Annotated in this window: 106 protein-coding genes, 1 tRNA gene and 1 pseudogene (2 of these 108 only partly in view); 40 read left to right on the top strand and 68 right to left on the bottom strand. The window is 69.3% G+C overall.

Going from position 1 to position 112,276, the window contains the following annotated elements; translation table 11 throughout:
* A protein-coding gene (locus ACFQZQ_RS06650) for a methyl-accepting chemotaxis protein (RefSeq protein ID WP_386811978.1) crosses the window boundary here: on the bottom strand, positions 1-2,060 show its 5' portion. 628 nt of this gene lie to the left of the window's left edge; the window shows 2,060 of its 2,688 coding nt (coding positions 1-2,060); it begins with the start codon at positions 2,058-2,060; the stop codon falls past the left edge of the window.
* 241 nt (positions 2,061-2,301) lie between these two features.
* Between ACFQZQ_RS06650 and ACFQZQ_RS06655 the strand changes: the two genes are divergently transcribed.
* Complete coding sequence (locus ACFQZQ_RS06655) at positions 2,302-2,613, top strand: energy transducer TonB (protein WP_386811979.1); 312 nt, start codon at positions 2,302-2,304, stop codon at positions 2,611-2,613.
* 149 nt (positions 2,614-2,762) lie between these two features.
* Entirely contained in the window at positions 2,763-3,074 is a 312-nt protein-coding gene (locus tag ACFQZQ_RS06660; RefSeq protein ID WP_386811980.1) for an energy transducer TonB, read from the top strand.
* A 133-nt stretch (positions 3,075-3,207) separates the two neighbouring features.
* On the opposite strand, the gene ACFQZQ_RS06665 is transcribed toward ACFQZQ_RS06660, so the two are convergent.
* From ACFQZQ_RS06665 to ACFQZQ_RS06930, 54 genes are all read right to left on the bottom strand, one after another.
* Positions 3,208-6,147 carry a bifunctional diguanylate cyclase/phosphodiesterase gene (locus tag ACFQZQ_RS06665; protein WP_386811981.1) on the bottom strand — a complete coding sequence of 980 codons (2,940 nt, stop codon included), beginning with the start codon at positions 6,145-6,147 and terminating at the stop codon, positions 3,208-3,210.
* 353 nt (positions 6,148-6,500) lie between these two features.
* Positions 6,501-8,774, bottom strand: coding sequence for a methyl-accepting chemotaxis protein (locus ACFQZQ_RS06670; RefSeq protein WP_386811982.1), 2,274 nt, complete (start codon positions 8,772-8,774; stop codon positions 6,501-6,503).
* 482 nt (positions 8,775-9,256) lie between these two features.
* Positions 9,257-9,739 carry a DUF4440 domain-containing protein gene (locus ACFQZQ_RS06675; RefSeq protein ID WP_386811983.1) on the bottom strand — a complete coding sequence of 161 codons (483 nt, stop codon included), beginning with the start codon at positions 9,737-9,739 and terminating at the stop codon, positions 9,257-9,259.
* Positions 9,740-9,790: 51 nt separating this feature from the next.
* The gene (locus tag ACFQZQ_RS06680) at positions 9,791-10,318 is read right to left on the bottom strand and encodes a chemotaxis protein CheW (RefSeq protein WP_386811984.1); all 528 of its coding nucleotides are present in this window, start codon (positions 10,316-10,318) and stop codon (positions 9,791-9,793) included.
* Between the two features lie 72 nt (positions 10,319-10,390).
* Positions 10,391-12,388: a chemotaxis protein CheA gene (locus ACFQZQ_RS06685; protein ID WP_386811985.1), complete on the bottom strand. Its 1,998-nt coding sequence runs from the start codon at positions 12,386-12,388 to the stop codon at positions 10,391-10,393.
* Positions 12,389-12,391: 3 nt separating this feature from the next.
* Positions 12,392-12,757, bottom strand: a complete 366-nt coding sequence (locus ACFQZQ_RS06690; RefSeq protein WP_386811986.1) for a response regulator — start codon at positions 12,755-12,757, stop codon at positions 12,392-12,394.
* Positions 12,758-12,871: 114 nt separating this feature from the next.
* Positions 12,872-13,165, bottom strand: a complete 294-nt coding sequence (locus ACFQZQ_RS06695) for an STAS domain-containing protein (RefSeq protein ID WP_386811987.1) — start codon at positions 13,163-13,165, stop codon at positions 12,872-12,874.
* Between the two features lie 78 nt (positions 13,166-13,243).
* Positions 13,244-13,960: a chemotaxis protein CheW gene (locus ACFQZQ_RS06700; RefSeq protein WP_386811988.1), complete on the bottom strand. Its 717-nt coding sequence runs from the start codon at positions 13,958-13,960 to the stop codon at positions 13,244-13,246.
* Positions 13,957-14,730 (bottom strand): ParA family protein, encoded by a 774-nt coding sequence (locus ACFQZQ_RS06705; protein ID WP_386811989.1) that lies wholly within the window; start codon positions 14,728-14,730, stop codon positions 13,957-13,959. The genes ACFQZQ_RS06700 and ACFQZQ_RS06705 overlap by 4 nt, the downstream gene beginning before the upstream one ends.
* A 1-nt stretch (position 14,731) precedes the next feature.
* Entirely contained in the window at positions 14,732-15,844 is a 1,113-nt protein-coding gene (gene motD, locus ACFQZQ_RS06710) for a flagellar motor protein MotD (RefSeq protein WP_386811990.1), read from the bottom strand.
* 16 nt (positions 15,845-15,860) lie between these two features.
* On the bottom strand, positions 15,861-16,601 hold the full coding sequence (locus tag ACFQZQ_RS06715; RefSeq protein WP_386811991.1) for a flagellar motor protein: 741 nt from the start codon (positions 16,599-16,601) through the stop codon (positions 15,861-15,863).
* Between the two features lie 7 nt (positions 16,602-16,608).
* On the bottom strand, positions 16,609-18,393 hold the full coding sequence (locus ACFQZQ_RS06720) for a chemotaxis protein CheA (RefSeq protein ID WP_386811992.1): 1,785 nt from the start codon (positions 18,391-18,393) through the stop codon (positions 16,609-16,611).
* Positions 18,394-18,399: 6 nt separating this feature from the next.
* Complete coding sequence (locus ACFQZQ_RS06725) at positions 18,400-19,035, bottom strand: protein phosphatase CheZ (RefSeq protein WP_386811993.1); 636 nt, start codon at positions 19,033-19,035, stop codon at positions 18,400-18,402.
* Positions 19,032-19,424, bottom strand: coding sequence for a chemotaxis response regulator CheY (gene cheY, locus ACFQZQ_RS06730; protein WP_386811994.1), 393 nt, complete (start codon positions 19,422-19,424; stop codon positions 19,032-19,034). Before cheY ends, ACFQZQ_RS06725 begins: the two co-directional genes overlap by 4 nt.
* A 213-nt stretch (positions 19,425-19,637) precedes the next feature.
* Positions 19,638-20,402: an RNA polymerase sigma factor FliA gene (locus tag ACFQZQ_RS06735; RefSeq protein ID WP_386811995.1), complete on the bottom strand. Its 765-nt coding sequence runs from the start codon at positions 20,400-20,402 to the stop codon at positions 19,638-19,640.
* Complete coding sequence (locus ACFQZQ_RS06740; RefSeq protein ID WP_386811996.1) at positions 20,399-21,328, bottom strand: MinD/ParA family protein; 930 nt, start codon at positions 21,326-21,328, stop codon at positions 20,399-20,401. Before ACFQZQ_RS06740 ends, ACFQZQ_RS06735 begins: the two co-directional genes overlap by 4 nt.
* Positions 21,315-23,288 (bottom strand): flagellar biosynthesis protein FlhF, encoded by a 1,974-nt coding sequence (locus ACFQZQ_RS06745; RefSeq protein WP_386811997.1) that lies wholly within the window; start codon positions 23,286-23,288, stop codon positions 21,315-21,317. The genes ACFQZQ_RS06740 and ACFQZQ_RS06745 overlap by 14 nt, the downstream gene beginning before the upstream one ends.
* A 70-nt stretch (positions 23,289-23,358) precedes the next feature.
* Positions 23,359-25,389 (bottom strand): flagellar biosynthesis protein FlhA, encoded by a 2,031-nt coding sequence (flhA, locus tag ACFQZQ_RS06750; protein ID WP_386811998.1) that lies wholly within the window; start codon positions 25,387-25,389, stop codon positions 23,359-23,361.
* Between the two features lie 41 nt (positions 25,390-25,430).
* Positions 25,431-26,585 (bottom strand): flagellar biosynthesis protein FlhB, encoded by a 1,155-nt coding sequence (gene flhB, locus ACFQZQ_RS06755; protein ID WP_386811999.1) that lies wholly within the window; start codon positions 26,583-26,585, stop codon positions 25,431-25,433.
* A 24-nt stretch (positions 26,586-26,609) separates the two neighbouring features.
* Positions 26,610-27,398: a flagellar biosynthetic protein FliR gene (gene fliR / locus ACFQZQ_RS06760; protein WP_386812000.1), complete on the bottom strand. Its 789-nt coding sequence runs from the start codon at positions 27,396-27,398 to the stop codon at positions 26,610-26,612.
* Positions 27,399-27,586: 188 nt separating this feature from the next.
* Complete coding sequence (locus tag ACFQZQ_RS06765; RefSeq protein WP_386812001.1) at positions 27,587-27,856, bottom strand: flagellar biosynthetic protein FliQ; 270 nt, start codon at positions 27,854-27,856, stop codon at positions 27,587-27,589.
* 10 nt (positions 27,857-27,866) lie between these two features.
* Positions 27,867-28,724, bottom strand: a complete 858-nt coding sequence (fliP, locus tag ACFQZQ_RS06770) for a flagellar type III secretion system pore protein FliP (protein WP_386812002.1) — start codon at positions 28,722-28,724, stop codon at positions 27,867-27,869.
* Complete coding sequence (gene fliO, locus ACFQZQ_RS06775) at positions 28,721-29,122, bottom strand: flagellar biosynthetic protein FliO (RefSeq protein WP_386812558.1); 402 nt, start codon at positions 29,120-29,122, stop codon at positions 28,721-28,723. Before fliO ends, fliP begins: the two co-directional genes overlap by 4 nt.
* A 371-nt stretch (positions 29,123-29,493) precedes the next feature.
* Positions 29,494-29,832: a flagellar motor switch protein FliN gene (gene fliN, locus ACFQZQ_RS06780; RefSeq protein WP_386812003.1), complete on the bottom strand. Its 339-nt coding sequence runs from the start codon at positions 29,830-29,832 to the stop codon at positions 29,494-29,496.
* Entirely contained in the window at positions 29,829-30,833 is a 1,005-nt protein-coding gene (gene fliM, locus ACFQZQ_RS06785; protein ID WP_386812004.1) for a flagellar motor switch protein FliM, read from the bottom strand. Before fliM ends, fliN begins: the two co-directional genes overlap by 4 nt.
* On the bottom strand, positions 30,833-31,261 hold the full coding sequence (locus ACFQZQ_RS06790) for a flagellar basal body-associated FliL family protein (RefSeq protein ID WP_386812005.1): 429 nt from the start codon (positions 31,259-31,261) through the stop codon (positions 30,833-30,835). The genes fliM and ACFQZQ_RS06790 overlap by 1 nt, the downstream gene beginning before the upstream one ends.
* A 248-nt stretch (positions 31,262-31,509) precedes the next feature.
* Positions 31,510-32,664 carry a flagellar hook-length control protein FliK gene (locus tag ACFQZQ_RS06795; RefSeq protein WP_386812006.1) on the bottom strand — a complete coding sequence of 385 codons (1,155 nt, stop codon included), beginning with the start codon at positions 32,662-32,664 and terminating at the stop codon, positions 31,510-31,512.
* A complete protein-coding gene (gene fliJ / locus ACFQZQ_RS06800) occupies positions 32,661-33,119 on the bottom strand; it encodes a flagellar export protein FliJ (RefSeq protein WP_386812007.1) in 459 nt (152 codons plus the stop codon). The genes ACFQZQ_RS06795 and fliJ overlap by 4 nt, the downstream gene beginning before the upstream one ends.
* A gap of 4 nt (positions 33,120-33,123) precedes the next feature.
* Entirely contained in the window at positions 33,124-34,524 is a 1,401-nt protein-coding gene (gene fliI, locus ACFQZQ_RS06805) for a flagellar protein export ATPase FliI (RefSeq protein ID WP_386812008.1), read from the bottom strand.
* 46 nt (positions 34,525-34,570) lie between these two features.
* Positions 34,571-35,206 carry a FliH/SctL family protein gene (locus ACFQZQ_RS06810; RefSeq protein WP_386812009.1) on the bottom strand — a complete coding sequence of 212 codons (636 nt, stop codon included), beginning with the start codon at positions 35,204-35,206 and terminating at the stop codon, positions 34,571-34,573.
* On the bottom strand, positions 35,203-36,189 hold the full coding sequence (gene fliG / locus ACFQZQ_RS06815) for a flagellar motor switch protein FliG (protein WP_386812559.1): 987 nt from the start codon (positions 36,187-36,189) through the stop codon (positions 35,203-35,205). The genes ACFQZQ_RS06810 and fliG overlap by 4 nt, the downstream gene beginning before the upstream one ends.
* Positions 36,190-36,199: 10 nt before the next feature.
* Positions 36,200-37,876: a flagellar basal-body MS-ring/collar protein FliF gene (gene fliF, locus ACFQZQ_RS06820; RefSeq protein WP_386812010.1), complete on the bottom strand. Its 1,677-nt coding sequence runs from the start codon at positions 37,874-37,876 to the stop codon at positions 36,200-36,202.
* 178 nt (positions 37,877-38,054) lie between these two features.
* Positions 38,055-38,414, bottom strand: a complete 360-nt coding sequence (gene fliE, locus ACFQZQ_RS06825; RefSeq protein WP_386812011.1) for a flagellar hook-basal body complex protein FliE — start codon at positions 38,412-38,414, stop codon at positions 38,055-38,057.
* Positions 38,415-38,474: 60 nt separating this feature from the next.
* A complete protein-coding gene (locus ACFQZQ_RS06830; protein ID WP_386812012.1) occupies positions 38,475-40,013 on the bottom strand; it encodes a sigma-54 dependent transcriptional regulator in 1,539 nt (512 codons plus the stop codon).
* Positions 40,010-40,396 carry a response regulator gene (locus ACFQZQ_RS06835; RefSeq protein WP_386812013.1) on the bottom strand — a complete coding sequence of 129 codons (387 nt, stop codon included), beginning with the start codon at positions 40,394-40,396 and terminating at the stop codon, positions 40,010-40,012. Before ACFQZQ_RS06835 ends, ACFQZQ_RS06830 begins: the two co-directional genes overlap by 4 nt.
* Before the next feature lie 30 nt (positions 40,397-40,426).
* Positions 40,427-41,809: an RNA polymerase factor sigma-54 gene (gene rpoN / locus ACFQZQ_RS06840; RefSeq protein ID WP_386812014.1), complete on the bottom strand. Its 1,383-nt coding sequence runs from the start codon at positions 41,807-41,809 to the stop codon at positions 40,427-40,429.
* Positions 41,810-42,004: 195 nt separating this feature from the next.
* The gene (locus ACFQZQ_RS06845; protein ID WP_386812015.1) at positions 42,005-42,634 is read right to left on the bottom strand and encodes a response regulator; all 630 of its coding nucleotides are present in this window, start codon (positions 42,632-42,634) and stop codon (positions 42,005-42,007) included.
* 99 nt (positions 42,635-42,733) lie between these two features.
* A complete protein-coding gene (locus ACFQZQ_RS06850; protein WP_386812016.1) occupies positions 42,734-43,318 on the bottom strand; it encodes a PilZ domain-containing protein in 585 nt (194 codons plus the stop codon).
* Entirely contained in the window at positions 43,315-43,626 is a 312-nt protein-coding gene (locus tag ACFQZQ_RS06855) for a hypothetical protein (RefSeq protein ID WP_386812017.1), read from the bottom strand. The genes ACFQZQ_RS06850 and ACFQZQ_RS06855 overlap by 4 nt, the downstream gene beginning before the upstream one ends.
* A complete protein-coding gene (gene fliS, locus ACFQZQ_RS06860; RefSeq protein WP_386812018.1) occupies positions 43,596-43,985 on the bottom strand; it encodes a flagellar export chaperone FliS in 390 nt (129 codons plus the stop codon). Before fliS ends, ACFQZQ_RS06855 begins: the two co-directional genes overlap by 31 nt.
* Positions 43,986-43,995: 10 nt before the next feature.
* Positions 43,996-45,351, bottom strand: coding sequence for a flagellar filament capping protein FliD (fliD, locus tag ACFQZQ_RS06865; protein WP_386812019.1), 1,356 nt, complete (start codon positions 45,349-45,351; stop codon positions 43,996-43,998).
* A 189-nt stretch (positions 45,352-45,540) separates the two neighbouring features.
* Positions 45,541-46,674, bottom strand: a complete 1,134-nt coding sequence (locus ACFQZQ_RS06870) for a flagellin (protein ID WP_386812560.1) — start codon at positions 46,672-46,674, stop codon at positions 45,541-45,543.
* A gap of 313 nt (positions 46,675-46,987) precedes the next feature.
* On the bottom strand, positions 46,988-48,187 hold the full coding sequence (gene flgL / locus ACFQZQ_RS06875; RefSeq protein ID WP_386812020.1) for a flagellar hook-associated protein FlgL: 1,200 nt from the start codon (positions 48,185-48,187) through the stop codon (positions 46,988-46,990).
* Positions 48,188-48,195: 8 nt separating this feature from the next.
* The gene (gene flgK / locus ACFQZQ_RS06880; protein ID WP_386812021.1) at positions 48,196-50,079 is read right to left on the bottom strand and encodes a flagellar hook-associated protein FlgK; all 1,884 of its coding nucleotides are present in this window, start codon (positions 50,077-50,079) and stop codon (positions 48,196-48,198) included.
* Positions 50,080-50,082: 3 nt separating this feature from the next.
* Positions 50,083-51,177 carry a flagellar assembly peptidoglycan hydrolase FlgJ gene (gene flgJ / locus ACFQZQ_RS06885; RefSeq protein ID WP_386812022.1) on the bottom strand — a complete coding sequence of 365 codons (1,095 nt, stop codon included), beginning with the start codon at positions 51,175-51,177 and terminating at the stop codon, positions 50,083-50,085.
* Between the two features lie 476 nt (positions 51,178-51,653).
* Positions 51,654-52,763 carry a flagellar basal body P-ring protein FlgI gene (locus ACFQZQ_RS06890; RefSeq protein ID WP_386812023.1) on the bottom strand — a complete coding sequence of 370 codons (1,110 nt, stop codon included), beginning with the start codon at positions 52,761-52,763 and terminating at the stop codon, positions 51,654-51,656.
* Positions 52,764-52,774: 11 nt separating this feature from the next.
* Positions 52,775-53,506: a flagellar basal body L-ring protein FlgH gene (locus ACFQZQ_RS06895; RefSeq protein ID WP_386812024.1), complete on the bottom strand. Its 732-nt coding sequence runs from the start codon at positions 53,504-53,506 to the stop codon at positions 52,775-52,777.
* 283 nt (positions 53,507-53,789) lie between these two features.
* A complete protein-coding gene (flgG, locus tag ACFQZQ_RS06900) occupies positions 53,790-54,575 on the bottom strand; it encodes a flagellar basal-body rod protein FlgG (RefSeq protein WP_386812025.1) in 786 nt (261 codons plus the stop codon).
* Positions 54,576-54,625: 50 nt separating this feature from the next.
* Positions 54,626-55,372, bottom strand: coding sequence for a flagellar basal body rod protein FlgF (locus ACFQZQ_RS06905; RefSeq protein ID WP_386812026.1), 747 nt, complete (start codon positions 55,370-55,372; stop codon positions 54,626-54,628).
* Between the two features lie 178 nt (positions 55,373-55,550).
* The gene (flgE, locus tag ACFQZQ_RS06910; RefSeq protein WP_386812027.1) at positions 55,551-56,771 is read right to left on the bottom strand and encodes a flagellar hook protein FlgE; all 1,221 of its coding nucleotides are present in this window, start codon (positions 56,769-56,771) and stop codon (positions 55,551-55,553) included.
* Between the two features lie 86 nt (positions 56,772-56,857).
* A complete protein-coding gene (locus ACFQZQ_RS06915) occupies positions 56,858-57,529 on the bottom strand; it encodes a flagellar hook assembly protein FlgD (RefSeq protein WP_386812028.1) in 672 nt (223 codons plus the stop codon).
* A 29-nt stretch (positions 57,530-57,558) separates the two neighbouring features.
* A complete protein-coding gene (flgC, locus tag ACFQZQ_RS06920; RefSeq protein ID WP_386812029.1) occupies positions 57,559-57,966 on the bottom strand; it encodes a flagellar basal body rod protein FlgC in 408 nt (135 codons plus the stop codon).
* A 28-nt stretch (positions 57,967-57,994) separates the two neighbouring features.
* Positions 57,995-58,357, bottom strand: coding sequence for a flagellar basal body rod protein FlgB (gene flgB, locus ACFQZQ_RS06925; RefSeq protein WP_386812030.1), 363 nt, complete (start codon positions 58,355-58,357; stop codon positions 57,995-57,997).
* A gap of 349 nt (positions 58,358-58,706) precedes the next feature.
* The gene (locus ACFQZQ_RS06930; RefSeq protein WP_386812561.1) at positions 58,707-59,630 is read right to left on the bottom strand and encodes a chemotaxis protein CheV; all 924 of its coding nucleotides are present in this window, start codon (positions 59,628-59,630) and stop codon (positions 58,707-58,709) included.
* 149 nt (positions 59,631-59,779) lie between these two features.
* Between ACFQZQ_RS06930 and flgA the strand changes: the two genes are divergently transcribed.
* The 4 genes and pseudogenes from flgA to ACFQZQ_RS06950 form a co-directional block, all read left to right on the top strand.
* Positions 59,780-60,514, top strand: a complete 735-nt coding sequence (gene flgA, locus ACFQZQ_RS06935; protein WP_386812031.1) for a flagellar basal body P-ring formation chaperone FlgA — start codon at positions 59,780-59,782, stop codon at positions 60,512-60,514.
* A gap of 118 nt (positions 60,515-60,632) precedes the next feature.
* Positions 60,633-60,944: a flagellar biosynthesis anti-sigma factor FlgM gene (gene flgM, locus ACFQZQ_RS06940; protein WP_386812032.1), complete on the top strand. Its 312-nt coding sequence runs from the start codon at positions 60,633-60,635 to the stop codon at positions 60,942-60,944.
* 1 nt (position 60,945) lies between these two features.
* Entirely contained in the window at positions 60,946-61,293 is a 348-nt protein-coding gene (locus tag ACFQZQ_RS06945) for a flagellar protein FlgN (RefSeq protein WP_386812033.1), read from the top strand.
* Positions 61,290-62,504, top strand: a pseudogene (locus tag ACFQZQ_RS06950) (ATP-binding protein); the annotation flags it as partial. The gene ACFQZQ_RS06945 and the pseudogene ACFQZQ_RS06950, both read left to right, overlap by 4 nt.
* Positions 62,505-62,704: 200 nt before the next feature.
* On the opposite strand, the gene ACFQZQ_RS06955 reads toward ACFQZQ_RS06950, so the two are convergent.
* Positions 62,705-64,441, bottom strand: coding sequence for an EAL domain-containing protein (locus ACFQZQ_RS06955; RefSeq protein ID WP_386812034.1), 1,737 nt, complete (start codon positions 64,439-64,441; stop codon positions 62,705-62,707).
* A 373-nt stretch (positions 64,442-64,814) separates the two neighbouring features.
* Here ACFQZQ_RS06955 and ACFQZQ_RS06960 point away from each other — a divergent pair, with 373 nt between their 5' ends.
* From ACFQZQ_RS06960 to ACFQZQ_RS07000, 9 genes are all read left to right on the top strand, one after another.
* Positions 64,815-65,396, top strand: coding sequence for an anthranilate synthase component II (locus tag ACFQZQ_RS06960; RefSeq protein WP_386812035.1), 582 nt, complete (start codon positions 64,815-64,817; stop codon positions 65,394-65,396).
* A 64-nt stretch (positions 65,397-65,460) separates the two neighbouring features.
* Complete coding sequence (trpD, locus tag ACFQZQ_RS06965) at positions 65,461-66,495, top strand: anthranilate phosphoribosyltransferase (protein ID WP_386812036.1); 1,035 nt, start codon at positions 65,461-65,463, stop codon at positions 66,493-66,495.
* A gap of 8 nt (positions 66,496-66,503) precedes the next feature.
* Complete coding sequence (iadA, locus tag ACFQZQ_RS06970; RefSeq protein ID WP_386812562.1) at positions 66,504-67,673, top strand: beta-aspartyl-peptidase; 1,170 nt, start codon at positions 66,504-66,506, stop codon at positions 67,671-67,673.
* A 36-nt stretch (positions 67,674-67,709) separates the two neighbouring features.
* Positions 67,710-68,552 carry a cyanophycinase gene (locus ACFQZQ_RS06975; RefSeq protein ID WP_386812037.1) on the top strand — a complete coding sequence of 281 codons (843 nt, stop codon included), beginning with the start codon at positions 67,710-67,712 and terminating at the stop codon, positions 68,550-68,552.
* Between the two features lie 7 nt (positions 68,553-68,559).
* A complete protein-coding gene (cphA, locus tag ACFQZQ_RS06980) occupies positions 68,560-71,367 on the top strand; it encodes a cyanophycin synthetase (protein ID WP_386812038.1) in 2,808 nt (935 codons plus the stop codon).
* A 155-nt stretch (positions 71,368-71,522) separates the two neighbouring features.
* The gene (locus tag ACFQZQ_RS06985) at positions 71,523-73,337 is read left to right on the top strand and encodes a Mur ligase family protein (protein WP_386812039.1); all 1,815 of its coding nucleotides are present in this window, start codon (positions 71,523-71,525) and stop codon (positions 73,335-73,337) included.
* A 107-nt stretch (positions 73,338-73,444) separates the two neighbouring features.
* Positions 73,445-73,804 carry an antibiotic biosynthesis monooxygenase family protein gene (locus ACFQZQ_RS06990; protein WP_386812040.1) on the top strand — a complete coding sequence of 120 codons (360 nt, stop codon included), beginning with the start codon at positions 73,445-73,447 and terminating at the stop codon, positions 73,802-73,804.
* A complete protein-coding gene (gene trpC / locus ACFQZQ_RS06995; RefSeq protein WP_386812041.1) occupies positions 73,801-74,592 on the top strand; it encodes an indole-3-glycerol phosphate synthase TrpC in 792 nt (263 codons plus the stop codon). Before ACFQZQ_RS06990 ends, trpC begins: the two co-directional genes overlap by 4 nt.
* A gap of 5 nt (positions 74,593-74,597) precedes the next feature.
* Entirely contained in the window at positions 74,598-75,344 is a 747-nt protein-coding gene (locus ACFQZQ_RS07000; RefSeq protein ID WP_386812563.1) for a haloacid dehalogenase-like hydrolase, read from the top strand.
* Between the two features lie 52 nt (positions 75,345-75,396).
* On the opposite strand, the gene ACFQZQ_RS07005 is transcribed toward ACFQZQ_RS07000, so the two are convergent.
* Together ACFQZQ_RS07005 and crp are read right to left on the bottom strand one after the other, a co-directional pair.
* Positions 75,397-75,858 (bottom strand): GNAT family N-acetyltransferase, encoded by a 462-nt coding sequence (locus tag ACFQZQ_RS07005; RefSeq protein ID WP_386812042.1) that lies wholly within the window; start codon positions 75,856-75,858, stop codon positions 75,397-75,399.
* Positions 75,859-75,864: 6 nt separating this feature from the next.
* Positions 75,865-76,533 carry a cAMP-activated global transcriptional regulator CRP gene (gene crp, locus ACFQZQ_RS07010; protein WP_386812043.1) on the bottom strand — a complete coding sequence of 223 codons (669 nt, stop codon included), beginning with the start codon at positions 76,531-76,533 and terminating at the stop codon, positions 75,865-75,867.
* A 216-nt stretch (positions 76,534-76,749) separates the two neighbouring features.
* Between crp and speD the strand changes: the two genes are divergently transcribed.
* Positions 76,750-77,544: an adenosylmethionine decarboxylase gene (gene speD, locus ACFQZQ_RS07015; RefSeq protein ID WP_386812044.1), complete on the top strand. Its 795-nt coding sequence runs from the start codon at positions 76,750-76,752 to the stop codon at positions 77,542-77,544.
* 135 nt (positions 77,545-77,679) lie between these two features.
* Here the strand turns inward: speD and coq7 are convergent, their stop codons facing one another.
* On the bottom strand, positions 77,680-78,321 hold the full coding sequence (gene coq7, locus ACFQZQ_RS07020; RefSeq protein WP_386812045.1) for a 2-polyprenyl-3-methyl-6-methoxy-1,4-benzoquinone monooxygenase: 642 nt from the start codon (positions 78,319-78,321) through the stop codon (positions 77,680-77,682).
* Between the two features lie 24 nt (positions 78,322-78,345).
* A complete protein-coding gene (locus tag ACFQZQ_RS07025) occupies positions 78,346-79,500 on the bottom strand; it encodes a (Fe-S)-binding protein (RefSeq protein WP_386812046.1) in 1,155 nt (384 codons plus the stop codon).
* A gap of 182 nt (positions 79,501-79,682) precedes the next feature.
* Here ACFQZQ_RS07025 and rplM point away from each other — a divergent pair, with 182 nt between their 5' ends.
* The 5 genes from rplM to maiA all read left to right on the top strand — a co-directional run bounded on the left by rplM (position 79,683) and on the right by maiA (position 82,610).
* On the top strand, positions 79,683-80,111 hold the full coding sequence (rplM, locus tag ACFQZQ_RS07030; RefSeq protein WP_386812047.1) for a 50S ribosomal protein L13: 429 nt from the start codon (positions 79,683-79,685) through the stop codon (positions 80,109-80,111).
* A gap of 9 nt (positions 80,112-80,120) precedes the next feature.
* Positions 80,121-80,516, top strand: a complete 396-nt coding sequence (gene rpsI / locus ACFQZQ_RS07035) for a 30S ribosomal protein S9 (protein ID WP_386812048.1) — start codon at positions 80,121-80,123, stop codon at positions 80,514-80,516.
* A 48-nt stretch (positions 80,517-80,564) separates the two neighbouring features.
* Positions 80,565-80,638: transfer RNA gene (locus ACFQZQ_RS07040), tRNA-Gln, on the top strand.
* Between the two features lie 192 nt (positions 80,639-80,830).
* Positions 80,831-81,820 carry a fumarylacetoacetate hydrolase family protein gene (locus ACFQZQ_RS07045; RefSeq protein WP_386812049.1) on the top strand — a complete coding sequence of 330 codons (990 nt, stop codon included), beginning with the start codon at positions 80,831-80,833 and terminating at the stop codon, positions 81,818-81,820.
* Positions 81,821-81,944: 124 nt separating this feature from the next.
* The gene (gene maiA / locus ACFQZQ_RS07050; protein WP_386812050.1) at positions 81,945-82,610 is read left to right on the top strand and encodes a maleylacetoacetate isomerase; all 666 of its coding nucleotides are present in this window, start codon (positions 81,945-81,947) and stop codon (positions 82,608-82,610) included.
* Positions 82,611-82,632: 22 nt separating this feature from the next.
* Here the strand turns inward: maiA and ACFQZQ_RS07055 are convergent, their stop codons facing one another.
* Positions 82,633-83,754 carry a PilT/PilU family type 4a pilus ATPase gene (locus tag ACFQZQ_RS07055; protein WP_386812051.1) on the bottom strand — a complete coding sequence of 374 codons (1,122 nt, stop codon included), beginning with the start codon at positions 83,752-83,754 and terminating at the stop codon, positions 82,633-82,635.
* A 154-nt stretch (positions 83,755-83,908) separates the two neighbouring features.
* On the opposite strand from ACFQZQ_RS07055, the gene ACFQZQ_RS07060 reads away from it, so the two are divergent.
* From ACFQZQ_RS07060 to ACFQZQ_RS07080, 5 genes are all read left to right on the top strand, one after another.
* A complete protein-coding gene (locus ACFQZQ_RS07060; protein ID WP_386812052.1) occupies positions 83,909-84,244 on the top strand; it encodes a DUF4398 domain-containing protein in 336 nt (111 codons plus the stop codon).
* Positions 84,241-85,191, top strand: a complete 951-nt coding sequence (locus ACFQZQ_RS07065; RefSeq protein ID WP_386812053.1) for an OmpA family protein — start codon at positions 84,241-84,243, stop codon at positions 85,189-85,191. Before ACFQZQ_RS07060 ends, ACFQZQ_RS07065 begins: the two co-directional genes overlap by 4 nt.
* Positions 85,192-85,580: 389 nt before the next feature.
* Positions 85,581-85,799 carry a YdcH family protein gene (locus tag ACFQZQ_RS07070; protein WP_386812054.1) on the top strand — a complete coding sequence of 73 codons (219 nt, stop codon included), beginning with the start codon at positions 85,581-85,583 and terminating at the stop codon, positions 85,797-85,799.
* Between the two features lie 284 nt (positions 85,800-86,083).
* A complete protein-coding gene (locus tag ACFQZQ_RS07075; protein ID WP_386812055.1) occupies positions 86,084-87,460 on the top strand; it encodes a pyridoxal-phosphate dependent enzyme in 1,377 nt (458 codons plus the stop codon).
* Entirely contained in the window at positions 87,457-88,398 is a 942-nt protein-coding gene (locus tag ACFQZQ_RS07080; protein WP_386812056.1) for a 2OG-Fe(II) oxygenase family protein, read from the top strand. The genes ACFQZQ_RS07075 and ACFQZQ_RS07080 overlap by 4 nt, the downstream gene beginning before the upstream one ends.
* Before the next feature lie 140 nt (positions 88,399-88,538).
* Here ACFQZQ_RS07080 and ACFQZQ_RS07085 read toward each other — a convergent pair whose 3' ends face one another.
* Positions 88,539-89,555: a hypothetical protein gene (locus tag ACFQZQ_RS07085; RefSeq protein ID WP_386812057.1), complete on the bottom strand. Its 1,017-nt coding sequence runs from the start codon at positions 89,553-89,555 to the stop codon at positions 88,539-88,541.
* Positions 89,556-89,607: 52 nt separating this feature from the next.
* Between ACFQZQ_RS07085 and ACFQZQ_RS07090 the strand changes: the two genes are divergently transcribed.
* From ACFQZQ_RS07090 to ACFQZQ_RS07140, 11 genes are all read left to right on the top strand, one after another.
* Positions 89,608-90,789, top strand: a complete 1,182-nt coding sequence (locus ACFQZQ_RS07090; RefSeq protein WP_386812058.1) for a cystathionine gamma-synthase — start codon at positions 89,608-89,610, stop codon at positions 90,787-90,789.
* A gap of 1 nt (position 90,790) precedes the next feature.
* Entirely contained in the window at positions 90,791-91,633 is an 843-nt protein-coding gene (locus ACFQZQ_RS07095) for an ABC transporter permease (protein ID WP_386812059.1), read from the top strand.
* Entirely contained in the window at positions 91,623-92,993 is a 1,371-nt protein-coding gene (locus ACFQZQ_RS07100; RefSeq protein WP_386812060.1) for an ABC transporter ATP-binding protein, read from the top strand. The genes ACFQZQ_RS07095 and ACFQZQ_RS07100 overlap by 11 nt, the downstream gene beginning before the upstream one ends.
* Positions 92,990-94,732 carry a class I SAM-dependent methyltransferase gene (locus tag ACFQZQ_RS07105; RefSeq protein WP_386812061.1) on the top strand — a complete coding sequence of 581 codons (1,743 nt, stop codon included), beginning with the start codon at positions 92,990-92,992 and terminating at the stop codon, positions 94,730-94,732. The genes ACFQZQ_RS07100 and ACFQZQ_RS07105 overlap by 4 nt, the downstream gene beginning before the upstream one ends.
* Positions 94,733-94,752: 20 nt before the next feature.
* Positions 94,753-97,017 (top strand): glycosyltransferase family 2 protein, encoded by a 2,265-nt coding sequence (locus tag ACFQZQ_RS07110; protein WP_386812062.1) that lies wholly within the window; start codon positions 94,753-94,755, stop codon positions 97,015-97,017.
* Between the two features lie 145 nt (positions 97,018-97,162).
* Positions 97,163-97,732: a hypothetical protein gene (locus tag ACFQZQ_RS07115; RefSeq protein WP_386812063.1), complete on the top strand. Its 570-nt coding sequence runs from the start codon at positions 97,163-97,165 to the stop codon at positions 97,730-97,732.
* 275 nt (positions 97,733-98,007) lie between these two features.
* Positions 98,008-100,659 carry a DUF7657 domain-containing protein gene (locus tag ACFQZQ_RS07120; RefSeq protein WP_386812064.1) on the top strand — a complete coding sequence of 884 codons (2,652 nt, stop codon included), beginning with the start codon at positions 98,008-98,010 and terminating at the stop codon, positions 100,657-100,659.
* Positions 100,656-101,852, top strand: a complete 1,197-nt coding sequence (locus ACFQZQ_RS07125; protein WP_386812065.1) for a glycosyltransferase — start codon at positions 100,656-100,658, stop codon at positions 101,850-101,852. Before ACFQZQ_RS07120 ends, ACFQZQ_RS07125 begins: the two co-directional genes overlap by 4 nt.
* Positions 101,849-102,223: a hypothetical protein gene (locus ACFQZQ_RS07130; RefSeq protein ID WP_386812066.1), complete on the top strand. Its 375-nt coding sequence runs from the start codon at positions 101,849-101,851 to the stop codon at positions 102,221-102,223. The genes ACFQZQ_RS07125 and ACFQZQ_RS07130 overlap by 4 nt, the downstream gene beginning before the upstream one ends.
* A 19-nt stretch (positions 102,224-102,242) precedes the next feature.
* Complete coding sequence (locus tag ACFQZQ_RS07135; protein ID WP_386812067.1) at positions 102,243-103,118, top strand: 2OG-Fe(II) oxygenase; 876 nt, start codon at positions 102,243-102,245, stop codon at positions 103,116-103,118.
* A 20-nt stretch (positions 103,119-103,138) separates the two neighbouring features.
* Complete coding sequence (locus ACFQZQ_RS07140) at positions 103,139-103,717, top strand: methyltransferase domain-containing protein (protein ID WP_386812068.1); 579 nt, start codon at positions 103,139-103,141, stop codon at positions 103,715-103,717.
* 55 nt (positions 103,718-103,772) lie between these two features.
* On the opposite strand, the gene wecB is transcribed toward ACFQZQ_RS07140, so the two are convergent.
* The 6 genes from wecB to ACFQZQ_RS07170 all read right to left on the bottom strand — a co-directional run bounded on the left by wecB (position 103,773) and on the right by ACFQZQ_RS07170 (position 109,613).
* Positions 103,773-104,903: a non-hydrolyzing UDP-N-acetylglucosamine 2-epimerase gene (gene wecB / locus ACFQZQ_RS07145; RefSeq protein ID WP_386812069.1), complete on the bottom strand. Its 1,131-nt coding sequence runs from the start codon at positions 104,901-104,903 to the stop codon at positions 103,773-103,775.
* Entirely contained in the window at positions 104,896-105,912 is a 1,017-nt protein-coding gene (locus ACFQZQ_RS07150) for a polysaccharide biosynthesis protein (protein WP_386812070.1), read from the bottom strand. Before ACFQZQ_RS07150 ends, wecB begins: the two co-directional genes overlap by 8 nt.
* A 13-nt stretch (positions 105,913-105,925) precedes the next feature.
* Positions 105,926-106,780 carry a dTDP-4-dehydrorhamnose reductase family protein gene (locus ACFQZQ_RS07155; protein ID WP_386812071.1) on the bottom strand — a complete coding sequence of 285 codons (855 nt, stop codon included), beginning with the start codon at positions 106,778-106,780 and terminating at the stop codon, positions 105,926-105,928.
* Entirely contained in the window at positions 106,777-107,823 is a 1,047-nt protein-coding gene (locus ACFQZQ_RS07160; RefSeq protein ID WP_386812072.1) for a glycosyltransferase family 2 protein, read from the bottom strand. The genes ACFQZQ_RS07155 and ACFQZQ_RS07160 overlap by 4 nt, the downstream gene beginning before the upstream one ends.
* 102 nt (positions 107,824-107,925) lie before the next feature.
* Entirely contained in the window at positions 107,926-108,867 is a 942-nt protein-coding gene (locus ACFQZQ_RS07165; RefSeq protein WP_386812073.1) for an electron transfer flavoprotein subunit alpha/FixB family protein, read from the bottom strand.
* Entirely contained in the window at positions 108,867-109,613 is a 747-nt protein-coding gene (locus ACFQZQ_RS07170) for an electron transfer flavoprotein subunit beta/FixA family protein (RefSeq protein WP_386812074.1), read from the bottom strand. Before ACFQZQ_RS07170 ends, ACFQZQ_RS07165 begins: the two co-directional genes overlap by 1 nt.
* A 157-nt stretch (positions 109,614-109,770) precedes the next feature.
* On the opposite strand from ACFQZQ_RS07170, the gene ACFQZQ_RS07175 reads away from it, so the two are divergent.
* The 3 genes from ACFQZQ_RS07175 to ACFQZQ_RS07185 all read left to right on the top strand — a co-directional run.
* Positions 109,771-111,198 carry a mannose-1-phosphate guanylyltransferase/mannose-6-phosphate isomerase gene (locus ACFQZQ_RS07175; RefSeq protein ID WP_386812075.1) on the top strand — a complete coding sequence of 476 codons (1,428 nt, stop codon included), beginning with the start codon at positions 109,771-109,773 and terminating at the stop codon, positions 111,196-111,198.
* A gap of 111 nt (positions 111,199-111,309) precedes the next feature.
* Positions 111,310-112,026, top strand: a complete 717-nt coding sequence (locus ACFQZQ_RS07180) for a CoA transferase subunit A (RefSeq protein ID WP_386812076.1) — start codon at positions 111,310-111,312, stop codon at positions 112,024-112,026.
* A gap of 36 nt (positions 112,027-112,062) precedes the next feature.
* Positions 112,063-112,276, top strand: partial view of a CoA transferase subunit B gene (locus ACFQZQ_RS07185; RefSeq protein ID WP_386812077.1) — the 5' end (the start) only. Its footprint extends 425 nt past the window's final position; the window shows 214 of its 639 coding nt (coding positions 1-214); the start codon lies at positions 112,063-112,065; its stop codon lies off the right edge, out of view.

Raw genomic sequence — 112,276 nt, forward strand, 5'->3', positions numbered from 1 at the left:
CCGTCGATCACACCGATGATGTCGACCACCTTGCGCGAGGACTCGTGGATCGCGGTCATGGTCTCGACCACCTTGCCGACCACCGCGCCCCCCTGCGAGGCGACGTCGACCGCGCCGATCGCGAGCTGGTTGGCCTGGCGGGCGTTGTCGGCGTTCTGGCGCACGGTCGAGGTCAGTTCCTCCATCGACGAGGCGGTTTCCTCCAGCGAGGCCGCCTGCTGCTCGGTGCGCTGCGACAGGTCGTTGTTGCCCGACGCGATTTCGCCGGCGGCGGTGCTGATCGCGTCGCTGCCCAGGCGGATCTTCCCGACCACCTGCGCCAGCTGGCGCACGGTGCCGTTCGCGTTCGCGGCCAGCTCGCCGAACTGGCCGGGCAGGTCGGCGTCGGCCTCGCGGGTCAGGTCGCCCTGCGTGACCGCGGCCAGCAGCGCGCCGATGTCGGTCAGGCCGTGGTCGGCGCTGGTCATCAGCGCGTTGAGGCCCTCGATCATGTCGCGGTAGACGTACTCGAAGCGCTGCGCTTCGCCGCGGTGGCTGAAGTCGCCGGCGACGGCGGCGTCGACCAGGCCCTTGATCTCCGCGTTGACCGCCTGCATGCCGGCCTTGACCGCATCGACGGCGGCGGTGACCTGCGCCTTTTTGCCTGGGTAGCGCTCGATCTCCATCGACAGGTCGCCGCGGGCGTAGGCCGCGACGATCTCGATCACGCGCATCTTCACCGCGATGTGCGAGCCGACCAGGGTGTTGATCTCATCGGCCATCACCCCGAACGAGCCGGGGAAGGCCTGCGCATCCAGGCGTTCGTCGATCTCGCCCTGCTGGTGGGCGTCGAACAGCGCGCGCTGCGCACCGGCGAAGCCACGCAGCGCATCCACGGCGCGCTCCAGGCTCTTGGCGATGTCGCGCAGTTCGTCGCGGCTGTGGACGCGGACCTTCTCCGGGAACTGGCCGGCGGCGAGCTGCTCGGCGGCGTCCTGGATCACGCGCAGCGAGGTGCGGGTGCTGCGGCTGAAACCGAGGAACAGGTACGCCGACAGCAGCAGCACCAGCACGATGACCAGGGCGGTCAGCGCCGCACGCTGCTGCAGGCGGGCGATGTCGGCGGCGGCGGCCGCGTCGAGCGCTGCGCTCGCACTGCCCAGTGCCGCGGCCATCGCCAAGCGGGTGGCGTCGTCGCGCGCTGCCATCGCCTTGACCGGCAGCGACGGCGTCTCGGCGTCGAGCACCTGGGTCTGGATCAGCTGGTTCTGCTTGTCAACGAAGGTCTGCGCGGTGCGCAGGCTGGCACCGATGCCCTTCTGCAACGCCGGCATCTGCTTCTCGGCGTTCTTCAGTTCCAGTTCGATGCGGCCGCGCAGGAAGTCCTGCATGTTGCGCGACACCGCCAGGCCGATGCGGTCGTCGACCCAGATCGCACCCTCGCCGAGCACGCGCACGCCGACAGCGCCCTGCTGGGCGGTGGACTCGGACAGCGTCGGCAGCCACTCGCTGGCGGCGCGCGCCATGTACAGGACCGCCGGGCTTCCGACGTGCGCGGCACCGCTGATATCGGAGACCACGCCCATCTGCGCGCGGACCGCGCCGATCGCGGCGGTGTGGTCCGCGGCGGCGGCGGCGGGGTCGGTATGCGCTGCCACGGCCTTGGCCCAGGCCGCGCGGGTGGTCTGCATCGCCTTGTCCAGGGCAGCGCCCTGGAGCGTCGCGGCCTGCCACTTGGCGCTGGCGACCAGGCCACGCTCGACATCGGCCGCGGCCGCGGCGAGCGTATCTTCGGCAACACGGTCCTTGGCCGCGACGCGCGCCACCAGCTGGCGGTGCGACTGCATCGCCAGCATGGTGCCGTGCAGGTGGCCGAGGCCGGTCGTCGAGGAGCGTGCCAGCTCGACTTCACCGATCTCGTCGAGCGAGCGGGTCAGCAGCACGCCGGAAATCACGCCGCAGGTCAGCATGAAGGAGGCGCCGATCAGCAGCGCCTTGTGGCCGAAACGCAGCCGCGACATCAGCACCGTGGCGGGCAGCAGCAGGCGGTCGATCAGGGAGGGGGTGGAACGAACGGACATGCAGGCCTCGCGTGGGCAGTGGGCAACGACCCGCCTAGGGTCGACACCCCGGCATCGGCGCGGCGCGCGGAAACTTTAGGCGCTGCGTTGCAGGCGCCTGGTGGAACGGGCCTGGTCGAACGTGCCTGGTCGAACGGGCCTGGTCGAACCTGACGCGCCGAGCCAAGCCGCCGCGCGGCTCAAGAAGTGCCGCGCGCCGCCGATGCCGAGGGTGTCGATCGCCACGTCACCGGAGACTCCCATGCGCCATCCGTTCCTGCTCGCCGCGACCACCGCCTTGGCCCTGGTGTTCGCCGTGCCCGCCCACGCCGACGTCAAGCCGATCAAGCGCGTCGACCCGGTGTACCCGGCCGACGCCGCGCGCGCCGGCACCAGCGGTTTCGTCGAGGTCGAGTACACCGTCGATGCCAGCGGCAAGGTCGCCAGCGTTTCGGTGCTCAACGCCAAGCCGGCGCGCACGTTCGAGAGCGCCGCGGTAAAGGCGGTCAAACAGTGGCAGTTCGCGGCCGGTGCCGGTGGCCGTGGCAAGGTGCGGCTCGACTTCAAACTCTGAGCCAGCTTCGCACCGCCATAGCGACGGCAACGGCGCTTGCGGGCCAGCCAAAGCCGTGGCTTTCGCCGCCTGCACCCAGGCTCGCTAAAGAATCCGCCGACGCGAACGATAAAGGCAGGGTCGAACCACCCAACCCCTGGAGACTGCCCATGCGCCACCCCGTCCTGCTCGCCGCCGCCACCGCCCTGGCGCTGCTGGTCATCACCCCGGCTCAGGCCGATCCCAAGCCGATCAAGCGCGTCGACCCGGTGTATCCGGCCGAAGCGGCGCGCGCCGGTACCAGCGGTTTCGTCGAAGTCGAATACACCGTCGATGCCAGCGGCAAGGTCGCCAGCGTCTCGGTGCTCAATGCCAAGCCGGCGCGCACGTTCGAGAGCGCCGCGGTGAAGGCGGTCAAGCAGTGGCAGTTCGCGGCCGGTGCCGCTGGCCGCGGCAAGACGCGACTCGACTTCACCCTCTGAGCCAGCGCATCTGGGCCGAAGAAGCGCGCCGGCGACGGCGCGTTTTTTTTTTGTTGCAGAGTTGCGTTGCGCGCGCGAGCTTCGCGGAAACACGAGGCGCGCCCTCCTTGCCGGCGTTCCTCGGCGGTAAGCGCTACGCGTCCCGCCCCAGCCAGTGCGCCATCGGCGCCGGCCGTCCGAGCAGGAAGCCCTGGCCGTACTCGCAGCCCAGGGCGGCCAGCGCGTCGCGCTGCTGCTGGGTCTCGATGCCCTCGGCCACCACGCCCAGGCCGAGCGCGCCGGCCAGTGCGAGGATCGCGGCCACGACCGAGGTGTGGTTCTCCTCGCCCTGGCTGCCCAGCGCGACCACGAACGAGCGGTCGATCTTCAGCTTCTTCATCGGGAACGAATGCAGGTAGCTGAGCGAGGAGTAGCCGGTGCCGAAATCGTCCAGCGCGGCGCCGATGCCGGCGGCCTGCAATCGCGCGAGGGTCGCGCGCATGCATTCCGGGTCATCCAGCAGCGAACCTTCGGTGATCTCGATCAGCAGGCGGGTCGGGCTCAGCCCCGTGCGCGCCAGCATGTCGATCAGGCGCGTGTCGAAGTCGGCATGGCGCAGGTGCCGCGGGGACACGTTGATCGTCAGGTAGGTGTCGACGCGGTCGAGCCTGGCGGCACGTTCGCAGCTGAGCTCGAACATGCGCCAGTCGATAGCCTCGATCACGCCGCAGTCCTCGGCGACCTGGAGGAATTCCGGCGGGCCGAGCACGCCGCGGGTGGGGTGGTTCCAGCGCAGCAGGGCTTCGTAGCCGACCAGTTCGTCGCTGGCCAGCCGCAGGATCGGCTGGAAGTACGGCTCGAACTGGTCGTGCTCCAGCGCATCGCGCAGCTCGCCCTCCAAGGCCAGCACGTCGATGGCCTCACGCTGCAGCGAGGCGTCGAACAACACGAAGCATTTGCGCCCGAGCGATTTTGCGCGGTACAGCGCGGTGTCCGCATCGCGCACCAGTTCGTCGGCGAGGCCATAGCGCGCGTCGGCCACCGCGATGCCGACGCTGCCTGAGACGGCCAGCACCTTGCCGGCCACCTGCAATGGCCGGTCGAGCAGGTCGAGCACCCGCTGCGCGACCTTGATCGCGGTGGCGGGGCCGTCGACGTCCTCGAGCAGGATGACGAATTCGTCGCCCGACAGGCGCGCCACTAGGTCGGGTTCGCGCACGCACGCCTGTAGGCGGACCGCGACTTCCTTGAGCACCTCGTCGCCGGCGAGATGGCCGAGGCTGTCGTTGATGACCTTGAAGCGGTCGACATCGAGGTAGAGCAGCGCGCATTTTCGCTGCGGCTCGTGCCCGAGCCGTGCCAGCACGTGGTTGAGCCGGCTGCGCAGGTAGCCGCGGTTCGGCAGCCCGGTCAGGGTGTCGTGCATGACCTCGTGCTTGAGCCGCTCCTGGATGCGTTCGCGTTCGCCGATCTCCTGGCGCAGTTCGTGGGTGCGCGCCTGCACCCGCTCCTCGAGCTGGGCAAAGGCCTCCTGCTGAACGCGTGCGGTGCGGCGGCGATGCAGGCTGTTGGCGATCTGCGAGGCGACGAAGCCGAGCAGCTCCTGGTCGGCCGGCCCGTACAGCACCGATGGGTCGTAACTCTGCACCGCGACCAGCCCCACCGCCTCGCCGCCGAATATCAGCGGTACCCCGAGCCAGCACTCCGCCAACGCTCCCACCGTGTACAGGTCGACTTCGCCGCGAGCGGCGAGCTCGCGCACCTCCTCGGTCCGCAGCAGCGACTGACCGTGTCGCAACACGTACTCGCTCAGGCCGTGCGCAACCGGACGCGTCGCGAAGTCCTCGCCGCTGTCGTCGACGGCGTACGGGTACTCCAGCGATGCGCGGTCGGAGGAGAGCAGGGCGATGAAGAAATTGCGGGCGTTGGTCAGTTCACCGACCACCTCGTGGATGCTGCGATAGAACGCTTCTTCGTCGATGTCGGCCGTGGCCAGTTGCGCGATCTGGAACAGCGCGGCCTGCAGCCGCTGCGCGCGCTCGCGCTCGATGATTTCCTGATGCAGGCCCAGGTTGGCCTCGGCCAGTTCCAGCGTGCGCTGGCGGACGCTGCGCTCGAGGTCGTCCTGGGTCCGCTTGCGCTCCAGCGCGGTGAGGATGTGGCTGCCGACGAACTCCAGCAGCGCCTGGTCCGCGGCCGAATAGACGATGCCGGGCTGGTAGCTCTGCACCACGATCGCGCCTTCGACCACACCGTCGCGCACCATCGGCACGCCGAGCCAGTCGAAGCTGTCGGTGCCGATCGAGCGCAGTGGCCCGGAGACCTGCCGGCGCAGCTGCGCGTCGCTGCCGCGCAGCGGCTTGCCGTCGCGCAGCAGGTACCAGGTCAGCGTGCCCTCGCGCCGGCTCAAGGGCTCATCGCTCGGCACCTCGTCCTCGACGTCGACGAAGTACAGGAAGCGGATCAGGTCGTTCTGCGCGTCGAGCCGCACGATGAAGCAGTTCTCGGCATACATCAGGGTGCCGACGATGGCGTGGATGCCCTTGAGCAGGTCGGGCTCGGCCAGGTTGGAGCCGGCCAGGTCGGAGATCGCGAACAACGCGCGCTGCACGAGTTCCGAATGCTCCAGCCGCGCCATCGTCCCGTGCAGTTCGGCGATCTCCAGCGCGCTGCGCAGGCGCTGGTCGGCCACCTGCAGCCGGTCGGCGGCCAGTTCGAGCATCGCTTGCGGGCTTTGGCGCGGCTCCAGTTCCATCAGCACCGCCGCGCCGCTGCGCCGCAACGGGATCGCCAGCCGCGTCCGGTGACCAGCCACCAGCCGCGGCATGTCGGTGTCCAGGGCCTCGCGGGCCAGGTCCAGGTCGGCGGCGATGTCGTCGCTGTCGATCGGCTGCGCGGGTTCGCTCCACGCGGAGTCGGCGTCGTCCAGTGCCCACAGCACGCGCACCCCGCGACAGCCGGGAAGCGTGCGCATCGCCTCGGCGGTGGCCAGCGCGACCGCTCGCGGCGTCGCGGCCTCCAGCAATGGCGCCAGCCACGCCAGCGGCGAGGCGGCGAGCGGCAGCAAAGCGTCGGTGCGTACTGGCGTGAGCATGGGGCCGAGCACCCTCTCTTTCCGGTTTGGTATCCATCCCGCACCCCGTTGCCCGAGGCACGGACCCGGCGCGAGCAGCATCCGCAACCGGCATCTGCTGTTGTCGCGCGGGCAGGGGTTATTCCTGTTATCGGCCGCTGCTGGCTGGGCTTTACCGCACCAGCGTGTTGTCGCAGCAGGTGCCGCGATACGCGTGCCGACCCGGAACTCCCGCACGTGCGTGGGGGAGTCGATGCGCGATGCCGTGCGGCGATCGGCGGATCAGCGGTGTTCGGGCGCGACGCTGTCGTCGCGCGCGGGAGTTCGGTCGCACGCCGGGCATCGCGGGGATGCCCGGCGGCGGGTTTCTGCGGTTAGAACTCCTGCCAGTTCTGGTCCGCGCTGCCGTTGGTGCCGGACTTGCGTGGGGTGGCGGCCGCGCGTTTCGGGGCGGGTTTGCCGGCGATTGGCTTGCGCGCCGCTGCCGCCATCTCGATCACGCTGGAGCGCGGTGCGGCCGCTGCCGGGACAAACGCGTCGGTGCGGCTGTCGCGTCCGGCTTCCAGCCGGAACACCGCGACCGTCTGCACCAGCTGTTCGGACTGCTGCTCCAGGCTGCGCGCGGCGGCGGTGGCTTCCTCGACCAGCGCGGCGTTCTGCTGGGTGGTCTCGTCCATCGAGGTGATCGCCTGGTTGACCTGCTCGATGCCCGCGCTTTGTTCCTGCGAGGCGGCCGAGATGTCGGCGATGATGTCGGTGACCCGCTTCACGCTGGTCACGATCTCGCCCATGGTCTTGCCGGCCTGGTCGACCAGCGCGTTGCCCTGTTCGACCTTCTCCACCGAGTCGGTGATCAGCTGCTTGATCTCCTTGGCCGCGCCGGCCGAACGCTGCGCGAGCGAGCGCACCTCGGCGGCCACGACCGCGAAACCGCGGCCCTGCTCGCCGGCGCGCGCGGCTTCCACCGCCGCATTCAACGCCAGGATGTTGGTCTGGAACGCGATGCCGTCGATCACGCCGATGATGTCGACGATCTTGCGCGACGAGGTGTTGATCGCGCTCATGGTCTCGACCACCTTGCCGACCACGTCGCCGCCCTGCGAGGCGACGTCGACCGCGCCGATCGCGAGCTGGTTGGCCTGGCGGGCGTTGTCGGCGGTCGCGCGCACGGTCGAGGTGAGCTCTTCCATCGACGAGGCGGTTTCCTCCAGCGCGGCGGCCTGCTGCTCGGTGCGCTGCGACAGGTCGTTGTTGCCGGCGGCGATCTCGCCGGCGGCCGAGTTGATCGCGTCGCTGCCGATGCGGATCTGGCCGACGATGTCGGCGACCTTGTCGACGGTGCGGTTGGTGTCTTCGGCGACTTCGCCGAACTGGCCGGGCAGGGTGACGGTGATGCGCTGAGCGAGGTCACCGTCGGCAACCGCCGCCATCAGCCGGCCGATTTCGCCCAGGCCGGTGTCGGCGCTGCCCATCAGCGTGTTCAGCCCTTGGACCATGTCGCGGTAGACGAACTCGAAGCGATCGGCATCGCCACGCTGGCTGAAGTCACCCGCGACCGCGGCGTCGACCAGCAGCTTGATCTGGTCGTTGACGCCCAGCATCTGCGCCTTGAACGCGTCGGCAGCGGCAGTGATCTGCGCCTTCTGCCCGGGCAGCTTTTCCATGTCGCGCGACAGGTCGCCGCGGGCGTACTCGGTGATGATGGCGACCAGCTTGAACTTCACCGCGATGTGCGCGGCGACCAAGGCGTTGATCTCGCCGGCCATCTTGCCGTAGGCGCCCGGGAAACGGTCCGCATCGATGCGGAAGTCGATCGCGCCGGCATCGTGCTGGCGGGCGATCTCGCCCTGGGCGTCGGCGAACGACACCAGCCCGTCCTGCATGGTCTTCATCGACCGCAGCAGCTGCGCTACCTCGTCGCGGCCGCGCGCGTCGATGACCGTGTCCATCCGACCCTGCGCGATGGCATCGGCCGCGCGGGTTGCCTGGGTAAGCGGCATGACCAGGCTGCGGGCGATGAGATACGCAAGCGTGCCCGCGATAGCAACGGCCAGAGCCGACAGCACCAGCAACAGGCTCCTGGCGCTTTCGAATTCGGCGTGCTCTGCGGCAAATTTCTCTTCCGTGGCCTTTTCCCGCGTGGCGATACGCTCATGCAGCACCGTCTGCCAGAGTTTCATGGCCGGTGCGGCCTGCGTCACCAGGAACTCCTGCGCCGCCGCGTTCTGGTTCTTGGTAGCCAGCGCGATGACCTGCTCGTTGAGCGGACGGCCGGTGTCGCGCACGGCGCGGGTCTTCTTGCGGATGGCTTGTTCGGCTTCGCTGGAGGGCAGCTCTTCCAGCTCGTCGGCGGCCTTCTTGTAGTCGGCACGCGCATCGGCGATCGCGCTCAGCTCATGCTGTTTCTGCGCTTCGTCGGTGACCATGGTGAGATTGCGCATGGCGATGGCCAAGGCATTGTTGGCCTCCAGCATCTCGTTGAGATGCCCGATCTTGACGTTGTTGACGCCGACTTCATCCATCTGTCCCTGGATCATGGTCAGGTTGTACAGCGCGATGGCGGCCATCGCCATCAGCAGCAGGATCACCAGGCCGAAGCCCGCGGCCAGGCGCATGCCGACCTTGTAGCGTTGCAGTAGCGAAATCATGATCAATACCCTTTTTCTTGTTGGCTTTTCTTGGCTATTGGGAGGTTCTGTAGGGACATCGCGGCAAAAAGTGTGACTCGCAGCGTCGACCTGATAACGGCGCAGGACGCGAGGACTTGAGTCGGCGGCGGGCGGTGTGTTAACGCGCGCGGACAGCGGCTGCGGTGATCGGCTGCGGCCTAAGACGCGCGCAGGCTTGCCGCGGGCGAATCGCACGCAATCGCGCGCGCGATGCCCGCGTGTTCCGGTTCTCGGAATACGGCCGATCTGGACGATGAAATGGGGCGGCCAGAAAATGGCCGCGGGCGCGTGAAAGCGCAGGGCAGGGCCGCGTGTACACCACGGCAGGGGTGTTGCTGGATCTGGTGCTGGGGGTCCGCCGCTGGATCGCGGGCTTACCGGGCAGCGGAACACGGCAACGGCCAGAGGCCGGTGAGCGCGAGGCGCCCACCGGCCACGGATCGCGGTGGCAAGGAGCTAACTCAGGATTTCTTTTCCGGCATCGCCGAGGAGTGGTGGCTGGTGATCAGCCAGCGCGCGCCATCCCAGTGATAGGTGTAGCTGTAGCGCGCGCTGACGGTGACGCCGGTCTTGGCGAACGTGAACGAGTACAGGCCCGCGTCGAACGCCGTGTTGCAGTCGATCTGGATGAAGCGCTGGTCGATCTTGCCCGACGGCCGGTTCTCGACGAAGTGGTGGAAGTAGTCTTCCTTCTCCGCGACGGTGAGACGCGGCTTGTTGGACACGGTGGGCAGCAGGATCGACCGCTGCGCGTAATGGGCGACGATCTTGTGCACGTCGCCGGTCTGCAGGTCCTGGTTCCACTGCTCGAACAACGAGGCGATTTCCTGCTCGGTGACGGCTTTGCAGCTTTCGCTGCGCGGTGCCGCAAGCGCGCCGGCGTAGGCGGTGCCGGTGGTGATGAGTGCGCAACCGGTCAAGGCGAGCAGGGCAAGTGTCTTCATTGGGTATCGCCTCTGGATGCAGGTTGGGGAACGTGGACTGCTACAACGGTTTTAGTGCGCGGCTTGCGGCACCACCAGTCCCATCTCGGCGCTGGCCATCAGCCGTTCGATGTCGAGCAGGATCAGCATCCGCTCGTCGAGCGTGCCGATGCCGGTCAGGAACTGGCTGTCGATGGTCGCGCCCAGTTCGGGCACCGCGCGGATCTGCTCGCCGCCCAGGCGCACCACGTCGGAGACGCTGTCGACGACCATGCCGACCACGCGGTCGGCGACGCTGAGCACGATCATCACGGTCAGCTCGTTGTATTCGGCATGGGCCAGGCGGAACTTCAGGCGCATGTCGACCACCGGCACGATGGTGCCGCGCAGGTTGATCACGCCCTTGATGTAGTCGGGTGCGTCGGGCAGGCGGGTGACCGCGTCGTAGCTGCGGATCTCCTGCACCTTGAGGATGTCGACGCCGTATTCCTCTTCGCCCAGGGCGAAGGTCAGGTACTCGTCGCTGGCGTCGTCGGCGCGCAGCGTGGCGGCCGAGCTGGAGGCGTGGGTGGCGCGGGCGGATGGGGCAACGTGCGACATGGGACGGAGTCCTTGGAAGTGGGAACGAAGCGTTCGGTGCGTTGCAGTCGCGTGGCAGCCGGCCGGTAGCCGTCAGGCCGCTTCCGGCAGCCGGGTGGTGTGGGCGAGGCCGGCGGCATCGACGATCAGCGCGACCCGGCCGTCGCCGAGGATCGTCGCGCCGGACACGCCAGCCACGCGGCGGTAGTTGCTTTCCAGGTTCTTGACCACGACCTGCTGCTGGCCGAGCAGTTCGTCGACCTCCAGCGCGAGGCGGCGGCCATCGCTTTCCACCACCACCGCGATCGGGGTCGGCGGCTCGACGCCCGCGACGCGGGTGGCCGCGGGCAAGCCGTACTGTTCGGCCAGGTTGAGCAGCGGCAGGTAGTCGTCGCGCACGCGCAGCACGCGCGTGTCGCCGGCGATGGTGCGCACGTCCGCGGCGGCCGGCAGCAGCGATTCGACCACCATGCTCAGCGGCACGATGAACACCTCGTCGCCGACCGCGACCGACATGCCGTCGACGATCGCCAAGGTCAGCGGCAGGCGGATCGACACGGTGGTGCCGTGGCCGGTGCGGCTGCGGATCTCGACCTGGCCGCCGAGTGCGGCGATGTTCTTCTTGACCACGTCCATGCCCACGCCGCGGCCGGACAGGTCGGTGAGGGCGTCGGCGGTGGAGAAGCCCGGCGCGAACACCAGCTCCCACACCTGCGCGTCGGTCGGGGTGTCGGGCATCGCGATGCCGCGCTCGGCGGCCTTGCGCAGGATGCGCTCGCGATCCAGGCCGCGGCCGTCGTCGGCGATCTCGATGACGATGGTGGCGCCCTGGTGCGCGGCGGTGAGGGTGACCGTGCCGGCCTCGTCCTTGCCGGCGGCGCGGCGCTCGGCCGGGGTTTCCAGGCCGTGGTCGATCGCGTTGCGCACCAGGTGCACCAGCGGGTCGACGATCTTCTCGATCACGCCCTTGTCCAGTTCGGTGGCTTCGCCACTGGTACGCAGGTTGACCTGCTTGTCGAGCCGGCTGGCGAGGTCGCGGACCATGCGCGGGAAGCGGCTGAAGGCGAACTCGACCGGCAGCATGCGCACGCCCATCACCGATTCCTGCAGGTCGCGGGTGTTGCGCTCCAGCTGCACCAGGCCCGACAGCAGGGCCTCGTTGGCGACCGGGTCGAGGGCCTCGGCGCGCTGTTGCAGCATCGCCTGGGTGATCACCAGCTCGCCGACCAGGTTGATCAGTGCGTCGACCTTGGCGATCGCGACGCGGATGGAATTGTCGGCATCGCTGGCGCGGCGGACGGGGGTAGCGATGTCGGCGGCGGCCGCACCGCTAGGCATGGACGCCGACGACGCGGCATCCGCAGGCGCGATCTGAGCCGGGGCGATGGAAAGCTCGCACTCGCCCTCGACCCACGCGAATGCCTCGTCGATCGCCGCGCGCGGCACCGAGCCGGGCAGGGTCAGATCCCAGGCGAGGTAGGCCTCGACCGGATCCATGCGGTCGAACGCCGGCAGCCGCTCGTCCAGGCAGGTCACCCCGAGTTCGCCATGGCTGGCCAGCTCGCGCAGGATCCGCAGCGGGTCGTTGCCGCTCATGAACATCGACGGCGCGGGCGCGAAGCCGATGCGCCAGTCGCTGGCCGCTGCCGGCGCGGCGGCGTCGACGCTTGCGGGCGCCGCGGCCGTGGCGCCGGCGGCTGCCAGCAAGCGGTCCAAGCCGGCGCGCGCGTGCGCCAGCGCGGCCTGGTCGACCGCGCTGCCGTGTTCGCAGGCGGCCAGCAGCGCGCGCAGCACGTCGACGGCGACCAGCAGTGCGCCGACCGCGTCCGAGTCGAGCGTGCGGCGGCCGCCGCGGGCTTCGTCGAGCAGGGTTTCCAGCAGGTGGGTGAGGTCGGTGACGGCGGTGAAGCCGAACGTCGCCGCGCCGCCCTTGATCGAATGCGCGGCGCGGAAGATGACGTTGATCGTCTCGGCGTCGCCGGCGCCCCCGCCGTTACTGGACACTTCCAGAGCGAGCAGCCCGCTCTCCATCGCGTCCAGCCCTTCACGGCTCTCTTCGAAGAACGCGGCGTGGAAGCGGGTGATGTCCATGGCTCAGCCGAGCACTTTGCGGATGGTCGCGACCAGCTGGTCGGGGTCGAACGGCTTGACCAGCCAGCCGGTCGCACCGGCGGCCTTGCCTTCCAGCTTCTTGTCGCCGCCGGACTCGGTGGTGAGCATCAGCATCGGGGTGAACTTGTAGGCCGGCAGCTGGCGCAGTTCGCGGATCAGGGTGATGCCGTCCATGCGCGGCATATTGACGTCGGTGACCACTGCGTCGAAGCGCTGGGTGCGCGCGATATCGAGCGCGGCCTGGCCGTCCTCGGCCTCGCGCACGTTGTAGCCGCCGGAGGTCAGCGCGAACGCGACCATCTGCCGCATGGAGGTGGAATCGTCGACGATCAGCAGTTGCGCGCTCACGCGGGCTCTCCGTTAAGAACACGGCACTCAACTTGGTTGAGTGTCTTCAGTTTTCCCTCTCCCGCTTTGCGGGGGAGGGCAAGGGTGGGGGCGATGGATTCGGTCGCTTCCATTTCAGACGTGCTCCGAATCCATCGGGGTGTCGACCCCGAGGCTGACCGCGAGCGCGAGTTGGCGCGCGGCGGCGGCGAGGGTCGGCGAGGCAAGGGTGACGGTGGTGTGGCGGCCATGCGCGGCGCGGTCGCGGACGAACGCGTGCAGCAACTGCAGCCCGGCCGCGTGCACGCGTTCGACGCGGTCGCCGGCCAGCGCCAGCGGTGCGTCGTCGTCCAGGTGCGGCTGCAGCGCTGCCTGCAGCTGCGCGACGCATTCGATGCCCAGGTCGGTTTGCAGGGAAAGCTGGTTCATGGGTGGGCCGCAGGCGAGAAGTGTTCTAGTGGGTTAACGGCGTGCGCGGGTGCGACTTGAGCGGGGTTGGCGGCACGATCAGCCGAACAACGCGTTGGCGTCGAGCAGCACCGTCGGCGTGGGACCGACGCGCGCGATACCGACGATGGCGCCGGGATCGCTGCCCGGCAGCGGCGGTTCGATGCGCTCGCGGCCGAGCGTGACGACGTCCTCGACCAGGCTGACCAGCACACCGATCAGTTCGTCGTCGCGTTCGACAACCACGATGCGGCTGCGCTCGTCGGGGTGGACGCCGCCGGTGCCGAGCCACAGGCCCAGGTCGAACACCGGCACGATGCGGCCGCGCAGGTTCATGACCCCGAGCACCGCGGGCGCGGCGCCGCGCATGGCGACGATCGGCGCCATGCGCACCACTTCCTGCACGCGCAGCAGTTCCAGCGCGTAGCTGTCGTTGCCGACGGCGGCGCGCAGCCAGCGGTGGGACGAGGGCATCGTCGATGGCAGCGGCGCCGATGGTGGCGGCGCCGGCGCGGTCGCGACGGTGCTGGGCTGCGCGGCCGGCGTGGGCGCCTGGATCGTCGCGGGCAGGAGCGGCGCAGGCACGGGCGGCGCAGGCACGGGCGGTGCGGGTGCGGGCACGGGCACGGGCACGGGCACGGGCACGGGCACGCAGGCCGACGGCGGCGCCGGCGCGGTGTCGGCGGTCGCGCTCTCGGCGGCTGCGATCGGCGCGCTGTCGAGCAACGCGTCGAGGTAATCGTCGAGCACGCTCATGGTGCCGGTCGCGCTGCTCATGCGGCCTGCCGTTGTGGGACGTGGTGCTGCGCCAGCAGCCAGGCCAGCGCGCGGCGGTAGGCGTCCGCGCCGCGGCCGCTGGGCGCGATCGCGGTGGTGAGCGCGGGGGCATCGCGCAGGCGCGTGTCCATCGGCACGGCGCCGGGCCAGACCCGGCCTTCGTAACGGTCGTGCAGCAGCTCCAGGCTGTGCACGCCCGAGCGCGTGCGGCGGTCGTACAGGGTCGGCAGCACGTGCTGCGGCAGCGGCCGCCGGCGCGAACGCTCGACCATCTCGGCGGTGCGCAGCATGTCCGCCAGGCCGTGCAGCGCGAGCGGATCGGTCTGGGTCGGCACCACCAGGCGATCGGCCGCGGCCAACGCGTTGACCATCAGCAGGCCGAGCGTGGGCGGGCAGTCGAGCAGCACGTGGTCGTACAGCGGCTGCACCGCGTGCAGCGCGCGGCCGAGCGCGAGGCCGAGCCCGGGCTGGGTGGCGCCGCGGCGCTCCAGCGTCGCCAGCGCCGGTTGCGCGGCGATCAGCTTGAGGCCATCGATCTGGGTGGCGCGCGCCAGCGACGCCAGCGATGCGCCGCTGTTGTCGAACAGGTCGTGGGTGCCGGCCGGCGGCGGATTGGCGGGCACGCCGAACGCGCGCGTCAGCGACGCGTGCGGGTCGAGGTCGATCAGCAGCACGCGCTGGCCGGCCAGCGCCAGCCCGCGCGCCAGGCACAAGGTGGTCGTGGTCTTGCCGACGCCGCCCTTCTGGTTGGCAATGGCCCAGGCCTGCATGTCAGCCGGCTCCCGGTTGGGGCGCGAGTTGCGCGGCGACCGAGGTCGACGGCGCTTTCTCGACGCGATGGCGGACAACGCCGGTGCCGTGGCGGGCGCCCGGGGTGCGAACCGGCGCGCGCGTGACGGCGCGGCCGGCGGGGGTCGATGGTGTCGCGGCGTCGGCGGTGCGCGCGGCCGCGGCGGCGGCCTCGGGCGCCTCGGGCGCGGGTTGCGGTTCGAGCGCGATGGTCGGGCCGGTCTCGGGCACCGCATCCGGCCCTTGCGGCGCGGCCAGGATCACCAGCAGCACGCGGCGGTTGGCATTGCGGCCGGCGTCCGTGGTGTTGTCGGCGATCGGCTGGTGCTCGCCGTAGCCGACCACCGCCATGCGCTGCGCGTTGACGCCTTCGGCGGCCAGCACGTGCACCACGCTGGCCGCGCGCGCCGCCGACAGCTCCCAGTTGGACAGGAACTGCGCGGTGCGGATCGGGCGGTCGTCGGTGTAGCCCTCCACGCGCAGCGCGTTGGGCGCGCCGTGCAGCACCGCGGCCAGCTTGCGCACGGTCGCGGTGGCCACCGCGCTGGGCTCGGCGACGCCGCTGGCGAACAGGATGTCGCTCTGGATCTCGACCTCCAGGAACGTGCGTCCGCGGCGCACCGTGACCAGCTTCTGCCGCACCAGTTCGGTCAGCGCGTGCTGGATCTTGGTGCCCAGCGAATTGAGTTGCTGGTCGCGTTCGCGCAACGCGCGCTGTGCGGCGGCCTGGGCGGTGGCCTGCGTGCGCGTCTGCTTGCCGAAGGTCGGCATGTCGAGCGCCTGCTTGACGCGCACCAGGGTGACCGGGGAGGCCGCTGCCGGCCCGCTCTTGCCGCCGGCGGTCTGCGGCGACGGCCGGTCGAACGCGGAGCCGCGCTGCTGGGCCTGGCCCAGTTGCAGCGGCGAGATCGTGCGCGGGGTGCCGCCGAACGCCGACGACAGCGCATCGGACACGGCGCGGTACTTGCCCTCGTTGACCGAGGAGATCGAGTACATGACCACGAAGAACGCGAGCAGCAGCGTCACCAGATCACCGTAGGGGATCGCCCAGGCCTCGTGGTTGACGTGGTCTTCGTGCTGGTGCTTGCGGGCCATGGTGTCGGCAGGCCCGTCAGTGCACGTAGCCGTTGAGGCGGGCTTCGATGTTGCGCGGGTTCTCGCCCTGGGCGATCGCGATCAGGCCCTCGACGATCATCTCGCGCTCGTGGGTCTGGGCGTTGACCAAGGTCTTGAGCTTGTTGCCGATCGGCAGCAGCGCCAGGTTGGCCGCGCCGATGCCGTAGATGGTCGCGGTGAACGCCGCGGCGATGCCGCTGCCCAGCTTGCTCGGGTCGGCGAGGTTCTTCATCACCGCCATCAACCCGAGCACCGCGCCGATGATGCCCAGGGTCGGCGCGTAGATGCCCATGCCCTCGAATACCTTGGCCGCGGCCAGGTCGCGCGAGCTGTGGCCGTGCAGTTCGATCTCCAGCACCTGGCGGATCGATTCGGGTTCGACCCCGTCGACCACCATCTGCAGGCCCTTGCGCAGGAACGGGTCGGGCTGCGCCTTCACCTGCGCCTCCAGGCCGAGCAGGCCCTGCTTGCGCGCGGTGGTCGACCACTCGACGATCTGCGCGATCACCGCGGCGCTGTCGTGCGCCGGCGGCTGGAACACCCAGCGTGCCATCTTCATCGCGCGCTTGAAGGTCGGCATCGAGGTCTGCAGCAGGATCGCCGCCAGGGTGCCGAGGATCACGATCACGAATGCGGCCGGCGACCACAGCCCGGACAGGCCGGCGCCCTTGAGCACGCTGCCGCCCATCAGGGCGCAGATGGCCAGAACAGCGCCGATGATGCTGAGTCGGTCCATGGGGTGTTTATCGGTTGCCGTGGCGATTACTTGAACTGCGCGCGGTGGCCGGGGCGTTGCCGCGCAGGCCGCTGCGCAGCAGGGCGTCGACATCCAGGATCAGCGCCATGCGGCCGTCGCCGACCAGGCTGGCGCCGGCGTAGCCGGGCAGGCCGCGCAGGGTCGGCGGCAGCGCCTTGATCACGACTTCCTCGCGCCCGCGCACGCGGTCGACCGCGAGGCAGAAGCGTTGCTCGCCGGACTGCAGCACCACGCAGGTCGACGCCGACAGCGGCGCCGGGTCGAGGCCGAGCCAGTCGCGCAGGCCGAGCAGCGGCAGCGGCTGCTGGCGCAGGTCGAGCACCTGCTGGCCGTCGATCCACAACGCCTTGCCCGGGTCGTGCGCGAGCACCTCGACCACGCGCACCAGCGGCAGCGCGTAGACGTCGTCGTCGATCTCGACCAGCAGCGTCGGCAGGATCGCCAGGGTCAGCGGCACCCGGATCGCGAAGCGGCTGCCGGCGCCGATCTCGGAATGGATCTGCACCGCGCCGGACAGCTCGCGGATGCGTGACTGCACCACGTCCATGCCGACCCCGCGCCCGGACAGGTCGCTGACCTCGTCGCGGGTGGAGAAACCGGGCAGGAACAACAGCTGCAGGCATTCGTCGCTGGACAGGCGCGCGGCGGCGTCGGCGTCGACCAGGCCCTTGTCGACCGCGATCCGGCGGATCTTGTCCGGGTCGATGCCGGCGCCGTCGTCGCGCACTTCGATCGCGACGTGGTCGCCTTCCTGCTGCGCGCTCAGGCGCACGCGGCCGAGCTCGGGCTTGCCGGCGCGGCGGCGCGCCTCGGGCATCTCGATGCCATGGTCGATCGCGTTGCGCACCAGGTGCACCAGCGGGTCGGCCAGGGCCTCGACCAGGTTGCGGTCGAGCTCGGTGTCGGCGCCGACCACCTCCAGGTCGACCTGTTTGTGCAGTTGCCGGGCGACGTCGCGCGCGAGCTTTGGGAAGCGCGCGAACACGCGGCCGACCGGCTGCATGCGCGCGGTCATCACCGCCGACTGCAGGCGCGAGGTGGCGACGTCGAGCGAAGCCACGGCGCGGTCGAGGTCGTCGTCGCGCAGGCGCGGGCGGATCGTCTTCAGGCGGTTGCGGGCGAGCACCAGTTCGCCGACCAGGTTGACCATCGCGTCCAGGCGGCGCACGTCGACGCGCACGGTGGCCTCGGCGGCTTCGACCGCGACGGCGGCGGATTTGGCGACGAGTTTTGGAATGGCGGCAGGCGCCGGCGCGGCGGGCGCTTCGCCGGGGACGCCGCCGGCGCCGTGCAGGCTGTCCAGCAGCGCCTCGAAATCGAGGTCGTCGATGCTGTCGCCGCCGCTGGCGAACGCGGCGAGCGCGTCGTTCGCCGCGGCCGGCGGCGCGTTCGCGGTGCCGGTGCGCAGCGCGGCCAGCAGCTCGGGCGGGGCCGGTTCCGGGGTGATCCCGGCCGACACGCAGCGCAGCATGTCGACCAGCAGGTCCAGCGATTGCTGGGCGCCGTCGAAGGCCTGCGCGTCCAGCGGCGCGGCGCCGGTGCGCGCGGCGTCGAAACGGTCTTCCACGGCGTGGCAGATCGCCACCATCGGGCCGAAGTCGAGGAACCCGGCGCCGCCCTTGATGGTGTGGAAGCCGCGGAACACCGCGTTGAGGCATTCGCGGTCGGCCGGCGCGTGCTCGAGCACGACCATCTGCTCGCCGAGCTGGTCGAGGATCTCACGCGCCTCGACCAGGAAGTCCGCGGCGATGTCGGTGGCGATGGCGGACATGCGGGTCTACAGCCCCAGTGAGGACAGCAGCTGGTTGGCGTCGTCCTGGGTCGCCGCGGGCGGGTCGATGCCGGCCAGCGACGGGCCGTGGCCGTGGCCGGACAGCTGCAGCGGCCGCGCGCGCGCGTGGGTGCTGTTGGCGTCGTCGCCGACCATGTCGCCGAGGCCGACGTGGACCACGCGCACCAGTTCGACCACGCGCCGGATGATCTGCCCGGTGAGGTCCTGGTAGCCCTGCGCGGCGGTCATCTCCGACAGCCGGCCGCGGATCGCGGCCACGGTCGCGGCCTGCTCCTCGGCGGCGGCGTCGGGCAGGGTGCCCAGCAGCACGCTGCATTCCTGGATCAGGTCGAGGGTGTGGTGGCTGGCGTCTTCGGTGACGCGCACCACGTGCTCCAGCCGCGCGCACGCCTCGGGCAGCGAGCCGCCGCTGGGCGCGGCGCCGCTGGCGTCGCCGAGCGCCTGCTCGAGTTCGCGCGCGAGCTTGGCCAGGCCCTGCACCAGCGGCTGGGTGCGCCACTGGATCAGCTCGTCGACGTTGGCGCGCCAGGCGGCGTGGTCGTCGGCCTCCAGCGCGTCGAGCGCGGCGTGCAGGGTGTCGACCACCGCTTGCCGGCTGTGCACAGCCGCGACCGCATTCACGCTGCAGCCCCGAGGCGCTCGAACACCTTGCCGAGCTTGTCGCTGAGGGTGGCGGCGGTGAACGGCTTGATCACGTAACCGTTCACGCCGGCCTGCGCCGCTTCGATGATCTGCTCGCGCTTGGCCTCGGCGGTGACCAGCAGCACCGGGATCTTCGACAGCGCCGCGTCGGCGCGGATCGCCTTGAGCAGGTCGATGCCGGGCATGCCGGGCATGTTCCAGTCGGTGATCACCAGGTCGAACGGACCCTTGCGCAACTCGACCAGCGCGCTGTTGCCGTCGTCGGCCTCGGCGGTGTTGAAGAAGCCCAGGTCGTTGAGCAGGTTCTTGACGATGCGGCGCATGGTCGAGAAGTCGTCGACGATCAGGATGCGGATGTTCTTTTCCATGCGGGTCTCGTGTCGGTTGCGATGGTGTTTGTGGTGGCATGCGTTGCGTTGCTTCTCCCTTCTCCCGCTGGCGGGAGAAGGTGCCCGCAGGGCGGATGAGGGCGCGCGCAACCAGGTAGTCGTTGCAAGCTGGGTTCGCGTGCCCTTACCCCAGCCCTCTCCCGCGCCCCGAAGGAAGTCACCCTGGGTGGCGAGCGGGAGAGGGAGTCGAAATCAGTCGTCGTCCGCGTCCTGCTCGCCGCGCCAGTCGCCGAGGCGGGCGCGCAGCCGCACCACCGCCTGGCCATGGATCTGGCACACACGCGACTCGCTGACCGACAGCACCGCACCGATCTCGCGCAGGTTCAGTTCCTGCTCGTAGTACAGCGACAGCACCAGCTGCTCGCGTTCGGGCAGGTCGCCGATGGCGGCCCCGAGCGCCTCGCGGAACGCGTTGTTCGCGAACGCGCGCGCGGGCGTGGCGGTGCCGGCGACGGCCAGGCGCGGCTCGCCGTCGTGCTCGTCCATGTGCGCGTCGAGGCTTACCAGCTGGCCGCGCGCGGCGTTCTCGACCATCTGGTGGTACTCGTCCAGGCCGATGCCGAGCGCGCCGGCGACCTGCTGCGCGGTGGCGGCGCGGCCGGTGCGTTGTTCGATGTCGCGGGTGGCGGCGACCAGGTCGCGGTAGCGGCGGTGCACCGAGCGCGGTACCCAGTCGCCGCGGCGGATCTCGTCGATCATCGCGCCGCGGATGCGGATCGAGGCATAGGTCTCGAACGCCGCACCCTGATCGGCCTGGAAGTTCCGCGACGCGTCGATCAGGCCGAGCATGCCGGCCTGGATCAGGTCGTCGATCTCGACGCTGGCCGGCAGGCGCGCGGCGAGGTGGTGGGCGATGCGCCGCACCAGTTCGCCGTGGCGCTCGACGATGTCGGCAGCGTTGTTGGTTTGCGCGTCGCGCTGGGTGGCGCGGTAGTGGGCGGTGGCGACGGCGTTCATGCGGCCGCGCTCCGCGCCGCGGCCGGCGCCGGTGCCTGCGCGATCAGGCGTTCGATGAAGAACTCGACGTGGCCGCGCGGACCGGCCGGCGACTGCCACTGCCGCGAGCGGCGCGCGATGTCGCGGAACGCGATCGCCGACGGGCACGACGGGAATGCGTCGACGACGGCTTCCTGGCGCTGGATCGCGCGCCGCAGCCACTCGTCGCGCGGGATCGCGCCGAGGTAATTGAGGGTGACGTCGAGGAAGCGCGCGCTGACGCGTTCGAGCTTCTCGAACAGCTGGCGGCCCTCGACCGCGTGCTGCACCTGGTTGGCGAGCACCTGCACGCGGCTGACGCCGCGCTCGCGGCTGAGCACCTTGATCAGGGCGTAGGCGTCGGTGACCGAGGCCGGCTCGTCGCAGACCACCACGATCACGTCCTGGGCGGCCTGGCAGAAGGTCAGCACGCCATCGGCAATGCCGGCGGCGTTGTCGACCACCATGGTGTCGATCGGCAGGTCGAGCTCGCTGAACGCGTGCACCAGGCCGACGTGCTGCTGCGGGGTGAGTTCGGTCATGTGGCGCTTGCCGGACGCGGCCGGCACCACCATCAGCCCGTTGGGACCGGCAAGCAGGGTGTCGCGCAGTTCGCAGCGGCCGGCGAACACGTCGGCCAAGGTGAAGCGCGGCGACAGACCGAGCATCACGTCGACGTTGGCCAGGCCCAGGTCGGTGTCGAGCAGCAGGGTGCGCTGGCCGGCGTTGACCAGGGCGGTGGCGAGGTTGACCGAGACCGATGTCTTGCCGACGCCGCCCTTGCCGCTGGCCACCGCGATCACGCGGGGGGCGGCAGCGCCGTCGGCGGCCGAGCGGACGTGGGGCACGGCCTGCGGGGTGACGCCCGATGCGGTGCGGTGGGGCGCGTTGAAATCAGGCGACTGCATGGCGATCCTCGGTGGCGAGGGGGTTATCGGCAGCACGGCGCAGTTTCTCCAGTGTCCGTGCCAGGTGGGTGGCGTCGGCGGTGTCGAGGTCGGAGGTTTCCTGGCCGTGGGTGGTGTAGGCCAGGGTCAGGCCGTGGCGGACCGTCACCGACAGCGCGGAGCCCAGGCGGCCGGTTTCGTCGAGCTTGGTCAGGACCACGCCTTCCGGCGCGGCGGGGCGGTAGCGGCGGATGACTTCGCCCAGGTCGTGCGGGTGGGCGTTGGCCGGCAGCACCAGCAGGCTGCGCACCTTGCGCGCGGCGCGCAGCCACAGGATCTGGCTGAACAACGCGCGGTCGCGCGGTGCGTAGCCGGTGGTGTCGACCAGCACCAGCGGGTAGTCGGTGAGCTGCGCGAGCGCGTCGGCCAGGCCCTCCGGGCCGGCGGCCGCGCACACGGTGATGCCCAGGCGGCGGCCGTGCGCGTGCAGTTGTTCGTGGGCGCCGGCGCGCTTGCCGTCGGTGGTGAGCAGGGCGACGTCGCGGGCGCGGTGGCGCGCGGCGAAGCGCGCGGCCAGCTTGGCCGCGGTGGTGGTCTTGCCGGCACCGGTCGGGCCGACCAGCGCGATCACGCCGCCGTCGTCGAGCGGTTCGCTGCGGGCGACGCTGAGGGTGCGCGCCAGCTCGGCGAACATCGGCTCAAAGATCTCGGCCGCGGGCAGGCGCGGGTCGAGCTTAGCCGCGACCGATTGCGCCAGGGTCTCCTCGCAGCCGTAGCCGATCAGCGCGTCGTAGGCGGCCGCGCGTCCCGGCGACCCGCGCAGGCGCTCGAGCGACAGCTGCTCCATCTGCTTTTCCATCAGCTGGCGCATGCTCGCCAGCTCGTCGCGCATGGCGAGCATGTTCGCGTCGGGGGTGGCGCTGGGGGCGGCGACCACGGCGCGCAGGGCGCGGGTCGGGGCGGGGACGAGCGCGTCGTGGGTGGTCGGCATCTCGCTCGCGCGCGAGGCGTCGGCGGTCGCCGCCGGTGCCGGGCTCGCGCCGGAACTGAGCGAGATCAGGTAGTCGGCGTCGCTGTCGCCGTCATCGGCGTTCGGAACGGTCGCCGCGGTGCTGGCGGTCGCGATGGTCGGTTCGATCGCGATGGCGGGCGTCGTCTGTCCGGTGTCGGTGACCGGGTTGGCGCTCGTCGCGATCGCTGCGATCTCGACCGCGGCGATCGGGGCCGGCGCGATGGCTTGGACGGTCGTGGTTTCGACGGCCGTGGTCGCGGCCGGCGCGACGTCGACGATCGCGGTCGTCGAAGTCGCGCCGATAGCCGTGGTCGGCCCGTTGAGCGCGGCCATCATTTCCTCGAAGCGGGTCGCGGCCGGCGTGGTCGCGGAACTCGCGGCCGGCACGGCGCTCACGCCGGCCGACAGTTCGGCCAGGGTCGGGCCGTCGCCGCCGCGGGCGTCGTGGCCCTTGAACGCGGCGCGGGCACGCGCCATCAGCGACTCGCGCGCCGGGGCCGCCATCGCGGTAGCAGTGGCAGTCGCGCTCGGCGCGGGCCGGGAATCGGTGGCCGCCGCGACCGGGGCGATCGCGGCCGGCGGGCGGGGCTCGCTGCTGGCGGCCGCGGGCACCGGCGTGGCCGGCGTGGAAATGAAGTGGGTCGGTTCCGGCGCGGCTTCCAGCAGCAAGCTGGCAAAGGCCGGGACCGCTGCGGCCGGCGCCGGGCTGGCCGCGGTCGCGATGGCCGGCGCGGCGATCGCCATCGGCGGCTTCGCGGCGTTCGGCGCAAACGCGGTTTCCAGTCCCGGGGCCGCGGCGCGCAGCGCCTGCGCCACCAGGGCTTCGTCGTAGTCGGTGGCGGCGACCACTTCGATCCCGCCGCCGTCGATCGCGCGGTTGGACAGGATCACCGCATCGGGGCCCTGTTCGTCACGGACCATGCGCAACGCGGTGCGCATGTCGGGGGCAATGAAACGCTTGATTCGCACTGGCTTCTCCTGCTGCGCCGGATCGCCGACGCCACGCTTGTTTCATGTGCGGTAACGACACCGCACCGCCTTAACCCACCGCACCCACCAACCGCAGCCGCTTGTCCTCGGGGACTTCGCCGTAGGCCAGCACCGACAGCTGCGGAACGCTGTGCCGTACCAGCCGGGCGATCGCGGCGCGGACCCCGCCCGGGACCAGCAACACCGCGGGTTCGCCGCGGCCTTCCTGGCGGGTCACGCACTCGCTGAGGTTCTGGTGCAAACGCTCGGCGAGTCCGGGTTCCAACGCGGCGCCTCCACCGCTGACCGAGTCCTGCAATACCCGTTCCAGCGCCGGCGCCAGGGTGTAGACGGGCAGCTCGACGGCCATGCCGTTGAGTTCCTGGACGATGAAACGGCCCAGCGCGGTGCGCACCGCGGCGGTGAGGGTTGCCGGGTCCTGGCTGTGGGCGCCGTGCTCGAGCAGCGCCTCCACGATCTGGCGCATCTGCCGCACCGGCACCCGTTCGGCCAGCAGCGACTGCAGCACCTTGACCACCACCGACAGCGGCAGCAGCTTGGGTGTCAAATCCTCGACGAGCTTCGGCGCGCTGCGGCCCAGCGCGGTCAGCAGGTGCTGCACCTCCTCGTGGCCGAGCAACTCGGAGGCGCGCTCGCGCACCAGGTGCGAGAGGTGGGTGGCGACCACGGTGGCGGCGTCGACCACGGTGTAGCCCAGCGATTCGGCGTGGGCGCGCTGGCCCGGCGCGATCCAGGTCGCGTCCAGGCCGAACGCCGGATCCTTGCCGGGGATGCCGTCGAGCGGGCCGAACACGCGGCCGGGGTCGAGCGCGAGCTCGCGGTCCGGGTGCAGCTCGCCGCCGGCGATCGGCACGCCGTGCACCAGCACCCGGTACTGGCCGGGCGCGAGCTCGAGGTTGTCGCGCACGTGCACGGCGGGAATCAAAAAACCGACGTCCTGGGTCAGCTTGCGGCGCACGCCTTTCAGCCGCGCCAGCAGCTCGCCGCCCTGGGCCTTGTCGACCAGCGCGATCAGCTTGTAGCCGACCTCCAGCGCGAGCGGCTCGACCGGGCGGATCTCGTCCCAGCTCAGCTCGGCGTGCGGCGAGGGCGCGGCGTTGGCGGCCGCCACCGGCTCGGGGTTCTGCGCGGCCAGTTCGGCGCGCTGGCGCAGTTTCCACGCCGCGAAGCCGAGGATGCCGGCGAGGATCAGGAACGGGATGTTGGGCATGCCCGGGACCACGCCGATCAGGCCCATCAGCAGCGCGGCCACGGTCAGCGCGCGCTGCTGGCCGAACATCTGGGTGGACACCGCCGCGCCCATTTCCTGCTCGCCGGTCGAGCGCGTGACCAGCATCGCGGTCGCGACCGCGACCAGCAGCGCCGGCAGCTGCGCGACCAGGCCGTCGCCGATCGCGAGCATGGTGTAGGTCTTGGCCGCGTCGCCGAACGCCATGTCGTGGCTGAGCATGCCGATCAGCACGCCGCCGACCAGGTTGATCACCAGGATCAGGATGCCGGCGATCGCGTCGCCGCGCACGAACTTGCTGGCGCCGTCCATCGAGCCGTAGAAGTCGGCTTCCTCGCGCACTTCCTGGCGGCGCGCCTTGGCGTCCTCGCGGGTCAGCAGGCCGGCGTTGAGGTCGGCGTCGATCGCCATCTGCTTGCCGGGCAGGGCGTCGAGGATGAAGCGCGCCGAGACCTCGGAGATGCGCCCGGCGCCCTTGGTCACGACCACGAAGTTGACGATCGTCAGGATCGTGAACACGATCAGGCCGACCGCGTAGCTGCCGCCGATCACGAACTGGCCGAACGACTCGATCACGTGGCCGGCCGCGGCCTCGCCCTCGTGGCCGTGCAGCAGCACCACGCGGGTGGAGGCGACGTTCAGGCCCAGCCGCAGCAGGGTGACCATCAGCAGCACGCTGGGGAAGATCGAGAACTCCAGCGGGCGCTTGACGTAGACCACCGCCAGCATCACCACCAGCGACAGCGCGATGTTGATCGTGAACAGCGCGTCCAGCACGATCGGCGCCAGCGGCACGATCACCATCGCCAGCATCGCGATCACCACCAACGGCGCCGCGGCGCCGTTGCGCATGCCCGTCAAGACTCCGCCGGCGGTGATCGGGTTGGGGGTACTCACAGCGCCGGACCGTTGACGGTGTCAGGATCGGGCGCACCGTCGGCGCCGACGTCAACCCCGGCCAACGCCGGCATCGGCCCGCGCCCGGGCACCCAGGCCTTGAGCTGGTAGACGTAGGACAGCACCTGCGCGACGGCGGCGTAGAGTTTCACGGGGATTTCCTGGTCGACCTGCGACTGCCTGTACAAGGCGCGTGCCAGCGGCGGGGCCTCGACCACGGCGACCCGGTTTTTCTGGGCCAGGGCACGGATCGCCAGCGCCATTTCGTCGACGCCCTTGGCGACCACCTTCGGCGCGCGCATGCCGCCGGCCTCGTACTTGAGGGCGACCGCGTAGTGGGTCGGGTTCATCACCACCACGTCGGCGGTGGGCACCGCGTCCATCATCCGGCGTCGCGACATCTCGCGCGCCACCTGGCGCACGCGCGCCTTGATCTCGGGGTTGCCTTCGGCCTCCTTGGCCTCGTCGCGGATCTCCTGCTTGGTCATCTTCAGCTTGCTGCGGTGCTGGAAGTGCTGCCACGGCACGTCGATCGCGGCGAGCAGACCGAGCGCGCCGACCATCGCCAGCAGCGCGGTCAGCGCCATGTCGACGCCGGCGCCGGCGGCGGCTTCCAGCGAGGCCTGCGGCATCGCCAGCAGGGTCGAGAACGCGCGGTGCACCACCCACGCGCCGACGCCACCGATCAGCAGCACGCGCAGCAGCGAGCGCAGCAGCTCGGCCAGGCTCTCCTTGCCGTACAGGCGCGCCAGCCCCTTCATCGGGCTGAGCCGGCCGAAGTCCGGCTGCAGCGACTGGCCGGCAAACCGCAAGCCGCCCATCACCATCGGCGCGATCACGCACGCGGCCAGCGCAGCCAGCAGCAGTGGCACCACCGGCAGCAGCAGCCCGCCGAGCAGGCGCGCGGCATGCGGCAGCAACTGGTCGGGCGCGTCGAGCAGCGCCGGGTCGATGGTCAGCGCGCCGCGCATCCAGTCGCGCGCGGCGCTGCCGACCTCACCGCCGGTGGCCTTGAGCGCGAGCACCGCGCAGCCGAGCACGGCGACATTCGCCAGCTCGCGCGAGCGCGGCACGTTGCCCTTCTCGCGGGCCTCGCGCAGGCGTTTTTCGGTCGGTTGCTCGGTGCGGTCTTCGTTCTGGGTTTCGCTCATCGCCGGGGCCTTTGAAGCCCCCGCTCAACCGGTCAGGCCGCGGGCGGCGGCAAACGCGTCGTCGAACAGGTGCTGCACCGGCGCCTGCAATTCGCGGGCCAGCAGGCTCAGCAGCAGCAGGCCGACCAGCAGCGACACCGGCAGGCCGATCGCCATCGGGTTGAGCTGCGCGGCCGCGCGCGACAGCACCCCGAACGCGATGTTGACCGCGAGCAGCGCCATCATCACCGGCAGCGCCAGCAGCACGCCGGCGCGCAGGCACGCGGCGAAGAACGCCGGCACCGCGGCGAGGAACGCGTGCGGGTCCGGCAGCGCGGCGCCGATCGGCAGGCTGGCGTAGCTGTCGGCGAGCAGGCCGACCAGCGCCAGGTGCCCGTCGAGGGTGAAGAACAGCAGCGAGAACACCAGGTAGAACCACTGCGACAGCACCGGCGAGGACGCGCCGCTGAGCGGGTCGGCCATGGTCGCGAACGACAGGCCCATGCCCTGCGAGACCAGTTCACCGGCGAGCTGCCCGGCCTCGAACGCGAGCCGCAGCATCAGCCCGATCGCCACCCCGACCGCGAACTCGCGGACCACGCCGAGCACGGTCGCCGCGTCGACCGCCATCGGCGGCGGCGCCGGCAGCACGGTCGAGATCGCCCCGGCCAGCGCGAGCGTGAGGAACAGGCGCGCCCGCGCCGGCATGCCGCGCCCGCCGAGCACCGGCAGCACCTGCAACGCCGCGCCGATGCGCAGCGCGTGCCACAGCACGGTGGCGAGCAGGCCGAACAGGTCGACGCCGGCGGCGGTGGTGAGGGTGACGGTGTCCATCAGGGCGCGTGTCTGCAGCTCTTGCCCGTCATTCCCGCGAAGGCGGGAATCCATGGACGTTGCTTGTTTCGGACTCGAGAGCGAAAGGCCACGTCCCTGGATGTTCGGCTCCGCCGAAGTGAAGCGCGAGCCCGCCTTCGCGGGAATGACGAGCTCAAAACGTCCGGGCGCACAAACACTGCGGCGGCCTACCCGATCAAATGCGGGATGCGATGAAACAGGTCCGTCGTGAACGCCACCAGCCGCCCGAGTAGGAAGTGCCCGGTCAGCGCCAGGGTCGCGATCAACGTGACCGCCTTGACCACGAACGCGATGGTCGGTTCGTTGATCTGGGTGGCGGCCTGCAGGATGCCGACCACCACGCCGACCACCAGCACCGCGATCAGCGGCGGGGCGCCGAGCACCAGCGCCATCTGCAGGCCGCGGGCGATCTCGCTCAGGGCGACTTCCGGGCTCATCGTCGTCGCCTCAGACCGGGTTGAAGCTGGCCGCGAGCGAACCGACCACCAGCACCCAGCCGTCGACCAGCACGAACAGCAGGATCTTGAACGGCGCCGAGATCAGCATCGGCGACAGCATCATCATGCCCATCGACATCAGCACGCTGGCGACCACCAGGTCGATGATCACGAACGGGATGTAGATCAGGAACGCGATCTCGAACGCGGTCTTGAGTTCGCTGGTCAGGAACGACGCGGCCAGCACCCCGAACGGCACGTCCTGCGGGGTCGCGTACGGGCCAGTGTGCGACAAGCCGGCGAACGTCATCAGGTCGGTCTGGCGCACCTGGGCGAGCATGAAACCGCGGAACGGGTCCGACGCCGCCGCCCACGCGCCCTTGAAGTCGAGGGTGTTGTCCAGGTACGGCGCGATGCCATTGGCCCAGGCCTGGTCGAACACCGGCATCATCACCATCGAGGTCAGGAACAGCGCCAGCGCCAGCAGCACCTGGTTGCCCGGCGTCTGCCCAGTGCCGAGGGCCTGCCGCAGCAGGCCCAGCACGATGATGATCCGGGTGAACGCGGTCAGCCCGAGCAGCGCGGCCGGCAGCAGGGTGATGCCGGTCATCAGCGCCAGCACCTGCAGCGGCATGCTCACCGGCTCGCCGCCGATCTTGCCGACGTTGACCGACGGCAGCGGCTGCGACGGCGTCGCCGCGGCGGCCGGTGCCGGCGCCGCTGGCGCGGGCGCCGTGGCCACCGGGGCCGGCGCGCGGGTCTGCGCCGAGACGGCCGTGGTGGCGACGCTGAGCGCGGCGACGAGCAGCGCGCTGCCGATCGTGCGCGCCAGCCAGCGTCGCAGACTGATGGGGGTGGGGCGGCTCATGCTTTCTTTCCGAAGTGTTGCGCGAGCAGCTGCGCGAATGCCGGCGACGCGGTCGGCGCGGCGACCGGCAGCGGCTCGCTGAGGGTGTGCAGGGTGCGGGTGCCGCCGGCGCCGACGCCGAGCAGCAACTGGGTGTCGCCGACCGCGACCACGACCACGCGCTCGCGCGGGCCCAGCGAGAGCGATCCGACCACGCGCAGCGCCGGGTTGGCGGCGGCGCCGCCGAAGCCGGGCATGCGCTTGGCCAGCCACGCCAGCAGCAGGATCAGGCCGATCACCAGCACCAGCGCGAACACCGCGCCACCGATGCTGCCGGCGTTGGCCGGCGAGGACGGCGCGGGGGTCGGGCGGACGAGCTGGGTAGTGCTGGTGGGTGCGGCCGTGGCCTGCGCGGCCAGCGCGTGCGCGGCAGTCGCGGTCGCCGGTTGCGCAAAGGCTTCGGCGGCGCTGGTGGACTCCGACACGACGGTCGACGGTGCGGTGCTGGCAGTGGCGCTACCGCCGCCTGCGGCTGTCGCGTTCGCGGTGTGCGCGGAGGTGGAGGTGGAGGCCTCGCTGGCGCGCGGCGCAGGGTTGCTGCCGCGGGGCACGTCCGGCGCGGCGTCCTGCACCGCGGGCTCGGCCGCCGCCGCGGCCTGTGTGCTCGCGATGCCGAGCGCGCTCGGCGCCACCGACGACGGAGACGCGGACGACGGCGACGCGGAGGCGGCCGCCGGGGCGGCCTCGGACAACGGCGCGGCCAGTACCGCCACGCGTGACGCGATCTGGCTCATCGCAGCCTCTTGATCCGCTCGGCCGGGCTGACCACGTCGGTCAGGCGCACGCCGAAGCGGTCGTTGACCACCACCACCTCGCCCTGCGCGATCAACGTGCCGTTGACGTAGACGTCCAGCGGTTCGCCGGCGCCGCGCTCGAGCTCGACCACCGAGCCCTGGTTGAGCTGCAACAAATTGCGAATGGGGATGCGGGTGCGCCCGACTTCCAGCGACAGCGACACCGGCACGTCGAGGATCACGTCCAGGTTGAGGTCGGTGCCGGTGCCGAGGCCGGCCTCGGCGGTGAGCGGATCGAACGCGGCGCGCGCCGCGGCAGTGTCGGAGGTGTTCATGGCGTCGCCGTCAGGGATTCGAGGGAAGGAAGGGTCCGCGCGGCATGCACCTGCGTGACCTTGATCGCGTTGCGGCCGTTGTGGATGCCGAACTCGCCGGCGAACAACGGCATCTGCTCGACCTGCAGCTGCACGGTCGGGCTCAGGTCGATCGGGATGATGTCGCCGACGCGCAGCCGCGACAGCTCGCGCAGGCTGATCTGGCGCTTGGCGATCGCCGAACTCAGTTCCACTTCGGCGTCCTGCAGCTGCGCGCGCATCGCGCGGGTCCAGCCCTCGTCGCGCTCGATGCGGTCGCTCTGCATGCCGGCGTCGAGCTGTTCGCGGATCGGCTCGAGCATCGCGTACGGAATGGCCACGTGCAGCTCGCCGCCGCCGCCTTCGAGCTCGACGTTGAAGCGGCTCACCACGACGTAGTCGCGCGGGCTGACGATGTTGGCGAAGTGCGGGTTGACCTCGGAATTGAGGTACTCGAACTCGACGGGCATCACCGGCGCCCAGGCGTCGGTCAGGTCGGTGAAGGTCTGCTTCAACAGCAGCTGGATCACCCGCATCTCGGTCGGGGTGAACTCGCGGCCCTCGATCTTGGCCGGGTACTTGCCGGCACCGCCGAAGAAGTTGTCGACCACGGTGAACACCAGCCGCGGCTCGAAGGTGATGATCGCGGTGCCGCGCAGCGGCTTCATCTTCACCAGGTTGAGGTTGGTCGGCACCTGCAGCGAGTGCATGTACTCGCCGAAGCGGACCAGGTCGATGCCGCGCACCGACAGGTCGGCCGAGCGCCGCAGCAGGTTGAACAGGCCGATGCGCCAGGTGCGCGCGAAGCGCTCGTTGATCATCTCCAGGGTCGGCATCTTGCCGCGGACGATCCGGTCCTGGCTAGCGAAGTCGTAGCTGCGCGCCTCGCCGGGCGCGGGCGGTGGTTCGGTCTCGACCGCGCCGCTGTCGACGCCGTGCAGCAGCGCGTCGATCTCGTCCTGGGAGAGCAGGTCGGCGCTCATCACTGGGTCACCAGGCTGGTGAAGATCACCGCCTCGACCTTGTCTGGCATGCCTTCGCCCTTGAGCACCTGGCGCACCTCGCCGAGTGCGGCGGCCTGCAGGCGTTCCTTGCCGCTGCGCTGCGCCAGCCGCGCCGCCGATTGCTGGCCGAACAGCAGCAGCAGGCGGTTGCGCAGCGCCGGCGCGTGCAGTTCCAGCGCGCCGCGGGTGTCGGCATCGCGGGTCATCAGCTGCACGTCGGCCTGCAGGTAGCGCACCGCGTCCTCGTCGGCCAGGTTGACCACGAACGCCGGCTCCAGCGCGTAGTACTGCGCCGGCGCACGCGCCTTGGCCTGCGCCTTGGCGGTGGCCTGCTGTTCGGCGTGGCGCGCTTGCCACCACCACCAGCCACCGCCGCCGCCCGCGCCGAGCACGAGGACGGCGATCACGATCCACAAGGGCTTCCTGCTGCCGCGCTTGGCGGGCGGCTTGGCGGGAGTCTGGACAGTCGCTTCAGGGGCGGGGGCTGCTGGCACGAACGGGCATCCGGTGGGGCGATGCCGGGTCAGTGCAAGCGGCGTGCCGGAGTGGCGGCGGCGGTTCGTCGGGGTTTTGACGGAAGACTGAATGCGCCGGTGTCGATGCTTTGGCGCCGGCGGTGTTCAGTGCACGCGGTTGCGCGCGCAGGTCGCTTCGGTCAGGCGTACTCGTCGAGCAGGCCGCGGCTATGCATGCGCGCAGGGGCAGTGGTCGGCGCATGCGCGTCATCGGTGGCCGCGGCGTGGCCGCCCGCGCTCGCCCGCGCCGAGTGCGCCTGGCCCGGCTGGCGCTGGCCGACATCGGCCTGCCCCAGCTGCAGGCCGTGCTGGCCGAGCAGCTCGCGCAGGCGCGGCAGGCTGGCTTCGATCGCCTGGCGGACTTCGGCGTGGGCGCTGTGGAATTCGGCGCTGACCCGGCTGCCGTCGAGCTGCACGCGCACCTCGATCGGGCCGACGTGCTCGGGATTGAGGCGGATCTCGGCGTGGCCGAGGCGTTGCTCGGCCATCCAGGCGATGCGCGCGCCGAAGCCGTCGTCGAAACCGGCGTCCGGGTTGGCGGGCAGCGCCAGCGGCGTGGTCGGCATTGCGGCCCGCAGCGGGGCCGCTGCGGCCAGGGGCGTCGCGGCGGTCAAGCTGCTGCCGTCGTACGCCGACAAGCCGTCTACCGCGGCGCTCGCGGCTGCGCCGCCGGCGGATTCGGGTGTCAGTGCGGCGGCGGCCAGTTCGGCCAGGGCCGCGAAGCTCGCGCCGCTCGCCTTCGCCGTCGCGCCGTCGGCGCCGGGGTTCGGCAGCGGCAGGCCCGCGGGCGCGGCGCCCGGTGCGGCGGTCATCGGCGTCGCAGGGGCGCCTGCGCCGGTCGCTGGCGGGGCAACGCCATCGGCCGCTACCGGCTGCACCCAGCTGCCGGACAGCAGTGCGAGCAACTGGTCGGGCAGGGCGGGGGTCGCAGAGGTGTCGGCTGCGTTCGTGTCGGCCGGCGTTGCGATCGCGCTCGGGGTGGCTGCGAGCGCGGGTGCGGCGGGTGCCTCGGCGCTCGCGCTGGCGGCCAGCAACGAGGCGAAGTCGCTGGCGGCCGCGGGTTCGCGCGCCGACCGGTCCTGTGCGACTTCAGCGGGTGATTCGGCATTTGCCGGCGCGGCGTCGGCGGTCGGACCCTCGGCCGCCAGCGACGCCCGCTCCGTCGGATGGCGGGCCATGCGGGTCGAGGCGTCATGGCCCTCGCCGGCGCCGGATTTCGGGCTGCGGCCGTTGACCGACCCCATCGAGGGCGCGGCGGGCGGTGCCGCGATCGATGCACTCGCCGCGCCGATCACGCGTGCGGCTCCGCGTCGTCGGCGGCCACCGCCGCGGCGCGCGCACGGCGGCCGCCGAGGTCGTCGAGCTCGCGCTGCACGCGCTGTTCGGCGACCCTGGATTCCTGGGCGCGGTAGCTGTCGGCCAGCTGCTCGAGCACCTTGGTCTCGCGGCTGGCGAGCAGCAGGCGGGTGCGCTCGACATCGCTGAGCTGGCGGTTGTGGTCGACGATGCCGGCCTGCTGCACCACCGCGGCGTTGAGCCGTTCGCGGAACGCCAGGCGGTTGACCAGCAGCGCCGGGGACACGGTGGCGCTGGACGGCGCCGCCGCGTACTCCTCGGCGTAGCGGCGCAGTGCCTCCAGCCGCTCCTGCTGCTCGGCGAGCACGCGCTCGCGCTCGGCGACTTCGCGCGCGGCCGCGTCCTGGCGCTGCTGCACCACCTTGAGCAGGGGGTCGAGACGTTGCGAACGCATGGGTTCAGATCTCCACGGACATCGGCAGGTGGGCGGGTTCGTCGGTGTCGTCGAGCAGGCGCGCGAGCGCGGCGCGGCTGGCCTCGACGTTGGCGCCTTCGGCGACGTCCTGGCCGAGGAAGGCCTGGATCGCCGGCCAGCGCGCCATCGCCTCGTCGACCGCCGGATCGCTGCCGCGCTGGTAGGCGCCGATCGCAATCAGGTCGCGTTGCGCGGTGTACGCCGACATCAGCCGCTTGAGCTTGCGGATGCGCTCGCGCCACGGCGCATCGGTGATGTCCTGCATGACGCGGCTGACCGAGACCTCGACGTCGATCGCCGGGTACTGGCCGGCGTCGGCGATGCGGCGGGTCAGCACGATGTGGCCGTCGAGGATCGCGCGCGCGGCGTCGGCGATGGGTTCCTGCTGGTCGTCGCCTTCGGTGAGCACGGTGTAGAACGCGGTGATCGAGCCGCGGCCGTCGGCGCCGTTGCCGGCGCGCTCGACCAGCTGCGGCAGCTTGGCGAACACCGAGGGAGGGTAGCCGCGAGTGGTCGGCGGTTCGCCGACCGACAGGCCGATCTCGCGCTGGGCATGTGCGAAGCGGGTCAGCGAATCCATCAGCAGCAGCACGTGCAGGCCCTGGTCGCGGTAGTACTCGGCGATCGCGGTCGCCCGCAGCGCGCCGTGCAGGCGTGCCAGCGGCGGCCGGTCGGCCGGGGTGGCAACCACCACCGAGCGGCGCAGGCCTTCCTCGCCCAGCGTGCTCTCGACGAAGTCGCGCACCTCGCGGCCACGTTCGCCGATCAGGCCGACGACAATGACGTCGGCGGCGGTGTAGCGGGTCATCATCCCGAGCAATGTCGACTTGCCGACACCGGAACCGGCGAACAGGCCGATGCGCTGGCCGCGCCCGATCGGCAGCAACGCGTTGATCGCGCGCACGCCGACATCGAGCGAGCGGGTGATCGGCTCGCGCGTCAGCGGGTTTATCGCGACGCCGGCCAGGCCGACGAAATGTTCGGCGCGGATCGGGCCGCGGCCATCCAGTGCCGCGCCGTCGGAATCGATCACGCGCCCGAGCAGGCCTTCGCCGACCGCGACTTCGCCGCGGCGGCGGGTCGGCACCACGCGCGCGTTGGGGAGCAGGCCCTGCAGGTCGGCGGTCGGCATCAGGTAGGTGCGGTCGCCGGCGAAGCCGACCACCTCGGCGTCGACCCAATGCCCGCCGGCGGTCTCGACCCGGCAGCGCGAGCCCATCGGCGCGCTGCAGCCGGAGGCCTCCAGGGTCAGGCCGACCGCGCGCCGCAGCACGCCTTCGCGGGCCAAGCCTAGCGATGGTGGGTTCGGCCGGGCCGCGTGCAGGCGTGCGGCCAGGCGCAGGTTGCGCGCTTCCTGCCAGTGGGCGGCGGCGACGGTGCTCATGGCTGCCGTTCCGCAAACACTTGCGTTGCAGGCGCGGTGCGCGGATTCACGCCGCTCCCCCGCTCGAGTCCAGGGTCGCCTGCAGCACCGCCTGCAAGCGCGCGGCGATGGTGCCGTCGATGCGCACGCTCTCGCTGTGCAGGCGCAGCTCGCCGCGGCCGAGCGCGGCGTCGATCACCAGGCGCACGCCGTCGAGGCCGGCCAGGTGCGGCGCCAGCACGCCGAAATCGTCCGGGTGCAGGCGCAGTTCCATTTCCCGGCTGCCGCTGCCGACCGCATCCAGCGCCTCGCGCACCAGGTCGGCGAGCAAGGTGGGATCGGCGGCGTAAGCGCGGCCGAGCAGGGCGCCGGCGATGCGCACGGCCAGGTCGGCCAGGGCGTCGGTGACTTCGCCGTCGAGCCGCGCCAGCGGCCGGGTAAAGCCGTCGAGCACGCCCTCGATCTGCGCGACCATGCGCCGCACCTCGCCTTGCCCGGCGGCCAGGCCCTCGGCGTGGCCGCGCGCGTAGCCCTCGGCGTGCGCGGCCTGCTCCAGCGCCTGCAGTTCTTCCACGCTTGGCGGGGCCGGGCGCGCGGGTTCGGCGTTGGCGGCCTGGGACAGCCCCGGCGCGTGCCAGCGCACCGCGCCGGGGGCCGGCGCAAAGGCGCCGATCGCGTCTTCGCTCCAGGCTTGGGCGCTCATACGAACGCCTCGGCCTTCGCCGCGAGCGTGATCTCGCCGCTGTCGGCCATCTTGCGCACGTGCGCGAGGATCTCCTTCTGCGCCGCTTCTACTTCCGCCAGCCGCACCGGGCCGCGCGCTTCCATGTCCTCTAGCAGGATCTCGGCCGCGCGCTGCGACATGTTGCCGGTGATCTTGTCCTTGACCCGGGCGTCGGCGCCGCGCAGGGCCAGCCCGAGGCGGTCGCTGGCGACGTCGCGCAGCACCGCCTGCATCGCGCGGTCGTCGAGGTCGGCGAGGTTGTCGAACACGAACATCAGGTCGCGGATCGAGTTGCCCAGGGCGTCGTCGACCTCGGCGATCGCGGCCAGCAGCGTCTCGTCCTGTCCGGAGTCCATGAAGTTGAGGATGTTGGCCGCGACCTTGACGCCGCCGACCGAGGACGACTTGATGTTCTGGCTGCCGGCGAACTGGCGCGCCATCACGTCGTTGAGTTCGTTGAGCGCGTGCGGCGGGATGCCGTCGAGCGTCGCCAGCCGCAGCAGCACGTCGACGCGCACGCGGTCGGCCAGGCACTTGAGCACTTCGGCGGCGTGGTCGCTGTCCAGGTGCGCCATCACGATCGCGATGATCTGCGGGTGCTCGTTGCGCACCAGTTCGGCGATCGCGCGCGGCTCCATCCACTTCAGCGAGTCCAGCCCGGAGGTGTTGCGGCCCATCAGGATGCGGTCGATCAGGCCGCTGGCGCGGTCCTCGCCCAGCGCCTGCACCAGCACCGCGCGCACGTAGTCGTCGGCGCCGGAACCCAGGCCGCTGGGCTGGGCCAGCACCTCGACGAAGTCATCGAACACCCGCGACACGGCATCGCGCGAGATGCCGCCGACCGAGGTCATCGCCAGGCCGAGCTTCTGCACTTCCTTGGCGCTCATGTGCTTGAGCACCTCGGCGGCCTGCTGCTCGCCCAGCGACAGCAGCACCACCGCCGCGCGCTGCACGCCGCTCATCTCCATCGACTCAGCCATCGACGGCCACCCAGTCGCGCACCACTTGCGCGACGCGCTTGGGGTCGCTGCTGACCGCGTGGCGCGCGACCTGCAGCTTGTCGTCGAAATTCATCAGCGCCGCCGCGTTCGACGCCTGGCCCGCGGCCAGCGCGGGCGCGCCACGGGTCTGCGCGTTGAGGGTCACCTGCACGTCCTCGTCGATCATCTGCACGTTGGTGGTGTTGTTGACCACCTGCGGCACGCGCGGCGCCAGCAACTGGCGGAACGCCGGCCGCAGCACGAACCAGATCACCAGCAGCACCGCCAGCCCGCCGAGCAGCGTGCGCAGCAGGTCGCGGGCTTTCGGGTCCTGCCAAATCGGCGGACCCCCGTCCTCGGAGGTGTCCAGGGCGCCGCGGGCGAACGGGGCGTTGACCACCGAGACCACGTCGCCGCGCTGGGCGTCGAAGCCGATCGCCTGCTGCACCAGGGTCTCGATGCGCTGCAGTTCGGCGGCGTTGAGCGCACGCGCGGGCGGTGCCTTGCTGGTGTCGCTGGCGCCGGGCTGCACGTTGTCGACCAGCACCGCGGCGGTGACCCGGCGGATGCGGCCGGGCGCCTGGCGGGTGTGGGTCAGGGTGCGGTCGAGCTCGTAGTTGCGCACCGCGGTGCGCGCGCCCGGGCCGGACACCGAGGGTGCCGCGGCCGCGGCCGGCGCTGGGGCGGCGGTATTGGCCGCGGTCGGGGTGTTGCTGGCGCTGCCCGGCACGCCCTGCGCCGCAGCGCCGCCGGCCCCGAGGTTGCCGGATTCGGAAATCTGCTCGCTGCGCACCACCGCCGATTGCGGGCCGTAGCGCTCGCGCGCCTCCTCGGTCTGGGCGAAGTCCATGTCGACGCTGACCTGGGCGCTGACCCGGCCGGGGCCGGTCATCGGTTCCAGCAGCTCCTGGATGCGCTGCACGTACACCGACTCCTGGCGGCGCTGCTGGTCGAACTGCTTGGCGCCGATCGCGTCGTCGCTGTTCGGGTCGGCGTTGGAGAGCATGCGGCCGAACTGGTCGACCACGGTCACCCGCTCTGAAGGCAGGCCGGGGATGCTGGACGCGACCAGGTGCACGATCGCGTCGACCTGGCCGGGCTCCAGCGCGCTGCCGCTTTGCAGCTGCAGCACCACCGAGGCGCTGGCCGGCTCGTTCTGGCGGGTGAACGCGCTGGGCTTGGGCAACGCCAGGTGCACGCGCGCCTCGCGCACCGGGCGCAGGTTGGCGATGGTGCGGGCCAGCTCGATCTCCAGCGCGTGCTGGTAGCGCGCGTTCTCGACGAACTGGCTGGTGCCGAAGCCCTGGTCGCCCTGCATCGATTCGAAGCCGGCCGGGGCGGCGCCGGTCAGCCCGGCACCGGCCAGCGCCATCCGCGCCGCGCCGATCTGGTCGGTCGGCACCGCCAGCGCGCCGCTGGACGGGTCGATGCGGAACGGGATCTGCGCGCTGCGCAGCAGTTCGGACGCCTCGCCGGTGGCCTTGGCGTCGAGGCCGGCATGGACCGGCACGAAATCGGGCTTCTGGGTCCAGAAGAACAGCCACAGCCCGAGCGCGATGGTCGCCGCGACCAGCGCGAGCAGGCCCAGCTGGCGCACCGCCGGGATGTCCTGCAGGCGACCGAGGTCGCGCAAGCCGGCGGTGCCTTTGGGGAGTGCGATCACGCTCATGGGTGGAAGGCCGGGAATAGGAGGCGGGAGTGGGAAGCGGGAGTGGAACAGCGGGAATGGAAAGCGCGTCGGGGCGGAGGTAGTTCTGGGTAGTGCGAATCAGGAGGGGCCGACCAGCCTCGGCAGCGTGGATTTCCCCATTCCCCGTTCCCGCTTCTCATTCCCCGTTCCCGCCCCACTACATCGGCATGTTCATCACGTCCTGGTACGCCTGCACCAGCCGGTTGCGCACCTCGACCGTGGCCTTGAATGCGACCTGCGACTGCTGCATCGCGACCATCACCCGCGCCAGGTCGGCGCGCGGGTCACCCATTTCGAACGCCTGCTGCAACGTGCCGGCGTTGGCCTGGGTCTGGCTGACCTTGTCGATCGCGTTCGACAGCGTCTGCTGGAATCCCGGCGCCGCGGTCGCACCGCTGGCCCCGCCAATGCCCACCGGGCCAATCGCGTTGCCGGCGGGCGCATCGGCCAGCGGACCGCGCGAACGCATCTCGTGCGCGCGGATCTGGGAGAGGATCGAGGAGATGGCGTCGGTCATCGCGGTGGTCGCTGCCAAACGGGCTTGCCGTCACTAGGCAAGTCGTGTGCCAGCGCGCCGTCAAAAGCCCGCCGCGAGCCCACCGTCGGCCAGCGCCGCGTCCGCCTGCTCGCGGTCGATGCCGTACTTGCGCAGCTTCTCGACCAGGGTCGTGCGGCGCAGGCCGAGCAGCGGCGCGGCGTGCGCGACCACCCCGCCGGTCTGGGTCAGCGCGGCGCGGATCAGTTCGAGCTCGATCCCGGCCATGTGCCCGCGCAGGTCGATGCCCTGCGGCGGCAGGGTGGCGGTGGGCGAGAGCTGCGCTGGATCGAGCGCCGCCTGGTTTCCTGCATTTGCCCCACCACCCGCCCCGGCACCGGCGGCGAGCGCCAGGCCGGGGTACGCCGGCTGCGGCATCGCGATCTGCACCGCGGCCGGTGCGGCCTCGAAGGCAGCGCCGGCCGGCAGCGCCGCGCGGTAGCGCGCCGGCAGGTCGGCCGCACGCACGCTGGCGCCGGGGTGCAGCACCGCCAGGCGCTCGAGCAGGTTGCTCAGTTCGCGCACGTTGCCCGGCCAGGCGTAGTGCTGCAGCGCCACGATGGCGTCGTGCGCGAGCGACACCTGGCCACGACCGCCCTCGCCGAGCTGGCGGGTGATCGCGGCGACCAGGTCGGGCAGGTCGTCGGTGCGCTCGCGCAGCGCGGGCATCTCGATCGGAAACACGTTGAGGCGGTAGAACAGGTCCTCGCGGAACTTGTTCTCGGCGATGTGCGCCTCGAGGTTGCGGTGGGTCGCGGCGACCACGCGTACGTCGCACTTGATGGTCTGGTTGCCGCCGACGCGCTCGAAGCAGCGTTCCTGCAGCACGCGCAGCAGCTTGACCTGCATCGGCAGGCTCATGTCGCCGATCTCATCGAGCAGCAGGGTGCCGCCCTCGGCCATCTCGAAGCGGCCCTTGCGCTGGGTCAGCGCGCCGGTGAAGGCTCCTTTCTCGTGGCCGAACAGCTCGCTTTCGAGCAGGTCGGCCGGGATCGCGCCGCAGTTGATCGCCACGAACGGCTTGTCGCGGCGCGCGGAACGGGCGTGGATGGCGCGCGCGGCGACCTCCTTGCCGGTGCCCGATTCGCCCAGCACCAGCACCGTGGTGTCGTGCGGGGCGACCTGGTCGATCATGCGGTTGAGCTGCAGCACGCCGGCACTGCGGCCGGTCGGGCCGTTGGCCGGCAGTTCGCGGCGGGCGTCGTCGTCCAGGCGCTTGAGGCTGGCGCGGCGCAGCGCCTCCTGCAGTTGCGTGCGCCGGATCGGGTAGTGCAGCGGCCACACCGCCTGCGGGTGCAGCGCCGCGCGCCACCCGGCGTCGGCGGCGTGGCCCGGCAGCTCCAGTACCGGCGGATGCAGCGCCTGCGCCGCCAGCCACGGCGCGAACCGGCCCCACGCCGTGGCGTCGCCGACGTCGCCGACGATCACCGCGACCCAGTCGCTGGCGCGCGCGCGGGCCAGGTCGACATCGGCCGCGTCGGCGACGATGCGCGGGGTGAAGTCCATGAACTCGAGCAACGTCGCCACGCGCTCGGCGCGCTCCATGTCCTGGTCGATCACCAGGATGCGGGACTCGCTCATGGCGCCACCTCCGGGTTGGATGCCAGCTTCTCGAGCAGCGGCATGACGTCGTGGATGTAGGCCAGCTTGCTGACGAAGGCATCGGCGCCGGCGCGCAGCGCGTGTTCGCGGTGTTCGCTGTCGTCGAAATGGCTGGCGATGACGATGTACGGCGGGTGGTCCTGGGCCTTGATCAGGCGCGTGGCCTGCAGTCCGCCCATCTCGGGCATCGCCAGGTCCATCAGCACCACGTCCGGCCGCAACGTCTCGCACTGGGCGATCGCCTCGATGCCGTTGCCGGCCGAGCCGACCACGTTCAGCCACGGCAACCGGCGCAGGTGCCGCAGCGCGGCACTGATGAAGCCCGGGTGGTCGTCGACCAGCAACACCTTCAACTCACGCATGACACAGGTTCCTATCAGGAGGCGGCACGATCAGCACGCGATCGCGTGCGCTACGCGCTGGCGCGAGCGCGCCGGGCCGATCGACAACTGGTCGCGGTACTTGGCCACGGTGCGGCGCGCGATACGCACGCCCTGGCGGGCGAGCAGGCCGGCGATCACGTCATCGGCCAGCGGCGCGGCAACCGGCTCGGCGTCGATCAGGCGCTTGACCATCGCGCGCACCGCGGCGCCGCCGATCTCCGCACCTTCCAGCCGCACCGCGAACAGCCGCTTGAGCTCCAAGGTGCCGCGCGGGGTCTGGATGTACTTGCCGCTGACGATGCGCGAGACGGTGGACTCGTGCATGCCGATCGCCTCGGCGACCTCGCGCAGGGTCAGCGGCACGATCGCCTCGTCGCCGCGCTCGAGGAAGCCGCGCTGGCGCTCGACCAGCACCTGCGCGGTGCGCAGCAGGGTGTCGCTGCGCATCGCCAGGCCGCGCACCAGCCAGCGGGCCTCGTCGAGCAGGCCGCGCAGCACCGCATGGTCGCTACCGTTGCTGGCCAGCGCGCGTTCGCAATGCGGCGCGATGCGCACGCGCGGGGTGGTGTGGCGGTTGAGCGCGACGCGCCAGCTGCCGCCGGCGTGCCAGGCGACCACGTCCGGGACCACGTGGGTGTCTTCGATCTGCGCCGGCGCTTCGGCCGGGTGCGGGCGCAGGGTCAGGATCAACGCGACGGCGGCGCGCACCTGCTCCGGTTCCGCTGCCAAGGCACTGGCCAGCGCGGCGTCGTCGTGCGCGGCGAGCAGCTCCAGGTGCTGCGCGAGGATGCGCGCGGCCAGGGCGCGCGCGGCGCTGTCGGGCTGCGCCGCCAGCTGCGCGCGCAGGCATTCGCCAGCGTCGGTGGCGGCCATGCCCGGCCACTCGCCGTGCAGCAGGCGCTGGCGCACCAGCGCGAGGTCGTCGATCCGCTGCGGAAACGCCTGCGCCCCCAGCGCGAGCAGCTCCGCCAGTGGTTGTTCCAGGTAGCCGTGGTCGTCGCAATGGTCCAGCCACCAGCTGGCCAGCTCCAGGCCGGGTGCGTCCCAGTGCAGCGCGAGCTGCTGCAACAGGCGCACGCGCGGGTCGCTCGAGGCCGGGTCGGCGATGCGCAAGGTGGCGTCGTCGTCGCCGATGCTGCCGCCGCCGGACAGGAACGACGGCTCCGGCAGCTCATCCCACGCCGCCGCTTCGATCGTCGCCGCGTCCGCATCCGCGGCGGACTCGGCGTCCTCGGCCGCCTCGTCGTGCTCCAGCAATGGATTGCGCTCCAGCGTCTGGCGCAGTTCTTGCTCGAGTTGCGGCGCGGTGAGCTGCAACAGCCGGATCGACTGCAGCAGCTGAGGCGTCAGGTTGACGCCCTGGACCGTATTCAGGCGCACGGTGGCTTTCACGATGGCATCCCCGATCAGCCCATTGCTGATCCCGGATTCCATCGTGATGGTTAAGTGACGGTTAACGAATAGGGGCAAACCCGCGGCGGACTAGGGGAAAACCCGTACCGGTGTCGGGGAAACCCTGACATCGCGTCGTAGATCCGACGCGCTCCGACGCATCGCGGCGCAAGGCGACGTGCGGCGTCAGCTTTTTCAGCAGCGATCGTGGTGGCGCATCGCCACCCGCAGCAGCTCGACGGCATTCCGGCAGCCCAGCGATTCCATCATCCGCGAGCGGTGGGTTTCCACGGTCTTGACGCTGATCCCCAGGTCGGCGGCGATCTGCTTGGTGGTGCGGCCGGCGCCCAGGGCGGTGAGGATTTCGCGCTGGCGCCGCGGCAGGCCATCGACGTCATCGCCGCTCTTGCCGACGCGATGGCGCTGCAGTTGCGGCGCCGATACCTGCGGGCTGAGGAAGGTGCGGCCGGAAGCGGCCGCGCGGATCGCGATCTCGAGTTCCGCCGGTGCCGCTTCCTTGACCACGAAGCCGCTGGCGCCGCGTTGCAAGGCCTCGCGCACGTGCAGGGCGTCGTCGTGCATGGACATGATCACCACGGCGGTTTCCGGACTGGTGCGGCGCAGTTCGGCGAGCGCGTCGAACCCGCTGCGGCCCGGCATCGACAGGTCCAGCAGGACGATGTCGGGTAGCGTCTGCTGCGTGCGCAGCACGACTTCGTCGGCGTTGCTGGCCTCGGCCACCACCTCGATGTCGTCGAACGAATCCAGCAAGCGGCGTATGCCGGCCCGCACCAGCGTGTGGTCATCGCAAATCAGCACTCGCACCAACGCCTGTTCCCCCGTCGTACCGCTCCCGCACGATAGCCGGAGCGCGCAACGCAAAGCAGACCGTCCCGGTCATAGTGTGACGGCGATGTCAAAAATTCAGCGCGGGCGACGGCTCTCGGCCACGGCGCGGCGGTGGACCCGGAACAGGTGTCGCTCCAGCGCGGCTTCCAAGGGCGGCGACAGCGGTCCGAACCTCAGCCACGCGCGGGGCTGGCCGTCGAGCCCGGCGTCGCAGGCCAGCACGGTCGCCGGCAGCAGCAGCGGCGAGGGCAGCCAGTCGGCAGGCTGCACGCGGAAGCGGCCAGTGGCACCGATCGCCAGCGGTTCGTCCACCGCCAGGCAGGCGCCGTGCGAGGACCATTGCAGTTCCCGGCTCGGGTCGGCGTCGTGGCTGGTGGCCAAGCTGGCGACCAGCGCGGTGAGCAGGTCGAGCTTGGCCTCGATCCGGTGCACGGCATGGTCGGCCGGCTGCTCGGGTTCTTCGTTGCGGGCGCCGTCCTCGACCACCGCCAGCGCGCGCAGCAGCGCTTCGCCGCGCGCGCCCAAGGACTGCACCGCGGCCGCGTCGAGCGCGCCGGGCAGGAACGCGGCCGGGCGCAGCTCGTGACAGGAGAGGGCATCGCCGAACAGCGCCTCGTGCGCGGCCGCGGTCGCGGTCGCGGTTGTGGTTGGGGTGTTCATGCCAGCTCCCGCAGCCACGCCCGCGCGCCACGGTGCTCCTGGCTGAGGCGGGCGAGCGCGGTCCCGACCCGGTCGCGCGCGACGCGCAACTCGCCCAGCAGCGCGCGCTGGGCCAGCAGCAGGTCCAGCCAGGGTTCGTGCGGGGTCGAGGTCAGGTCGGTCGCGGCCAGGGCCGCGGCCAGGGCGCGTTGATGCTCGCCCAGCAGGTCGGTCGCCAGCGCCCAGTCGTGGGCCTCGATGGCGGCGCGGATCTGCGCGACCGGCAGCACCGGAATCATCAGGCCGGGACCGGCGCGATCGCGCGCCACGCCGATTCGATGTCGCCGAGTAGGTCGTCGACCTCGTGCAGCGGGGCGGCGTCGTTGTCGATATTCGCGGTGAGCAGGCGGCGCTGGGCGTAGTCGTACAGCGCCTGCAGGCCGTCGGCGATCTCGCCGCCGGCGTCGAGGTTCAGGGCGCCGCTCAGGCCGGCCACGATCGCGCTGGCGTCGCTGATCGCCTGGCCTTTGCGCGGCAGGTCGCCCCGCTCGAGGCAGGCGATCGCCAGGCGAGCGCGCTCGCGGGCGCCGGACAGCATCAGCGCGATCAACTGGTGCGGGCTGGCATCGAGCACGGCGCTGGAGACGCTGGTCTGTCGGTAATTGTTGGCGGATTGGCGTGCGTGCATGGCGGGGGCCTTACAGCTGGGCGAGCTGTTGGGTCAGGAAGTCGCTGGTGCCCTGGAGCTTGGTGACCATGCCATCCAGTGCGGTGAATTGGGCGAGGTAGCGCGCCTGGACCTGGGTCATGCGGAAGTCGAGCGCGCTGCGCTGCTTTTCGAGCGCTTTGCTGCGCGTGCTCAGTCCGTCGCTGCGGCTGTCGAGCGCGCCGTCGTCGTCGAGCAGGCGGTCCAGGGTGGCGTCAAGCTTGCCGGCCAGGCTGCTGGTGCCGGCGCCGAACAGGCGCGTCGCCGGGCCGGTGTCCTTGAGCATCGCCGCGTCGAAGCTGGCCTCGTCGAGCTTGAGGGTGCCGTCCTTGTTGATGGAGATGCCCAACGCCTTGAGGTCGCCGACTTCCGCGCTGACCGTGTCGCGCAGCTCGCGGCTGGCGCCACGCACCATCGAGTCGCCGTTGAGTGCGGCGGCGACCTTGGTGGTGGTGTTGTAGGTGGTGGTGGTGGCGATGCTGGCGATCGAGGCGTTGTAGGCGTTGACGAAGTTCTTGGCGGCGTTGCGCTGTGCGGCCGGGTCGCTGGCGACACCGAGCTGGCGCACGGTGCCCGGTTCGGCCTTGGTCAGGGTCAGGGTCACGCCGCTGATCAGGTCGGTGATCGCGTTGCTCGCGCCCGTGCGCTCGTAGCCATCGACCTTGACCCGCGCGTCTGTCGCAACGGCGAGTTGGGTCATGGTGCTGGCGGCAGGCGGGTCGTAGGCCAGTGCCGACAGGCCGCCGTCGCCGCCGCTGGCGCCCAGCCGCAGCGCCTTGCCGGTGCCGCTGTCGAGTGCGGTCAGCACCAGGTGCGCGCCGTCGTCGCCGGTCACGATGCTGGCGCTGACGGTCTTGCCGGCGGCCTTGGCATTGATCGCGTCGCGGATGCCGGCGAGGGTGTTGTTGCTGGCGTCGATGTCGACGACCAGGGTGGTGCTGCCCGCGGTCACGCTCAGCGCACCGGTGCCGACCGCGCTGTCGGCGCTGGAAAAAGCGGCCGAACCGAGCTTGTGCGCGCTGGCGAGCGCCAGCACTTCGACCTGGTAGCGGCCGACCGCGGCGCCGGCGGTCGCCGTGGCGGAGAAGCCCGAGCCCTCCGGCACGCTGATGGACCGGGCTTGCGTCGCGTCCTTGGCCGACAGCGCGGTTACCGCGGTGCGCAGGCCGGAGAACGCGCCGCGCAAGGTGCCGATCGCGGAGATCTGCGCCTGCAGCTGGCGATCGGTGCGATCGAAGCGCGCATCGGACGGCGCGCGATCGGCAGCGACCAGCTGCGAGACGATGGTGGCGACATCCAGGCCACTGCCGACCCCGCCGATCACGACGAGGCCCGCAAGAAAAAGCATCCCACCGCGGACGATGCAGCGCGTTCGTTCGACTGCCTGGAGTCAGAGCGTTCGCGGTGCATGGACAGGTCCTCGGCGGGATGGCGGAAACGGGTGGAGCGGAAACGTGATGCAGGCGACGCGTGGTAACGAAAGCGGGTGAAGCAGGAAACGCAGGGCGCGGCGGCTGCCGCGCCCTGCGTTCAATCCTCAGCGCAGCAGGCTCAACACGCCCTGCGAGGACTGGTTGGCCTGCGCCAGCATCGCGGTGCCGGCCTGCTGCAGGATCTGGTTGCGCGACAGCTGCGCGGATTCCTTGGCGAAGTCGGCGTCCTGGATGCGGCTACGCGCGGCCGACAGGTTCTCCGAGGTCGTCGACAGGTTGGCCACGACCGAGCTGAAGCGGTTCTGGACCGCACCCATGCTGGCGCGGGCGGAGTTGATCGAGGTCAGCGCGGCGTCCATCGACTGCATCGCGGCATCGGCACCGGCGGTGGTCTTCAGGTCCAGCGAGCCGAAGCCGGTCTGGCTGCTGCGCGCCGTGGTGGCGGCGGTCAGGCCGGTCTGGGCGGTGGTGGCGGCGCCGGCGATGACGACGTCGGCGGTCGTGGAGACCAGGGTGACCGTCTGGTTGGTGTCGTTGATGGCGTAGACGCCGGTCTGCGAGGACACGCTGTTGACCGCATCGCGGACCTGCGATGCGCGGCCGCTGGCGCCATCGGTGGTGGCGGCGATGGCACCGACGGAGACACCGCCGATGGTCAGGGCGCCGGCGGCGATCGCGGTGAAGTCGGTAGCGGCCGCACCGGTGACCGAAGCGCGCTGATAGGTACCCAGGGCCGTCGAGTTGGCGTTGGCGATCGCGTTGATCGAGATCGTCTCGCCCTGGTTGGCACCGACCTGGAACGCCTGGTTGGTGAACGAACCGTCGAGCAGCTTGACGCCGTTGAAGGTGGTGTTCTGGGCAACGCGGTCGATTTCCGACTTCAGCTGCTGCGCTTCGGCGTCCAGCGCGGCGCGGTCGGTGGCGGAGTTGGTGGCGTTGCGCGACTGCACGGCCAGCTCGCGGATGCGCTGCAGGTTGTTGCCGATCTCGCCCATCGCGCCTTCGGCGGTCTGCGACAGCGAGATGCCGTCGTTGGCGTTGCGCGCGGCCTGGTCCATGCCGCGGATCTGGGTGGTGAAGCGGCTGGCGATGGCGAGGCCGGCGGCGTCGTCCTTGGCGCTGTTGATGCGCATGCCCGAGGACAGGCGCTGCAGGCTGGTGGCCAGCTCGGTGCCGGACTTGGCCAGATTGCGCTGCGAGTTGAGCGACATCACGTTGGTGTTGATGACTTGCATGATTGCGATCTCCTGGAAGGTTGTGTCCGGCGGCGACGAGGGGCCTTGCCGGTTTGCAGGGTGTTGGCTGAATGCCCTCGCCGCTGCTGTGATCTATAACGGCGCTGCGTTGTCAAGCTTTAGGGCTGAAAAAGACCAATTGCGAAATAAATGCGAAATGCAGGCAGGGAGATCCAAACGCAGAAGACGTGCTGTTGCGGGAGCGGATTCCGGTGCGGGGCGAAGCAGGGCGGGTTCAACCCGCCATCGCCATGCCACGGCGGTGGGCTGCCCCCCTGCAACCGCGTTGTGACTCGGAAGGCAAATCGCTCCGCGCTTACAGCTGATCGAACAGCGACAGCGTCTGCACCCGCAGCATGGTCTTCTGCGCCGCTTCCATCGCGGTCAGCTGCAATGCCAGCCGGCTGGCGGCTTCGGCGTAATCGACGTCGCGCAACTGCGACAGGGTCTGCGCCAGCGAGACCTCGCCGGCACTGCGCGCATCGCCGGCACTGTCGAGCGCGGCCAGGCGCGTGCCGGTGCCGCCGCGCAGCGCGAGCATGTGGTTCTGGGCGCTGCCCAGGTCGCTGATCGCGGCGCCGACGGCATTGTCGCGACGCGCCCGTTCGCTGGGCGACCCGACCGGCGCGTCGAGCGCATCGGCCAGGTTCTGCAGGGTGGCGAACACGTCGCGGGTCGGCGCGCGTTCGACCACGAACGCGTCGCCGGTCGCCGGCGCGCCAGTCAGGGTCAGCTGCACGCCGGCGGCGGAGATCGAGGTGTTGGCGGCATACGCGCCCGACGCGAGCACCGCGCCGCCGGCGTCGACGACGCGGTAGGCGTTCGATGCGGTGAATTCGACCCGCAATGCCTGGCCGTTCCAGGCCGCGTGGTCGGTGACCGCGCTGGCCTGCAGCACGCCGCTGCCGGTGTTGCCGCCGGCGGCGCTGCCGCGCACCACGCCGTCGCCGGTGCGCACGCGCAGGAAAACCTCGCTGCCCGGATCGGTGTCGGCCAGCGAGTGGTCGGGCGCGACCTCGATCCGGTTCTGGCCGTCGTCGCCGGCATAGCTGACCGTGCCGCCGGTGTCGGCAAACGGCGCCACGCCGTCGCGCGTGCCGGCGAACAGGCGGCGGCCGGCGCCGTCGTCGCGGTTGGCGATGCTGAGCACCTCGGCGCGGATCGAGCGCAGTTCGGCGGCAATGGATTGGCGGTCGGTGGCCGACAGCGCGGCGCTGTTGGCCTGCACCGCCAGTTCGCGCGCGCGGGTGAGGTGGCTGCCGACGTCGGTCAGCGCCGACTCCTGCGAGCGCAAGCGGTGTTCGAGCAGGCCGGCGTTCTTGCCGTGCTGGTCGAGCGTGGCCAGCGCGTGGTCAAGCCGCTGCGACTGCGCCATGCCGCCCGGATCGTCGGCCGCGCGCTGCAGTTTGTTGCCGCTGACCAGCTCCTGCTGGGTGCGGGCGACCTGCTGCTGGCGCTGCAGCAGCGCGTTCAAGCCCTGCGCGTGCAACCCGGCGGTGGAGATGCGAAGCGTCATCGGAAACCTCAGCGGCGCACGGCCGATAGCAGGGTCTGGAACATGTTGTCGGCGGTGCTGATCACCTGCGCCGCGGCCTGGTAGGCCTGTTGGAAGCGCAGCATGTCGGCGGCTTCCTCGTCGAGGTTGACGCCGCTGACCGATTCGCGTTCGGCGCTGATCTGGCCGTGGATCGCCGATTGCGCCTCCAGACTCAGGTCGGCGTGGCGCGCCTCGGTGCCGACCCGCGCGGTGAGCTGGCTGAGCCCGGCGGTCAACGACTGGCTGCCACCGTCGAGCAGGCTGCGTGCATCAATCCCGCTCAACTCGCGCGCGTTGCCGTTGTCGCTGGAGCGCGGCGGCGTGCGCGCGAGGGTGAAACTGTCGCCGGCCGCCGGCGTGCCGCTCAGGGTCATCGACCAGCCGGCCGCGGCATCGGCGATCGCGCTGCCGGCGGTGTACGGGTAGGGACCGGCGCCGTTGATCGTGTACTGGCCGGCGTCGATGAAATCGATGGTGGCACCGGCGAATGCGCCGAACGCGGCCGCGTCGGTGACCTGCGCGGATGCGCTGCGCGCATTGCCGAGGTTGCTGGCGTCGTTGCGCGCCTGCAGTGGCGCGGCGGCGGCGATCTTGTTCGGGTCGGTCAGCGCCATGCGCAGGCTGCCGGCGGCGTCGGCGGTGGGGCGCAGCGCGTAGCGATCACCGACCGCCGGCGCGCCGCCGACCACCAGCGCGATGCCGCCGACCCGCAGCGGATCGGCAGCGCTGCCGCTGCCGGTCATCGCCACCGCTTCGCCGGTATCAGCGCGCGTCGCGCTCCAGGCGCCGTCGAAGCGCAGCACCAGGTTGTCGCCCTTGAGCGCGGCGACGTCGGCGACGTTCGTGGTGAAGCTCGCGCTGCCGGCGTTGCCGGCGTGCGCGTCGACGCTTGGCGGCGCGATCGTGAAGAAGTCGCTGCCGACCGCGCCGTTGTAGTCGACGCCGGCGCGCTGGGCGGCGTTGAAGGTTTCGACAAAACCCGTCGCCACGCGGCCCAGTTCGGCGCGCGCCGGGTCGAGCACGCGGCCGCGGAATTCGAGCAGGCCGCCGAGCTCGCCGGCGACCGTCGCTGCCGGCAACGGCACCGCGCCGCCGCTGCCCTGCAACGCGAGTTGCAGGCGGCCGGGGCGGTAGGGGTCGGCGACCGTGGTCAGCTTCATCGCGCGGTTGCCGAGCACGAGGGCCTGGCCGCCGGCGGTGAACACGTTGAGCGAGCCGTCGTCCTGGGGCACGGTTTCCGCGCCGACCAGCGAGGCCAGCTTGTCGATGCGCAATGCGCGCGCGTCGAGCAGGTCGGACGAGGCGTTGCTGCCGGCGGTGGCGATGTCCTGGTTGAGCGCGGCGATCTCGTGGGCGATCTGGTTGGCTTCGCCGACCTTGCCCTGCATGCGCTGGTCGGTCTCGGTCTCCAGCGCGCCCAGCTGGCCGTCGAGCGAGCGCCAGCGCCCGGCGAGTTGTTCGCCGGCGGCGAGCAACTGGCCACGCGCGACCGGCGAGGCCGGGTCGGCGCTGACGCCCTTGGCAGCGTTGAAGAATGCCGACCACGGCGCCGACAGCCCGGTGGCCGGATCGGAGACCAGCGCGTCGACGCGCCCGGTCAGCGAGGACAGTTGGCCCAGGCGGCCGAGTTCGCCGCGGCTGTCGACCTGGCGCGCGAACACCAGGCCGTCGGCGAGCCGCTGCAGCTTGGCGACGTCGACGCCCTGGCCGACGTAGCCCGCTCCGGTGGCCTGCCCGGGGCGCGAGGCGAACTCGACGCGCTGGCGGCTGTAGCCGGGGGTGGCGGCGTTGGCGACGTTGTGGCCGACGGTGCCCAGCGCGCGCTGGAACGCGAGCAGGGCGGAGCTTCCGGTGGAGAGCAGTCCGCTCATCGCTTATCCCTTGGTGGCCGCGGTCAGGTGGGTCGCCGCGGTCATGCTGACGGCGGGGGTGGCGACGCTGGCCACGTGGGTGGAGCCGGGCAAGGCCGCCAGCGCGCGGTTGAGCGTGGCGCCGTTGGCGATCGCGGTGATCTTGGCCGCGTAGCTCGGGTCGGTGGCGTAACCGGCCTTCTGCAGCGCGCTGGCAAAACGGTGGGTGTCGTCGCCGGCGCCGCGCGCCCCGGCGTAACGCGCGTTGCCGAGCAGGCGCGCGTAGTCGGCGAAGCTGTCGGCGGGCGAACCGTACGCGCGGAAGTCGGCACGCTCGTTGCGGCGCACGCCGTCGACGAATTCGTGGGTGGCCGAGCTCATGCGCTCGCCCGCCCATTTGCTGCCGGCCTTGATCCCGAACAGGTTGTGCGAGGTGACGCCTTGCCGGCCGACCAGGCGTCGGCCCCAACCGGTTTCCAGCGCGGCCTGCGCGACCAGCGCCTTGGCCGGCACGCCCAGTTCGGCCGCGGTCTTCTGCGCGTGCGGCCAGATCGACTGCACGAACGCCTCCGGGCTGCTGCAGTCCAGCGGCGCATCGGGCGGGCAGGTGGCGGCCAGGTCCTGGGCGGCAGCGAACGCGGGCGTGGCGAGCGCGGGCGTGGCAAACCCCGGCATCGACACGCCGGCGCGCGACGGCGCCAGCATCAGCGTGGCGGGCACGGCGCCGGGCAGGCCGCCGATCGACAGCGCGCCGACCGGGGCGGCCAGCGGCATCGGCGCGATCGGCGCCGACAGCGGCAACGAGGTCGGTGCGGAAGAAGGGGATGTGGCGCCGGCGGGCGCCGCGGCCTGCGTGCTGCGCTCGAGCTGGCGCACGATCATCGGCGCCAGCCCGAGCCCGCGGCCCTTGCTCAGTTCACGCGCGAGCTGCTGGTCATACATCTCGCGGTAGGTGGTGTTGTCGCCCATCAGCGAATCGCCCATCGACGCGCTGCGCATCGACTTGATCAGCATCTGCGCGAACTGCGTCTCCAGCTCGCGCGCGGCCTTTTCGATGCGCGCACGCGGCGGCGTCGAGGACGGTTCCAGGGCGATCGCGGTGGCGGAGGGCAGGCGCATGAGGGGCGGCGATGGGGCGTCGTGGGTCCGTGGTGTGGGTGCGGTGGCGGCGAGGGGAGTTCTGCAACGGGAGCCGTGCAAGGGCTGTGCCTGCCGTTCCCCGGGTTTCCTTGGCGTTATCGGCCCGATGCGGCGAATCTGATGCGGGTGGCTCTCATGGCGTCCGAAGTCTCCCGGCCGTCATCCCCGCGAAGGCGGGGATCCAGTGACTTCAGCTCTTGGCGTCAGATCCGACGCAATCCGGGGCGGTCCACGTCGCTGGATCTTCGATCTCCGGCCATCGGGCACAGCCCGATGGCGTTCGGTGCCGCGCGAGCCAGTCGGCTCGCAAGCGCGGCGCCTCACCCCCGCCTTCGCGGGGATGACGAGCAAACAGGGCGGGTGTCAGCGGGGGGCAAGTGCGACACGCATCGACGCAGCGCTCCCCGGTCCCCATTCCCGCTTTCCATTCCCGCCGCCTTTTCCCCGCTCCGCCCTTAGATCACCTCAAGCTCGGCGCGCAGCGCCCCGGCGCGCTTGAGCGCTTCCAGGATCGCGACGATGTCGCCCGGCGCGGCGCCGACGGCGTTGACCGCGCGCACGATCGACTCCAGCGAGGTGCCGCCGGCGAACAGGAACATGCGGCTGCCGTCCTGCTGCATCTGCACGGTCGACTGCGGCGTGACCACGGTATCGCCGCGGCCGAATTCGGCCGGCTGGCTGACCTGCGCGTTCTCGGTGATCGAGACCGTCAGGGCGCCGTGCGAGACCGCCGCCGGCAGCACCGTGACCTGGCCGCCCATCACGACGGTGCCGGTGCGGGCGTTGACGATCACCTTGGCCGCGGCCGCGCCGGGGTTGATGTCGAGCGTTTCCAGCCGCGCCAGGAAGCCGATGCGGTCGCCACTGGGCGGGGTGACCTCGATGGTGACGCCGTCCAGCGCTCGCGCGCGGCCGGGGCCGAACGCGCCGTCGATCGCGCTGACGATGCGCGAGGCGGTGGTGAAGTCGGATTCGTGCAGGTTCAAGGTCACCACGCCGGTCTGCGCCGCGCCGGCGACCGCGCGTTCGACGATCGCGCCGTTGGGGATGCTGCCGCCGTTGGGCGCGTTGACCGAGATCTTCGAGCCGTCGCGGCCGGCCGCGCCGAAGCCGCTGACCACCAGCGTGCCCTGCGCGATCGCGTAGATCTGGCCGTCGGCGCCGCGCAGCGGCGCCATCAGCAGGCTACCGCCGCGCAGCGAGCCGGCGTTGCCGATCGACGAGACGGTGATGTCGATGCTCTGGCCGGGCTTGGCGAACGCCGGCAGCTCGGCCTGGATGGCCACGGCGGCGACGTTCTTGAGCTGCGGGTTGACCCCCGGCGGGATGGTCACCCCGAGCTGGTCGAGCATGGTCTTCAGGCTCTGCACGGTGAACGGGGTCTGGCTGGTGCGGTCGCCGCTGCCGTCCAGGCCGACCACCAGGCCGTAGCCGACCAGCGGGTTGCCGCGCACGCCGGCGACCTGCGCCAGGTCCTTGATGCGCTCGGCCTGGGCCGGGGCGCTGACCATGCAGAACACGCCGGCGAGGGCGAGCGAAACAATCGAAGCGATGGACGGACGCATGCTCGCGGTCCTCAGTAGGGAAAGGCGGCGGAGTTGAAGAACCGGCCGAGCCAGCCCATCGCGTTGGAACGCGCCAGCGTGCCGCGACCGCCGTAGACGATCTGCGCCTCGCCGACCCGGTCGGAGGTGATGCGGTTGTCGGGGCCGATGTCGGTGGTGCGCACGATGCCCTGCAGCTGCACCAGCTCGTCGCCCTGGTTCAGGCGCACGTGCTTCTCACCGGCCACGCGCAGGTTGCCGTTGCCGAGCTGCTCGACCACGGTCACGGTGATGTCGCCGTCGAGCTGGTTGCTCTGCGCGCTGTCGCCGGCGCCGCCAAACTTGCGCTTGCCCTCGATCTCGGCCTGCAGGATCGGCTTGCCGTTGACGGTGACGCCCTGGCCGAAGATCGTCGGCGCGGACATGCCGAGGCCCGAGTCCTTGGTCACCGCGGTCTTGGCGTTGGTCTTGGCGCGGGTGTCCTCGACCAGCACGATCGTCAGCAGGTCACCGACCTCGCGCGCCTTGCTGTCCTGGAACAGGCGCAGGCCACGGTTGCCGCCGGCGCCGCTGCTGGTGTTGGCGAAGATCGAGCCGCCGCCGTTGCCGGCGGTGGGCACCGCCGCCATGGCGGTGGGCGCGACCACCGCCACGGCGCTGGCCGCCGGTGCCACCGGTGCGAACGTGCGCACATCGCCGACGAGGCTGGCGCAGCCGGACAGGGCGGTGCAGGAGAAGGCGAGTAGCAGCGCGGCGAATTTCATGGGATGGCCTGGAAGGGTGGGCGATGTCGTGCGACGGGAAGGCTGTTTGCCCCCTCCCTTGCGAAGCAGCAAAAGGAAGGCTTTGACGCTTTGCTCCCTCCCTTTCGCGTAGCGAAGGGGAGGGCTGGGGAGGGGTGCTCTTCGCGCTTTGGTGCGGAACAGATCAAGAGCACCCCCTCCCAACCTCCCCCTGCTCCGCAAGGGGAGGGGCAACGGCAACCTCCTTGCTGCGCAAGGGCGGGGGCAACGGCAAGCTCCCCCTAATGCGCAAAGGAAGGCGCCGTTACAGGTTGTTGTTGAGGAAGCCGAGCATCGCGTCGGTGGTCGAGATCGCCTTGGCGTTGGTCTCGTACGCGCGCTGGGTCTCGATCATCGACACCAGTTCCTCGACCACGTTGACGTTGGAGCCTTCCAGCGAGCCCTGGACCAGCGCGCCGACGCCGCCCTGGCCGGGCGAACCGCTCTGCGCCGGGCCGCTGGCGCCGGTCTCGGCGTACAGGTTCTCGCCCTTGGCCTGCAGGCCGGCCGGGTTGACGAAGTCGGCCAGCGTCAGCGCGCCGACCTGCACCGCCTCGGCCTGGCCGGCGACCTGCACGCTGACCGTGCCGTCGCTGCCGATGGTCACGCTCTGCGCGCCCTCGGGCAGCTGCAGGCCCGGTTGCACCGGGTAGCCGGAGTTGGTGACCAGCTCGCCCTGGGCGTTGATCTGGAAGCTGCCGTCGCGGGTGTAGGCGGTGCTGCCGTCGGGCATCAGCACCTCGAAGAAGCCGCGGCCGTTGATCGCCACGTCCAGCGCGTTGCCGGTCTGCGCCAGGTTGCCCTGCGCGAACTGCTTGGCGGTGGAGGCCACGCGCACGCCGGTGCCGGTCGACAGGCCGCTGGGCAGCTGGGTCTGCTCGGACGATGCGCCGCCGGGCTGGCGCACGGTCTGGTACAGCAGGTCCTCGAAGCTCGCGCGGTCGCGCTTGAAGCCGGTGGTGTTGGTGTTGGCAAGGTTGTTGGAAATGACCGCCATGCGCGTCTGCTGCGCATCGAGGCCGGTCTTGGCAATCCACAGAGCCTGGGTCATGGCGGTCTACTCGTGTTCGTGGGTGGGACAGGGCAATCAGGGTGACGGCATCAGCGCGAGGACAGCAGGCTGTTGGCCGAGCGCGCGCTCTCGTCACCGCTGTGCAAGACCCGTACCTGCATCTCGAACTGGCGCGCGAGCTGGATCATCGACACCAGCATCGCGGTGCCGTCGACGTTGCTGCCTTCCAGCACGCCGGACGTCAGCACCGTGCCGGCGGCGGGCGCGGGCGGGGTCGTGCCGGGGGCGGCGCGCATCAGGCCGTCCTCGCCGCGGACCAGGTCGCGGGTGCTGGCCGCGACGATCTGCAGGCGGCCGGCGCTGGCCATGGTCGCGGCCGGCTGGCCCTGCGGCACGATCGACACTGTGCCGTCGCCGCCGATCTGCAAGGCGTCGTTGGGCGGGATCGACATCGGCGCGCCGGCCTGGTCGAGCACCGGTCGGCCGCTGCCGGTGGTGAGCAGGCCGTTCTGGCTGAGCTTGAGGTCGCCGGCGCGGGTGTAGGCGACGCCGCCGGCGGCGTCCTGCACCGCCAGCCAGCGGTCGCCCTGCAGCGCGATGTCGAGCGGGTTGCCGGTGGTGGTGACCGAGCCGGCGGCGCCGCTGACGCCGTGGCTGCGTTCGACCGCGGCCACCCGCGACGGCAGGCCGGCGCCGGCCACCGGCGCGGCGGCGGTGCCGCTCAACGTCGCCTGGAAGCCGACCGTGTCGGCGTTGGCGAGATTGTGCGCGACCGACGCCTGCGCGCGCAGCGTCGCGCTGGCGCCGGTCATCGCGATGTAGAGAGCCTTGTCCATTGCGGGTTGCCTTCTTTGGGAGGACGGACGAAGCGATCTGTCGCTCGTCATTCCCGCGAAAGCGGGAATCCAGTGACTTCAGCCTGAGTGGCCGGTGCGGCGCGGTTGTGGCCTAACGTCAGTGGATCCCCGCCTGCGCGGGGATGACGAACAAGGCGGGTTACGCGCTGCTCCCGCCTCAGCGGATGTTGATCACGGTCTGGGTGATCTGGTCCTGGGTCGAGATCATCTGCGCGTTGGCCTGGAAGTTGCGCTGCGCGGTGATCATGTTCACCAGCTGCTCGGTCAGGTCGACGTTGGACGCTTCCAGGGCGCCGCCCTGGACCAGGCCGAATTCGGAACTGCCCGCCGCGCCGCGGCGCGCCTGGCCCGAGTCGGCGGTCTCCGCCCAGGCGTTGTCGCCCAGCGGCTGCATGCCCTGCGGGTTGGCGAACGTGGTCAGCGCGACCTGGCCCAGCGGCGTGGACACGCCGTTGGTGTAGCGCGCGTTGACGATGCCCTCGCTGGACACCTCGATGCCGGTCAGGCGGCCGGTGGCGTAGCCGTCCTGGACCAGCGCCGACACCCCGAAGGCATTGCCGTACTGGGTCGACGTGCCGACGTCCAGGGCGATCGTCATCGGCGCCGCGCCGGTAGCCGGGATGTAGGCGGGCAGGGCGACGCTGCCGCCGGCCGGCGTGGTGAGCTGGCCGGTGGCCGAGTACTGCAGGGTCTGCGGAGTGCCGACGTCGGTGCCGTCGATCTGGGTCTGCACCTGCCACTCGTTCGGGTTGGCGGTCTTGATGAAGTACATCGACTGGGTGTGCGCCGCACCGAGCGAGTCGTACGCGGTCAGCGAGGTGGTGTGGTTGTAGGTGCTCGGGTCGTTGGCATCGAACGGGCTCAACGTTGGCGCGCTGGCGTTGCCGGGCAGGTTGGTGCCGACGCTGACCTGTGCGGTGGCGCGCGGCGGCGAGTCGCCGGTGGCCAGGCGCAGGTCGCCCATGCGGCCGGTGTCGAAGCCGTTGCCGCCGGCATTGGGCTGGAATACCTGCAGGCGCTGGCCGGCCGGGTTGACCACGAAGCCGTCGCGGTCGGCGCCGAAATTGCCGGCGCGCGAGTAGACCGTGGCGCCGTTGCCCGACAGGGTGAAGAAGCCCTGACCCGACAGCGCCATGTCCAGCGACTTGCCGGTGAAATCGACGTTGCCCTGGCTGAATTGCTGCGCGACCTTCTCCAGGCGTACGCCGGCGCCGATGGCGTTGCGCGACAGCCCGGAACCGGCGACCGCGAACACGTCGCCGAACTCGGCGCGCGACTGCTTGAAGCCGGTGGTGTTGGCGTTGGCGATGTTGTGCGAGGTGACGTTGAGGTCGGCCGAAGCCGCGTTCATGCCGCTGAGCGAGATGCGGAAACTCATGGTGTGCTCCTGGGAGTGCCTGAGATGGGAATGCTGAGAAGGGCGGCTGCGGTGGACGGTGGGTTGCGAGGAAATCAGCCCGCCGGTCAGCCGATGCGGCGGATCGCCGACAGCGGATGGCTGCCCAGACCCGCCAGGTTGAGGACCAGCCCGTTGGGCTCGATCGAGACGCTGTCCACGCGCGCGGAGACCTGCACCGCCAGCGCTTCGACGTTGTCACCGCTGCCGCTGACCGCGCGGATCGTGTAGCGCCCGCCCGCGGCCGGCTGGCCGGCGTCGTCGCGGCCGTCCCATGCGAACGCGGTATCGCCGGCACCGGGCGCGTCGACGGTCATCTGCCGCACGCGGGTGCCGCTGGCATCGACCACTTCGAACGTGATCGGCCCGGCCCACGGCGCGCTGACCAGGCCGCTGACGCCGGCGCCGGCGGCCAGGTCAAGCGTGGACGCCTCGACCAGCGCGTCGTGGCCGACCAGGGCGGCGGCGCGCAGGGTCTGGTCGGACTCCATCACGTTGGCGACCGCCTCCATCGCGCTCTGCATCTTGTCGATGCCCTGCACGGTGGAGAACTGCGCCAGCTGGCCGAGGAACTGGGCGTTGTCGAGCGGCTTGAGCGGGTCCTGGTTCTTGAGCTGCTCGGTCATCAGGCGCAGGAAATCGGTCTGGCCGAGCGAGCTGTTGCGCGTGGCCGGCTGGCGCTCGAGGCCGAGGGTGGAAAACGTGCTGTCGCCGGCGGCGGTGGCGCTGATCGTGCTCATGGGGCGTTCCTTACGGTGGACGGGCCGCGTCAGCGGCCCATGTTCAGGGTGGCCATGGCGAGTTCCTTGGCGCTGTTGAACACCTCGACGTTGGCCTGGTAGCTGCGCGAGGCGGAGATCAGGTCGACCATCTGCGCGACCGGGTCGATGTCGGGCGCGTACACGTAGCCCTGCGCGTCGGCGAGCGGGTGGCCGGGTTCATAGCGCTTGAGCGGCGCGGCGTTGCTTTCGCTGACCTCGGTCACCTGCACCCCGGCCAGCGCCGGGTTGCCGGGCACCGCTTCGGCCGAGAACACCGGCTGCTTGGCGCGGAACACCGCGTCGGGGGTGCCGGCGATCGAGTCGGCGTTGGCCAGGTTGGAGGCCACGGTGCTCAGGCGCACCGACTGCGCGGTCATCGCCGAGCCGGCGACGTCGAAGATCGGCAGGTTGCTCATGCGGCGTCCCCGCTATTGGGCGACGGCTTCATTGGCCGGTGATCGCGGTCAGCATCGAGCGGACCTTGGATTCGACGAACGACAGCGAGGCGCGGTACTCCAGCGTGGCCTGCGCGAACAGCGCGTTCTCGCGGTCGCCGTCGACGGTGTTGCCGTCCAGGCTGGGCTGGCTGGAGGCGCGGGCGTAGCGCGCCGACCCGGCGGCGGCGCCAATCGCATCGCCGCCGATCGCCGCGCGGGGCTGCAGGGCGGCCCGCAACGCGGCGTTGAAGTCGAGGTCCTGCGCCTGGTAGTGCGGCGTGTCGGCGTTGGCGATGTTGCCGGCGAGCAGCTGCAGGCGCTGCTCGCGCAGGGCCAGCGCGGTGCCGTGGATGCCTAGGAAGTCGGACATGTGCCCTCCGGGGGCTGGTGTTCCTCCCGGATCAGGCAAGCGGCGTGCCAGAGCGTGTGGTGGCGGGCGCGCACCGCCTTCGCTCCCTCCCTTTCGCGTAGCGAAGGGGGTGAGGAAGGCCGCTTGCAAGCCATTGGCTTGCGGCCTGAGGAACGCCCGCAGACGGTGTCTGTGGGCCGGACGGGTTGGGGAGGGGTGCTTTCGTGGCTGCCACGCCAAGTCAAAAGCACCCCCTCCCAGCCGTCCGGCTCGCAGGCACAGCCTGCGAGCGCTCTTCAGCGCGCGAGCCGGTGGCTCGCAAGCGCGCCTCATCTCCCCCCTGCGCTGCGCGCAAGGGGAGGGGCCAAGCTCAGCGCGCCGCGCCGATCCGCGCCGCGACCCGTTGCGCCAGCTCGCGCTCGGAGTACTTGGGCACGAAGTCGTCGGCGCCCACCCGCTCGACCATGGCCTGGTTGAACACGCCCGACAGCGAGGTGTGCAGCAGCACGAACAGCCCGCGCAGCGCCGGGTCGCGACGGATTTCCGTCGTCAGGGTGTAGCCGTCCATCGCCGGCATCTCGATGTCGGAAATGACCATCGCGTAGCGTTCGCACGGCGGCTGGCCGTTCTGCGCCAGCGCCTGCAGGTGGTCCAGCGCCTGGCGGCCGTCGGACAGCAGGGTCGCCTCCAGCCCGAGCTGCTGCAGCACCGCGCGGATCTGGTTGCGGGCCACGCGCGAGTCGTCGACCACCAGCACCTCGCGCGGGCCGCTGCCGCTGGCCGGCAGCGCGGCGAGGTCGCCGGCATCGCTGGCACGCGGCACCGACTCGGCCAGCACGCTTTCCACGTCGATCAGCTGGATCAGTTCGCCCTGGTGGCGGGTGACGCCGGTTAGGTAGTTGCCTTCGCCGCCAAGCTCCGGGGGCGGCTGGATCTGCTCGACCGCGATGTTGACGATGCGGTCCACCCCGGCCACCAGGAAGCCCTGCACCGAGCGGTTGAACTCGGTGACCACCAGGTACCTGGGTTCATCGGGGTCGTCGCCGGCGTGGCCGATCGCGCGCGCCAGGTCCAGCACCGGCACGCTGCGCCCGCGCACGTCGGCCGCCCCGGCGAACGCCGGCGGCAGCTGCGGAAGGGTGAACAGCGGCGGCCGCGGCAGCACCTCCTGCACCTTGAACACGTTGACGCCAAAAAGCTGACGCGAGCCCAGGCGGAACAACAGCAGCGCCAGCCGGTTGTGGCCGGCCAGGCGGGTGCGTTGGTCGATGCGGTCAAGCAGGTCCTGGCTCATGTAGCGGTTGTCGGCCGCGCGGCGGGGTTCTTGAGGGGGCGCGATCGGGCGCGCGGGCAGGGTCGCCGGTCCAGTGCGCAGGCCGGGCGCGGGACGGCACGCGGCTTGCAGCGGCCTTTGACGCAACCGGTCGTCCAGGGAAGTCACCCGTGCCATCCGCGCCGAAATACATCGCGCCGCACACCACGCGGCGCAGACCGATCGGGTCGAAGCGCCAGCGCCTGGGCGAGCTGGCCGCGATCCTCCTGCTCGCGTTCGCGGTCTTCACCGCCAGCGACGCCGGTGCCGCCGCGCTGCAGCCGCTGGCCGAGATCCGCGCCGCCGCGATCGCCGCCGTGGGCGCCAGCGACGCGCAAGCGCAAGCCACGCTCGATCCCGGCCTGCGCTTGGCGCGCTGCCAGCAACCCTTGCAGGCGACGGCGTCCGGCGCCCGCACCGCGCAGGTGCGCTGCGCCGACACCCCGGGCTGGCGCCTGTACGTGCCGGTGCGCGTGCACCGCGAGGCCGACGTGGTGGTGCTGACCGCGCCGGTGGCCGCGGGCGTGCCGATCGCCGCCAGCCAGCTGACGGTGCAGCGCCGGGACATCGGCCGGGCGGCAGCGGCGACCTTCAGCGACCCGGCCGCCTTGGTCGGGCGGATCCCGGGCCGCGCGCTCGCCCCCGGGTTGGTGCCGACCGAGGCCGACCTCGCCGTTGGCATCCCGCTGCGCCGGGGCGATCCGGTGGTGCTGGTCTCGCGCAGCGGCGGGGTCGAGGTGCGCATGCAGGGCCGCGCGCTCGGCCCGGCCCGGCCCGGCGGCGTGGTCGCGGTGGAGAACACGAACTCGCGCCGCGTCCTGCGCGGGCGGGTCGCGGCGCAGGGCGTGGTCGAGGTCCTGCCTTGAGGGGGCCTGCCGCGCTCGACCATGGCGTGATCGACTGGGCCCGGATCATCCGGGGCGGCTCAAGTTCGCCCGCGGCGAGCCGTTACAGTGCTCGACCGAGCAAATCCAGGAGCGTGTCATGACCCACAAGATCGATGGCGGCCTGCCCATCGCCCGACTGCCAGAGGCGGCCGGCCCCACGTCCCCGGCCCGCGCCGGCAACGACCGCAGCCAGCCGATCGGCGCCGCGACCGCCGCCGACAGCGTGCGCCTGACCGGCGAGGCCGAAGGCCTGCAGGCCCTCGAGCGCCAGCTGGGCGCCGCCCCGGCCGGCATCGACGTCGCCCGCGTCAACGCCGTGCGCACCGCCATTGCCGACGGCAGCTACCGGGTCGACCCGCAGCAGATCGCCAGCCGCATGCTCGACCTTGACCGCGAACTGGCTCAGTAGCATGGGCGCCGTCGTCGACCACCCGCTCGAAGCGCTGGAGCAGGCGCTCAACGCCGAGCGCCGGGCGCTGCTGGCGCACGACGTCGATGCCCTGCTCAGCTCCACCGCCGACAAGCTCGCCGCCCTGCGTCGCGCCGAAACCCTGCCGCCGGAGGCCGCCGCGGCCGCGGCCGAGCGCCTGACCGCGTTGCGCGTGCTGAACCAGGCCAACAGCGTGCTGCTCGCGCGCCGTCGCCGCGAGGTGAGCTGGGCCTTGCGCCACCTTGGCCGCGTCGAGTCGACCGGCGTGTACGATTCCACCGGACAGCCCGGCGCCCGCCCGCAGGCGCGCTGTCTCGGAGTGGGATGAGCGAAAACCAAACCCCGCCCGCGTCGGCTCCGACCTCGATCGACGACATCCTGTGGTCGCTCGGCAAGTCGGACAACGCGGTATTGCTGATCGACGGCCACGGCCGCGTGACCCACGCCAATGCGGCGGCGCGCGCGCTGACCGCGCGCGCACTGCCCGGCGAGCCCCCGGACCACCTGCTCGGCCTGCTGCCCGCCGATGCCTGGAGCACCGCCCACGCCACTGGGCGCTGGGGCGGCGAGATCGGCGTCGCCAATGGCGCGGTGTTGGAGATCGTGCTGCGCAGCGGTGCACCCGAGGGCATCGCGCGTAGCATGATCACCTGCTACGACGTCTCCCCGCGCAACGCGCGCGAGCGCGAACTGCAGCAGCGCCACGACGAGCTGCAGGCCACCTACCGGCGCCTCGCCGGCGCCCAGGAACAACTGCTGCAGTCGGAGAAGATGGCCTCGATCGGCCAGCTCGCGGCCGGCGTCGCCCACGAGATCAACAACCCGATCGGCTACGTGCACTCCAACCTCGGCACGCTGCAGGAGTACATCGGTGCGCTGCTCGGGCTGATCGAGTGCTACGAATTCGCGCTGCAGTCCGACGACCCCGTAGCCCACCGCGAAGACGTGCGCGCCAAGCGCGAGCGGCTCGACATCGACTTCATCGTCGGTGACGTGCCCAAGCTGATGGACGAATCGCGCGAGGGGATCGAGCGCGTCAACAAGATCGTGCAGGACCTCAAGGAGTTCTCCCATGTCGGCCGCGACGAGGCGATGCGCCCGTCCGACCTGCACAAGGGCCTGGAATCCACCCTCAACATCGTCTGGAACGACCTCAAGTACAAGGTGCGGCTGGAGAAGCACTACGGCGAGCTGCCGCTGGTGGAGTGCCACCAGTCGGAGATCAACCAGGTGCTGATGAACCTGCTGATCAATGCCGGCCAGTCCATCGCCGAGCGCGGCAGCATCGTCATCGCCACCGGCGCCGAACATGGCGAGGCCTGGATCAGCATCGCCGACAGCGGCTGCGGCATCGGGCCCGAGGCGTTGCAGCGCATCTTCGAGCCGTTCTACACCACCAAGCCGATCGGCCGAGGCACCGGCCTGGGCCTGTCGATCGCCTACGGCATCGTCGCCAAGCACCGCGGCCGCATTGAGGTCAGCAGCCAACCCGGCGCCGGCAGCGTGTTCCGGCTGGTGTTGCCGGTGGTGCAGCCGCCCGCCGAGGCCGAGGTTGCGTCCTCCAAGAGCACTTCCTTCGGGGCGTCCCCCAAGGGGACTTCCTTCGGGGCGTAGGGCGGGTTTTAACCCGCCGTCGCCATCCCCGGCGTCTAGGCAAGCCGGTTGCCGTTCCGAAATTGCGGCCCCTCGCGATCCCGGGCGGCGGGACGGCGGGTTAAAACCCGCCCTACGCGGCGGCTCTAATACGTCTCCTCGCCCGCCGCCCGCCGCTCGTGCGCGCGGAATGCCGCCTGGATGTGGTCGCGCAGTTCGTCGTCGTTCCACGGCTTGGTGAGGAAGCGGTAGATCGCGCCGCGGTTGATCGCCTCGGTGATCGTGGCCAGGTCGGTGTAGCCCGACAGCACCATGCGCACGGTTTCCGGGTAGAGGTCGCGCACGCGGCCGAGGAATGCGGTGCCGCTCATGTCCGGCATGCGCTGGTCGGACACGATGACCTGCACCGCGTTGCTGGCCAGCAGGTCGAACGCTTCGTGCACGCTGCTCGCGGTGAGCACGTGGTAGCCGTCGCGACGGAACAGGCGGACCAGCGAGCGCAGCACGTTTTCCTCGTCGTCCAGCAGCAGCAGGGTGCGCTCCGGTCGCGTGGCGGCGAACACGCCGGGCAGCAGGAACCGCCGCTGGATCAGCTCGGCCAGGTCTTCCGCCGGCAGCGCCGGACTGAACAGGTGGCCAAGGAAGAAATCGCAGTGGTTCCGGCGCAGGAAGCCCAGCTCGGCCTCGGTCTCGACGCCCTTCGCGGTGACCTTCATCCCCAGCTGGTGGCCCATCGCGATGATCCCGCGCACGACCGCCGCACTGCGCGGATCGCTGGCAACGTTGCGGATGAAGCTGCGATCGATCTTGAGCCGGTCCAGCGGGTACTGCGCGAGCGCGGCGAAGCTGAGGCCGCCCATGCCGAAGTCCTGCACGGTCAGCGTCGCGCCGAGCGCGCGCAGTCCCGTGAGGGTGCCATGGACATGGTAGGCATCCAGCGCGAGCGCGCTTTCGGAGATCTCGAATTCCAGCGTGCTGCCGGGCAGGTTGAAACGGTGCAGCTGCTCGCCGATGTGATCCAGGCAATCGGGCTGTGCGAGCAGCGGGCTGGCCAGGTGCACCGACAGGGTCAGGTAGTCCAGCCCCTGTGCGCGCCAATCGGCCAGCTGCCGCGCCGCCGTCTCGATCACCCACAACCCGAGCCGCGCCGACAAGCCGACGCGCTCGACGATGTCGAGAAACCCGCTCGGTCGCAGCAGGCCGTGGCTGGGCGCATTCCAGCGCAGGAGCGCGCCGAAGCCGGCCAGGCCGCCGTCCTGCGCATCGATCAGCGGCTGGTAGAACAAGCGGAACTCGCGGTTGTCCAGCGCCTCGACGAAGCGCTCCGCAAAGCCGTCGTTGGAGGCCGCCTTGTCCGGCCCGGTCGAGTACAGGCCAACGCTGTCCAGGCCCGCGCGCTTGACCTCGAGCAGCGCGTGTTCGGCACGCGCCAGCAGCGAGGGGGCGTCGACGGCGTGGTCGGGGAACACCGCGATCCCGATCGAGAGGGTGACGGGCAAGGTGTACGGCGGGATCCACAGCGGCGTCTCGAACGCGTCGCGCAGCAACTCGGCCAGCGCCGCGCCGTCGGATTCCCCGGGCCGGTAACCGATGCCGGCGATGAACTCGTCGCTGTTGAGCCGCCACAGCCAGCCATCGTGCGGCATGGCCTTGCGCAGGCGCTGCGCGACGGCGGCCAGCGCCTGGTCGCCGACCGCTTCGCCCATGTTCGAATTGACCGAGCGGAACATGTCGATGTCGATGTGCAGCAACGCGACATGGCGGTTGGTCGCGCGCGCGGCGGCGAGCATCGTCGGCAGGCTCGGTCCGCCGGCACCGAAGCGGTGCAGCAGCGTCACCGGATCGAGGGGAATCCCGCCGAGCTCGTCGTAGTATTGCTTCATTGCCACAGGGTATTCGTTATGCCGCGGCACTTCACTTGGCGCGGCCGCCCCGGTGGCGCCCGCGGCACGGCTTGGCTGCGGGGCCGATTCGGCGCGCCGGAGGCGATCGCGGCGGGTCGTGGCTGATGATGGCCAATCGTGGCCGGAAGCTTTCGTGGCAACGCTGGCGCTCTGGCGACACCGGCAGCGTGGACCGCATCCGGCACGGCGATCGTCGCATGCGCAGCGATCGCGATGTCGCCGCGCCTGCGCTGCCGCTTATCATCCACGCCTCGGACGCTCGCGCGAGGGTTCGACAAAGCCGGTATCGAAGCGGGTATCGCGGCGCTACTTTTCCAGTGGCAGTTTCATAAACGAAGGCTGGCAAAGCGTCATGCTGCTGATGATCGACAACTACGACAGCTTCACCTACAACCTCGTGCAGTACCTGCAGACGCTGGGCGCCGAGGTCAAGGTGGTCCGCAACGACGAGCTGTCGGTGGCGCAGATCGACGCGCTCGCGCCCGAGCGCATCGTGATCTCGCCGGGGCCGGGCACGCCGACGTCGGCCGGGGTCTCGGTGGAGATGATCCGCGAGCTGGGCCCGCGCGTGCCGGTGCTCGGCGTCTGCCTCGGCCACCAGAGCCTGGGCCAGGCCTACGGCGGCGACGTGGTGCGCGCCAAGACGATCATGCACGGCAAGACCTCGCGCATCCGCCACGAAGGCCTGGGCGTGTTCGCCGGCCTGCCCGACGCCTACGAGGCGACGCGTTACCACTCGCTGGTGGTGGCGCGCGACACGCTGCCCGAGTGCCTGGAGGTCACCGCGTGGACCGACAACGACGACGGCTCGTTCGACGAGATCATGGGCCTGCGCCACCGCGAGCACCCGGTCGAAGGCGTCCAGTTCCATCCCGAGTCGATCCTGACCGAGCACGGGCATGCATTGCTGAAGAATTTCCTCGAACGAACGTAGGGCGGGCCCAGGCCCGCCTTTGGTCGCAGAACGGCGGGCCCGGGCCCGCCCTACGGAATCCCGAATGCCCATCACCCCGCAAGAAGCCCTGCAGCGCACCATCGAGCACCGCGAGATCTTCCACGACGAGATGGTCGAGCTGATGCGCCAGGTCATGCGCGGCGAGGTGTCGCCGACGATGACCGCGGCGATCCTCACCGGCCTGCGCGTCAAGAAGGAAACCATCGGCGAGATCGCCGGCGCGGCCACCGTGCTGCGCGAGTTCGCGCGCCCGGTCGAGGTCGCCGACCGCACCCACCTGGTCGACATCGTCGGCACCGGCGGCGATGGCGCGCACACGTTCAACATCTCGACCGCGAGCATGTTCGTGGTCGCCGCCGCCGGCGCCAAGGTCGCCAAGCACGGCAACCGCAGCGTGTCGTCGAAGTCGGGCAGTGCCGACGTGCTCGAGGCGCTCGGCGCGGCGATCGAGCTGCAGCCCGAGCAAGTGTCGCAGTGCATCGCGCAGTGCGGGATCGGCTTCATGTACGCGCCGGTGCACCACCCGGCGATGAAGGTGGTGGCGCCGGTGCGGCGCGAGATGGGGGTGCGCACGCTGTTCAACATCCTCGGCCCGCTGACCAACCCGGCCGGCGCGCCGAGCATCCTGATGGGCGTGTTCCACCCCGACCTGGTCGGCATCCAGGTGCGCGTGCTGCAGGAGCTCGGGGCACAAAGGGCCTTGGTGGTCTGGGGCCGCGACGGCATGGACGAGATCTCGCTCGGCGCCGCGACCCTGGTCGGCGAACTGCGCGACGGTGTGGTGCGCGAGTACGAGGTGCACCCGGAGGACTTCGGCATCGCGATGGCCGCCAGCCGCAACCTGCGCGTGGGCGACGCGACCGAATCGAAGGCGATGCTGCTGGCCGCGCTCGACAACACGCCGGGGCTGCCGCTGGAGATCGTCGCGCTCAATGCCGGCGCGGCGTTGTTTGCGGCCGGCGTCGCCGACGGCATCGCCGACGGCATCGCGCGGGCACGCACCGCGATCGCCTCGGGCGCGGCCCGCGCCAAGCTGGACGAGTTCGTCGCCACCACCCAGCGGCTGGCTACCGCGTGACCGTGTCCATGCCCACCCTGCAGCTGCTGCGCAACGCCGACGTCCATGCGCCCGAGCCGCTCGGCGTGCAACAGTTGCTGCTCGGCGGCGGCAAGGTGCTGTGGATCGGCGACGCATTGCCGGAGTTGCCCGCGGCGTTGCCCGTCGACACCATCGACCTGGAAGGCCGGCGGCTGATCCCGGGCCTGGTCGATGGCCACGTCCACGTCACCGGCGGCGGCGGCGAGTCCGGCTTCTCGACCCGCGTGCCGGCGCCGCTGCTCTCGCGCTACACCCGCGCCGGCGTCACCAGCGTGGTCGGCCTGCTCGGCACCGACGATTGCGCGCGCAGCACGCGCGAACTGGTCGCGTCGATTTACGCATTGCGCGAGCAGGGCCTCAATGCCTGGGGTTACAGCGGCGGCTACCACCTGCCGCCGACCACGCTGACCGGCAGCGTGCGTGGCGACATCGCGTTCGTCGAACCGCTGATCGGCGTCGGCGAGATCGCGATCAGCGACCACCGCTCCAGCCAACCGACCCTCGACGAGCTGCTGCGGCTCGCGTCGGAGGCGCACGTCGCCGGGCTGATGACCGGCAAGGCCGGCATCGTCCACCTGCACCTGGGCGATGGTGCGCGCGGGCTGGAGCTGGTGCGGCGCGCGCTCGACGGCAGCGAACTGCCGGCGCGGGTGTTCAATCCGACCCACGTCAACCGCCGCCGTGCGCTGTTCGATGAGGCCGTGGAACTGGCGCGGCGGGGTTGCTGCATCGACCTCACCGCGTTCCCGGTGGCGGAGGGCGAGGACGCCTGGAGCGCGGCCGACGCCTGGCTGCGCTATCGCGACAGCGGCGCGCCACCGGCGCATCTCACCGTCAGCTCCGATGCCGGCGGCTGCCTGCCGTGCTTCGACGCCGACGGCCGGGTCTGTGGCATGGACGTCGGCGAGTCGGGCGCGCTGCTGGCCACGCTCAACGAACTGCTCGCCCGCGGCGTGACGCTGGAACAGGCGCTGCCCGCGTTCACCAGCAACCCGGCGCGGCTGCTGCGGCTGGCGGGCAAGGGTCAGATCGCGGTCGGCGCCGATGCCGACCTGGTCGCGCTCGATGCGCAAGGCGCGGCCTGCGACGTGTTCATCGCCGGCGTCGCGCACGTGCGGGCCGGCGTCGTGCAGCGCCGTGGTATTTTCGAGCGCTGATCGACGCGATCCACCCCACCTGGCCCGGAGCCACGAATGTGCCCAAGCAAGACCCCCGACGGTGAGCAGCGGGGCTGGATCATTCCGATCGGCGGCGCGGAGGATCGGGAAAGCCGCCGGCGGATCCTCAAGCGCTTCGTGCAGCTGAGCGGCGGCCGCGATGCCGACATCGTCATCATCCCGACCGCCAGCCGCAAGGCCGACACCGGCAGCCGCTACGAAGAACTGTTCCAGCGCCTGGAAGCCGGCCGCGCCACGGTGGTGGATTTCGTCGATCGCGAGGACGGTGCGCGCGACGATTACCTGCGCCGGCTCGAAACTGCCACCGGCGTGTTCTTCACCGGCGGCAACCAGCTGCGGATCACCACCATTCTCGGCGGCACCCCGGCCGCACGGTTGATCCGCACCCGCAACGCGCATGGCGTGCACGTGGCCGGCACCAGCGCCGGCGCCAGCGTGCTGAGCGAGCACATGATCGCGTTCGGCAAGGAAGGCTCGTCGCCGCGCGCCGGCAGCGTGCGCCTGGCGCCCGGCCTGGGCCTGACCAACCGCTTCATCATCGACCAGCATTTCCGCCAGCGCGACCGGCTCGGCCGGCTGGTGGCGGCGCTGGCCTACAACCCGTACGCGATCGGCATCGGCCTGGACGAGGACACCGCGGCATTCATCGGCCCCGACAACACCCTGGAGGTCGAAGGCAGCGGCGCGGTGACCGTGGTCGATGCCAGCGAGCTGCAGTTCTCGTCGATGGCCGACGTCAGCCAGAGTCAGGCGGTATGCCTGCTCGGGCTGAGGGTGCACCTGCTGGTCGCGGGCGCCACCTACAACCTGCACACACGAATCGCGTCGCCGGGATCGCTGGTGACGGAAAAAACCTGAGACCGTCATGCGCATCCTTGAACGCTCCGTCTATGTCGGTCCCTCGCAGTACGCGCACTTCCCGGTGATCCGGCTGGTCCTCGACCTGGAGGCGCTGGAGGCCTGGCCCACCGGCCGCCTGGGCGCCGGCTTCGTCGACGGCCTGGTCGCCGCGCTGCCCGGGCTGGCCGAGCACGGCTGCTCCTACAAGCAGTCCGGCGGTTTCCTGCGCCGCATGCGCGAGGACGAGGGCACCTGGCTCGGGCACGTGCTCGAGCACGTCGCGATCGAACTGCAGAACGTCGCCGGCGAGAACGTCACGTTCGGGCGCACCCGCAGCATCGACGGCCGTCCTGGCGTGTACTCGGTGGTCTACCAGTACGCGCAGCGCGAGGAGGGCATCGCCGCCGGCGAGCTGGCGCTGAAGCTGCTCGATTCGCTGCTGCCGGCCGAGCTGCGTGCTGAGCCCGGCCCCGATGCGCCCGCGCCCGGTGCGCCGGGCGAAGCCTGGAACTGGAGCACCGCGCGCGACCAGTTCATCCTCTACGCGCAGAAGCGCGCGCTCGGCCCGTCGACCGCCTCGCTGGTGCGCGCCGCCGAAGAGCGCGGCATCCCGTGGCTGCGGCTCAACGCGCAGTCGCTGATCCAGCTGGGCCACGGCAAGTACCAGCAGCGCATCCAGGCCACGGTGACCGGCCGCACGCCGTACATCGCGGTGCAACTGGCCGGCGACAAGGACGAGACCAACCGCATCCTGCATTCGCTCGGCCTGCCGGTGCCGCGCCAGGTGCTGGTCGACCAGCAATCCGCCGCGGTCCAGGCCGCCGCCAAGCTCGGCGGTTCGGTGGTGGTCAAGCCCTACAACGGCAACCATGGCCGCGGCATCACGATTGATATCTCCGCGCCCGACGACGTGCGCGCCGCCTACCAGGCCGCGCTGCTGCATTCCAAGTCGGTGATCGTCGAGACCTGCATCCCCGGCGACGACCACCGCCTGCTGGTGGTCAACGGCGAGCTGATCGCGGCCACCCGCCGCACCCCGGGCCACGTCCGCGGCGACGGTCAACGCACGATCGCCGAACTGGTCGAGCAGGTGAACCAGGACCCGCGCCGCGGCGTCGGTCACGAGAAAGTGCTGACCCGCCTGGAGCTCGACGCGCAGGCGGAGATGATGATGGCGCGCGCCGGCTACAGCGCCGACTCGGTGCCCGCCGCGGACGAGGTTGTCTACCTGCGCTCGACCGCGAACCTGTCCACCGGCGGCACCGCGACCGATGTCACCGACATCATCCACCCGGACAACCGCGACATGGCGGTGCGCGCGGTGCGCGCGATCGGCCTGGACGTCGGTGGCGTGGATTTCATCACCACCAACATCGCCGAGAGCTACAAGGCGATCGGCGGCGGCATCTGCGAGGTCAACGCCGCGCCCGGCTTTCGCATGCACGTCGCGCCCAGCGAAGGCACGCCGCGCGACGCCGCCGGCCCGGTGATCGACATGCTGTTCCCGCCGGGCACGCCGTCGCGGGTGCCGATCGCCGCGATCACCGGCACCAACGGCAAGACCACCACCGCGCGGATGCTCGCGCACATCGCCAAGATGGCCGGCTACACGCCGGGCCTGACCACCACCGACGGCGTCTACATCGACGGCCAGCGCACCGTGGAAGGCGACATGACCGGGCCGGTATCGGCGCGCATGGTGCTGTCCGACCCGCACGTCGACCTGGCCGTGCTGGAAACCGCGCGCGGCGGCCTGGTGCGCGCCGGCATGGGCGTGCCGGAAGTCGACGTCGGCGCGGTGATCAACGTGCAGGCCGACCACCTCGGCCTGAAGGGCATCGACACGCTGGAGCAACTGGCGCAGATCAAGCGGGTGGTGGTGGAGGTGGCGCGCGAGTGCGCGGTGCTGAACGCCGACGACCCCAACGTGCTGAAAATGTCCGGCTACACCGATGCCAAGGTGATCTGCTACGTGACGATGAACCCCGCGCACCCGCTGGTGCGCGAGCACATCCGCGCCGGTGGCCGTGCCTGCGCGCTCGAGGCGGGCGTCAACGGCCAGATGATCACGCTGTACGACAAGGGCAGCCACATCCCGCTGATCTGGACCCACCTGATCCCGGCAACGCTCGAGGGCCGCGCCCTGCACAACGTCCAGAACGCGATGGTCGCCGCGGCGATGGCGTTTTCGCTGGGGATCAAGCTCGACCCGATCCGCCAGGGGCTGCGCACGTTCGACACCACGTTCTTTCAGGTGCCCGGGCGCATGAACGTGTTCAGCGAGCACCCGTTCAAGGTGCTGATGGACTACGGTCACAACGCCCACGCGGTCGGGGTGATGGCCGACCTGGCGCAGCGCCTGGACGTGGCCGGCCGCCGGATCGTGGTGCTGGCCGGACCCGGCGACCGCCGCGACGAGGACCTGCGCGCGATCGCGGAAGCGGTGGCCGGCAAGTTCGATCACTACTTCTGTCGGCGCGACGATTCGCTGCGGGGCCGCGACGGCGACGAAGTGCCGCGCATCATCGCCGCCGCGCTGCGCGCGCACGGCGTGCCGGAGGCCGCGATCTCGATCATTCCCGACGAGCAGCAGGCGATCGACGCCGCGCTGCGCATGGGCCAGCTGGGCGACCTGGTGCTGGTGTTCGCCGATGCGCTGGCGCGCTCGTGGAAACAGATCACCCGGTTCCGCCCCGAAGGCGACGTGCCGCGCGCGGTCGAGCGGGCCGAGACCCCGGCACTCGAGCCGCTCGACGAGGCGTTGTACTCGGTGATGGAAGGCGTGGTGCGCGACGAGCGCGGCCTGCGTTTCGAACGCGAGGCCAACGATTGAGCCGGTGCCGGCGATACCCGGCACTGATGCCACGGCCGTGACAACGCGCACCAGCAGTGCGCTTCGCGTTTGCGGGACTGGCGCACGCGCGGAGCGGGACAACCCAAGCCCCGATGTCGGGCGAGCAGGCGCGGGCCCACGAAGTCGAGCCATCGATGCGCAGTGAACCTCCCTTCGACGAGTCGCGCCGGCTGACCGGCAGCAACCTGTACTTCGACGGCCCCGGCGCCGCGCTCGAGACCCTCGGCGCGGCGCGGCTGGACGAGGCGGCGCTGGCCGGGTGGCAGGCGCGCATCGGCCGCGTGCGCGACGCGCTGTGCTGGCCGCACGCCGCGCTGGTGGTACGCCGGCATGCCAGCGGCGCGTCGCTGGCGTTCGCCGCGCCCCTGGACCAGCTCTACACCGCCGCGGAAGCCAACGAGTGGGCGTGGCGCGCGAGCCTGCACGCGGTCGGCCACGATGGCGCCGACGGCGATGCACACGCGCCCGGATACGCGCCGGCATGGGACGAGGTGTCCGCGTTGCGGACCTTCGGCGCGATGGCCGCGGAGGAAGCCAACCCCGCGCTGCTCGCGCTGCTCGCTGCCGCGCGCGCGCGCGGCCTCCCGGCCCACGCCGACGATGACCTGCTCTCGATCGGCGAGGGCGTCGGCAGCCGCAGTTGGCCGGTGCGCGAACTGCCGGCGCCGGCCGCAGTGCCCTGGGCAGAAGTGCGCGGCATCCCGCTGGCGGTGGTGACCGGTTCCAACGGCAAGACCACCACCGTGCGCCTGCTCGCGGCGATGGCGCGCGCCCACGGCTGGAGCAGCGGCTACAGCAGTACCGACGGCCTGTTTGTCGGCGCGCAGCGCGTCGACAGCGGCGACTACTCCGGCCCGGTCGGCGCGCGCACGGTGCTGCGTCACCCCGGCGTCGAGGCCGCGATCCTCGAGACCGCGCGCGGCGGCCTGCTGCGCCGTGGCACCGCGATCCACGGCGCGCGCGTGGCGGTGGTCACCAACATCAGCCCCGACCATTTCGGCGAGTACGGGATCCACGATCTCGACGACCTCGCGCAGGTCAAGCTCAGCGTCACCCACGCGCTCGCGCGCGACGGCCTGCTGGTGCTCAACGCCGACGATCCGCTGCTGTCGCGACGCGGGGAGGCATTGGCCGCGCAGGGTGCACGCATCGGCTGGTTCGCGCTCGACGACGCGCATCCGCGCCTGCGCGCACAGCGCGCTGCCGGTGGTGCGACCTGCGGCGTGCGCGATGCCCGCCTGTGGTTGTCGATGGCCGGTGCGACGCACGACCTGGGCGAGGTCTCGGCGATGCCGATCACGCTCGCCGGCAGCGCCGGCTACAACATCGCCAATGCGGCCGCGGCAGCGCTGGCCGCGGCCGGGATGGGGATCGCCATCGACGCGATAGCCGACGTGCTCGCCCGCTTCGGCGCGCAGCCGGGCGACAACCCCGGCCGCCTGCAGCGCTGGCGCTACGGCGGCGGGCAGGCGGGCTTGCAGGCGGACGTGCAGGTCTTCCTCGACTACGCCCACAACCCCGACGGCCTGCGCGGCCTGCTGCACGTCGCCGGCACCACGCGCGCAGCCGGTCGACTCGGCCTGATCCTCGGCCAGGCCGGCAACCGCGAGGACAGCGACATCCGCGCGCTGGCGGCGGTCGCGGCCGGGTTCGCGCCGGACCGGGTGTGGCTCAAGGACATCGGCGGCGAGTACATGCGCGGCCGCGAACCCGGCGAGATCGCCGCGATCCTGCGCGACGAACTGCTGCGCCAGGGCGTCGCCGATTCCGCGTTGCTGGTCTGCCTGGAGGAGGCCCGCGCCGCGCGCGAGGCGTTGCGCTGGGCGCGGGCGGGCGACGTGCTGGTGCTGCCGATCCACGACCCCGCAGCGCGCGACGACGTCGTGGCGTTGCTGGACCGCCTGCAGGAAGCGGATTGGCGTGCCGGCACGGCATTGCCCGACGCGTGAGTCGGGCGTCACCGGTGCGGCGCGGGCCAGGACGGGCAGGCGAAGTGCCCGGGTAGAATGGCGGCCCCACGTTGCGCGCATGGCCGGCCTCAATGAGCGATTCCCCGATGAGCGACAGTGGATTCGCCCGCCTGCCCGCGCCGCCGTACTACGCGGTGATCTTCAGCTCGCGGCGCAGCACTACCGATGGCGTCATCGACGACGACGCCGGCTACGCGCAGGCGGCGCAACGCATGGTCGAGCTGGCCGCGCAGCAGCCCGGATTCCTCGGCGTGGAGTCGACCCGCGATGCCGACGGTTTCGGCATCACCGTGAGTTACTGGACCGACGAAGCCGCGATCGTGGCGTGGAAGCGCCAGGCCGAGCACGCGGCGACGCGCGCCTACGGCCGCGAGCACTGGTACGACCATTACGAACTGCGCGTGGCCAAGGTCGAGCGCGCCTACGGAAAGAAAACCCCCGCATGAGCGACATCCTCAACACCATCCTCGCCCGCAAGGCCGAGGAGATCGAGCAGCGCAGCCGCGTGCGCTCGCTGGCCGACCTGCGCGCGCGCACCGCCAACCTGCCGCCGGCGCGCGGCTTCGTCGATGCGATCAAGCGCAAGCGCGCCGCCGGCGAGGCGGCGGTGATCGCCGAGGTCAAGAAGGCCAGCCCGTCGAAGGGCCTGATCCGCAAGGACTTCCATCCCGCCGACATCGCCCGCAGCTACGAGGCCGGCGGCGCGGCCTGCCTCTCGGTGCTCACCGACGTCGACTTCTTCCAGGGCAGCAACCTGTACCTGGGCGTGGCTCGCGCGGCGTGCACGCTGCCGGTGCTGCGCAAGGACTTCACCATCGATCCGTACCAGGTCTACGAGGCGCGCATGATCGGCGCCGACGCGATCCTGCTGATCGTCGCCGCGCTCGAGGACGGCCCGCTGGTGGAGATGGCGAACCTCGCCCACGAACTGGGCATGGACGTGCTGGTCGAAGTCCACGACATCGACGAACTCGAGCGCGCGCTGCAGACCGACTGCGAGCTGATCGGCGTCAACAACCGCAACCTGCGCACGTTCGAGGTCTCGCTCGACACCACGCTCGCGCTCAAGGACGCGGTGCCGCGCGACCGCACCCTGGTCACCGAAAGCGGCATCGCCAGCCGCGCCGACGTGGCGCGGATGCGCGCGGCCGGCGTCGACACCTTCCTGGTCGGCGAGAGCTTCATGCGCGAACCCGACCCGGGTGCGGCGCTGCGCCGGTTGTTTGCCGCATGAACCCGATGCCGCCGCCGGGATCCACGCGCCACCGCTATCCGGCCATCGCCGCCGACGCGCCGCTGGTGGTGTTCGACTTCGACCACACCCTCTACGACGGCGATTCGGGTGGCCACCTGTTCGCGTGGCTGATCAAGCGCGCGTGGTGGCGCATGCTGCTGGCGCTGCTGCTCGCGCCGGTGTTCGCGCCGATGATCGCGTTCCTGCCGACCCGGCGCGTCGGCATCGGCGCGTTCGTGTGGGCCGGCACGATCGGCTTCCACCGCCGCCGCGACCTCGACGAGCTGATCGACCGCTACGTCGTCACCCACACCGGGCAGATCCGCCAGCACCTGCTGCCGGTCGCGCTCGACGTGCTGCACCGCCATCGCGAGCAGGGCGATCGCGTGGTCGTGGCCACTGGCGCGCCGCCGGAGCTGGCACGCGCGATCCTCGGGTTCGTCGCCCACGAGGACCTGCCGGTGGTCGGCACGCTGGTCGGGCCCCGGTTCGGCGCGGTCATGGCCACGCGCCACTGCCACCACCAGATGAAGATGACGATGCTGCGCGAGGCCGGCTACACCGCGCCGGTCGCGATCGCGTACAGCGACAGCAGCGCCGACCTGCCGTTGCTGCAGGCGGCGCTCAAGCCGGTGGTCGTCAACCCGAAGCCGGCGCGCGTGGCGATGTTTCGCGAGACGTTGCCGGCGGGCACGCCGATCCTCAATTGGGGTTGCCGGGACCGCGCCGGCGATCCGGTTTCCGGATCGTAGGGCGGGTTTAACCCGCCGGGACGCGTGATGGCGGCTTAAAACCCACCCTACCTCAGTCGCCCAGCAGCTTGATGAAATGCCGCGAGCCGTCGGCGTAGCCGCAGCCATGGTAGAACGCGTGCGCATCGACCCGGCGCGGGTTGCTGGTGACTTCCATGCGGCACGCGCCCGCGCGCCGGGCCCGCGATTCGATCTCGCGCAATAGGCGCCGGCCGATGCCTTGGCGTTGGCAGTTCGGCGCCACCACCAGCGCGGTGATGCGCGCGACGTCGGCGCCGCGCCCGAGCGAGTACACCAGGCTCAGCGCGATCAGGCCGCAGACCGCGTCGTCGACCAGCGCCAGCAGCAGCTCGTGGCGCCGGTCGGCGTGGATGGTGGCGATGCGTTCGCGTGCCTCGTCAGGCGTGCACGGGTAACCCAGCGTTTCCAGCAGGGTCGCGACGTCGGCGGCATCGCCCGGCTCGGCCGGGCGCACCGTCGGGGTGGTGTCGAGGGACGCGGCGACGCGGCCCACCGCCGGTCAGTCGCGGGTGCCGAACAGCACCACGGTCTTGCCGCGCGCGTGCAGCTTGCCGTCGGCCTGCAGCTTCTTCAGCACGCGGCCGGCCATCTCGCGCGAACAACCCACCAGCCGTGACAGCTCCTGGCGCGACACGCGTAGCTGGGTGCCCTGCGGGTGGCTCATCGAGTCGGGTTCCTTGGCCAGGTCGTGCAGCGCGCGGACGATGCGGTCGGTGACGTCGAGGAACGCCAGGCGTCCGGCCTTGCGGCTGGTGTCTAGCAGGCGCCGCGAGATCTGCGCCGCGATCGCGTACAGCAGCTTCGGCGCGTCCAGCTGCAGGCGGGTCAGCAGCAGGTCGTAGAAGCGCTCGTGGCCGATCTCGGCCAGTTCGCAGGCCACGCGCGTGCGCAGGATCACCTCGCGGCGGTCGCTCTCGATGAACAGGCCCAGTTCGCCGACGAACTCCCCTGCGCCGAAGTAGCCCAGCACCAGCTCGCGGCCGTCCTCTTCCTCGGTGATGATGCTGACCGAGCCCGAGACCACGTAATACAAGGTGCTGGCCGGGTCGCCCGGGCGGAAGATGTCGGTGCGCGACGGGTAGCGACGACGGTGGCAGTGGGCCAGGAAGCGCTCGATCACCGCGCTGTCGGGCGTCAGGGGGCTGCTGGTGCGGCGCAGGGTGGTCAATGGGGCGGCCGTCTCGGATAGATGGAAAGGGTGTTTCTAGCGGGCGAGCTTAAGGGCGAATCGTGGCGCTGGGCAAATCGCGTCAGATCCTGCCCGCGCGGGGCACCTGGGCGGCTCCCCGCCTCGGGGGAACGGTGACGAGGAGACGCGTTTTCCCCCCACCGGGTTATTGCCGCATAATCCCCGGCCTCCACCGACGACCGGAAATCCCCCATCGTGGTCAAGCCGTTGCCGCGCCTGAGGTTGCAGGGTTTCAACAACCTCACCAAGGCCCTCTCGTTCAACATCTACGACGTCTGCTATGCCGCCTCCGAAGAGGAGCGTCGTCGCTACATCGAGTACATCGACGAGGAATACAACGCCGACCGCCTGACCCAGATCCTCACGGATGTGGCGGACATCATCGGCGCGAACATCCTCAACATCGCGCGCCAGGACTACGACCCGCAGGGCGCGTCGGTGACGATCCTGATCTCGGAAGAGCCGGTGATCGACAAGAAGGACGCCGGCAAGGAGATCATCGCCGACGCCGTGGTCGCGCACATGGACAAGTCGCACATCACCGTCCACACCTATCCGGAAACTCACCCGGACAACGGCATCGCGACCTTCCGCGCCGACATCGACGTGGCCACCTGTGGCGTGATCTCGCCGCTGAAGGCCCTGAACTACCTGATCGAAAGCCTCGAGTCCGACATCGTGGTGATGGACTACCGCGTGCGCGGCTTCACCCGCGACGTGAAGGGCCGCAAGCATTACATCGACCACAAGATCAACTCGATCCAGGACTACCTGGCCAAGAACGTGCGCTCGCGTTACGAGATGATCGACGTCAACGTCTACCAGGAAAACATCTTCCACACCAAGATGCACCTGAAGGAGTTCGACCTCGATACCTACCTGTTCGAGGAGAAGGCCAAGAACCTTTCGTTCAAGGAGCGCATGAAGATCGAAGCGCGCCTGAAGCGCGAGATCGAGGAGCTCTACCACGGCCGCAACCTGGCCGACTGAGCCGGGATTGCGACACAGAAAAAGGGCCGGCGGAAGCCGGCCTTTTTTGTGCGCGGTTCGTAGGCTGGGTTGAAGTGACCAACCCAGCGCATTTCCCGCGACGCGAATGCCGGGTTAGATGAAACTAACCCCCGCCTACAGCCGGTACGCGACCGCCTTCATCAGCTTCGAGGCGGCCGCCATCAGCGTGGGCACCGGTGGTGGCAGGATCCGCGCGCCGGCTTGTTCGGCGCTGGCCGCGTGACGCGCCTCGTCGGCCTTCATCGCCTGCAGGATCGCGCGGCTGCGCGCGTCGGCGGCCGGCAGCGAATCGAGATGCTCGTCGATGTGCGCCTCGACCTGGTGCTCGGTCTCGACCACGAAGCCCAGGTTCCAGCCGTCGCCGCGCAGGCCGGCGAGTGCACCGATCGCGTAGCTGCCCGCATACCACAGCGGGTTGAGCAGGCTCGGGCGGCTGTCGAGTTCGCGCAGTCGGTCAGCGCACCAGGCCAGGTGGTCGGTCTCCTCCTGCGCCGCCGCGAGCAGGTGCTCGCGCGTGAGCGGGTCGCGTGCGACCGCGGCCTGGCCGCAGTACAGCGCCTGCGCGCAGACCTCGCCGACATGGTTGATGCGCATCAGCCCCGCGGCGTGGCGGCGCTGGTCGTCGTCGAGCACGATCTCGGCCTCGTCGTCGGCCGGGTTGGCGCGCAGGGCCGGCGGCGCGCCGAGCACGGTTTCCAGCGCGCGCTGGGCGTCGCCGAGCAGGCGGTCGAGCGGGGAGGTCTGGCGAACGTTCATGGGCCGCAGTTTACGACGCGCGTATCAGCTGCGGCCGGCGGTGCCTGGTGCGAGCACCTGCGCGAGGAACTCCAGCGGGTGCTGCACCGGCAGCGCGGTGCCTTTGCCCAAGTGCAGGCGGCAGCCGATGTTGGCACTGAGCACGCGGCTCGCGCCGCTGGCGGACAGCTGCGTTAGCAGCGGCTGGCGGTAGTGATCGGCACGCGCGCGGTCGGTCAGCATCGCGGTGCCCGCCGCGCCGCAGCAGCCATGGCCGGCATCGAGCTCGACCACCTGCAGGCCCGGCACCCGCGCGAGCAGCCGCCGCAGCGCCGGCACCGACTTCACCGCATGGCGCTGGGTGCACGGCAGGTGCAGGGCGACACGTTCGCGGTGCTCATCGAAGCGCAACGCCGCGGCGTGGTCGGCGAGGAAACTCAATGCGTCGACCACGGTCGCGCCCGGCAGCGATTGCACGAGCGACTCATGGCAGCCGCTGGCGAGCGTCAGCACGGTGTCGGCCGCGCCGAAGGCTTCGCGGTTCAGCGCCGCCAGCCGCTGCGCGCGGTCGCGGTCGCCGGCGTGCGCGTGCACGCTGCCGCAGCAGGTCTGGGCGAGCGGCGCGGCTACCGCGACCCCGGCGGCCGCGCACAGGCGCGACAGTGCGTGGCGGGTGGCGACTTCGTAGGGTCGGGCGACGCAGCCGGTGAACAAGGCCACTGTGCGCGGCTCGGTCGCGACGCGCGGTTCGGCCTGCCGCGCGGGTGTCCGCGGCAGCGGCCGCCAGCGCCGCGGCAGCCACGGGTGCGCAAGCCGGTAGCCGCGCAGCACCGCGGCCAACAGGCGTGGTCGCGCGCTCAGCGCTTCGATCGCCCGCTGTTGCCAAACCGGCGGGCGGCGTTGTCGCTGGACCGCGCGCGCCGCGAGCAGCAACTCGCCATACTGCACGCCGGCCGGGCAGACTGTTTCGCAGCGACGGCAGGCCAGGCAGTGGTCGAGGTGGGCGTCGCCGGCCGCGGTGGGCTTGATCGTGGCCAGCGCCCAGGCCCGGGCGAGGGCGATCCGACCGCGCGGGGACTCGCTTTCCTGCCGATCGCGGGCGTAGGTCGGGCAGGCCGGCAGGCACAGGCCGCATTGCACGCAGCGGTCGGCCAGCGCTACCAGCGGGTCGATGGCGGGCGTTCGGGCAGCGGGCGGCATGGCCGGAATGCTACACCGGCACCTCTTTGCCCCCCCGGCTCGAGGCGGCAGGGTGACTTGCGGCGCCTCGCCAGGCCCGCTATCATTCCGCCTCTTTCGCTCTGCGATCACAACGCGCGGCAAAATTCCGTCGGGTCATTTCCCCGGAATCAGCCCGACCAGGTACCGAGAACACAGTTCCCATGAAGACCTTTACTGCTAAGAACGAGACCGTCCAGCGCGACTGGTATGTCGTTGACGCGACGGGCAAGACGCTCGGCCGCCTCTCCACCGAGCTCGCCCGCCGCCTGCGCGGCAAGCACAAGCCGGTCTACACCCCGCACGTCGATACGGGTGACTACCTGGTCGTGATCAACGCCGAGAAGATCCACGTCACCGGCAAGAAGCTGACCGACAAGCTGTACCACCGGTTCACCGGCTACATCGGCAACCTCAAGACCGAAACCCTGGGCCAGGCGCTTGAGCGCCACCCGGAGCGCGTCATCGAGACCGCCGTCAAGGGCATGCTGCCGAAGAATCCGCTCGGCCGCGCGATGTACCGCAAGCTCAAGGTCTACGCAGGCTCCGAGCATCCGCATTCCGCCCAGCAGCCGCAGCCGCTGGACATCTAAGGTCACGTCATGGCAACCACCCAGCAAAACTACGGCACCGGCCGCCGCAAGTCGTCCACCGCTCGCGTGTTCCTGCGCAAGGGCGACGGCAAGATCACCATCAACCAGCGCACGATCGAAGAGTTCTTCGGGCGTGAGACGGCGCGCATGATCGTGCGCCAGCCGCTCGAGCTGACCAAGTCCACGGACAAGTTCGACGTCAACGTCACCGTTGCCGGCGGCGGCACCACCGGCCAGGCCGGTGCGATCCGCCTGGGCATCGCCCGCGCACTGGTCGAGTACGACGAGTCCTTGAAGTCCGATCTGCGCAAGGCCGGTTTCATGACCCGCGACGCGCGCGAAGTCGAGCGCAAGAAGGTCGGCCTGCACAAAGCCCGCCGCGCCACGCAGTTCTCGAAGCGTTAATCGCCAACGAGTTGCGGGCAGGGTAAAATCGGGCGCATCCCGTCTTATTGGGGAATCGTCTAACGGTAGGACAACGGTCTCTGACACCGTTAATCTAGGTTCGAACCCTAGTTCCCCAGCCACACAAGGAAAGGGCCTCGCGAAAGCGGGGCCTTTTTCTTTTGCGTCGCAATTGCGTCGCGGTCGGGCATTGTCCCCGCCCGCTGGCGGGTTGGATCCAACACGTCCGCGTCGGCCGCGTGCTGCGCAAGGCTGCGATGGTGGCGGTTACAATTGAAACCATCGCGCGCAGGCGCTCGCTTCTGGAGTACCCGATGAAACTTGGCTCCCTCAAGGAAGGCGGTCGCGACGGCACGCTGGTCGTGGTGTCGCGCGATCTGACCCGCGCCGTGCGCGCGACCGGCATCGCCGACACGCTGCAACGCGCGCTGGAAGACTGGTCGAACGCCGCCCCGCGCCTTAACGCGCTGTCCGACGCGCTCAATGCCGGCACCGCCGCCGACGCGTTCGAGCTCGACGTCGCCGCGCTGGCGGCACCGTTGCCGCGCGCCTACGAGTTCGTCGACGGCAGCGCCTACCTGCCGCATGTCGCGCGCGTGCGGCGCGCGCGCGGCGCCGAGGTGCCGGAAAGCTTCTACACCGATCCGCTGATGTACCAGGCGGTCAGCGCCGGGTTCTACGGCCCGCGCGATCCGGTGCGGGTGGTCGATGAGGCGCATGGCATCGACCTGGAGGCCGAGGTCGTGATCGTCACCGACGACGTGCCGATGGCCGCGACGCCGGAGCAGGCGGCGGCGCACATCCAGCTGGTCGGGCTGGTCAACGACGTGTCGTTGCGCAACCTGATTCCCGGCGAGCTGGCCAAGGGCTTCGGCTTCCTGCAGTCCAAGCCGCGGTCGGCGCTGAGCCCGGTGTTCGTCACCCCGGATGAACTCGGCGACGCCTGGCGGGACAGCAAGCTGCACCTGCCGCTGCTGACCCACATCAACGGCGCCTGGTTCGGCGCGCCCGAGGCCGGGGTCGACATGCAGTTCAATTTCGCGCAGCTGGTCGCGCACGTGGCCAAGACCCGGCCGCTGTCGGCCGGCACGATCGTCGGCTCGGGCACCGTCGCCAACGAGGACACCTCGCTGGGCGCCTCGTGCTTCGCCGAGAAGCGGACCGTGGAGACGCTCGAGCACGGCAAGCCCTCGACGCCGTTCATGAGTTTCGGCGACACCGTGCGCATCGAGATGCTCGACCGCGACGGCCGCAGCGTGTTCGGCGCGATCGAGCAGCGCATCGAGCGCCAGCCGCCCGCCTGACCAGCGGAGCCCGGCGGCCGGCGAAAGGTCGCCTGCCGCCAAAGGGCGCGCGCTAAGGTGCGCACTCGACCGGCGACCAGGGGGGTGCGGTCGGCACAGGGGAAGCGGACGTGGGGAAGGGAACGTGACCGAGCAACTGCGGCTGTACACGTACTGGCGTTCAAGCGCCGCCTACCGCGTGCGTATCGGCCTGAACCTCAAGGACCTGCGCTACGAGACCGTGCCGGTGCACCTGCTGCGCGACGGCGGCGAGCAGCACACGCCGCACTTCCGCGATGCCAGCCCGCAGGGACTGGTACCGGTACTGAAGCATGGCAACCGGATGCTGCGCCAGTCGGTGGCGATCCTGGAATACCTCGACGAGACCTGGCCGGCGCCGCCGCTGCTGCCGGCCACCAGCCGCGACCGCCAGCGCGTGCGCGCGATCGCGCAAGCGGTGGCCTGCGACGTGCACCCGCTCAACAACCTGCGCGTGATGCGCTACTTCGAACACACCTGGCACGTGCCCCAGCCCGAGCGCGACGAATGGGTGCGGCACTGGATCGTCGACGGCTTCCGCGCGATCGAATCGATGCTCAACGACCACCCCTCGACCGGCCGCTACTGCGACGGCGACACGCCGACGATCGCCGACTGCTGCCTGATCCCGCAGGTTTATAACGCGCGCCGTTTCGGGGTCGCGGTGGAGGGGTTCCCGACCATCGCGCGGATCGAGCAGGCCTGCCTGGCACTGCCCGCGTTCGACAACGCCCGCCCGGAGCGGCAACCGGACTGCCCCGCGCCGCAGTGACCACGGCGGCGGCAGCCGGGGTTCAGCGGTTCAGTGCGGCCTGGGTATCGAACACGTCCGCGTAGGGGTCGTGCTCGCCGGTGCCGCCCTCGGACAGGCGGAACTTGAGGGCCAGGCCGTCGCGCGAGTCGGCGGCCTTGAGCGCCTCCTCCATCTCGATCCGGCCGTCCTTGTAGAGCCTAAACAGGCACTGGTCGAACGACTCCATGCCTTCCTCCAGCGATTCTTCCATCGCCTGCTTGATCTCGTGCACCTGGCCGCGGCGCATCAGGTCGCGCACGTGCGGGGTGTTGATCAGGATCTCGGCGGCCGGCAGCCGGCGGCCGTCGGTGCCGATCACCAGCCGCTGCGACACCACCGCCTTCAGGTTCAGCGCCAGGTTCATCAGCACGTTCTTGTGTGCGGACTCGTTGAAGAAGTTGAGGATGCGCTCGAGCGTCTGGTCGGCGTTGTTGGAATGCAGCGTCGCCAGGCACAGGTGGCCGGTCTCGGCGAACGCGATCGCCGCCTCCATCGTGCTGGCGTCGAGGATCTCGCCGATCAGGATCACGTCCGGCGCCTCGCGCATCGCGTTCTTCAACGCGTTGTGGAACGCGTGCGTGTCGAGGCCGACCTCGCGCTGGTTGACGATCGATTTCTTGTGCTTGTGCAGGTACTCGATCGGGTCCTCGATGGTGAGGATGTGGCCCGAAGTGTTCGAGTTGCGGTAATCGATCATCGACGCCAGCGTGGTCGACTTGCCCGAGCCGGTCGAGCCGACGATCAGCACCAGCCCGCGCGGGGCCATGATGATGTCCTTGAGCACCTGCGGCAGCTGCAGCTCCTCGATCGACGGGATCACGCTGCGGATCGCGCGGATCACCATGCCGACCTCGCCGCGCTGCTTGAACACGTTGACGCGGAAGCGGCCGGTGCCTTCGAGTGCGAGCGCCATGTTCAGTTCGAGCTCGCGCTCGAAGATCGGCACCTGGCCCTCGTCCATCAGCGAATACGCGATCTTCTTGACCATGCCCGGGGGCAGCCCGGTGCTGCCCAGCGGGTGCAGCTTGCCTTCGACCTTGATATACACCGGAGCGCCCGTGGTCAGGAACATGTCCGACGCATTCTTTTCCGTCATCAGCTTAAGGAAATAGCCGATGTCCATGCACTCACCCCTCATTGTCCGCGGCGTAGCGTTGCAAGCGCGCCGCGGGCTTCCGACAATGGCCGCGCCCGAACCCCTGACGGGTTCTCCCTTGGTCACGGCACCCCTAATGAACCCAAGCTTCGCACAATTTCGTTTCCTGCTAGTGGGCACAGTGCTCGCTTCCGCGCTGGCCGCGTGCGCCTCGTTGCCGCCGCCCACGGGCGAGCTGGCAGCCGCGCAACAGGCGGTCACGCGTGCCGAGGGCGCCGATGCCGACCAGTACGCGGCGCTGGAGATCACCAGCGCGCGCAGCGAGCTGTCGCAGGCGCAGCAGGCGATGGGCCGTGGCCGCGAGGACGAGGCCCGCACGCTGGCCGTGGCCGCGGCGGCCGACGCCGACCTGGCGCACGCCAAGGCGCACGAGGCGCTGGCCAGCGCCGAACTGGCCCGGCGCCGGGCCGAGGTCGACGAGTTGCGCCAGCGACTGCAGGCGGGGGACGTTCGATGAAGCGGGTGATCGCCCAAGCCACCGTCCTGGCCGCCGTGCTGCTCGCCGGCAATTTGTCGCTGCATGCACAGGAAACCGACATCGATTTGCTCTCGCGGCGTCTGTCGGCGCTCGAAGCCGATCCGGCGGTCAGCACGTTCGCCGCCTACGAGCGCCTGCAGGCACGACAGGCGTTGGCCGCGCTTACCAGCGCCCGCGCCCGCGATGACCGCCAGGCCGCGCAGTACGTGGCCGAGCGCCGCGTGCAGATCGCCGAGGTCGCCGCGCGCGCGCAGGCGATGCAACGCGAGATCGACCGCCTCGACCGCGAGCGCAGCGATCTGCTGGTCGAGGCCAGCCGCCAGGACGCCGCGCGCGCACGGGCGGAGGCCGAGCGCCTGCGCATCCAGGCCCAAGTCCAGGCCGAGGAAGCCGAGCGCCTGCGTCAGCAGGCTAGCGTCGATGCCCAGGCGATGCAGGACGTCGAGGCCGCGCTGGTCGGCGTGGCCGGCGCGCAGACCGCCAAACTGAGCGCGGCGCGCGAGCGCGAAGCGGCATTGGCACGCCAGGAAGCCGAACTGGTCGCCGGCGGCAAGCTGCCGGCCGCCAAGCGCGATGCCCGCGGCGAGGTGTTCACGCTCGCCGGCGACGCGTTCGCTTCCGGCCAGGCGACGCTCACCAACGGCGCAGCGAGCAGCGTGCGCACGTTGGCCGCCTATCTGCAGGCCGGCCCGTCCGCGGCGGTGCTGGTGGAAGGCCACACCGACAGCCAGGGCGCCGCCGACGCCAACCTCAAGCTCTCGCAACGGCGTGCCGACGCGGTCCGCGATGCGCTGGTCGCCGCCGGCGTGCCCCGCGCCAAGGTCCAGGCCGCCGGTCGCGGGGCCACCAAGCCGGTGTCCGACAACGGCACCGCTGCCGGGCGCGCCAAGAACCGCCGGGTCGAAATCGTGATTTCGTCAAAATAGCGTTATTCATCAGCGGGTTATGGTTCCCGCAAGCGGAGACCCAAGCCAACCGCGGGTTTGCGGCCTGCCGCCCGTCGGCGCGGACGCGGCGGACGCGGCGACGGCCTTGTCGCCTCCGGCACGGAGGAGTAGGGTCAAATTCGCAAGCGGTTTCCCCCGCTTGGCGAGGAGCCCGGGCCGATGAACCAATCGCCGATTCCGCAGGACGCCGCCGCTGGTCACCCGGTCGCGGCCGGCCTGTACGAAGCAGGCAAGGCCTCACGCTCGACGCTCCCCTCGATCCCTCGCAACGCCCTGGCCGTCGGCCGGGGCGTTTTCGCGTACGGGTCCCTCCGCGACAGCCCGGCCATTGGTGGCCGGACTTCTCCCAGAAGCTGAAGGAGGCTTTCATGTTCGAAGAACAACCGCAGCTGGAAATCGACGCGCTGATCAAGGCCAACCCGGAATTCAAGCAGCTGTACCAGCACCACCGCGACCTCGACAAGAAGGTGATGGACGCCGAACTGGGCGTGCTGCCGATCGACGACACGCGCTTGGCGCAGATGAAGCGCGAGAAGCTGGCTGCGAAGGATCGACTGATCCGGATGTACGACACGCGACCCCACTGAACCCACGAACGCATTGAGTGCCGCCGCGGGCGGCGACGGTCTTCCTCGTCGGACGTCGCCGCCGCCCGCGACATCGGAACCGCTGCGGCGGGCTGGCCTTGGCGGGTCAGTCCGCCGCAGCGGCGAACCGAGCGGCGCGATCTGACGGCGCCACCCACTTCCCACTCACGCAACCGCGCCGCGCCGCGCCGAGCGATGCGCCGGCCGAGACGGGAATCGCCGGCCGCAAGGCCCGTGTTTAGAATGGCCGTGTCCGCCGCAACCTCGCGGCCCGCAGGATCCGCATGGCCATCCACTCTTCGGTACTCGAACTGATCGGCGACACGCCGATCGTCAAGGCGCAGCGGCTCGATACCGGCGTCTGCGAGCTGTATCTCAAACTCGAATCACAGAACCCCGGCGGCTCGGTCAAGGACCGCATCGGCCTGTCGATGATCGAAGGCGCGGAGAAAGCCGGCCACATCAAGCCCGGCGACACCCTGGTCGAAGGCACCGCCGGCAATACCGGGATTGGACTGGCGCTGGTCGCGCAGCAGAAGGGCTACAAGCTGATTCTGGTCGTGCCCGACAAGATGAGCCGCGAGAAGATCTTCAACCTCAAGGCGATGGGCGCGCAGGTGGTGCTGACCCGGTCGGACGTGGCCAAGGGCCACCCCGACTACTACCAGGACCTGGCCGAACGCCTCGCGCGCGAGACCCCGGGCGCGTACTTCATCAACCAGTTCGGCAACCCGGACAACCCGGCCGCGCACGAGTTCGGCACCGGCCCGGAGATCCTCGCGCAGATGGCCGAAGTCGGCGGACTGGACACCATCGTGTTCGGCTGCGGCAGCTCCGGCACGATGACCGGCCTGTCGCGCTGCTTCGCTACCCATTCGCCGCAGACGGAGCTCGTGCTCGCCGATCCCGTGGGCTCGATCCTCGAGGAGTACATCAACCGCGGCACGCTGTCGGACAAGTCGGCCAGCTGGATGGTCGAGGGCATCGGCGAGGACTTCCTGCCGCCGATCTCCGATTTCAGCCGGGTCAAGCGCGCGTACGCGATCAGCGACAAGGAAAGCTTCCTCACCGCGCGCGAGCTGCTGGAGAAGGAAGGCATCCTCGGCGGCTCCTCGACCGGCACCCTGCTGGCCGCGGCGCTGAAGTACTGCCGCGAGCAGACCACCGCGAAGAAGGTGCTGGTGTTCGTCTGCGACACCGGCAACAAGTACCTGTCGAAGATGTACAACGACTACTGGATGCTCGACAACGGCTTCCTCGCGCGCGAGCAGCGCGGCGACCTGCGCGACCTGATCCTGCGCCCGTTCTCGCAGCGCGACACGGTGGTGGTCGGGCCGAACGACCTGCTGGTCACCGCCTACCAGCGCATGAAGCTGTACGACGTCTCGCAGCTGCCGGTGATGGACGGCGAGCAACTGGTCGGCATCGTCGACGAGAGCGACGTGCTGCTGCATGTTTACGGCGACGAGGAGCGCTTCCGCGACCCGGTGTCGACCGCGATGGTCAGCAAGCTCGACAAGGTCGACGTGGGTTCGCCGATCGAATCGCTGCTGCCGGTGTTCGACCGCGGTCACGTGGTCATCGTCACCGAGGGCGAGAAATTCCTTGGCCTGATCACCCGCATCGACCTGCTCAACTACCTGCGGCGGCGCGTGCAGTGAACCCCGCTGGCGGCGCGCGCTGGCTGCCGGGCGACCGCTTGCCGGACGTGTGGTTGCAGGGCGCGGACGGGTCGCGATGGGGCTTGCATGCCGAATTCGCCGGCGCGCCGCTGTGGCTGGCGCTGCCGATCACTGCCGCCGCCGCGCAGGCCTTGCCGGTGCCGGCTGAGGGCGTGCTGGCACTGTGCCTCGGAGCCGAGGTGATGGCCGCGGCGCCGGGCTGGCAGTCGTTCCGGGTCGATCCGAACTGGAGCGTCGCCCTGTCTGCCGACGTGCTGTGGCAGGCCGACCCGAACCTGCGCCTGCAGGCCTGCCATGGGTTGCCGCTGTCGATGCCGTTGCCCGCGCCGGCGGTGGCCGTGCCACTGCAGTCCGCGCAGACCGCGGCAATCGCGCCGGTGCTGCAGATCCCGGACGTGTTCGAACCGGACTTCTGCGCGCAGCTGATCCGCCATTTCGAGGTCGACTGCGGCGGTGGCGAGGCTTCCGGCGTGCTGGTGTTCGAGCAGGGCCAGCCGCGCCTGCAGGTCGACCCGAGCATCAAGCAGCGCCGTGAGTCGCCGCCGCGCGACCCGCAGCTCGAGGCGCGCATGCACGAACGCCTGCTGCGCCGCGCGGTGCCGGAGATCGCGAGGGTGTTCAACTTCCCGGTGCAGCGCCGCGACCCGTTCAAGCTGCTCGCCTACAGCGCCGGCGCCGGGTACTTCCACGCGCACCGCGACAACGAGACCCCGGACGTCGCCCACCGCCGCTTCGCGCTGTCGGTCAACCTCAACAGCGGCGGCTACCGCGGCGGCGAGTTCCGGTTCCCCGAGTTCGGTCCGCACCGGTTCTCGCCCGGCATCGGCGGGGCGCTGGTGTTCTCGTGTTCGCTGCTGCACGAAGTGCTGCCGATCGAGCAGGGCACGCGCTATGCGATGACCACGTTCCTGGCCTGAAGATGCTGTCGAACAGCGGGGGGCTTGGTCTCATCCGTCGTGCGGACGCGTGACGGGCCCGCGGGGCGCTGATCGTCCGAAGAGCCGGCCGAACCGCGAGCGCGGGGGCTAATCCGGCGCCGCAGCCCTCAAGGGCCCCATCAGTCCCGCGGCCGCAGGCGCGGCGTCAATTCGCCAGCGCCCAGCAGCGTAATCGCGCGTTCGGCCCAGATCATTCCCCCGGCGATCGCGTCGCGGTGCGCGGCCGCGGCCGCGTCGAGTTCGTGCCGCCGCGTGTGCGCATCGAAATCCTGGGTGCCGTCCTTGGCATAGTGCGTCAACAGGCCGGAGGCTGTGATGCGCTGCGCCCAATCCGGTGGCGCCTGCAATCCAAAGTGGGCGAGCAGGCGCGCGCTGGTGGCGGCCGGGTCGTCCAGCACCGTGGCGAAGTCGAGGTCCAGCAGGCGCCGTGCCTTGTCGGGATCGCGCGCCAGTTGGCGCCAGCGCAGCTGCTCGCCCAACCACAGCCGCGCGAGGCGCTCGCCGTTGCCGGCCGCCGGCGGCCAGCCGGCCTCGGCCAGCGCGGCCAAGCGCAGGGGTTCGCTCGCCAGGGCGTTCTCGCACAGCCCGGCGTCGCGCAGCATCGTCGCCAGCCACGTCTGCAGGTCGACCCACAGCAGGCAGGCCTGGCCGGGCAGGCGGTCGAGTACCGGTCCTGCCAGCGTGGTCACCAAGCTGGTCGGCTTGACGACGACCGCCTGGGTGTCGTCGAACCCGCGCGCCAGCAGCCGCAACGTCGGCTCGAACCAGCCCGCGACGCCCTCGCCACTCTGCGCCAGCGCCAGCAGCGGCAGCGGCTCGCGCAGCCCGAGCACGCCGGGCGCCAGGTCGAGGATCCGGCTCAGCAAGGTCGAGCCGCAATGGCCGATGTGGAACAGCCAGTGGACCGGCGGGGCGGATGCCGGCCGGCCCAGCGCGGCTTCCAGTTCGGCCCGGGGCATCTCCCAGCCGGGGATCTGCCGGTGGTGCAGGGCGCGCTGGTCGAGGAAGCTTGCGCGTCGGTAATCCTCCCTGTCGAAATGCAGGACCCAAGCACGGTCTTGCGCGGGGTCGAACGCGAACAGGAAAAATTCTGCACTGGCGCTGAAGTGCGGCGGCAGGCGGCTGGGTCGGTTCATGGTCGATGGTAGAATCCGCGTCCCCGCATGCTAGCGGAAGCGGAAGCGTTCAATGACTGACCCCCAATCGGGCGGCGCCCCCCGGACCCCGGGCCTGGGCACCCTCGCGATCCACGCCGGCCAGAGCCCCGACCCGAGCACCGGCGCGGTGATGACGCCGATCTACGCGACCTCGACTTACGTCCAGTCCAGCCCGGGCGTGCACCAGGGCTTCGAATACTCGCGCAGCCACAACCCGACCCGCTTCGCCTATGAGCGCTGTGTCGCTGCGCTGGAAGGCGGCAGCCGCGGGTTCGCGTTCGCCTCCGGCCTGGCCGCGACCTCGACGATTCTGGAACTGTTGGACACCGGCAGCCACGTGATCGCGATGGACGACGTCTACGGCGGGACCTACCGCTTGTTCGAGCGCGTCCGCCGCCGCTCCGCCGGGCTGGATTTCAGCTGGGTCAACCTCAGCGACGTGGCCGCGTTCGAGGCCGCGATCCGCCCCGAGACCAAAATGGTCTGGATCGAGACCCCGACCAACCCGCTGCTCAAGCTGGTCGACATCGCCCAGATCGCCGCGATCGCGCGCAAGCGCGGCCTGATCGTGGTGGTCGACAACACCTTCAGCTCGCCGATCCTGCAGCGCCCGCTCGAGCACGGCGCGCACCTCGTCATGCACTCGGCAACCAAGTATCTCAATGGTCACTCCGACATGGTCGGCGGTATGGTGGTGGTCGGCGACGACGTCGAGATCGCCGAGCAGATGGGCTTCCTGCAGAACGCGATCGGCGGCGTGCAAGGCCCTTTCGACAGCTTCCTCGCCCTGCGCGGCCTCAAGACCCTGCACCTGCGCATGAAGGCGCACTGCGAGAACGCGCACGCATTGGCCGAGTGGCTCGATACCCATCCGGCGATCGAGAAGGTGATCTATCCCGGCCTGAAGTCGCACCCGCAGCACGAGCTGGCCAAGCGCCAGATGGACGGCTTCGGCGGCATGGTCTCGATCTACATCAAGGGCGGCCTCGACGCGGCCAAGCGCTTCTGCGAGCGCACCGAGCTGTTCGCGCTGGCCGAGTCGCTCGGCGGTGTCGAGAGCCTGGTCAACCACCCGGCGATCATGACGCACGCGTCTGTGCCGAAGGAGCGACGGACGCAGTTGGGCATCGCCGATAGTCTGGTTCGTTTGAGCGTGGGGGTCGAGGACGTTGCCGACCTGCGAACGGAACTCGGCGACGCGTTGGGACTTTGAGATGGTCGAGATGTATTCCAGCGCGACGGCGCCACGCCTGCTGAGCCTCGCAGGTCCGTTTGCGGCGTGGTTGCGGCATCGCTCGTTGACGATCGAGTTGACCAGGCGCGACATTCTCGGTCGCTATCGTGGCGCCAACTTCGGTCTTTTGTGGTCCCTGATCAGCCCTTTCCTGATGCTCGCCATCTACACCATGGCGTTCGGCTACGTGATGAAGGCGCGCTGGCCCGGTACCACCGGCAACACGGCTGATTTCGCGATGCTGTTGTTCTTGGGCCTGCTCATCCACGGCTTTTTCGCCGAGTGCCTGACTCGTTCCCCCTCGCTGATCTCGGGAAATTCCAACCTGGTCAAGAAGATCGTCTTTCCGCTCGACGTGCTTCCGTGGACGGTGGTGCTGTCTGCCCTGTTCCATACATTCACCAACGCGGCGGTATACGTGCTTCTGAACCTGCTCTTGCGTGGCGAGTTCCACGCCACTGTGTTGCTGCTGCCGCTGGTGCTGGCGCCACTGGCGCTGGCAGCACTGGGCATGGTGTGGCTGGTCTCGTCGCTGAGCGTGTTCCTGCGCGACATAGCGCAGGTGACCGGTGTCTTGGCGACGGCCATGCTGTTCCTTTCGTCGGCGATCGTGCCGGTGCAGACACTGCCGGTGCATTACCAGCGGATCTTCGAGCTCAACCCACTGACCTTCATCATCGATCAGGCCCGCGAGGTCGCGTACTGGGGGCGTCTGCCAGATTGGCAGGGGTTGCTGCTCTATGCGGTGGGCGCCTTGCTGTTCGCGTATGCCGGATTCGCGGTGTTTCAGAAGACCCGCCGAGGGTTCGCCGATGTCCTATGAGGAGGGCGCGGCCGTGGCCGCCGGGGCGGCTGATGTAATCATCCGCGGCCAGTCCCTGGGCAAGTGCTACCACATCTACGATCGCCCATCGCATCGGCTGCTGCAGGGATTGTGGGGCGGGAAACGCCGGTTCTACCGCGAGTTCTGGGCCCTGCGCGGGGTCGACCTCACGGTGCGCCGCGGCGAAACGTTGGGAATCATCGGGCGCAACGGATCGGGCAAGTCGACGTTGCTGCAGATGATCGCCGGGACCCTGGCGCCCACCGAGGGCGTGATCCAGGTGGAGGGCCGGGTCGCCGCGTTGCTGGAGTTGGGAAGCGGCTTCAACCCCGAGTTCACCGGACGCGAGAACGTCTACCTCAATGCCGCGATCCTCGGGTTGAGCACGGCCGACGTCGATCGACGCATAGAGCGGATCCTGGCCTTTGCCGACATCGGCGCCTTCATCGACCAGCCGATACGCAGCTACTCCAGCGGCATGGTCATGCGCCTGGCGTTCTCGGTCATGGCGCATGTCGATGCGGACGTGCTCATCATCGACGAGGCACTCGCAGTAGGGGATGCCTTCTTTACCCAGAAGTGCATGCGTTTTCTGCGCGAGTTCAAGGAACGCGGAACGCTCCTTTTCGTCAGTCATGATGACGCCGCCGTCAGTGCGCTGTGCGACAGCGCGCTGTGGCTCGACGATGGCGTCGTCCGGGCGTATGGCGAGGCCAAGGGTGTCGTGCACAAGTACTTGGAATCGGTCATCTCAGCGCGCCAGGACGGCGCCATGCGCACTACCGAAGCCGAGACGCCCGGGGCCCCACGCACGCGGCAACGCCCGCTGTACGATGCGCGGCGCGACTGGATCAATGCCTCCAACCTGCGCAACGACGTCGAGGTGATTCCGTTCGATCCAGCAGTTCCCGGCTTTGGCGAGTTGCGAGCCCGGATGACCGACGTGTCGCTCACGGACGCCGCTGGCAACCCATTGTCATGGGTGGTGGGCGGGGAGTCGGTCGTGCTCGAGGTCTCGATAGTTTCCGACGACGTGATCAGGCGCCCGATCGTCGGGTTCTACCTCAAGGATAGACTGGGCCAGCAGTTGTTTGGCGACAACACCTACCTGACTACATTTGGCAACGAACGGCCCATGCAGCCAGGGCGACCGATGCGGGCGCGGTTCGAGTTCGAGATGCCGCGCCTTCGCAGCGGCGACTATTTCGTCACCATCGGCATCGCCGATGGCGACAAGGAAGATCACGTCATCCAGCACTGGATTCATGAGGCGTTGACGTTGCGCTCCGATTGCGTGGAATGGGCTGCCGGTCTCATCGGCCTGCCGATGACCGGCATCCATCTGGAGGAGGTGAAATGAGCGCCCTGTTTCGGATCGAGGAACATCCGATCGTGTTCCTCAGGCCACGGTTGGACAAACCGTACTCCTGGGCCGGGCACATCCCGTTTGCCTACCTGGTGGTCGAGCTGGCGAAGCCGCGCCGCTTGGTCGAGCTGGGGACCCACTCGGGTAATTCCTACCTGGCTTTCTGTCAGGCGGTAGCAGAGCTTGGCATCGAAACCGAATGCGTCGCGGTGGACTCGTGGGAAGGCGACGAGCACGCGCAGCTGTACGGCGAGGCGGTGTATCGCGAACTCAAGGCCTACCACGACCCCCGTTACGGCGCCTTCTCACGCCTGCACCGCAGCTATTTCGACGACGCGGCAGCCGAGTTCGCCGACGGGTCGATCGACCTGCTGCATATCGATGGGCTGCACACCTATGAGGCGGTGCGCCACGATTTTGAAACCTGGTTGCCCAAGCTCAGCGCCAGGGCCTTGGTGTTGTTCCACGACACCGCCGTGCAGGAGCGCGGCTTTGGTGTTGGCAAGTACTTCCAGGAGTTGCGCGAGCATTACCCGGGATTCGCGTTCGAGCACAGCAATGGTTTGGGCGTGTTGGCGGTCGGGGCCGAGCCCCCTCCGGCGTTCCAGCGCTTCATGCAGGCATTCCAGGCCGAGCCGGCGACGATGCAGAGGTTCTTCAGCGCCATTGCGCCCGACGTCGCCCAGGGTGTCTTCGCCGGCGCTGACTTCGTGCCATCGACGATCGAGTGCCGGCTGTACTACCGCGCTGCAACCGAGGGATATTCGGAGGAGCGCAGCGTCTCCTACGCCCATTCGGTGGCGGAGGGGCTTGCTCAGCTGCATTTCGGCTTGCCGCCCGGTGCGCACCCAGATTGCCTGCGCATCGATCCCGCGCAGATGCCTGGCGTGTTCGGCGTCACCCGCGTATTGCTGCTGGGCGAGAACAACCACGTGCTGCACGAGGTGGACGATGCCTCCAGGTACGTTACCGCCATCAACGGCGACGTGCTGCCTGCGCGCGCCCCCAGTTGGGTGCGGTGGGTGGAGTTGGGATCGGATCCGTTCGTCGAACTACGTGTGGGCGACCTGATCGCTCAGTCGCCAGAGCCAGTCGTCGCGGTGCAAATCACGCTCGACTACGAGGTAGTGCTCACGGATGCGGAGTCGTTGAAGGCGACCGCAGCGCTGTTCGAGACCAAGCGCGAGGGTCGGGAACGTTCCCTGCAGATTGGCCATGTCATGGGCGTGGTGCAGGACGGGTCGGGCCGAGCGCTGCAAGCGATTGCCAACGTGACCGGGAAGGTCCAGGTCTTGGAGAACCACTCGACACGGTTGGAAGCGCAACTGCATGCGCTAGCCGCGAGAGTCGACGCGGTGCAACCGAGCCTCGTTGGCGACATTGATGCGATGCGTGCCGAAATGGGCAGCCAGATCCAGGAGCTGCAAGCGGAATTTCGCCGCCAGTCGAGTGACAGTGTCGACCAAATACAAAGCCATCACCAGCAACTGCAAGCGGAATTCCGCCGCCAGTCGAGTGACAGTGTCGACCAAATGCAAAGCCATCACCAGCAACTGCAATCATCAGTCGAGACGCTGGCGGCGCAGGCGCTCTTGCAAGCCCAGGAACGACAGGCGACGACTAGCGACCTGGTGGCGCGGATGAAGCAGATGGAGGCGGCGCAGGGTCTACTTGTTCGCTGGGCGGAGCGGCGGAGTCTGAGTTATTGGTGGCGGCGCCTGTGGCGACGATAGAAGGCGAAGGAAGTTCACGCATGAGTTCTGGTTCGTTGCTATTTGAGGCGCTCGGAAATGTCGAAGAGGTAGCGGACGTCTCCGGATGCCGTTCATGGCGGGCGTTGACCGAAGACCCGCAGCTGCTGCTCAGCCAACCGGGCGCCCGCCATCGGGCTTGGCCCGGTGGCTGGTACCTGTTGAAGGTTCGGGCCACGGCTACCAGCGGCGAAATCCTTGCCCCGTGCCTATACCCGGACTTTGGCACCGGCCGTTCAGAGCTGGAGCGTATCCACCTCCCTGAGCCTGATGCCGAAGGTTGGATCCGGGCCATTGTTCGCCTGAAGGGCGACGCGACTTCGCTGCGTTTCGACCCGACGATTCGTGCCGCACGCTTCAAGCTCGAGGGCGGCGTAATCCGGAAGCTCCGCCGGGCGGAGGCACTAGTGCGGATGGCGGCGGCGATCGGGAACAGTCCCCACCAGAAGCCCAGTGAAGGATTCTTCTCGATATTGTTCGATTTCGTGCGGCACGCCTTCGCCGGCCGTACGCGTGAAGGCGGGGAGCAGATCTACGATCGGTACGTTGTTACCTGCGCGGCGCCGGGCCTGGGCTACGACGAATGGGTCCGCCGCTTCGACCTGTTGAGGCCGGGTGGGCACGCTGAGCTGCGAAAACAGGCCGATACCCTGGTCCGCAAGCCGCTCATTTCCATCGTGATGCCGGTCTACCAGACGCCGGAAGCGTGGTTGCGGCGCTGCATCGATAGCGTCCTGGCCCAGGCCTATCCACACTGGGAACTTTGCATCGCCGATGATGCCTCGCCGGCGCCGCACGTGCGCCGCGTGTTACAGGAGTACATGCGCAGGGACGCGCGAATCCGCGTGGTGTTCCGCGATGCCAACGGCCACATCGCCGCGGCTTCGAACTCCGCGCTGGAGATCGCCAGCGGCGAGTACGTCGCATTGCTCGATCACGACGACGAGCTGCCGCCACATGCGCTGCTGGAGGTCGCCCAAGCGATCCAGGCCAATCCGGATTGGAAGTTGATCTATTCCGACGAGGACAAGATCGACGAGAAGGGACGCCGCTTCGACCCGTATTTCAAGCCGGATTGGAACTACGAACTCTTCCTGTCGCAAAACTGTGTATGCCATTTCGGTGTCTACCAAGCCGGGCTTGTTGCGCAGGTCGGTGGATTCCGTGTCGGGCTGGAGGGCAGCCAGGACTGGGACCTAGCATTGCGCTGCGTCGAGCGGCTGCGACCAGAGGAAATTGGCCACATCCCGAAGATTCTCTACCACTGGCGCGCCATCGCCGGATCCACCGCACTGGGCGTTGCGCAGAAGGACTACGCGTGCGACGCGGGCTGGCGCGCGGTCAGCGAACACCTGCAGCGTGCGGGCGTGGAGGCGCGGGTGGAAATGGCGGACGGAGGCTACATGAAGGTGCGGCGGAAACTCCAGGCGCCTGCCCCCAGGGTCAGCCTGCTGATCCCTACCCGCGACAAGGTCGAGCTGCTGCGGATGTGCATTCAGAGCATCTTGGAAAAAACCGACTATCCGGACTACGAGATCCTCATCGTCGACAATCAGTCCGAAGAACGCGCAACACTGGACTATTTCGCGGAGCTTGCTTCGCAGCCACGGGTAAAGGTGTTGCGCTATAACGCACCGTTCAACTACTCGGCCATCAATAACTTTGCCGCCGCCGCAGCGACAGGCAGCATCATCGGTCTGGTGAATAACGATATCGAGGTTATTTCGCCGGACTGGATGACCGAGATGGCCAGCCAGGTTGCACGACCGGAAATCGGGGCCGTGGGCGCGATGCTTTTGTACCCGGACGACACGATCCAGCATGCAGGTGTCATTCTAGGCATCGGAGGCATCGCCGGCCACGCCTATGCTGGATTGCCGGCGGAGACCCTGGGCGCTTGTGGCAGGGCGCAGTTGGCACAGGAGATGTCCGCCGTGACGGCTGCTTGCTTGTTCGTGCGCAAGGAGGTGTTCGACGAGGTGGCTGGCTTGGACGAGAAGCTGTCGGTCGCCTTCAACGATATCGATTTCTGCCTGAGGGTCAGGGCTAGGGGTTATCGCAACCTGTGGACCCCGTACGTCCGGCTCTATCATCACGAATCGGCTTCGCGCGGTTACGAAGACACGCCGGCGAAGATCGCGCGATTCCAGGGCGAGATGGACTTCATGCGTTCGCGTTGGGGTGAATCTTTGTTGCGCGACCCCGCCTACAATCCAAACCTCTCGCTGGATACGTGCCATTTCGATCTGGCGTTTCCACCGCGATAGAACAACGCTGATCGACGCTGCGGCCCCGTCGTCGGGCTCGACGCTGGTGGACGCGCAACTGGACGAGCGGGCAAGACGTCGACTGTAAGCCACCCACGTGTGGATTCCCCTGGTTTTTCCTTCCTCCCTCTGGAAAATGATGAACATGAGCAAGCACATCACTAAAGTCTCCCTGGTATTGATGGCGATCGGTCTTGCCGCTGGCTGCGGCAAGCAGGAAGTGCCGGCCACCGAGGCCGCCATGGCGCCCACAGCGATCGAAAACGCCGCGACCGCACCGGCTGAAACGGCGGCCCCGGTCGCGGGCGCCCTGGCGCTGGTGGATTACGATGCCTCGGCGGCGCCGGTGCCGGTGGCGGGTGGCAACTGCGCGCTTGACGCGATCAATGGCGGTGCCGTTGCAGGTGCATCGGCCAAGGTCGGCTCCGAGGTGTTGTTCGGCGGCTGGATCGCCGACGCGAGCAACCAGGTGCCGACGGAAGCGCGCCTCGTCCTTAAGGGTGTGGATAAGGCCTATTCCGTGCCGTTGGTGGCGGGCGCCGAGCGCCCGGACGTCGCGACCGCGCTCGAAGCCGAATCGCTCAAGCTTGCCGGCTATAACGTCCTCGCCAAGCTGGACGTCGCGCCAGGCAGCTACGAGCTTTCGATTGTCCACGGTCCTGCGAATGCGGCGGCGTCCTGCTCGCTGAATGCGTCGCTGGCGGTTAACAACTGATCGAAGCGCGTACTGGCAGACGCCGGTACCGTGTCCATCAGCCCTGTAACCAATGCCGCGTTCGGTGGTTTTCGGCAACCTGTCGTGGGGCCACCGTGCGCCGTCGCTAGCGGCGCCGTCCGGCCAGCGAACGCGGTTCGCACGCACGGCACAAACTAACAATCGGCGAGCTTCGCAGGTCTCCATCCGGATGCCGTATCTGAGCAGGCCGACGGATGATCCCTGGGCCGCCGCACACCACGACAGCGTTCCCTATCTTTGATGGACCGGTTTTGATGAACTCCGAGCTGCCCCCCGGCCATGCCCGCTTGCAGACTCGTCTGCTTCCCGACAGCCGTTGGCTTCGTGCCAGCCTGGCCGTCCTGTTCGCACTGGCGATGCTGCGACTGTTTGGCTGGGGCAATCCTGTTGTCGAAGTGCTGGTGGAAATCCGGTCGCAAGCGGGTGCCGACGGGGAGATTTTTTTCGCAAGGGCCGGCGAGGGATATCACCCCGACCGGCGTGTGGCGTTTTCCATCAATCCCGATGGACGCTGGCATGCCTACCGCGTTGAGATTCCAGAACACCGTGGCCTGGACCGGATCCGTATCGACCCTGGCAGCGCATCGGGCATTGTCGAAATACGTCGGATCGGTGTCGAGGCGACCGGGCATTCCACTGGCCTTGCAGGCAGTCAGCTATCCGCTGCCATGGGAGTGCCCAACGCAATGCGCGCCGAGGCGGGCATCGAGGCACAGGTCCGTTTCGTAGCGACCGCCCCCGATCCGTTCGTGGACTTCAAGCTCCCCGAGGGCGCGGGTGTTCCCGCACAGGACGCGCAACTCGTACGCTGGGTGACCGCGGCGTTTGCCGCGCTGCTGCTGTGGCTATTGCTGGCCGAGCTCGCTTGGCCGCTGCTCGCGCGTCGGCTTGCGCCCCACCTGCGCATGCCGAAAGTGCTGGATCGGTGGGCGGCCCGGGTTAGCGATTCCGGCGTCTTGGTCGTGCCTCCGCAAGCGCTCGCGCTGGTCGCCGTGGCACTGTGCGGCGCGACGCTCTACATCGCATTGAACCTGCATCAGTCGTCGATCGGTGTCTGGGAGGAACTCTACCCCGCGAAGCCAGTTGAGCAACTGGTCGACCTCGGCATCCCCAAGCGCATCCGTTCGGACGAATGGAACACGCAGGCGCCCTGGGTGCTGGGCCAGGTTGCAGAGGGCAAGGCCGACCACAACGCCAGCATCGGCGGCGAAGCAGCTCCGTTGCTGGCGTCGGTGCCGGTCGCGAACCCCTCGGCGATCGCGCAGGCGAAATTCTACGGTTTCTACCTGTTCGATTCCGAAACCGGCTTCTCGTGGTGGTGGGCCTACAAGACTTTCGGCCTGGGACTGGCGTTCTTCTGGCTGTTCCTGCTGTTGACGCGCGGCAATGTATCCGCCTCGGTGCTGGGCACCGTGTGGGTCTATGGGTCGTCCTTCACCCAGTGGTGGCTTTCGAGTCATCTGCCTGAATTGCTGATCGCGTTCGCCTTGGCCACCATTGGCGGCATCTACCTGTTGTTCGCTCGTCGCCGAGTCATGGTTGGCGTGGGCGCCGCACTGGTTACCTATGCCGTCCTCAATCTGTTGCTGCACCTGTACCCGCCATTCATCGTGCCCCTGGCGTACCTGGGAATGGCGATCCTTGCGGGCCTGATGCTGGAGCCCGATCGCGTGGCGCTTGTGCGGGAGGGGCTGCGATGGCGCGTGCTGTGCCTGGGCGCCGCCATGCTGGTGGTGGGCCTGATTGGCGGCAACTACCTGATCGAAGCCATGCCCTCGATCGAGGCGATGGCCAATACAAGCTATCCCGGACGTCGCATCTCCGCGGGCGGCGATTTTCCGCTGGTGCGACTGCTGTACGGCTACTTCGAGGTGTTCCGCATCGGTGAACACAGCTTGCCGCTGCCGCCGACCAATGCCTCGGAAGCCAGCAGCTTTATCGTTCTGGTTCCCCTGCTTCTGCTGGCGATGCCCTTCGCGGCCTTGGCGCGACGCAAGAACGCCTTGCTGGGTGCTCTTGCCATCTACTGTCTGGTGCTGGGCCTGTGGATCAGCGTACCGATGCCGCGGGTTGTCGAAGCGGCGATGCAGGCCTTGGGTTGGTCGTGGTCGCCTCCATTGCGCTCGGTGCTCGGCCTGGGCATCGGCTCGATCATTGCCGTAACGGTCCTGTTCGCGCGGATCCACGATGGCACGCTTGAAGTCCGCCCAGTTGCCGCACGGTGGATGGTGCCTGTCCTGGTGTTGTCATGCCTGCTGTTGTTCGGCTGGGCCTTGCATGGCGTGGACCCGGTGTTCTTCCGGTCCAAGGTCGTGCTGGTCGCATCGGTGGCCGTAGCGACCATGGCGGCGGGTATCGTCCTCGGGCGCGCGGGACTGTTCGCGGCCGGGTTGGCCGTGGCGGTTGCGCCAGCGTTGCTGGTCAACCCGTTGGTCAGCGGTCTGTCAGCGATCCAGGACAAGCCAATCCTGCTGGCGGCGAAACGTCAGGGCGACGCGGCCGGCGACCGCTGGGCCGTGGTGGGGGATTTTGTCTTTTCGCAGGGGCTCAAGGCGCAAGGCCTGGAAGTGGTCACTGGGTCGCAGTTAATCCCCAACCATCGGACCGCACAGCTGCTGGATCCGCACGGACAATACAAGAACATCTGGAACCGCTATGCGCACGTCGCACTGCGCTCCGATCCCGGCCGAGCCAATCCGGTGTACGAATTGCTCACTCCCGACCTCTATATGGTTGGTATGGATATCTGTGGTCCCGACGTGCGTCGGCTGGGCGTAACGCGTATCGCGTACACGACCGCCGTACCCGCTACCGATCTGCGATGCCTGACGCCATTGGATGCCCCGACCGACAGTGGCGTGCGCCTGTTCCGCCTTACTCCCCTCGTTTCGACCGCATCCCCATGAAGATCCTGTGGTGCCACGAGGTCAGCTACCTCGACAAGCCCGTTTACGAGTACCAGGACTTTCCTGAGCGGCTCGCCGCAAGAGGCCACGAAGTCGAGGTGATCGACTTCAGCGAAGCCGGTCCGGTCATTGCCGGCAGCGTGCCGGTAAGCCGGACCGGTGAGGGGATGGTATTGCTTACCGCGATTCCGCATGGCAACCGACCCGGTGTGAAATACATCGAGGGACGGGCACGCTTCCGGCGCATGCTCATCGAGCGCCTGCGTCGCGGCGACATCGATGCCGTGTTCGTGTACTCGGTCTTCATCAACGGCACCCAGGCGGTTCGGCTCAGCCGCAAGTTCGGCGTGCCGGTGGTGTACCGGGTGCTCGATGCCTACCACCGGTTGCGCCCGGGCTCGCTGACGCGGGCGATCCTGCGCCTCGGGGAACGCTTTATCTACCGCCGTGCCGACCGCGTGCTGGTGACCAACGAGCAGATGGGCACCTACGTCTCGCAGATTGCCGGCACGGACGTATCCGCGCGCACGGCCGTGGTCGACCACGGCGTCGACAGCGTCCACTTCGCCCCGCGCGCGCCCGATCGCGAACTCATGGCGCGCTATGGCATTGCCGATCGCGACACCGTGGCGCTGTTCCTGGGAACGACCTACGCTTTCAGCGGCTTGGTCAACCTGGTGCGGCGGATGCCAATCGCGTTGCAACAATGCCCGTCGCTCAAGTTGGTCATAGTTGGCGGCGGCGAGCAGGATCGTGAACTCGCCACGCTCGTTGACGAACTCGGCCTCGCCGGACGCGTGGTGTTGACGGGCATGGTCCCGTACCAGGAGGTGCCGCGCTATCTGTCGCTGGCGACGCTAGCGCTCAATCCGTTCGAGCTCAACGACATCACCCGCGACATCATTCCGATCAAGATCCTCCAGTATCAGGCGGCCGCGCTGCCGGTGCTTTCCACGCCGTTGCCCGACCTGGCGCGCAAGCACCGCCCCGGGATTTCCGGCGTCGAGTACAGCGACTCGGATGATCCGGACATGTTCCTGTCCAGGATGACAGAGCTCCTGAGTGATGCCGAAAGCTTGCGCAATATAGGCCAGCGCGGGCTTCACTTCGTCAACGGCAATTTTTCCGTCGAACGTGCAGTGGACTGCATCGAAGCGACCTTCACTCAACTCCAGGAACACATCGTCCCATGATGCGTGAAATTCCCATGATCGTGTTCGTGACCCTGGCGACTATGGCCAGTCAGTTGCTGGTCAAGAACGGGGTCAACACAATCGCCGCGCGCGCGCCCGACCTGAAGGGCATGCAGTGGCTCATGGCAGCCGTGCTGTCGCCGAGTATCATCGCTGCGGTCATGATCCAGGGTGTGGGCTTTCTGGTGTGGGTGGTAGTTGTGAGCCGGATGAAGCTGGGCGTCGCTTTCGCCATTTCGGGCGCGTTTTTCTACCTGTTCATCGCTCTGGCCAGCTGGCTCATCTATGGCGAGAAGTTGAGCGTTCTCCAATGGGGGGGGCTCGCCATGATTTCCATTGGTGTTGTACTGATGGTTGCCGATTCGTACTAGTTGAAACTAAGGGTGATCCATGCCGTTTGATACCAAAGACCTGGCGCGCTTGATCGTCCAGCGCCTTGAGGATGCCAAGGAAGAACTTCACGCACAGTGGGCCACTCCGGAAGGAACCAGGACCCGTCACTTCGTGCTCGAACAAGTGCTTCCGGAGAACGTAGCCAGGACCATAGCTGAGGCTTTTCCAGTAGATGGCGCCGGTTTCAACGACCGCAGCTCATTCCGCGAGCACAAGAAGACCTTGGCCAAGCTAGGCAAAACCGACCCGGTGTTGGGCGCGATCAGCCTCGCTTTCCAGGAGGAAGATGTAATTGCGAAGGTCGCCGAGATCACGCGGATGAGCGGCCTAGAGCCGGACCGGAGCTTCTATGCCGGCGGGCTGTCGATGATGTTTCCCGGAGACTTCCTGAACCCGCATATCGACAACAGCCATGATGGCGAGCGCAAACGTTACCGGCGGATCAACCTGCTGTACTACATCAACGAAGGCTGGAATGAGGCGTGCGGCGGCAATTTCGAGCTTTGGGACGATGACGTCAGCCAGCCCAAGACGCTGGTGTCGGGGTTCAATAGGCTCGTAGCGATGGAGACCAACAAGGAGTCGTGGCACTCGGTAAGTAAGGTGGTTTCCGACCGGCCACGACGTTGTGTGTCCAATTACTACTTCTCGGATGTGTCGCCCGATGGTGACAAGTATTTTCACGTCACGTCGTTTACGGGGCGTCCAACGGAGTTGCTCAAGCGGATCATTGGCCCCGTTGACAATGGGTTGCGCAACTTGGTACTTCGCGTTTTCAAGACCTTCGTGCCAGGTAAGAGTTTGACGGACAAGGTCGAACACACGCATGCCGACAAGTTAGGCATGGCAACTGGCGAAGTAGCTAAGTTGTAAAAACCACTAGAGAGAGGCGTATGTCAGTCGATAACAAGCCCGCAACCTTGCGGAACTCTTCGCTGAAGGAGCGATTTAAGGTAATTTTCCTGTCGGGGCACTTGCGGCATTTCCCTCGAGATGAGAGGACCCTGGACATCGGTTGTGGTTGGGGTTTCTCCCTTAAGATCAATCCAGGTTTCTATTGCGTGGATGCTGATCGTGCCTGCATCGAGTACCTCCAATCCTGTGGAGCCAACGCCCATCTTGCCGACGTTTCTGCACAACTGCCATTCGCAGATTCCTTCTTTGACAACGCCTTTACTCACGATGTCCTCGAACATCTTGAGGAGGAGGAAATGCTGCAGCTGTTTGAAGAGGCAAGGCGAGTTATCCGCACCGGCGGTCACTTCATGAACATCGTGCCCAATAAGAAGGGCTATGACGCGGGCTTGGACCCTGCTGTCGGACACAAGCGTTTCGTTACGGAGCGCGAAGTGATGGCTACTGCGGCGAAGACGGGCTTTGCGTTCGAGCAATCCTGGACAACGCCGTTGCCTCGTTGGCTCGGCGAGCAATTCACGCACAACAAGCTAGTTACGGTGTGTCGCGCCGTTTAGGGGTCGGGCAGGTCGCTGATGTCTAGTCATCTGCGACCTGCTCATCACCACGACGTCAGCTCACTGCCTTGCGCCACACACGCTGATTCACGAATGGGGTGTAGCTGAGGATGATCCGCAGGATCTTGTCGGACACATTGGTCGGCGCGTAGTCGTCGACCAGGCGCAGCAATCGTTCGTGGCCGCGCGGTTGCGAGGCGAGAACATCGAGGCCTTGCACAATCTGTGGCAGATCCAGTCCACAGAGAATCACGGCCGCTTCTTCGAAACCCTCGGGCCGCTCGTGCACATCGCGCAGGTTTAGTGCGGGAAAGTTGAGGATCGAGGATTCCTCGGTGATCGTGCCGCTGTCGGACAGCACGGCGCGGGCGTGGACCTGCAGGTGCACGTAGTCCAGAAACCCGAATGGCTTGCTGAAGATCACTCGCGGGTCCGCGGTCAGGCCAAGCGCTTCGATGCGCTTGCGGGTGCGGGGGTGGGTTGAGACCACCACGGTACCGCCCCGCTTCGTGGCGAGATGATCGAGAATGACAAAAAGCTTGCGCAGCTTCTCGTCGGAATCGACATTCTCTTCGCGGTGAGCACTTACGACGTAGTAGCTGCCTGGCGCAAGGTCGAGGTCGGCCAATACCGGTGAGGCTTCGATGCCGGGTCGGTAGTAGTCCAGCACCTCGCGCATCGGGCTGCCGGTCCAGATCACCTGGTCGGGTGGCAGGCCTTCCCGAAGGAGGTACTGCCGTGCGATCTGGCTGTAGGTGAGATTGATATCGGCGATGTGGTCGACGATGCGACGGTTGATCTCTTCCGGCACACGCATATCGAAGCAGCGGTTGCCCGCTTCCATGTGGAAGATCGGGATCTTGCGGCGTTTGGCCGCAATCGCCGCCAGGCTGGAGTTTGTGTCGCCAAGGATGAGCACCGCGTCCGGAGCGGCTTCCTCCAGCACCTTGTCGGCGGCGGCGATGACCTGGGCGATGGTTTCCGCAGCTGTCGCGCCGGCGGCGGCGAGGTAACGGTCGGGCGCGCGAACCTTGAGCTGCTCGAAGAACACCTCGTTGAGCTCGTAGTCGTAGTTCTGCCCGGTATGGACCAGGGTGTGTGCGCAATGCGCATCTAGCCTGGCAATCACGCGGGACAGCCGGATGATCTCCGGGCGGGTCCCGACGATGGTCATGACCTTAAGCACGCAGCTGCTCCAGCGCGCCGAGTTGCCCAACCACGCGCTTCACGCCTTCCACGTCCAGACGTTCGGTATTGTGCGAGGTGTAGTCGTCCAGCACCGAGATCTCGATCTCTCCCTCCACGAAGTACTGCTTGTAGTTCAGGTCCCTGGCATCAGCCGGGATGCGGTAGTAGCGACCGAGGTCTTCGGCACGGGCCATCTCCTCACGCGACACCAGCGACTCGAACAGCTTCTCGCCGTGGCGCGTTCCGATGATGCGGATTTCGTTGTCCCGACCGAGCATGTTCTTGAGCGCCTCCGCCAGCACGGCGACGGTCGAAGCAGGGGACTTCTGCACGAAAATGTCACCCGGGCGAGCATGGTGGAATGCATGCAGAACCAGATCGACAGAATCCTGCAACGACATCAGGAAGCGGGTCATGTTCGGGTCGGTGATGGTGAGTGGCTTGCCATCCAGGAGCTGTGCTACGAATAGCGGAATCACCGAGCCGCGTGAGGCCATGACATTGCCATAGCGCGTGGCGCACAGGACGGTCTTGCCGGGATCACAGTTGCGGGATTTGGCCACCATCACCTTTTCGGCCAGCGCCTTGGACATGCCCATGGCGTTGATCGGGTACACCGCCTTGTCGGTGCTGAGCACGACGACGCGGGAGACGCCAAGGTCAATGGAGGCGTTGATGACGTTTTCAGTGCCAAGCACGTTGGTCTTGACGGCCTCGAGCGGATAGAACTCACATGACGGCACCTGTTTGAGCGCGGCAGCATGGAACACGTGGTCGACGCCCTTAAGCGCATCGTGGATGCTGCCGTAATCACGGACGTCGCCAATGTAGAACTTGACCTTGTCGTTCTTCAGGGCGACGCGCATGTCATCCTGCTTCTTCTCATCACGGCTGAAAATCCGTATTTCCTTAATTCCCGTGTCGAGGAATCGGGACAGCACGGCATTGCCGAACGAGCCGGTGCCGCCGGTAATGAGCAGGGTCTTTCCGTCGAATGCGGATTCCATAGGTCGTTCCGTCTCAGCCGAAGTGTTTCATTGCGCGGACCAGTTCGGGCCATACGGGGGGCTGGTATCCCGTGGCTGCGTTGAAACGGTCTGCGTTCAGGGACCGGTCGATCACCAGGGTGTCGTCCGGGACTATCTCGATATCCTTGCCATACGCCGCGGCCGTCAGTTGCAGCAGGTCATGCTTGCTGATCGGTGACGACGCGACGTGATAGAGGCCGTGAAGGTCGGCCCTCGGGACCACATAGCGTTCGATGATGCGCGCCAGTTCGAGGGTCGGGAAGCCCGAGAATATCGCGCGAGTGTATCCACGCGTGGTGCCTTGCTGGGACAGGAACCAACCGATCAGGCCGTTGGCAGAGCCAAGTTCGTGACCGATGATCGACGTGCGCAAGGTGATGGCGTGGGGATAGTCAACTTCGCCAAGCAGCTTCGAGCGGCCATACAGGTCGGTGGCATCGGGCGTGTCTGTCTCGACGTATCCGCCGGCAGCGCCGGTAAAAACACAATCGGTACTGATGTGGACCAGTCGCGCTCCGGCCACTGCGCACAGCCGTGCAAGACGATGTGGGAACAGGGCATTCAGCGGCAAGGCGCTGAGCGGATCCTGGGATGACTGGAGCTGCTTGATCAGGCCGACAGCGTTGATCACGATGTCGGGCTTGGCCTTCGCGAAGGCCGAAGTGATCGAGTCGAAGTGATCCGCGTCCACGCCGCTGATGATCGCGTTGTGATGCGCATCATCGAAATGGGATTTAGCCCGCGCATCGCGGACGGTACCGAAGACCTCGACGTCCGGTTGCTGGTTGAAGTAGCGAAACAGGGTGTTGCCAAGCATTCCAGTGATGCCAACGATCAACAGCCTCATTCGAGCGAATCTCCTGATGGATGCGGGGGGTGGTTGACGACATCGGGTTCGTCCGGCAGCCGTGGATGGACCGGCATGCGAGGCACCGATTGCATGTCCCACATCAGGAAGGCCAGCACCAGTTGCAGGCCCAGCATGATCGGCAGTGCGGCCAGCATGACGGTACCCGCGGTCGCGGGATTGCCGGGATTGAAGAACCACTTCAACAGACCGTATGTTGCACCTGCGCCCATCAGCAGCGCGCCGAGCACGAGTTGCAGTGAGGCTGCAGACAGGTCGCGCAGGAAATAGTTGTAAAAGATTCGCTTTGCGAAGTTGCGGGCGTGTCCCCAGAAGAACTCGCCAAAAATGCGAGAAATTTTCAGGTTGCTGACTTCGTCGTTGTACCTTGCAGCCATGGGAACGTCGACGACCATTGCCCGCAATGTGTTCAGTCGAAACAGCATGTCGGATTCGAAGAAATAGCGGCGACTGATGCGGTCCAGCGGAAGATGTGCCGCCACCCGTCGATGGATGGCGGTGTACCCGTTGGTGGGGTCGAAGACATCCCAATAGCCGCTCGAGAATTTCGACATGAACGACAAGGCCGCGTTGCCGAGCAAGCGCAGCGTTGGCATCGAACGCACCATCGATAGATCGTAGAAGCGATTTCCCTTGGTGTAGTCGGCGACGCCGGACAGGATCGGTGCTACGAAACGGCGGAGGAGTTCGGGCGGCATCTGGCCGTCGCCGTCGATCTTTACCAAGATGTCGGCGCCCCCTTTGAGCGCGGCTTCGTAGCCTGCCATCACCGCGCCACCCACGCCCAGGTTGCGCTGGTTGCGAAGTATCCGGACGCGGGAGTCCGTGCAGTGCGTTCGCACGTACTCGCCCGAGTTGTCGGGGCAGCAGTCGTCGACGACGTAGATCTGCTGGCATTCCGGACCGATGCGCTCAATGACGTCGACGATGTGTTGCGTAACCCGGTAGCACGGGATGACCACCGCCACAACAGGCATCTCGGCGATGCCTGATTGGAGCCCATGGTCTAGTCGGTCACTCATCTCGTGTATCAAACTCGTTATCTCGATTCAGGTTGACGATGGCAGCGTCGCCACTCGCGCAGCCCGCGTTTCGCCGAGCTAGGCCTGTGCGCCGGGGAGCGATCAGGGGAGAGCTTTCTCGAGTTCAGGCAACAACTGAAACAGATCCCCCACCAGTCCAATATCCGCGATCTCGAAGATCGGCGCATCGACGTCCTTGTTGATCGCGACGATCGTACCGGCGTCCTTGATGCCGGTCAGGTGCTGGATCGCGCCGCTGATGCCGATCGCGATGTACAGCTCCGGCGCGATGATCTTGCCGGTCTGGCCGACCTGCATCTCGTTGGGGCAGTAGCCGGCGTCGACAGCGGCGCGCGAGGCGCCGACGGCGGCGCCGAGCTTGTCGGCGAAGTCGTAGATGATCTTGAAGTTCTCGCCCGAGCCGACACCGCGGCCGCCGGAGACGACGCGTCGGGCGCTCTGCAGGTCGGGGCGGTCGGACTTGCCGGCGGCGAGGCCGAGGTAACGGGTGTGCGTCGGAAGGGCCGCGTCCACGCTGGCCGCTTCGACCGCGGCACTGCCACCGCGTGCCGCTTCCGGCCAGGAAGCGGTGCGTACGGTCGCGACCACGGCGTGGTCGGTCGGTGCCTCGACGGTGATGATGGCGTTGCCGGCGTAGATCGGCCGCTTGAACGTGTGGCTGCTTTCGACCGACATCACGTCCGACACCTGGGCGACGCCGAGCAGGGCGGCGACGCACGGCATCAGGTCCTTGCCGAAGGTGGTGCTGGGTCCGAACACATGGGTGTAGCCGTCGGCCAGCTTCGCGACCTGCGGTGCCAGCACCTGTGCGATCGCGTTGGCATTGGCGGCGTTGGAAACCGTCAGCACCTTGGCCACGCCGGCGATCTGCGCCGCTTCGGCGGCGATGGCGGCCGGGTCGGCGGCCAGCACGACGATGTCGATCGAATCGGGCTTCAGCGCCTGCGCCGCGGTCACGCACTTGGCGGTCGCTGCGTTGAGCTTGCCGTCGAGGTGTTCGGCAACGATCAGAACCTTGCTCATCACAGCAACCCCTTCTGCTTCAGTGCGGCGACCAGTTCGGCCGCGTCCTTGACCATCACGCCGCGGCTGCGCTTGGGCGGCGCCGCGTAGTGGGTGGTCTTGAGGGTGTCGCCGGCGTCGACGCCGAGGTCGGCGAACGCGATCGACTCCATCGGCTTGCTCTTGGCCTTCATGATGTCGGGCAGCTTGATGAAACGCGGTTCGTTGAGGCGCAGGTCGGTACTGATCACGGCCGGTAGGTCGACTTCGAGCGTTTCCAGCCCGGCGTCAACCTCGCGGGTCACCGTGGCCTTGCCGTCGGCAATCTCGAGCTTGGACGCGAACGTCGCCTGCGGGCGGCCCCACAGCGTGGCCAGCATCTGCCCGGTCTGGCTGGAGTCGTCGTCGATCGCCTGCTTGCCCAGGATCACCAGGTCCGGCTGCTCCTTCTCGATCAGCTTGAGGAAGGTGCGCGCCGCGGTCAGCGGCTGGATCGGCTGGTCGCAGACCACGTGGATGGCGCGGTTGGCGCCCATCGCCAGGCCGTTGCGCAGGTGTGCCTGGGCGTCGGCGGGGGCGATCGTGGCGACCACGACCTCGGTCGCGATGCCCTTGTCGCGCAGGCGCAGGGCCTCTTCGAGGGCGATTTCGTCGAACGGGTTGGGCGACAGCTTGACGCCGTCGGTGACCACGCCGGAGCCGTCCGGCTTGACCTGGATGCGGACGTTGTAGTCCACCACGCGCTTGTAGCCGACGAGGATCTTCATCGTGCGGGGGTTCCTGATGGGGGCGCGGCCGGGAGCTGGCCGAGGCCGGCAATTCTAGCGGAGGCCGGCCGCGGGCGCAGTCGTGCGGGGACCGGCGTGGCCGGACCCGCTCCGATCGTGGGCTATTCTGGCGCTCCAGAATCAACGAGGCGGCGCAATGCTCCATCCGGTGGTGCTCAGTGGGGGCAGCGGAACCCGGCTGTGGCCTTTATCGCGGCAGAACCAGCCCAAGCAATTCCTGTCGTTGATCGGCGACCGCTCGCTGTTTCAGGAGACGATCCTGCGTGCCAATGGGCTATCCGGCGCGCAGCCGCCAGTCACCGTCTGCAGCGAGGACCACCGGTTCATGGTCGGCGAGCAACTGCAGGCCATCGGGGTCGCCAGCGGCGGCATCCTGCTCGAGCCGGTGGCGCGCAACACCGCGCCGGCGATCGCGCTGGCGGCGCTCCATGTCCTGGCTGGCGATGCCGAGGCGACGATGCTGGTGATGCCGGCCGACCATTTGATCGAGGACGAGGCAGCGTTCCGCGATGCGGTTTCCAGCGCCTCAAACCTCGGCGATGGCGACTGGCTGGTCGCGTTCGGGATCCGCCCCGACTACGCCGAAACCGGCTACGGCTACATCCTGCGTGGCGAGCGCCTGTTGAAGGGCGGGCCGGGCGAAGGCGGGTACCGGATCGAACGCTTCGTCGAGAAGCCCGGCCTGGCCACCGCCGAACGCTACCTGGCCGAGGGCACCTATGCCTGGAACTCGGGGATGTTCCTGTTCAAGGCGCGGCGCTACCTCGACGAGCTGGCGCTGCATGCGCCCGGCATTCTGGCCGCCGCGCAGGCAGCCTACAGGTCGGCGTCGGCCGACCTCGATTTCATCCGCATCGACAGCGACGCGTTTGCCGCCAGCCCGAGCGACTCGATCGACTACGCGGTGATGGAGAAGACCGACCGTGCCGCGGTGGTGCCGGTGAGTTGCGGCTGGAGCGATATCGGCTCGTGGTCGTCGCTGTGGTCGGTGGCGCAACGCGATACGAATGGCAACCGCCACGAAGGCGACGTGATCTCGGTCGACAGCAGCGGCAGCCTGGTGCGCGCGTCCGAGCGACGCTTGATCGCCACCATCGGGGTCGAGGACCTGGTGATCATCGATACCGCCGACGCGACCCTGGTCGCGCGCAAGGACCGGGTGCAGGACGTCAAGGTGGTGGTCGACCTGCTCAAGGCGGCTGGCCGCCAGGAGCACCTGTTCCATCGCAAGGTCTACCGGCCGTGGGGCAGCTACGACTCGATCGGCGTGGGCGAGCGGTTCCAGGTCAAGAAGATCGTGGTCAAGCCCGGCGCGGCGCTGAGCCTGCAGCAACACCGGCATCGTGCCGAGCACTGGATCGTCGTGTCGGGGGTGGCCGAGGTCACCTGCGACGACCGCGTGTTCGACCTGCACGAAAACCAGAGCACCTACATCCCGCTCGGCAGCGTGCACCGCCTGCGCAACCGCGGCAGCGAGCCGGTCGAACTGATCGAGGTGCAGTCGGGCAGCTACCTGGGCGAGGACGATATCGTCCGGCTCGAGGATGCGTACGGAAGGTCGTGACGCCGAGCTGTTGAAGCCTGCACGTCCGGTGCCCTGCCATTGCCCAAAAGTCCGCTGCGATCCCGCGGCCGCCCACGCTAAACTGCGCGTGTCCCGCACAGGAGTTGTTTCATGGCCGAGGCCATCGCGAAGAGCAAGCTGTATCCCAGCGCCAACGAGGCGCTCAAGGGCGTGGTCGCCGATGGCCAGACTCTTGCCGTTGGCGGTTTCGGCCTGTGCGGCATTCCCGACGCGCTGATCGCCGCCTTGCGCGACAGCGGAGTCGCGCAGCTGACCGCGATCTCCAACAACGCCGGCGTCGATGGTTTCGGCTTGGGGCAGTTGCTGGCCACGCGCCAGATCAAGAAGATGATTTCGTCCTACGTCGGCGAGAATAAGGAGTTCGAGCGCCAGTATCTGGCCGGCGAGCTCGAGCTGGAATTCAACCCCCAGGGCACGTTGGCCGAGCGCCTGCGCGCCGGTGGCGCCGGCATTCCCGCGTTCTTCACCCGCACTGGATTCGGTACCGTCGTGGCCGAGGGCAAGGAAACGCGCGAGTTCGACGGCCACCACTACGTGATGGAGACCGCGCTCAAGGCCGACGTGTCGCTGGTCAAGGCGTGGAAAGCCGACACCGCCGGCAACCTGGTGTTCCGCAAGACCGCGCGCAACTTCAACCCGGCCTGCGCGATGGCGGGCAGAGTCTGCATCGTCGAGGTCGAGGAACTGGTCGAGGTCGGCGCGATCGAACCCGACCACGTCCATCTGCCGGGCATCTACGTCGACCGCATCGTGCATAACCCGACTCCCGAGAAGCGCATCGAACAGCGCACCATACGCAGCGCTTAAGCGCGCGCCAGCCGACCCCATTCAAGGAATCCGAACATGCCCTGGACCCGCGATCAGATGGCGCAGCGCGCCGCGCAGGAACTCACCGACGGCGCCTACGTCAACCTCGGCATCGGCCTGCCGACGCTGGTGGCCAACTTCATCCCCGAGGGCATGGACGTGTGGCTACAGTCCGAGAACGGCCTGCTCGGCATCGGTCCGTTCCCGACCGAGGATGAGGTAGACGCCGATCTGATCAACGCCGGCAAGC

The organism is Lysobacter koreensis (assembly GCF_042677045.1).
GTDB classification, from domain to species: domain Bacteria; phylum Pseudomonadota; class Gammaproteobacteria; order Xanthomonadales; family Xanthomonadaceae; genus Lysobacter_K; species Lysobacter_K koreensis.

Excerpts from the sequence above, each read along its gene's own strand:
- ACFQZQ_RS06655 (WP_386811979.1), top strand. The coding sequence starts at position 2,302 with ATGCGCCATCCGTTCCTGCTCGCCGCGACCACCGCCTTGGCCCTGGTG.
- ACFQZQ_RS06660 (WP_386811980.1), top strand. The coding sequence starts at position 2,763 with ATGCGCCACCCCGTCCTGCTCGCCGCCGCCACCGCCCTGGCGCTGCTG.
- ACFQZQ_RS06665 (WP_386811981.1), bottom strand. The coding sequence starts at position 6,147 with ATGCTCACGCCAGTACGCACCGACGCTTTGCTGCCGCTCGCCGCCTCG.
- ACFQZQ_RS06670 (WP_386811982.1), bottom strand. The coding sequence starts at position 8,774 with ATGATTTCGCTACTGCAACGCTACAAGGTCGGCATGCGCCTGGCCGCG.
- ACFQZQ_RS06675 (WP_386811983.1), bottom strand. The coding sequence starts at position 9,739 with ATGAAGACACTTGCCCTGCTCGCCTTGACCGGTTGCGCACTCATCACC.
- ACFQZQ_RS06680 (WP_386811984.1), bottom strand. The coding sequence starts at position 10,318 with ATGTCGCACGTTGCCCCATCCGCCCGCGCCACCCACGCCTCCAGCTCG.
- ACFQZQ_RS06685 (WP_386811985.1), bottom strand. The coding sequence starts at position 12,388 with ATGGACATCACCCGCTTCCACGCCGCGTTCTTCGAAGAGAGCCGTGAA.
- ACFQZQ_RS06695 (WP_386811987.1), bottom strand. The coding sequence starts at position 13,165 with ATGAACCAGCTTTCCCTGCAAACCGACCTGGGCATCGAATGCGTCGCG.
- ACFQZQ_RS06700 (WP_386811988.1), bottom strand. The coding sequence starts at position 13,960 with ATGAGCAGCGCGACCGGCACCATGAGCGTGCTCGACGATTACCTCGAC.
- ACFQZQ_RS06705 (WP_386811989.1), bottom strand. The coding sequence starts at position 14,730 with ATGCAGGCCTGGGCCATTGCCAACCAGAAGGGCGGCGTCGGCAAGACC.
- motD (WP_386811990.1), bottom strand. The coding sequence starts at position 15,844 with ATGGCCCGCAAGCACCAGCACGAAGACCACGTCAACCACGAGGCCTGG.
- ACFQZQ_RS06715 (WP_386811991.1), bottom strand. The coding sequence starts at position 16,601 with ATGGACCGACTCAGCATCATCGGCGCTGTTCTGGCCATCTGCGCCCTG.
- ACFQZQ_RS06720 (WP_386811992.1), bottom strand. The coding sequence starts at position 18,393 with ATGTCCGCCATCGCCACCGACATCGCCGCGGACTTCCTGGTCGAGGCG.
- cheY (WP_386811994.1), bottom strand. The coding sequence starts at position 19,424 with ATGGAAAAGAACATCCGCATCCTGATCGTCGACGACTTCTCGACCATG.
- ACFQZQ_RS06735 (WP_386811995.1), bottom strand. The coding sequence starts at position 20,402 with ATGAACGCCGTCGCCACCGCCCACTACCGCGCCACCCAGCGCGACGCG.
- ACFQZQ_RS06740 (WP_386811996.1), bottom strand. The coding sequence starts at position 21,328 with ATGCAGTCGCCTGATTTCAACGCGCCCCACCGCACCGCATCGGGCGTC.
- flhA (WP_386811998.1), bottom strand. The coding sequence starts at position 25,389 with ATGCGCAACGGCGCCGCGGCGCCGTTGGTGGTGATCGCGATGCTGGCG.
- flhB (WP_386811999.1), bottom strand. The coding sequence starts at position 26,585 with ATGAGCGAAACCCAGAACGAAGACCGCACCGAGCAACCGACCGAAAAA.
- fliR (WP_386812000.1), bottom strand. The coding sequence starts at position 27,398 with ATGGACACCGTCACCCTCACCACCGCCGCCGGCGTCGACCTGTTCGGC.
- ACFQZQ_RS06765 (WP_386812001.1), bottom strand. The coding sequence starts at position 27,856 with ATGAGCCCGGAAGTCGCCCTGAGCGAGATCGCCCGCGGCCTGCAGATG.
- fliP (WP_386812002.1), bottom strand. The coding sequence starts at position 28,724 with ATGAGCCGCCCCACCCCCATCAGTCTGCGACGCTGGCTGGCGCGCACG.
- fliN (WP_386812003.1), bottom strand. The coding sequence starts at position 29,832 with ATGAACACCTCCGACACTGCCGCGGCGCGCGCCGCGTTCGATCCGCTC.
- fliM (WP_386812004.1), bottom strand. The coding sequence starts at position 30,833 with ATGAGCGCCGACCTGCTCTCCCAGGACGAGATCGACGCGCTGCTGCAC.
- fliJ (WP_386812007.1), bottom strand. The coding sequence starts at position 33,119 with ATGCGTTCGCAACGTCTCGACCCCCTGCTCAAGGTGGTGCAGCAGCGC.
- fliI (WP_386812008.1), bottom strand. The coding sequence starts at position 34,524 with ATGAGCACCGTCGCCGCCGCCCACTGGCAGGAAGCGCGCAACCTGCGC.
- ACFQZQ_RS06810 (WP_386812009.1), bottom strand. The coding sequence starts at position 35,206 with ATGAGCGCCCAAGCCTGGAGCGAAGACGCGATCGGCGCCTTTGCGCCG.
- fliG (WP_386812559.1), bottom strand. The coding sequence starts at position 36,189 with ATGAGCGGCGTGCAGCGCGCGGCGGTGGTGCTGCTGTCGCTGGGCGAG.
- fliF (WP_386812010.1), bottom strand. The coding sequence starts at position 37,876 with ATGAGCGTGATCGCACTCCCCAAAGGCACCGCCGGCTTGCGCGACCTC.
- fliE (WP_386812011.1), bottom strand. The coding sequence starts at position 38,414 with ATGACCGACGCCATCTCCTCGATCCTCTCCCAGATCCGCGCGCACGAG.
- ACFQZQ_RS06830 (WP_386812012.1), bottom strand. The coding sequence starts at position 40,013 with ATGAGCGAGTCCCGCATCCTGGTGATCGACCAGGACATGGAGCGCGCC.
- ACFQZQ_RS06835 (WP_386812013.1), bottom strand. The coding sequence starts at position 40,396 with ATGCGTGAGTTGAAGGTGTTGCTGGTCGACGACCACCCGGGCTTCATC.
- ACFQZQ_RS06850 (WP_386812016.1), bottom strand. The coding sequence starts at position 43,318 with ATGAACACCCCAACCACAACCGCGACCGCGACCGCGGCCGCGCACGAG.
- fliS (WP_386812018.1), bottom strand. The coding sequence starts at position 43,985 with ATGCACGCACGCCAATCCGCCAACAATTACCGACAGACCAGCGTCTCC.
- fliD (WP_386812019.1), bottom strand. The coding sequence starts at position 45,351 with ATGCTTTTTCTTGCGGGCCTCGTCGTGATCGGCGGGGTCGGCAGTGGC.
- flgL (WP_386812020.1), bottom strand. The coding sequence starts at position 48,187 with ATGACGCTTCGCATCTCCACCGCCGGGTTGCACGCGCAGGGCTTGAAC.
- flgK (WP_386812021.1), bottom strand. The coding sequence starts at position 50,079 with ATGAGCGGACTGCTCTCCACCGGAAGCTCCGCCCTGCTCGCGTTCCAG.
- flgJ (WP_386812022.1), bottom strand. The coding sequence starts at position 51,177 with ATGCGCCTGCCCTCCGCCACCGCGATCGCCCTGGAACCGTCCTCGACG.
- ACFQZQ_RS06890 (WP_386812023.1), bottom strand. The coding sequence starts at position 52,763 with ATGCGTCCGTCCATCGCTTCGATTGTTTCGCTCGCCCTCGCCGGCGTG.
- ACFQZQ_RS06895 (WP_386812024.1), bottom strand. The coding sequence starts at position 53,506 with ATGAAATTCGCCGCGCTGCTACTCGCCTTCTCCTGCACCGCCCTGTCC.
- flgG (WP_386812025.1), bottom strand. The coding sequence starts at position 54,575 with ATGACCCAGGCTCTGTGGATTGCCAAGACCGGCCTCGATGCGCAGCAG.
- ACFQZQ_RS06905 (WP_386812026.1), bottom strand. The coding sequence starts at position 55,372 with ATGGACAAGGCTCTCTACATCGCGATGACCGGCGCCAGCGCGACGCTG.
- flgE (WP_386812027.1), bottom strand. The coding sequence starts at position 56,771 with ATGAGTTTCCGCATCTCGCTCAGCGGCATGAACGCGGCTTCGGCCGAC.
- ACFQZQ_RS06915 (WP_386812028.1), bottom strand. The coding sequence starts at position 57,529 with ATGAGCACGATCAGCGCCACCGCCGCCGGCGACAGCACGTTTTCCACC.
- flgC (WP_386812029.1), bottom strand. The coding sequence starts at position 57,966 with ATGAGCAACCTGCCGATCTTCGACGTCGCCGGCTCGGCGATGACCGCG.
- flgB (WP_386812030.1), bottom strand. The coding sequence starts at position 58,357 with ATGTCCGACTTCCTAGGCATCCACGGCACCGCGCTGGCCCTGCGCGAG.
- ACFQZQ_RS06930 (WP_386812561.1), bottom strand. The coding sequence starts at position 59,630 with ATGAGCCAGGACCTGCTTGACCGCATCGACCAACGCACCCGCCTGGCC.
- flgM (WP_386812032.1), top strand. The coding sequence starts at position 60,633 with ATGACCCACAAGATCGATGGCGGCCTGCCCATCGCCCGACTGCCAGAG.
- ACFQZQ_RS06945 (WP_386812033.1), top strand. The coding sequence starts at position 60,946 with ATGGGCGCCGTCGTCGACCACCCGCTCGAAGCGCTGGAGCAGGCGCTC.
- ACFQZQ_RS06955 (WP_386812034.1), bottom strand. The coding sequence starts at position 64,441 with ATGAAGCAATACTACGACGAGCTCGGCGGGATTCCCCTCGATCCGGTG.
- ACFQZQ_RS06960 (WP_386812035.1), top strand. The coding sequence starts at position 64,815 with ATGCTGCTGATGATCGACAACTACGACAGCTTCACCTACAACCTCGTG.
- trpD (WP_386812036.1), top strand. The coding sequence starts at position 65,461 with ATGCCCATCACCCCGCAAGAAGCCCTGCAGCGCACCATCGAGCACCGC.
- iadA (WP_386812562.1), top strand. The coding sequence starts at position 66,504 with ATGCCCACCCTGCAGCTGCTGCGCAACGCCGACGTCCATGCGCCCGAG.
- ACFQZQ_RS06975 (WP_386812037.1), top strand. The coding sequence starts at position 67,710 with ATGTGCCCAAGCAAGACCCCCGACGGTGAGCAGCGGGGCTGGATCATT.
- cphA (WP_386812038.1), top strand. The coding sequence starts at position 68,560 with ATGCGCATCCTTGAACGCTCCGTCTATGTCGGTCCCTCGCAGTACGCG.
- ACFQZQ_RS06985 (WP_386812039.1), top strand. The coding sequence starts at position 71,523 with ATGCGCAGTGAACCTCCCTTCGACGAGTCGCGCCGGCTGACCGGCAGC.
- ACFQZQ_RS06990 (WP_386812040.1), top strand. The coding sequence starts at position 73,445 with ATGAGCGACAGTGGATTCGCCCGCCTGCCCGCGCCGCCGTACTACGCG.
- trpC (WP_386812041.1), top strand. The coding sequence starts at position 73,801 with ATGAGCGACATCCTCAACACCATCCTCGCCCGCAAGGCCGAGGAGATC.
- ACFQZQ_RS07000 (WP_386812563.1), top strand. The coding sequence starts at position 74,598 with ATGCCGCCGCCGGGATCCACGCGCCACCGCTATCCGGCCATCGCCGCC.
- coq7 (WP_386812045.1), bottom strand. The coding sequence starts at position 78,321 with ATGAACGTTCGCCAGACCTCCCCGCTCGACCGCCTGCTCGGCGACGCC.
- ACFQZQ_RS07025 (WP_386812046.1), bottom strand. The coding sequence starts at position 79,500 with ATGCCGCCCGCTGCCCGAACGCCCGCCATCGACCCGCTGGTAGCGCTG.
- rplM (WP_386812047.1), top strand. The coding sequence starts at position 79,683 with ATGAAGACCTTTACTGCTAAGAACGAGACCGTCCAGCGCGACTGGTAT.
- rpsI (WP_386812048.1), top strand. The coding sequence starts at position 80,121 with ATGGCAACCACCCAGCAAAACTACGGCACCGGCCGCCGCAAGTCGTCC.
- ACFQZQ_RS07045 (WP_386812049.1), top strand. The coding sequence starts at position 80,831 with ATGAAACTTGGCTCCCTCAAGGAAGGCGGTCGCGACGGCACGCTGGTC.
- ACFQZQ_RS07055 (WP_386812051.1), bottom strand. The coding sequence starts at position 83,754 with ATGGACATCGGCTATTTCCTTAAGCTGATGACGGAAAAGAATGCGTCG.
- ACFQZQ_RS07065 (WP_386812053.1), top strand. The coding sequence starts at position 84,241 with ATGAAGCGGGTGATCGCCCAAGCCACCGTCCTGGCCGCCGTGCTGCTC.
- ACFQZQ_RS07070 (WP_386812054.1), top strand. The coding sequence starts at position 85,581 with ATGTTCGAAGAACAACCGCAGCTGGAAATCGACGCGCTGATCAAGGCC.
- ACFQZQ_RS07075 (WP_386812055.1), top strand. The coding sequence starts at position 86,084 with ATGGCCATCCACTCTTCGGTACTCGAACTGATCGGCGACACGCCGATC.
- ACFQZQ_RS07085 (WP_386812057.1), bottom strand. The coding sequence starts at position 89,555 with ATGAACCGACCCAGCCGCCTGCCGCCGCACTTCAGCGCCAGTGCAGAA.
- ACFQZQ_RS07090 (WP_386812058.1), top strand. The coding sequence starts at position 89,608 with ATGACTGACCCCCAATCGGGCGGCGCCCCCCGGACCCCGGGCCTGGGC.
- ACFQZQ_RS07095 (WP_386812059.1), top strand. The coding sequence starts at position 90,791 with ATGGTCGAGATGTATTCCAGCGCGACGGCGCCACGCCTGCTGAGCCTC.
- ACFQZQ_RS07100 (WP_386812060.1), top strand. The coding sequence starts at position 91,623 with ATGTCCTATGAGGAGGGCGCGGCCGTGGCCGCCGGGGCGGCTGATGTA.
- ACFQZQ_RS07105 (WP_386812061.1), top strand. The coding sequence starts at position 92,990 with ATGAGCGCCCTGTTTCGGATCGAGGAACATCCGATCGTGTTCCTCAGG.
- ACFQZQ_RS07110 (WP_386812062.1), top strand. The coding sequence starts at position 94,753 with ATGAGTTCTGGTTCGTTGCTATTTGAGGCGCTCGGAAATGTCGAAGAG.
- ACFQZQ_RS07115 (WP_386812063.1), top strand. The coding sequence starts at position 97,163 with ATGAGCAAGCACATCACTAAAGTCTCCCTGGTATTGATGGCGATCGGT.
- ACFQZQ_RS07120 (WP_386812064.1), top strand. The coding sequence starts at position 98,008 with ATGAACTCCGAGCTGCCCCCCGGCCATGCCCGCTTGCAGACTCGTCTG.
- ACFQZQ_RS07125 (WP_386812065.1), top strand. The coding sequence starts at position 100,656 with ATGAAGATCCTGTGGTGCCACGAGGTCAGCTACCTCGACAAGCCCGTT.
- ACFQZQ_RS07130 (WP_386812066.1), top strand. The coding sequence starts at position 101,849 with ATGATGCGTGAAATTCCCATGATCGTGTTCGTGACCCTGGCGACTATG.
- ACFQZQ_RS07135 (WP_386812067.1), top strand. The coding sequence starts at position 102,243 with ATGCCGTTTGATACCAAAGACCTGGCGCGCTTGATCGTCCAGCGCCTT.
- ACFQZQ_RS07140 (WP_386812068.1), top strand. The coding sequence starts at position 103,139 with ATGTCAGTCGATAACAAGCCCGCAACCTTGCGGAACTCTTCGCTGAAG.
- ACFQZQ_RS07150 (WP_386812070.1), bottom strand. The coding sequence starts at position 105,912 with ATGGAATCCGCATTCGACGGAAAGACCCTGCTCATTACCGGCGGCACC.
- ACFQZQ_RS07155 (WP_386812071.1), bottom strand. The coding sequence starts at position 106,780 with ATGAGGCTGTTGATCGTTGGCATCACTGGAATGCTTGGCAACACCCTG.
- ACFQZQ_RS07160 (WP_386812072.1), bottom strand. The coding sequence starts at position 107,823 with ATGAGTGACCGACTAGACCATGGGCTCCAATCAGGCATCGCCGAGATG.
- ACFQZQ_RS07165 (WP_386812073.1), bottom strand. The coding sequence starts at position 108,867 with ATGAGCAAGGTTCTGATCGTTGCCGAACACCTCGACGGCAAGCTCAAC.
- ACFQZQ_RS07170 (WP_386812074.1), bottom strand. The coding sequence starts at position 109,613 with ATGAAGATCCTCGTCGGCTACAAGCGCGTGGTGGACTACAACGTCCGC.
- ACFQZQ_RS07175 (WP_386812075.1), top strand. The coding sequence starts at position 109,771 with ATGCTCCATCCGGTGGTGCTCAGTGGGGGCAGCGGAACCCGGCTGTGG.
- ACFQZQ_RS07180 (WP_386812076.1), top strand. The coding sequence starts at position 111,310 with ATGGCCGAGGCCATCGCGAAGAGCAAGCTGTATCCCAGCGCCAACGAG.